The 88,986-nt window shown below is 34.2% G+C and carries 83 protein-coding genes and 2 tRNA genes (1 of these 85 cut by a window edge); 40 read left to right on the top strand and 45 right to left on the bottom strand.

The annotated features are described in order from the left end of the window. The 3 genes from KO527_RS06495 to KO527_RS06485 form a co-directional block, all read left to right on the top strand. Positions 1-666 (top strand): hypothetical protein (locus tag KO527_RS06495; protein WP_216039529.1); only part of this gene is annotated, 666 nt, incomplete at its 5' end. Positions 667-760: 94 nt separating this feature from the next. Continuing rightward, a complete protein-coding gene (locus KO527_RS06490) occupies positions 761-1,195 on the top strand; it encodes a SulA-like leucine-rich domain-containing protein (protein ID WP_216039528.1) in 435 nt (144 codons plus the stop codon). Between the two features lie 65 nt (positions 1,196-1,260). After that, entirely contained in the window at positions 1,261-1,719 is a 459-nt protein-coding gene (locus KO527_RS06485) for a YchJ family metal-binding protein (protein ID WP_216039527.1), read from the top strand. A gap of 34 nt (positions 1,720-1,753) precedes the next feature. On the opposite strand, the gene KO527_RS06480 is transcribed toward KO527_RS06485, so the two are convergent. Next, a complete protein-coding gene (locus tag KO527_RS06480; protein WP_216039526.1) occupies positions 1,754-2,269 on the bottom strand; it encodes a VC2046/SO_2500 family protein in 516 nt (171 codons plus the stop codon). 352 nt (positions 2,270-2,621) lie between these two features. Between KO527_RS06480 and KO527_RS06475 the strand changes: the two genes are divergently transcribed. Then, a tRNA-Tyr gene (locus KO527_RS06475) sits at positions 2,622-2,706 on the top strand. A gap of 71 nt (positions 2,707-2,777) precedes the next feature. Next, positions 2,778-2,862: transfer RNA gene (locus KO527_RS06470), tRNA-Tyr, on the top strand. 113 nt (positions 2,863-2,975) lie between these two features. Here the strand turns inward: KO527_RS06470 and KO527_RS06465 are convergent. Continuing rightward, on the bottom strand, positions 2,976-3,671 hold the full coding sequence (locus KO527_RS06465) for a SprT family zinc-dependent metalloprotease (RefSeq protein ID WP_216039525.1): 696 nt from the start codon (positions 3,669-3,671) through the stop codon (positions 2,976-2,978). Positions 3,672-3,750: 79 nt separating this feature from the next. On the opposite strand from KO527_RS06465, the gene KO527_RS06460 reads away from it, so the two are divergent. After that, a complete protein-coding gene (locus KO527_RS06460) occupies positions 3,751-5,406 on the top strand; it encodes a response regulator (protein WP_216039524.1) in 1,656 nt (551 codons plus the stop codon). Positions 5,407-5,485: 79 nt separating this feature from the next. Continuing rightward, complete coding sequence (locus KO527_RS06455) at positions 5,486-6,466, top strand: ion channel (RefSeq protein WP_216039523.1); 981 nt, start codon at positions 5,486-5,488, stop codon at positions 6,464-6,466. 8 nt (positions 6,467-6,474) lie between these two features. Here KO527_RS06455 and KO527_RS06450 read toward each other — a convergent pair whose 3' ends face one another. Together KO527_RS06450 and KO527_RS06445 are read right to left on the bottom strand one after the other, a co-directional pair. Then, positions 6,475-6,630, bottom strand: a complete 156-nt coding sequence (locus tag KO527_RS06450; RefSeq protein ID WP_216039522.1) for a hypothetical protein — start codon at positions 6,628-6,630, stop codon at positions 6,475-6,477. A 204-nt stretch (positions 6,631-6,834) separates the two neighbouring features. Further along, positions 6,835-7,542, bottom strand: a complete 708-nt coding sequence (locus tag KO527_RS06445) for a SapC family protein (RefSeq protein ID WP_216039521.1) — start codon at positions 7,540-7,542, stop codon at positions 6,835-6,837. Between the two features lie 220 nt (positions 7,543-7,762). Here KO527_RS06445 and KO527_RS06440 point away from each other — a divergent pair, with 220 nt between their 5' ends. Next, entirely contained in the window at positions 7,763-9,304 is a 1,542-nt protein-coding gene (locus tag KO527_RS06440) for a tryptophan halogenase family protein (protein ID WP_216039520.1), read from the top strand. 40 nt (positions 9,305-9,344) lie between these two features. Here the strand turns inward: KO527_RS06440 and KO527_RS06435 are convergent, their stop codons facing one another. From KO527_RS06435 to pgi, 4 genes are all read right to left on the bottom strand, one after another. After that, positions 9,345-10,883, bottom strand: coding sequence for a tryptophan halogenase family protein (locus KO527_RS06435; protein WP_216039519.1), 1,539 nt, complete (start codon positions 10,881-10,883; stop codon positions 9,345-9,347). 84 nt (positions 10,884-10,967) lie between these two features. Further along, a complete protein-coding gene (locus tag KO527_RS06430) occupies positions 10,968-13,595 on the bottom strand; it encodes a TonB-dependent receptor (RefSeq protein ID WP_216039518.1) in 2,628 nt (875 codons plus the stop codon). A 504-nt stretch (positions 13,596-14,099) separates the two neighbouring features. Beyond that, the gene (gene pgl, locus KO527_RS06425) at positions 14,100-14,810 is read right to left on the bottom strand and encodes a 6-phosphogluconolactonase (RefSeq protein WP_216039517.1); all 711 of its coding nucleotides are present in this window, start codon (positions 14,808-14,810) and stop codon (positions 14,100-14,102) included. A gap of 263 nt (positions 14,811-15,073) precedes the next feature. Next, on the bottom strand, positions 15,074-16,717 hold the full coding sequence (pgi, locus tag KO527_RS06420) for a glucose-6-phosphate isomerase (protein WP_216039516.1): 1,644 nt from the start codon (positions 16,715-16,717) through the stop codon (positions 15,074-15,076). Between the two features lie 276 nt (positions 16,718-16,993). On the opposite strand from pgi, the gene KO527_RS06415 reads away from it, so the two are divergent. Continuing rightward, on the top strand, positions 16,994-18,016 hold the full coding sequence (locus tag KO527_RS06415) for a LacI family DNA-binding transcriptional regulator (RefSeq protein ID WP_216039515.1): 1,023 nt from the start codon (positions 16,994-16,996) through the stop codon (positions 18,014-18,016). Positions 18,017-18,060: 44 nt separating this feature from the next. Here the strand turns inward: KO527_RS06415 and KO527_RS06410 are convergent, their stop codons facing one another. Continuing rightward, positions 18,061-19,395: an ankyrin repeat domain-containing protein gene (locus tag KO527_RS06410; RefSeq protein WP_216039514.1), complete on the bottom strand. Its 1,335-nt coding sequence runs from the start codon at positions 19,393-19,395 to the stop codon at positions 18,061-18,063. Positions 19,396-19,534: 139 nt separating this feature from the next. Between KO527_RS06410 and KO527_RS06405 the strand changes: the two genes are divergently transcribed. Further along, positions 19,535-19,750 carry a DUF2897 family protein gene (locus tag KO527_RS06405; protein ID WP_216039513.1) on the top strand — a complete coding sequence of 72 codons (216 nt, stop codon included), beginning with the start codon at positions 19,535-19,537 and terminating at the stop codon, positions 19,748-19,750. A 34-nt stretch (positions 19,751-19,784) separates the two neighbouring features. Here the strand turns inward: KO527_RS06405 and KO527_RS06400 are convergent, their stop codons facing one another. Both KO527_RS06400 and bamC read right to left on the bottom strand, forming a co-directional pair. Beyond that, positions 19,785-21,158, bottom strand: a complete 1,374-nt coding sequence (locus tag KO527_RS06400; protein ID WP_252733474.1) for a YjiH family protein — start codon at positions 21,156-21,158, stop codon at positions 19,785-19,787. A gap of 148 nt (positions 21,159-21,306) precedes the next feature. Further along, positions 21,307-22,368 (bottom strand): outer membrane protein assembly factor BamC, encoded by a 1,062-nt coding sequence (bamC, locus tag KO527_RS06395; RefSeq protein ID WP_216039512.1) that lies wholly within the window; start codon positions 22,366-22,368, stop codon positions 21,307-21,309. A 277-nt stretch (positions 22,369-22,645) separates the two neighbouring features. Here bamC and KO527_RS06390 point away from each other — a divergent pair, with 277 nt between their 5' ends. Together KO527_RS06390 and bcp are read left to right on the top strand one after the other, a co-directional pair. Then, positions 22,646-23,179 carry an ACT domain-containing protein gene (locus tag KO527_RS06390; protein ID WP_042144923.1) on the top strand — a complete coding sequence of 178 codons (534 nt, stop codon included), beginning with the start codon at positions 22,646-22,648 and terminating at the stop codon, positions 23,177-23,179. 24 nt (positions 23,180-23,203) lie between these two features. Continuing rightward, positions 23,204-23,677, top strand: a complete 474-nt coding sequence (gene bcp, locus KO527_RS06385) for a thioredoxin-dependent thiol peroxidase (protein WP_216039511.1) — start codon at positions 23,204-23,206, stop codon at positions 23,675-23,677. Between the two features lie 56 nt (positions 23,678-23,733). On the opposite strand, the gene KO527_RS06380 is transcribed toward bcp, so the two are convergent. After that, a complete protein-coding gene (locus KO527_RS06380) occupies positions 23,734-24,807 on the bottom strand; it encodes an AI-2E family transporter (protein WP_216039510.1) in 1,074 nt (357 codons plus the stop codon). Then, positions 24,808-25,056 carry a hypothetical protein gene (locus KO527_RS06375; protein ID WP_216039509.1) on the bottom strand — a complete coding sequence of 83 codons (249 nt, stop codon included), beginning with the start codon at positions 25,054-25,056 and terminating at the stop codon, positions 24,808-24,810. A 168-nt stretch (positions 25,057-25,224) separates the two neighbouring features. On the opposite strand from KO527_RS06375, the gene KO527_RS06370 reads away from it, so the two are divergent. The 6 genes from KO527_RS06370 to KO527_RS06345 all read left to right on the top strand — a co-directional run bounded on the left by KO527_RS06370 (position 25,225) and on the right by KO527_RS06345 (position 29,714). Then, a complete protein-coding gene (locus tag KO527_RS06370) occupies positions 25,225-25,890 on the top strand; it encodes a hypothetical protein (protein WP_216039508.1) in 666 nt (221 codons plus the stop codon). Between the two features lies 1 nt (position 25,891). Beyond that, positions 25,892-27,340 (top strand): M48 family metalloprotease, encoded by a 1,449-nt coding sequence (locus KO527_RS06365; RefSeq protein ID WP_216039507.1) that lies wholly within the window; start codon positions 25,892-25,894, stop codon positions 27,338-27,340. Positions 27,341-27,524: 184 nt separating this feature from the next. Then, complete coding sequence (arsC, locus tag KO527_RS06360; protein ID WP_216039506.1) at positions 27,525-27,872, top strand: arsenate reductase (glutaredoxin); 348 nt, start codon at positions 27,525-27,527, stop codon at positions 27,870-27,872. Next, a complete protein-coding gene (wrbA, locus tag KO527_RS06355; RefSeq protein ID WP_216039505.1) occupies positions 27,872-28,426 on the top strand; it encodes an NAD(P)H:quinone oxidoreductase in 555 nt (184 codons plus the stop codon). Before arsC ends, wrbA begins: the two co-directional genes overlap by 1 nt. A 1-nt stretch (position 28,427) precedes the next feature. Next, complete coding sequence (locus tag KO527_RS06350; RefSeq protein WP_042144907.1) at positions 28,428-28,856, top strand: DUF2069 domain-containing protein; 429 nt, start codon at positions 28,428-28,430, stop codon at positions 28,854-28,856. An 84-nt stretch (positions 28,857-28,940) separates the two neighbouring features. Next, positions 28,941-29,714, top strand: coding sequence for an ElyC/SanA/YdcF family protein (locus KO527_RS06345; protein ID WP_354668606.1), 774 nt, complete (start codon positions 28,941-28,943; stop codon positions 29,712-29,714). Between the two features lie 75 nt (positions 29,715-29,789). On the opposite strand, the gene KO527_RS06340 is transcribed toward KO527_RS06345, so the two are convergent. Next, positions 29,790-30,545, bottom strand: a complete 756-nt coding sequence (locus tag KO527_RS06340; RefSeq protein ID WP_216039504.1) for a Nif3-like dinuclear metal center hexameric protein — start codon at positions 30,543-30,545, stop codon at positions 29,790-29,792. Positions 30,546-30,690: 145 nt separating this feature from the next. On the opposite strand from KO527_RS06340, the gene KO527_RS06335 reads away from it, so the two are divergent. Continuing rightward, a complete protein-coding gene (locus tag KO527_RS06335; protein WP_042144903.1) occupies positions 30,691-31,074 on the top strand; it encodes a hypothetical protein in 384 nt (127 codons plus the stop codon). Positions 31,075-31,461: 387 nt separating this feature from the next. Here KO527_RS06335 and KO527_RS06330 read toward each other — a convergent pair whose 3' ends face one another. The 3 genes from KO527_RS06330 to KO527_RS06320 form a co-directional block, all read right to left on the bottom strand. Continuing rightward, positions 31,462-34,659: an amidohydrolase family protein gene (locus tag KO527_RS06330; protein ID WP_216039503.1), complete on the bottom strand. Its 3,198-nt coding sequence runs from the start codon at positions 34,657-34,659 to the stop codon at positions 31,462-31,464. A gap of 169 nt (positions 34,660-34,828) precedes the next feature. Further along, the gene (locus KO527_RS06325; protein ID WP_216039502.1) at positions 34,829-35,527 is read right to left on the bottom strand and encodes a LytTR family DNA-binding domain-containing protein; all 699 of its coding nucleotides are present in this window, start codon (positions 35,525-35,527) and stop codon (positions 34,829-34,831) included. Beyond that, the gene (locus tag KO527_RS06320) at positions 35,527-37,257 is read right to left on the bottom strand and encodes a sensor histidine kinase (RefSeq protein WP_216039501.1); all 1,731 of its coding nucleotides are present in this window, start codon (positions 37,255-37,257) and stop codon (positions 35,527-35,529) included. The genes KO527_RS06325 and KO527_RS06320 overlap by 1 nt, the downstream gene beginning before the upstream one ends. Positions 37,258-37,390: 133 nt before the next feature. Between KO527_RS06320 and KO527_RS06315 the strand changes: the two genes are divergently transcribed. Then, the gene (locus tag KO527_RS06315) at positions 37,391-38,824 is read left to right on the top strand and encodes an alpha/beta hydrolase (protein WP_216039500.1); all 1,434 of its coding nucleotides are present in this window, start codon (positions 37,391-37,393) and stop codon (positions 38,822-38,824) included. 111 nt (positions 38,825-38,935) lie between these two features. Here KO527_RS06315 and KO527_RS06310 read toward each other — a convergent pair whose 3' ends face one another. Next, positions 38,936-39,613, bottom strand: coding sequence for a transporter substrate-binding domain-containing protein (locus KO527_RS06310; RefSeq protein ID WP_216039499.1), 678 nt, complete (start codon positions 39,611-39,613; stop codon positions 38,936-38,938). 205 nt (positions 39,614-39,818) lie between these two features. After that, positions 39,819-40,643 carry a M90 family metallopeptidase gene (locus KO527_RS06305; RefSeq protein WP_216039498.1) on the bottom strand — a complete coding sequence of 275 codons (825 nt, stop codon included), beginning with the start codon at positions 40,641-40,643 and terminating at the stop codon, positions 39,819-39,821. Between the two features lie 206 nt (positions 40,644-40,849). On the opposite strand from KO527_RS06305, the gene purM reads away from it, so the two are divergent. Genes purM through KO527_RS06290 form a run of 3 tightly spaced genes read left to right on the top strand, consistent with a single transcriptional unit; the run spans position 40,850 to position 43,273 of the window. Further along, complete coding sequence (gene purM, locus KO527_RS06300) at positions 40,850-41,902, top strand: phosphoribosylformylglycinamidine cyclo-ligase (RefSeq protein WP_216039497.1); 1,053 nt, start codon at positions 40,850-40,852, stop codon at positions 41,900-41,902. Then, the gene (gene purN / locus KO527_RS06295; RefSeq protein WP_042144892.1) at positions 41,902-42,546 is read left to right on the top strand and encodes a phosphoribosylglycinamide formyltransferase; all 645 of its coding nucleotides are present in this window, start codon (positions 41,902-41,904) and stop codon (positions 42,544-42,546) included. Before purM ends, purN begins: the two co-directional genes overlap by 1 nt. Next, positions 42,494-43,273 carry a DUF3108 domain-containing protein gene (locus tag KO527_RS06290; RefSeq protein WP_216039496.1) on the top strand — a complete coding sequence of 260 codons (780 nt, stop codon included), beginning with the start codon at positions 42,494-42,496 and terminating at the stop codon, positions 43,271-43,273. Before purN ends, KO527_RS06290 begins: the two co-directional genes overlap by 53 nt. A 111-nt stretch (positions 43,274-43,384) precedes the next feature. On the opposite strand, the gene KO527_RS06285 is transcribed toward KO527_RS06290, so the two are convergent. Further along, positions 43,385-44,149 (bottom strand): class II glutamine amidotransferase, encoded by a 765-nt coding sequence (locus KO527_RS06285; protein WP_216039495.1) that lies wholly within the window; start codon positions 44,147-44,149, stop codon positions 43,385-43,387. 614 nt (positions 44,150-44,763) lie between these two features. Here KO527_RS06285 and KO527_RS06280 point away from each other — a divergent pair. From KO527_RS06280 to KO527_RS06230, 11 genes are all read left to right on the top strand, one after another. Then, positions 44,764-45,117: a hypothetical protein gene (locus tag KO527_RS06280; protein WP_216039494.1), complete on the top strand. Its 354-nt coding sequence runs from the start codon at positions 44,764-44,766 to the stop codon at positions 45,115-45,117. Between the two features lie 260 nt (positions 45,118-45,377). Continuing rightward, positions 45,378-45,707: a cytochrome c gene (locus KO527_RS06275; protein ID WP_252733473.1), complete on the top strand. Its 330-nt coding sequence runs from the start codon at positions 45,378-45,380 to the stop codon at positions 45,705-45,707. Further along, positions 45,704-46,915, top strand: a complete 1,212-nt coding sequence (locus KO527_RS06270; protein ID WP_216039493.1) for a cytochrome D1 domain-containing protein — start codon at positions 45,704-45,706, stop codon at positions 46,913-46,915. Before KO527_RS06275 ends, KO527_RS06270 begins: the two co-directional genes overlap by 4 nt. Before the next feature lie 2 nt (positions 46,916-46,917). Continuing rightward, positions 46,918-47,406, top strand: a complete 489-nt coding sequence (locus KO527_RS06265; protein ID WP_216039492.1) for an Lrp/AsnC family transcriptional regulator — start codon at positions 46,918-46,920, stop codon at positions 47,404-47,406. Further along, positions 47,406-47,966 carry an Lrp/AsnC family transcriptional regulator gene (locus tag KO527_RS26250; RefSeq protein ID WP_216039491.1) on the top strand — a complete coding sequence of 187 codons (561 nt, stop codon included), beginning with the start codon at positions 47,406-47,408 and terminating at the stop codon, positions 47,964-47,966. Before KO527_RS06265 ends, KO527_RS26250 begins: the two co-directional genes overlap by 1 nt. Continuing rightward, on the top strand, positions 47,967-48,410 hold the full coding sequence (locus tag KO527_RS06255) for an Lrp/AsnC family transcriptional regulator (RefSeq protein WP_216039490.1): 444 nt from the start codon (positions 47,967-47,969) through the stop codon (positions 48,408-48,410). Positions 48,411-48,427: 17 nt separating this feature from the next. Then, on the top strand, positions 48,428-48,934 hold the full coding sequence (locus KO527_RS06250) for an Lrp/AsnC family transcriptional regulator (RefSeq protein WP_216039489.1): 507 nt from the start codon (positions 48,428-48,430) through the stop codon (positions 48,932-48,934). Between the two features lie 17 nt (positions 48,935-48,951). Next, a complete protein-coding gene (nirJ, locus tag KO527_RS06245; protein WP_216039488.1) occupies positions 48,952-50,145 on the top strand; it encodes a heme d1 biosynthesis radical SAM protein NirJ in 1,194 nt (397 codons plus the stop codon). Positions 50,146-50,188: 43 nt separating this feature from the next. Further along, on the top strand, positions 50,189-51,040 hold the full coding sequence (gene cobA, locus KO527_RS06240; protein ID WP_216039487.1) for a uroporphyrinogen-III C-methyltransferase: 852 nt from the start codon (positions 50,189-50,191) through the stop codon (positions 51,038-51,040). Next, positions 51,037-52,635, top strand: coding sequence for a nitrite reductase (locus KO527_RS06235; RefSeq protein ID WP_216039486.1), 1,599 nt, complete (start codon positions 51,037-51,039; stop codon positions 52,633-52,635). Before cobA ends, KO527_RS06235 begins: the two co-directional genes overlap by 4 nt. A 56-nt stretch (positions 52,636-52,691) precedes the next feature. Beyond that, entirely contained in the window at positions 52,692-53,618 is a 927-nt protein-coding gene (locus KO527_RS06230; RefSeq protein ID WP_216039485.1) for a bifunctional precorrin-2 dehydrogenase/sirohydrochlorin ferrochelatase, read from the top strand. Between the two features lie 53 nt (positions 53,619-53,671). On the opposite strand, the gene KO527_RS06225 is transcribed toward KO527_RS06230, so the two are convergent. Then, entirely contained in the window at positions 53,672-55,117 is a 1,446-nt protein-coding gene (locus KO527_RS06225; RefSeq protein WP_216039484.1) for an aerolysin family beta-barrel pore-forming toxin, read from the bottom strand. A 209-nt stretch (positions 55,118-55,326) separates the two neighbouring features. Next, on the bottom strand, positions 55,327-56,208 hold the full coding sequence (locus KO527_RS06220) for a LysR family transcriptional regulator (protein WP_216039483.1): 882 nt from the start codon (positions 56,206-56,208) through the stop codon (positions 55,327-55,329). Positions 56,209-56,499: 291 nt separating this feature from the next. Here KO527_RS06220 and fadE point away from each other — a divergent pair, with 291 nt between their 5' ends. Then, positions 56,500-58,920 carry an acyl-CoA dehydrogenase FadE gene (gene fadE, locus KO527_RS06215; protein WP_216039482.1) on the top strand — a complete coding sequence of 807 codons (2,421 nt, stop codon included), beginning with the start codon at positions 56,500-56,502 and terminating at the stop codon, positions 58,918-58,920. A 76-nt stretch (positions 58,921-58,996) separates the two neighbouring features. Here the strand turns inward: fadE and KO527_RS06210 are convergent, their stop codons facing one another. From KO527_RS06210 to KO527_RS06185, 6 genes are all read right to left on the bottom strand, one after another. Further along, positions 58,997-59,206: a cold-shock protein gene (locus KO527_RS06210; RefSeq protein WP_042144863.1), complete on the bottom strand. Its 210-nt coding sequence runs from the start codon at positions 59,204-59,206 to the stop codon at positions 58,997-58,999. A 252-nt stretch (positions 59,207-59,458) separates the two neighbouring features. Next, on the bottom strand, positions 59,459-60,844 hold the full coding sequence (locus KO527_RS06205) for an MATE family efflux transporter (protein ID WP_216039481.1): 1,386 nt from the start codon (positions 60,842-60,844) through the stop codon (positions 59,459-59,461). A gap of 120 nt (positions 60,845-60,964) precedes the next feature. Continuing rightward, a complete protein-coding gene (locus KO527_RS06200) occupies positions 60,965-63,211 on the bottom strand; it encodes a carbohydrate binding family 9 domain-containing protein (protein WP_216039480.1) in 2,247 nt (748 codons plus the stop codon). Positions 63,212-63,427: 216 nt separating this feature from the next. Continuing rightward, positions 63,428-64,558 (bottom strand): hypothetical protein, encoded by a 1,131-nt coding sequence (locus KO527_RS06195; protein WP_216039479.1) that lies wholly within the window; start codon positions 64,556-64,558, stop codon positions 63,428-63,430. A gap of 142 nt (positions 64,559-64,700) precedes the next feature. Further along, positions 64,701-65,006 carry a hypothetical protein gene (locus tag KO527_RS06190; RefSeq protein WP_216039478.1) on the bottom strand — a complete coding sequence of 102 codons (306 nt, stop codon included), beginning with the start codon at positions 65,004-65,006 and terminating at the stop codon, positions 64,701-64,703. 64 nt (positions 65,007-65,070) lie between these two features. After that, entirely contained in the window at positions 65,071-65,433 is a 363-nt protein-coding gene (locus tag KO527_RS06185) for a hypothetical protein (RefSeq protein WP_216039477.1), read from the bottom strand. A gap of 234 nt (positions 65,434-65,667) precedes the next feature. Between KO527_RS06185 and KO527_RS06180 the strand changes: the two genes are divergently transcribed. Both KO527_RS06180 and KO527_RS06175 read left to right on the top strand, forming a co-directional pair. Then, positions 65,668-66,339, top strand: a complete 672-nt coding sequence (locus tag KO527_RS06180; RefSeq protein ID WP_216039476.1) for a hypothetical protein — start codon at positions 65,668-65,670, stop codon at positions 66,337-66,339. 14 nt (positions 66,340-66,353) lie between these two features. Beyond that, complete coding sequence (locus tag KO527_RS06175) at positions 66,354-67,502, top strand: hypothetical protein (protein ID WP_216039475.1); 1,149 nt, start codon at positions 66,354-66,356, stop codon at positions 67,500-67,502. Positions 67,503-67,537: 35 nt separating this feature from the next. Here KO527_RS06175 and KO527_RS06170 read toward each other — a convergent pair whose 3' ends face one another. After that, positions 67,538-67,783: a CDGSH iron-sulfur domain-containing protein gene (locus KO527_RS06170; protein WP_216039474.1), complete on the bottom strand. Its 246-nt coding sequence runs from the start codon at positions 67,781-67,783 to the stop codon at positions 67,538-67,540. A gap of 106 nt (positions 67,784-67,889) precedes the next feature. Further along, positions 67,890-68,261, bottom strand: a complete 372-nt coding sequence (locus KO527_RS06165) for a hypothetical protein (RefSeq protein WP_216039473.1) — start codon at positions 68,259-68,261, stop codon at positions 67,890-67,892. Between the two features lie 164 nt (positions 68,262-68,425). On the opposite strand from KO527_RS06165, the gene KO527_RS06160 reads away from it, so the two are divergent. After that, entirely contained in the window at positions 68,426-69,118 is a 693-nt protein-coding gene (locus KO527_RS06160; RefSeq protein WP_216039472.1) for a DNA-3-methyladenine glycosylase I, read from the top strand. A 49-nt stretch (positions 69,119-69,167) separates the two neighbouring features. On the opposite strand, the gene KO527_RS06155 is transcribed toward KO527_RS06160, so the two are convergent. The 10 genes from KO527_RS06155 to KO527_RS06110 all read right to left on the bottom strand — a co-directional run bounded on the left by KO527_RS06155 (position 69,168) and on the right by KO527_RS06110 (position 79,210). Beyond that, positions 69,168-69,512, bottom strand: coding sequence for a YajD family HNH nuclease (locus tag KO527_RS06155; RefSeq protein ID WP_216039471.1), 345 nt, complete (start codon positions 69,510-69,512; stop codon positions 69,168-69,170). 73 nt (positions 69,513-69,585) lie between these two features. Continuing rightward, a complete protein-coding gene (locus KO527_RS06150) occupies positions 69,586-70,017 on the bottom strand; it encodes a hypothetical protein (RefSeq protein ID WP_216039470.1) in 432 nt (143 codons plus the stop codon). A gap of 54 nt (positions 70,018-70,071) precedes the next feature. Then, complete coding sequence (locus KO527_RS06145; RefSeq protein ID WP_216039469.1) at positions 70,072-70,845, bottom strand: PIG-L family deacetylase; 774 nt, start codon at positions 70,843-70,845, stop codon at positions 70,072-70,074. A 400-nt stretch (positions 70,846-71,245) separates the two neighbouring features. Beyond that, positions 71,246-73,321 (bottom strand): TonB-dependent siderophore receptor, encoded by a 2,076-nt coding sequence (locus KO527_RS06140; RefSeq protein ID WP_216039468.1) that lies wholly within the window; start codon positions 73,319-73,321, stop codon positions 71,246-71,248. Between the two features lie 269 nt (positions 73,322-73,590). Continuing rightward, positions 73,591-74,658 (bottom strand): hypothetical protein, encoded by a 1,068-nt coding sequence (locus KO527_RS06135; RefSeq protein ID WP_216039467.1) that lies wholly within the window; start codon positions 74,656-74,658, stop codon positions 73,591-73,593. A 26-nt stretch (positions 74,659-74,684) separates the two neighbouring features. Beyond that, positions 74,685-75,257: a tRNA-(ms[2]io[6]A)-hydroxylase gene (locus KO527_RS06130; RefSeq protein ID WP_216039466.1), complete on the bottom strand. Its 573-nt coding sequence runs from the start codon at positions 75,255-75,257 to the stop codon at positions 74,685-74,687. A 174-nt stretch (positions 75,258-75,431) separates the two neighbouring features. Continuing rightward, positions 75,432-76,076 carry a sulfotransferase gene (locus tag KO527_RS06125; RefSeq protein WP_216039465.1) on the bottom strand — a complete coding sequence of 215 codons (645 nt, stop codon included), beginning with the start codon at positions 76,074-76,076 and terminating at the stop codon, positions 75,432-75,434. Positions 76,077-76,151: 75 nt separating this feature from the next. Continuing rightward, positions 76,152-78,314, bottom strand: coding sequence for a tetratricopeptide repeat protein (locus KO527_RS06120; protein ID WP_216039464.1), 2,163 nt, complete (start codon positions 78,312-78,314; stop codon positions 76,152-76,154). Next, on the bottom strand, positions 78,314-78,976 hold the full coding sequence (locus tag KO527_RS06115) for a response regulator (RefSeq protein ID WP_216039463.1): 663 nt from the start codon (positions 78,974-78,976) through the stop codon (positions 78,314-78,316). Before KO527_RS06115 ends, KO527_RS06120 begins: the two co-directional genes overlap by 1 nt. 15 nt (positions 78,977-78,991) lie before the next feature. Further along, the gene (locus tag KO527_RS06110; protein WP_216039462.1) at positions 78,992-79,210 is read right to left on the bottom strand and encodes a hypothetical protein; all 219 of its coding nucleotides are present in this window, start codon (positions 79,208-79,210) and stop codon (positions 78,992-78,994) included. A 178-nt stretch (positions 79,211-79,388) separates the two neighbouring features. Between KO527_RS06110 and KO527_RS06105 the strand changes: the two genes are divergently transcribed. Continuing rightward, on the top strand, positions 79,389-79,898 hold the full coding sequence (locus KO527_RS06105) for a hypothetical protein (RefSeq protein ID WP_216039461.1): 510 nt from the start codon (positions 79,389-79,391) through the stop codon (positions 79,896-79,898). Between the two features lie 21 nt (positions 79,899-79,919). On the opposite strand, the gene KO527_RS06100 is transcribed toward KO527_RS06105, so the two are convergent. Continuing rightward, positions 79,920-80,804 carry a hypothetical protein gene (locus tag KO527_RS06100; RefSeq protein ID WP_216039460.1) on the bottom strand — a complete coding sequence of 295 codons (885 nt, stop codon included), beginning with the start codon at positions 80,802-80,804 and terminating at the stop codon, positions 79,920-79,922. A 130-nt stretch (positions 80,805-80,934) separates the two neighbouring features. Here KO527_RS06100 and KO527_RS06095 point away from each other — a divergent pair, with 130 nt between their 5' ends. Further along, a complete protein-coding gene (locus KO527_RS06095) occupies positions 80,935-84,015 on the top strand; it encodes a DUF2339 domain-containing protein (RefSeq protein ID WP_216039459.1) in 3,081 nt (1,026 codons plus the stop codon). 53 nt (positions 84,016-84,068) lie between these two features. On the opposite strand, the gene KO527_RS06090 is transcribed toward KO527_RS06095, so the two are convergent. The 4 genes from KO527_RS06090 to KO527_RS06075 form a co-directional block, all read right to left on the bottom strand. After that, positions 84,069-85,154, bottom strand: a complete 1,086-nt coding sequence (locus tag KO527_RS06090) for a TonB family protein (RefSeq protein WP_216039458.1) — start codon at positions 85,152-85,154, stop codon at positions 84,069-84,071. A 61-nt stretch (positions 85,155-85,215) separates the two neighbouring features. Then, on the bottom strand, positions 85,216-85,818 hold the full coding sequence (locus tag KO527_RS06085; RefSeq protein ID WP_216039457.1) for a hypothetical protein: 603 nt from the start codon (positions 85,816-85,818) through the stop codon (positions 85,216-85,218). Positions 85,819-85,826: 8 nt separating this feature from the next. Continuing rightward, complete coding sequence (locus KO527_RS06080) at positions 85,827-86,897, bottom strand: lipocalin-like domain-containing protein (RefSeq protein ID WP_216039456.1); 1,071 nt, start codon at positions 86,895-86,897, stop codon at positions 85,827-85,829. Then, positions 86,894-88,986, bottom strand: the 3' portion of a protein-coding gene (locus KO527_RS06075; protein WP_216039455.1) for an FtsX-like permease family protein. It continues 304 nt past the right edge of the window; only the last 2,093 of its 2,397 coding nucleotides appear in the window; the start codon falls outside the window, past its right edge; it ends in the stop codon at positions 86,894-86,896. Before KO527_RS06075 ends, KO527_RS06080 begins: the two co-directional genes overlap by 4 nt.

Below are 88,986 nucleotides of genomic sequence, written 5' to 3'. Positions count from 1 at the left end.
TTAGACAGTCCTGAATTAGATAGTCCTGAATTAGACAGTCCTGAATTAGATAGTCCTGAATTAGACAGTCCTGAATTAGACAGTCCTGAATTAGACAATTCTGCAGTTGATAACACAAAAATAGATACAACTGAAATGGAAAATGCTGAAATACTTGCTACTGAAGAAACGACGGATAAAAACCAAGCAGATCTAAAAGAATTAACCTTATTTGAATTAGAAGAGCAGCTTTTAAATACTTTTTCAAAATTGATCGACATAGTAGATTCTAATCATAAAACACTTACCTCTCCAGCTAAACTGCAACCAAGTAAAGAGCAATTATTTGCTACATCAATACATATGGCAAAAAGTAAAAATGACGTCGGTGCAGCAAAATGGATGCGCCGAGCAGCAATTTCCGGCCATGTTAAAGCACAATATTACTTAGGTTTAATGTTTGCTAAAGGTAATGGATTACCACAAAGCGAGTATCACGCAGTTACTTGGCTTACATTAGCTGAGTCACAAGGCATGATTGAGGCTGTAGAAGCTAAAGGTAAACTCCAAAGGCTGTTATGTGCAAAACAAATTAAAGATGCACAAACCCAAGCTGCTAATCTTTATGAACAAATTCAAGATGAAGAGTATAAATTTTATATTGAATCACAAAATAAAAATGAATAATTGATTAAAAAATTATCAAAAAGTACTTGCATCAATCCACTGTATAAACTACTGTATACAACAACTACTGTATAAATCACCAGTGAGATAATTTATGTTGCAAACAATTGATATTAGAACTGTAAAAAGCTATGACTTAAATCAAACGCAATCTTCTATTCAGCTAATAGAAATTGAAGATGATATTTCAGCTACTTTTGAGCTAATGAAAATATTGCATCAATATAACAGCCAAAGCGGTTGGACACTGTTAATTGCACCAGATCAAGTGCCAAGTAAATCACTGTTAGACTCTTGTTCAATTGATAAATCAAAATTATTAGTGATCAGACAAAAACATTTATCAAATTTAGATTACGTGCTGAATTCGGCATTAAATAATGGCAATTTCTCTGCTGTGATCACTTGGACAAACATGCTAAATGATTATCAACTAGATTTATTAACCAAAGCCAAAATATCATCAAATACAAACCTATACTGCTTCAGCGATAAAAAACAAACAATTAACAGCCATTACGTTAGTTAAAAATTTAATCCTCAAAAATTTTTGTTAAACTTGCAGAAATTTTTTAAAGGTAGATTGAATTAAATATGTGTATTTGTGGTCATGAACAGAGCTTTGAAAGTTGCTGTAAACCTTATATTGACGGTGATAAAATAGCGCAATCATCAGAAACTTTAATGCGCTCTCGCTACAGTGCATATACCCAAGGTAATGCAAAGTATATATACAATACGTATGCAAAAGATAAACAAGCTGAAAATCCAGTAAAAGAAATCGCTGAATTTGCTAATAGCTGTCAATTTATAAAGCTAGAAATAATTGATTCACAAGACCAATCCGATACAGGTTACGTTAAATTTAAAGCCCATTATTTATTTGGTAACCTTTACTGTACGTTACATGAAAAATCTGAATTTATAAAAGTAGAGGGTGCGTGGTTTTACTTAGACGGTGATATTAAAGATACACCAGAAGTAAAACTAAATAGGAATGATGTATGTCCTTGTGGAAGCAATAAAAAATTCAAAAAGTGTCATTACCAGTAAAGATATAAATGATAAATTTACTTCGGGTGATAATTTACGCCTGAAGTAATGTTAAAGGTTCGTATAACTTAGGCTCTTGTAACTGATTATAAAAATCTACCGCATTCATTTGATTTTGACTTAACTGAATATCATTAGACTGTATTCTCTTTCTAACAGACAATTCACAATTATCTATAATTTGGCTATTTATATGACTCAGATCATCTCTAATAGCCAAAGGTTCGGGTGATAAACAATTCATCAATTTAAACTGATCTATTCCTTGATTTTGAATAATTTTAGCGTTTTCCTTACCAATTAACATATTATACTCTGATGGCGCCAACTTTTGCTCAGTAGCAGCCCCTAATAATAATCTAAGGTTTGTATCTTTATTATCAAAACTTTGAGGGTCACTTTGCGGTAAGTGAAACTGAGAAAAATCTAGAGCATCTTTTGATAACATAGCCAAAAGAATTGAAAAATCATTTCGACGATTCTGCGCAACACAAAGAGACAATTGATTGCCTAGTTGCATTTCATTAGTCAAAATATTTTCAAGTTGCATTAAATTACTCTTGGTTAGATAGATAAAACCCTATCGGCCTAACCATCAATATCTTAAATTAAATTGCGCTCTTTTTATAAAATAAATGGCGTTTCTTAATCAAAGCGCCATATAAAGAAACAACTTCTTAAACACCTTAAGTCCCCGCTGAATGACCACTTTATTAAAAGTCAGGGGATAAGTATTGAAATTGAAACCTCAGGTTTAGTTCAAGACTAAACCTAACACAATATAAATAAAGCTACATTGATTGCATTTCAAGCTAAATGGGCAGTATTCAAGCAAACAGTCATAAATTTAAAAAAATACCTTTACAGCCGTGATAATTTTGATAATATCCGCTTCGTGTTCTGGAGGGGTTCCCGAGTGGCCAAAGGGATCAGATTGTAAATCTGACGGCTCAGCCTTCGGTGGTTCGAATCCACCTCCCTCCACCACTTTTTTCTTGGCCGAATAAAGTGTGAATACAAGCTTTAATAATTTAATATTATTATTCGCCGCATACTGCGGAGGGGTTCCCGAGTGGCCAAAGGGATCAGATTGTAAATCTGACGGCTCAGCCTTCGGTGGTTCGAATCCACCTCCCTCCACCAGTTTCAAATTACCTACTATTCTAAATAATTCAAATCTGATTTAATATCTGAATTATAGAGCTATACCTTTATCTACTCATCTTATAATTTTCGTATAAAACACCAATTCCAGTTCAAATATCTAAACTCATTGCATTTATTTTCAACCAAGATTCAGCCTCCGTTACATTTGAATAATGACTGTTTACTAATCGCCAAAAACGCTTGCTATGATCTAAGTATTTTAGATGGGAAATTTCATGCACGATCACATAATCAATCACCCACTTAGGTGCGCCAGCTAATAAAACATTAAAAGTTAATTCTTTCTTTGAGTTACATGACCCCCATCTTCTCTTATAAGTTTTTATTTGATAGTTCGTAAAACTCAATTCCATATAATTAGATACTTCAGGCAATTTAATATCTAAGTATGAATCAAGACTTTGTTTTAAAAAAACCTTTAATTGTTTTTGATAATGCGCTTGTAAATTTTTGACTCTACTTGCTGCAGATAAAAATAAGGTTTTTCCATCAAATTTAATACTAGATACATTTGAGCGCAGCAATTGTATTGAAATCGCTTCCCCAAATAATTTAAATGATTGTGTTTCCAACGGTGATTTTTTATTTTTAATTGCATCGGTATTTAATTGTTGCTCAGCAATTTTATTATTTATCCATTGATGTTTCTTTATAATCAAATCATCTATATATGACTTTGGAACAAAATGAGGTGCTAATACGGTTACTTCAGAGTTTTTTATATTAATGGCAATTGTTTTACGTTTTTGGCTTTTTTTTAACTGATAATCTATATGCAAAGTCATCTCTAATTAAATTTCTAACGCAGTTTTAAGCTAAATAGTTTACTATTCATAATAGTGAAAGGCTAAACATATAAGTAAAATGCCAAAAAAAGAAATGATTAACTTTAAAGAAAAGAAAGTTTTGATTGTAGACGATCAACGCTCTTTTCAAACTTTACTTAAAGGCATGTTATTTGGCTTAGGCGCCAGAAATATACATTTTGCAGATACGGGTGAATCTGCCATTCAGCAATGTATGGAAGTAAAATTTGACTTACTATTTATAGATTATAATTTAGGTTTAGGTAAAAATGGAAGGCAATTATTAGAAGAGCTCAGGGCAAAAGACTGCCTAGTTGTTGATGCTATCTATATGATTGTCTCAGGTGAAACAACGAGACCTATGGTGCTAGGGGCAGTTGAAGCTGAACCAGACGACTATTTAATTAAACCTTTCTCTCAAGGTGTTTTAAAAAAGCGAATAGATAAAGTACACAGTAGAAAGTTAACACTAAAACCTGCTTTAGTCGCATTATCTAAAAACGATAATGATTCTGCGATAGAAGAAGTAAAAAAAATTATCGAGCAAAACAATCGTTATAGGCAATACTGTTCAAAGCTATTATCAAATTTACATATAGAGCAAAAAAACTTTAATGAAGCTGAGAAAATTTTAGTGAATGAACTCAGTAATAAGCGTGTCCCTTGGGCTTTAACTTCTTTAGCAAGTATATTATATCAACAAGATTTATTTGATGACGCATTAGAATTGTGTGATGAAGTCTTAGAGCAAAATAGGTTTCGTGTAGAGGCGCATGATATAAAAGCTAAATGCTTATTGGCACAAGGCCAGAAGAAACAAGCCTTAAAAGCCATCAAGAAAAGTTCATCTATTTCACCATACTCATTTTCCAGGCAATATTTACTGGCTGATATTGCCAGGCAAAACCATGCTTATAATAGTTTAGTAAACGCATGCCAATCTCTATTGTCTATGAGTAAAAAATCAATTCACCAATCGATCGAGCATCAGTTAAATTATATTCGTTCTCTACTTGATGCGGCTCAAAATACCGATAACGCTCCCGATAAAGAACACTATTTAAAAGAAACTAAATTAGCGATACAACAAGCAAAAAATGAGAAAAAGTTATTTGAAAAAACATCATTTTCATCATTCGAAACTTTATGTCAAGCAAGGATCAACGCAGTTCAAGGTAATTTTTTAAACGCAAAAAAAGACTTAGCTAATTTACAGCTTAAATTAGAAGAAAATAATGAAAACCTGTCTTTTGATTTATATCCTGAGTCGATTCTCACTTTAATGCAAATTGGTGAATTTGAAGCAGCAACAGAACAACAAGCAAGCTTAAGTGAGCAGAATTCAAATACGGCTTTTGTTGATGGCATGCTCAAAGATCAAGCTGCAAAGTCAGAAGAAAATGTGAGCTTATTTGAAGAGCATAATAAAAAGGGAATTGGAGAGTATAAAAAAGGCAATTTCAGTTTAGCAATAGAGTCATTTGAAAAAGCGCTAGAATATGCTGCTGTAAATACAGGCAGTGCTTTAAACCTCATTCAAGCGCTATTACAAGTGCTTCAACATTCAAATAATGATCAACAACAAATACATACAAAATGTATTGATACATTCAAATTAGTCGATGGTATTAAGCTCCCTCACCTGCATGAAGAACGTTACATTAATTTACGAAATGACTTCAAAAGGATTTCAGCTGGATTCAAAAAAAACTGATTCATTAGTTGATTTTTTAGCAAGCTGTAAGATTCCTGCTACCATTATATTAATATAAACCACCCAATTTCTGATGCTTATGACAGAAAAACCTAAATGTAAATACCACTCTTCTGATGGACAGCATTGTCAGGAAATAGATATGGGCACTGGCTTTTGTTTCTGGCATGATGAAAAATTTGATAAAAGTGGATTAGATTTAAAAGATAAACTAGAAAGATACGCTAAATCTGGCGGTCTTTTACGAGGCTTAAAACTAAAGCGTTCAAATTTAGATGGCTTAAACTTAGTTAAAAGAGGCTCAAAAGAAGGCTACGATTTAAGTGAAAGCGATTTTTATCGTGCCAGTTTAAAAGGTGCACATCTTTTCAATACAAAAATAGAAAGTGCATCTTTAATGAAAGCTAATTTGAAAAGTGCCAATTTACATTGTTGTAGCTTAATAAATACCAATTTATTGGGGATCAAGTTATTCAATACTAGAATTGATAACATTGATATAGGCTCAAAAATATTACAGCAACAGCAAGCTCATAGTGCGATTAAAGAGGGAAAACTCGATGTCGCATTAGATTATTATGAGCAATCAGAAGAGATTTACCGAGACTTGCGTAAAGCAGCTGAATTTGAGGGATTATTTGAACTATCAGGAAAGTTTACCCATCAAGAGCTCATTATGCGCCGTTATCAATACCCCAAATGGTCGAAACGACGACTATTCTCAAAGTTTATAGATGTATTATGTGGTTATGGTGAAAAACCACTAAATGTAATATTTTTCTCATTATCTTTAATATTTTGCTGCGCACTATTGTATTTTGTTTTTGGTGTGAGCTATGCAAATGAAATTATTAGATTCAGTTTTGAAAATTCTTCCTCTGATAACATATCAGCATTGTTAAACAGCTTATATTTTAGCATCGTCACTTTTACAACATTAGGCTATGGCGATATCACCCCTGTTGGTTTCTCAAGGCTTATTGCGGCCTGTGAAGCATTCTCAGGAAGCTTTACTTTAGCTTTATTTGTTGTTGTCTTTGTCAAAAAGCTTACGCGTTAAAATGCAATTTAAGTTGCAATTTGCATTTGACTGACAAAAAATAAACATACAAATGTAAAACTAATAATTTTTAAGAAAAATAGCTGAGATCTCAACTTCTGGATCTCTTTGCTTTTTTTGAACATTCTTAACTCTAACGCACGACAATATTCTTTACTAAACATAATAAAATTCCTTAAAACGATAAATATATTGTTTTATTTTTACTGCATATTAATTAAGCATTTTCGATGCCAGAAATTGATTTTAAATGTTTAAAGCTATAGGGAACAGAAACAGCAGACTTTTGGAATTGATATTAAATATGAGAGGTAGTTTAAATGAAACCCAAGAAAACTTGGGTTTTATTTAAACTTATAAATCTTTATTTAAGCTTGTGCAGACTTAACACGTGCTAAACGATTTACTTGATGCATTGAAGTTAAGAAAGAGTAAATCGGACCTAGGTAGCCACGTTTACGAATATCTAAGAAATCTTCATCAGATAGTTCATTTAATTTCTTTTCATCAATTAAATAAATACCGTTGATATCACGCTTCTCGCCTTTAATCTCTAGAGTAAGTGTTTGCGCTGTTAATAATTCTTTTTCTGCTAAGAACTTAGAGAATGCTGCAGTTACTTGAGAAAATTCAACAAAAGAAATTAAAGAGTCTTTACGACGCTTAAGGTAATCAGTCTCTTCGCCTTTATCGTCAAATAATGCTTGGCCTTCTTCTTCGCCAACTAAATCACTTGATTCTACAATACCTACGATTAGTTTTGTTTTATCTTCTGGTGTTGCAGATAATACTAATGGGTAACGTGTTAGAGCATGTGGTACATAAGCACCTTGCCATTGGTCATCTTTAACCATAAGGTTTTCATTAGGCTCAAGACCTAACATTGCAACTGGCTGAAACTCACCAGATTCTGAGTTTTTTACAAAAACAATTGGGTACTCGTTAGCTACACGTGAAAACTCATGTGCAACAATTGGCACTAAATGCTGAGTTTTAATGAATTCGATATTGATGCCATTTTTTATTTTTGTATTAGCATGTGTTTTATTGTGTAAAGGTTGGATATTATCCGCCATGGGTACTACTCTCCGTATAACAAATAGCCACTAAAGAATTTAAATTGCTGTGGCCTATAAAATAATGACTCCATATTACATAACTTAATATGTCAGTCAATTAATTACTGATGCTTGTATGTAAACTAATTCAGAATCAATGTTAATAAAACATAAACACAATTTGACAGCGCTGTCTTAAATATTTAAATTATACCAATAAAAAACTGGTGATTTTATTATGAAAAAAGTGAAAACTGTAAATGTGATTGGTGGGGGCACCTCAGGTTGGTTAAGTGCAGCAATGCTAGCTAGCTCTTTTAAAAAAACAGGCCAAGATATCATTGTCCATTTAATAGAATCAGCGAATATACCGACTATAGGCGTCGGGGAAGGTACTTTCCCAACCATAGTAAATACGCTACATGATATTGGATTAAGTGAAAAAGATTTCTTTGCTCAGTGTGATGCAAGCTTTAAACAAGGTGCGCAATTTTGTAATTGGTTACACGAACCTCAAAAACAACAGCATAGTTACTATCACCCATTTGATCCTACCGCGATGCCAAAAGGTATAGACTTATCTGCTTACTGGGTTCGAAATAAAAATGAAAATAAAACCACCAAAGACTTTGCACACTCGGTTTGTTTACAAGCACACTTATGCGACCAAAATTTAGCTCCTAAAGATATGAACACGCCTGAGTATGCTTGGATGGCTAAATATGCATATCATTTAGATGCGACCAAACTTGGAAAACTTGTAAAAAAACATGCTATAGCAAACCTGGGTGTTGTGCATTCATTTGCCGATATAACAGATGTGAAGCTAGATGAAGATGGCTTTATTGAATCTGTTATTGCAGATGATAATACAGTATTTTCAGCTGATTTTTTTGTTGATTGCACTGGGTTTTCTTCTTTATTGTTAAGTAAAGCACTCAAAGTCCCTTTTATTGACAAAAGTAAATATTTATCTGTCAATCGCGCTGTTACCTTGCAAGTTCCGTATGAAGATCCTAACACACCTATCCCCACTCATACGATTTCAACGGCACAAGAAGCAGGCTGGATTTGGGATATCAGTTTACAATCAAGACGAGGCACAGGCTATGTGTATTCATCTGAACATACAACACCTGAGCGCGCTGAAGAACTGTTATTAAAATACTTAAATATACCTCAAAGTGATGAAGTTAAATTAAGACATTTAAGTTTTGATGTGGGCCATAGAGAAAAGTCGTGGGAAAAGAACTGTGTTGCTATCGGGTTTTCCAGTGGGTTTGTTGAACCTTTAGAAGCAACAGCGATTGCTATGGTAGAAGCAGGAATACGTTCGTTAGCAGCGAGATTCCCTCAAAATCGTGAAGCCATGAAAACAAGACAAAAGCAATACAATGAAATTTTTACTCAACGGTGGAATAATATTATTGATTTTGTAAAACTTCATTATTGTTTAACTAATAGAAAAGACTCTCAGTTCTGGATAGATCAAACGGATCCTAAAACCATACCACAAACGCTACAGGATAAACTTGAAGCATGGCAGCATTATGCAGCAACAGAGGGAGACTTTCCAAATAAATATGACATATTCAACATTTCCAGTTGGCAATACATCATTTATGGAATGGAATATTTACCCCAATATGTAGAATGCGGTACTTTATCAGATGAAATATTAGAGAAAGCATTTGAATCAATACAATTGATGGGAAAAAATGCAGAAATGAAACTTGATACCAACCGAAAGTTGATCGACTGCTACTCAGGTAATAAATAAAGGTTTGCTGTACTTACATAGTAAGTACAGCTGTATATTTCTATAGCTTTTGCATACCAAATTGATTAATTTTATCTATTAACTCTCGATGCTTTGGTAGATCATTAACTAAAATATCTGCATGTTTCTTCACCTGTTCAGCATCAGACTTAGCTTTAGCTAAATAGCTTTCGCTTAAGTTACCTATGGTAGTCTGGTACTTCATTCCATAAAGCACATACAAAAAGTTCTCAACATCAAATATTTCAAACTTTGAAAAGAAATCAGAAGTTTTTGGTGAAAATGATTGCCAATGTAATAGCAACTGTTTTAAATGCTCTGAAATGCCGTCTTCTTTTTTGTTATCTAGCCAAAATTTCGAATCTTTCCTATCTGAAATACAGTAATGTAACTTAATAAAGTCAATGACACGATCCCAGCAATAAGTAATACGTTTATTGTACATATTTGATAAGTTTTCGCAGTGTGCTTGTTCTTCAGGAAAATTTTGCGCTAATTGCTTTGCACAAAAATCAGCAAGTAAAATTGCTGTCGCCTCTAAAGGCTCAACAAAGCCTTGCGATAAGCCAATTGCAACACAGTTTTTATGCCAAAACTTTTCTAAATACCCGATATTCATTGGAATACTGCGATGTGGTAACTCAGATAAATCTTCGCCTAAATATTTTGCGAGTTTTTCTTTTGCCAGCTCTTCATTCATATATTTTGATGAAAAGACAAAGCCAACTCCCCTTCTTTGAGGAAGCGCAATATCCCAAATCCAACCGGCTTGATGTGCAGTTGCAATTGTATATGAAGGAATATCATCATCAATATTTGTCGGAACTTGCACTACGATTGCCGTATCTATCAATAATTCATTAGATTTATCTATAAATTGTACACCTAGGTGTTTTCTCATAAGAAATGAGCTAAAACCTGAGCAATCAATGTAAAAATCAAACTCGGTACCATCCTTACAATTATCAGATTCTAAATTAAGTGATTTTATTGAACCGTCTTCTTTAAGGGTCACATCAGTAACATTAGCTATTTGATGTTCCACATTGAATTTTTCACAGGCATTTTTTGCTAATAGCTTCGCAAACTTCTTTGCGTTTAAATGATAGGCGTAAGTTGTGGTTCCTTGATATTCTGGAGTCGATATCGTCTTAGGACCGAGTCCCGCATCACAAATAGCGCCTTGAAATGACGCGATGTCGGCAAATGACGTTTTTTTATCAGTTGATAGCCAAAATGGCGCTAAATCATCACCTAAAGGAAAAGGATAATCAAATAAGTGGTGGTAGTAGTTATTTTCACCATGATTATTTTTATCCAACCAATTTACAAATTTAACCGATTGCTTAAAAGTTACATCACATTGCTGAACAAAATCTGTTTCGGATATACCAAAACTTTTTAAGGTCTCACGCATCATTGGAACAGTGCCCTCTCCTACTCCTATAGAGGGAATATCTGGTGATTCAATTAATGTAATAGATGTATTGGGACGATTTATCAGCGCTTTGCCTAAATGATTAGCAGCTAACCAGCCAGCTGTACCACCACCTACAATTGCTATTTTATTTATTTTCATTTAGTTTTCCAATTCGCTATTTAGTACTGTATATAATACAAAAAAACCCGGACAATGCCGGGTTTTTTATTGTTTAAGTTACACTTAGAAGCGGAATTGTGCGCCTAAAGAATAACGAGCTTCACCTTCATAGCTTGCTGTAGGATAACCGTTAGATGTTCTCCAGTTAACTGGTGTTTCACCTTGGTCACGACCAACTTGTACACTATCTTCTTCAAGAAGATTAGTTACATCAGCAGTGATTGTGATGTTATCAGTAAGATTATATGAAGCACTTAAATCAAGTGTTCCGAAATCTTGATGTTCACGTGCTCCATAGAAACCAGTTTCACGGATCATGTACTCTGAACGCCATGAGTAAGCTACACGTGCAGAGAAATCATCGTTTTCGTAATAACCAACTGCATTTACTGTATGCTTAGATGAATCAGAGAAAACAGAGTTTCCGTCAACATAGTTGCTTGCATCAGCTTGCGCATCAGCAAAAGTGTAGTTAAATACTGTACCAAAACCATTCTCTAAAGCATGTTGGATTTGGAACTCAATACCTTCAATTGTACCACCATTACCGTCTTTCTTAGACTGTACCTGCCAATTATCAAGGCCTGTATCTGGGTCTACAATACCGATTGATTGATCTGCAGTATTAGAAAAAGTAGTAAATGTGCCAACTTCTTTAACAAAGTATGTTAATGCAACCATGCTTGAAGAGCTGTAATACCACTCTACACCTAAATCTGATTGGAATGCTTTAAATGGACTTAGTGCTGGATTACCAACAATTACAGTCTCATTATTTGGAATTGTATCCGCATAACCAGCTAGTGCTGAGTTACTGAACATATCATCATAGTTAGGACGTGCTAGTACAGATGCTGCTGAGAAACGAATAATCACATCTTCAGTTGCATCAACCGCAAGGTTAACACTTGGTAATACATGGCTATAATCGCCATCAGTTTCAACAAGGTTTGTTGAATAACCGTTATTAAATGCATTGCTCGCATCTACATAATTTGGATCAACTTCAAACGCAGTTGAAGTCGCATCAGTACTTACATAACGTAGACCAAAGTTACCGCGAATACCATCGCCTTCAAAGTTAGCCATTACGTATGCAGAAACACTATCTTCTTCTAATAAAGCATAACCTGAACGCTCTTGAGTCCAAGAATTAATATGACTCTTAGTATAAGCAATCATTTCAGCTGCATCAGGAGCTGGCATAGTAAGATGTGACGAACCCGCATCTAATGTACCGTTTGTAAAACGTGAACCATCGATTAATGCTGCTTCTGCCGCACCATCGTAACCAGTTAAATCAGGGCGATTTTGCTCTTTTTTAACTTCATGGTTTGAAACACGAACACCCGTTTTGATTGAAGTGATAGCACCAAATTCAACGTCAAATGTTAAATCAGCTTGTGCATATGCTTCTTCATCAGAGTTAGGCTGATTTACAATACCACCTGTTTGTAAACCTTCCCAACCTGCGTACTCACCAGCAGAAGGTAACGCATAATCAGCAGGGTCTAGATCATATTTTATCATATCACCCGTAGCATCAATCGTACCTACAGCACCATTAACACCAGAAATATATGCTACGTTTGTTTCAAAATCTGTACCACCAGTCGCTTCAGATGTACCAACTTGTACTTCTAATTTAAAACCTTCACCTTGATATGTGAAATCAGCAGCGATTAACTCACTTTCCATTGTTGCATTACGCGGACGAACATCGTAGTAACCACTTTGGTTATCTGCTGCAACTGTAGTACATTTAGTTGGAACACCTTGTGCATTTGTAGAGCTACAGTTATCTAAATTTTGCGGGATCCAAACTTGAGTATTAACACTATTAGCACCTAACTCTAGGTTCATGTAGTGAAGACCAAAGTCTAACTCATCAGTTGGTGCATATTGTAATGCAACATCAAAAGCTGTACGGTCACGATTTTGTTCAAAATGAGATGGTGCAATACGACCGCCCCATGACGTTAATGCTTCATCGCCACGACGAACTAAAGAATACTCTGAAGTACCTACAGCAGCTAAAATACCAAAAGTTTCATCATCATTTTTCCAGCTAACTAAACCAGAAGCTGATGGATCAGTTTCTTCTGAAGCTGTTGAATATGAACCTTTAACTGAACCAAAAATGGTTAGAGAATCTAAATCTAGTGGTTTACGAGTATTAACAATTACTGTTCCGCCAATACCACCTTCTAATAAATCAGCTTGAGATGATTTGTATACTTCCATACCAGCTATCATTTCAGGTGGAAGCATAGAGTAGTTAAATGAACGGTCAATCGCTTGTTGAGAATACCAACCTGTTGACGCAACATTTTGGCCATTTAAAGATGTAAGCGTTAATTGATTAGATGCACCACGGATTGAAACTGAAGACCCTTCACCGAATTGACGCGATACACTCACACCAGGAATACGACCAAGCGCTTCAGCTACATTATTATCAGGAAATTTACCAATATCTTCTGCTGTTACAGCATCAACAACTGCATTTGCAAAACGTTTAGTATTCATTGAAGCTTCAAGTGAACGGCGAATGCCGCGTACTTCAATTACTTCAACATCTTCTTTTACTTTTACTTCATCAGCAGCGTATACAGTACCAGTAAAACCAGCACTCATTGCCAGACCAATATTAACTGCTAATAGATTTCTTTTAAATTTTTTAGCTAACACAGGATTCCCCTCGAATCATTTAGTTGTTTTTAGTTCACTTTCTGCCCAGTGATAATGACAGCGTTGTCAATATTTTATAATAAAATTGTGACAACGCTGTCATCTAGATACAAACAATACACACGTAATTACATCTTGGCTACATTTATTTTATATTTTTTGTACAAAACAGCGCTTAAATACAAAATAAATAATATACAGCTCATTAACACTATATAAACAAAGATTTTTTAATGTTGTGGTATTTCCTTTAATCACGTAGATATTACATAAAGTAACCATGACGTGTAAAGATGTAACCATGAGATAAATTGTAACTATAAATATAGTTGAGTATTTACACTATTCAAGAAGTAAATAAAAAACTTATAAATCAGAAGCTTAAAATAAATTTTAAATAAGGGGTTTCAAATTATGGAAGGAGGTGTCTGAAATTAATATAAAATAAATTACATTTATTATAAATAAAAACCATAATAAATGTAATTCAAAAAAGTTTTATTACTATGGTGCCCAATAAACTTGTACTTCTACATCAGTTTGATTTAAAACTGCGCGCAATGGCATATCTTCAACGTTACCGCTATGCTTTGCTTGTTTATAAACTGACAGTTTTTCTTCACCACTGATCAGTAACTTAATCACTTTTGATTGCTTAATACCATGAAGAGATAAAGACATTCTTTGTGTAATATCTCCTGTAACTTCACTTGGTATCGCTTCAATTGCACATACTAAGTTATTAGTAGATAGTGCATTTTCCAATCCTTGAGCATGTGGAAATAAAGAAGCTGTATGTCCATCCGGTCCCATTCCTAAAATTGTGATATCAAATGGTTGCTTTAATGCTTGAAAAGCATTTTCACATTCAGCTTGGCCTTCAAATGCCGACGACTGCGAATTTTTCATAGGTAAAAAGTTTGCCTTTTCAGCTTCGTTTTGTAGCAATGTTTGTTTTATAAAAGTTTCATTACTTTTATCATGGCTTGGCTCAACCCAACGCTCATCAACCATAACAACATCAACTTTTTCCCAAGCAAGTGGTAACTTTGATAAATGTTGGTATGCAGGTTTAGGCGATGAACCACCAGAAACACATATAACAGCGCGGTTATCTTTTGTGATACCAGCTACGATACGTTGCTCAATATCTAATGCTAATGCAGCTGTTAACTCTTCTTTAGAGTTAAAAAATTTTTCAGTGATATTCGACATTTATAAATCCTTGATACACTCGATGTTAATTAATAGCATTGTAACTATTTTTATTGGAAACATAGAAGTATTTAATTTTTATTAATGGGGGAATGAAATTCATCATTTGAAGTAAAACAGGAGCAATCAACTATTAAACCTGCTTTTATAATTATTAGAATCAAATAGTCGCCTAAAAATGAGTAAAGGGAGCCTGCGTTCCTCTCACAAAACCACAGGTCCCAATAGCTCCAGCGCTACCCGTTCAAGGTATTCTTTACGTATTAAATTCTTTTATTTTTAAAGTAACTAATTAAGCCATTTGTTGATGAGTCATGCTCAGCCACAACATCATTATCTTCTAATTCATTTTGAATTTTTGAAGCTAGGCCCTTACCTAATTCAACGCCCCACTGATCGAATGAACAGATTTGTAATAAGATCCCTTGGCAAAATATTTTATGCTCATATAAGGCAATCAATTTACCTAAATGTTTTGCATCAACCTGGTCTAATAAAATAGAGGTTGTTGGTCTATTACCTTTATGTACCTTGTGGTTAACTAAATTTTCAATCTCTTGCGCACTGTGGCCTTTAGCAGTTAGCTCATCTCTTACTTGTTCAGCAGATACACCTGTCATTAATGCTTCAGTTTGAGCAAAAAAGTTTGACATTAATATTTCGTGATGATTATTTACTTCGACTGTTGGCTTAATTGAACCAATAAAGTCAGCAGGAACAATTGTATTACCTTGATGTAAGTATTGGTAAAATGCATGCTGACCATTAATACCTGTCATGCCCCATAGAAGTGGTACAGTTGTGTAAGGTACCGCTTCACCAGAAAATGTAACAGATTTACCATTACTTTCCATTTCAGCTTGCTGTAAATAAGCTGGCAACATATGCATTGTTTGGTCGTAAGGTAATATTGCTTGGGCTTTTGCACCTAAAAATGTGGTATTCCAGATACTCAATAATGCCATTATCACAGGTACGTTTTCAGTTAATGGTGCATTTTTAAAATGTTCATCAACTTCAAAAGCACCTTCTAATAACTCTATAAAAGCATCAAAACCTAAATATAATGCAACTGGTAAGCCGATTGCTGACCACATTGAAAAGCGTCCGCCGACCCAGTCCCACATGGTAAATACATTATCGCTAGAAATACCAAATTCAGCTGTTTTTTCTAGGTTTGTACTGACAGCAACAAAATGTTTTGCAACTGCGGTGTCATCATTAGCTACAGATTTAAGCCAAGCTACAGCCGTTTTTGCATTAGCCATGGTTTCAGAAGTTGTAAATGTTTTAGAAGATACAACAAATAATGTAGATGCAGGGTTAAGTTGTTTTAATACTTTTGATATTTGAACGCCATCTGCATTAGAAATATAATGAATACGTAATGTTTCGTCAGCATAATTTTGCAATGCTTCAGTTGCCATTTGAGGTCCTAAGTTAGAACCACCTACACCGATACTAACAACATCAGTGATCACTCTTCCGGTATAGCCTTTCCACTCTCCGCTACGTACTTTATTTACAAAAGCATGCATTTTTGAAAGTTCGGCAGCAATAGTCTGAGATACATCTTCACCATTTACATAAATTGGTGCACAGCTTCGATTACGTAACGCAACATGTAATACAGCACGATTTTCAGTAAAGTTTATCTTTTCGCCTGCAAACATTTTATCACGCCATGCTGTTAGTTCAGTCTGCTGTGCTAATGATTGCAATGCGTTCATTTCATCAGTTGTGATCAGATTTTTAGAGTAATCGAACAATAAACCAGGCATTTGTATTGAAAATTTGTCAAAACGGCTGTTATCTTGAGAGAATAAGTCCTTTAAATGAGTACTTTTCATTTTTTCAGCTAATTCTTGTAAAGACTGCCAACTTGATAATTGAGAACGACAACTCATATATTATTTCTACCTGTTTAATTTTTCAAATTACGTGCAATCGGATATTTTAACAAAATATTCGACTAAGTGATAATCTGAATTAGGTTCACCCTGACCACGTTTATGATAACAATATGTTAAAATGACAACGCTGTCAATTGCAATTAATGAGAAATTGATACTAAATTGATTATTAATACAAAAATTAATATGCCATAGTTGCATACAATTTAAATAAACTAGGTAGAATGGCTTCTAATTACATTTTACTTTTCAAAAGCTAAAAGAATTCAGATGAAAGTTACAATAAATGATGTCGCCAAATTAGCCAGTGTTTCAATTAAAACTGTTTCTAGAGTTATTAATAATGAACCATCTGTTAGAAAAACAACTTTTGACAAAGTAATGGATGCGGTAAAAGAGCTCAATTACCAACCTAACCTCGCAGCTAGAAATCTAGCAGGTAGTAAATCATTTACGATAGGGTTAGTGTACGATAACCCTAATGCATATTACGTATTAGATATGCAAAATGGCATATTATCATGTTGTAAAAATGAAGGTTATGAATTACTTATTCACCCGTGTTCGTATGCTAATAAAGATATGGTTGAAGATTTAAAAACTATGATTAAGCGCGCTCGCATTTCAGGCTTAGTATTAACACCCCCATTATCTGAAATCCCTGAAGTAATTGATATGTTAGATGCTCAGAGCATTCATTATGTACGCATTTTATCAGGCCAAGAATCAGACCCTCAACAAACTGACTGTATTTATGTAAATGATCATAATGCAGCATTTGAAGTTTCAAATCATTTAATCAAACAAGGCCATAAACACATCGCTTTTTTATCTGGAGATAAAGAACATAAATCAACACATGAGCGACTAGCAGGCTATAAAGAGTCCCTTATCGCAAATAACATTGAAATTGATGAATCCATTATTTTAGAGGGTGAATATTCATTTTCATCTGGTGTTGAAAATGCAAAAGCCGTTATTAGCCTTAATAAAAATGTAACAGCAATTATTGCTTGTAATGATGAAATAGCCGCAGGTGCTTTGTTTGCAGCAAGGCTGATGGAAATTAAAATCCCAGAACAGCTTTCTATTTCAGGATTCGAAAACTCGCCGTTTTCACGTCAAACTTGGCCAAAATTGACAACTGCAAGCCAGTCAATTGAAACAATAGCTCAGCATGCTGCCAAACTGTTATTTTCAAAAACCCGTGGCCAAAGAAATCAAGATAAAGAAATCATTAAAACCTTTACACCTGAACTTGTGATCAGAGACAGTACTGGGCCCATCTCCTAGGCTAAATTTAGCCCTATCCCACACTAGTAAAGTGTGGGGCTCTTCTATGTTAACGCTGCAATAACGACAACTAATAAAAGCAATAATTGAGATAATAAGCTTACCGGTGAAAGTGCCCGCAATATTGAAAGGCTCCAAGAATGCTTAATATCTGGATATAGACTGCATCGCTTTAAATTCATTGCAAAAAACATTATCAACATTGAGAATAACGCCAAAATAAACGACAGTTCACTTTTTGCATCAAATGTCGGATCAAAAAAGAAAAAAAGCTGTATTGGTAATAAAAAACCAATAAATGCATGAAGTGAATGCACTAAATTTATTCTCTTGAATTTATTTACTTCACTTAACTCTTTAATGCCAAATTCAGTCTCCAATAACAGGGCTGTTTTTTTATGCCCTAGGTCAATTGCTAAACCATATGCGGTTAAATCATTATTATTTTTTAATTTAAAATCAATACTTTGATTTAAAAGAAAACGTATTGCGAGTTCGTTTTTATATTTGATCGCATAATGTAAAACATTATTTCCTTCATTATCAAGCTGAGCAATTAATTCAGGTGTGCTTAGTGCTTCTAAAACATCAAGAAATCCTTGCTGTACAGCCCACATTAGTGATGTTTTACCGCTCTCATCAGCAATTAAGCCTTTTGCACCTTGTTGTAAAAAACGTTTGCAAATGCTTTGTTTTGGAGAATCATGTTTAAGCTGCTGTAATAAAGCTTGATCTAATATTTCAGATTCAGATATATCACCTTTGAGTTTAACTAAAAAGTCAAACCTATCCTCTCCTTGCAATAGCTGTTCGGTCAATAAATTGATAACTTCAGGTTTATCAATCAAGTTAGATTCAAGGTAAGGCAATACTAAAGAATGGAGTTCTGAGTGCTCAAGTAAAGACATGACATCTGATGTTGATAGCTTTAAACCAGATTCCAGCAACATTTTTAAAACATTAAAAAACCGCTTTTGTTGCGCTAAATTAACTAGGCTTAATTTAGATTCAATTGACATTTGAGATGGGAAATCACAATAATTTGCCAGCCTTTGCAGTAACAGCGTTGTAATTGCTTCATCAGAATCAAGCTGCTGTTTTAGTTCATTAAATACAAACTCGATATATTCTTGTGATTTATCATCAAAATCACTGATATGCTGACAATATAAGTCTTCAAAAGGTTCTGCTGGTTTTTGCCATAAAATATAATATATTGGCGGTAAACTGATACTGCATACTTCTTGAGCATCTACAGATTCATTGCAATTTGGCCAAGCCTCTAATGCATCTAATATAAATGCACCATTTTGTTCTAATAACCCTCTTAAAAGTAGGATATATTCATTTGGCCACATTAAGACATTTTCTGTCTTCAACAGTTTACTCCAGTTAAATTAAGTTTTGTTTCACTAATAAGTAAGTGAATTTAGATATTACAAAGCAGTTAGTTTAACAGGGTTTTACCCTATTTGTACTAAATGCTATCATGGTATTTTTAAGAATAAGTGAAACAAAGTGGAAACTTGGAAAGTTATACTCATAATTGCAATTGTTTTTGGAGTTGTATGGAGCAATATTGCACTATTAAAATACTCAGCAAAATTTGAAATGAAGAGGTTAAATCAAGATCCGATAGAAAAAGCAAAAGCATCACTAAAAGAAAAAGAATCAACTGAAAACAACGATAATAAAGATAACACCGAAGCAAAAACTAAAAATCCTCACCAATAAAGGTCAGGATTTTAGTTTTAACTAACAGTTAGAGCTAAACTAACCAATGCGCCATTAAAGCAATCACAGGCAGTGTTACTAACGTACGTAGTAAAAATATTAAAAACAGTTCCCACAAACTTACAGGTATTTTACTTCCTAAAATTAGAGCACCAATCTCAGACATATATATAAGTTGCGTAACACTCATTGCAGCAATCACAAAACGTGTTAAGTCACTTTCAATTGAGTTTGCAGCTAAAATTGAAGGAATAAACATATCAGCAAAACCAACAACAATTGTTTGTGATGCTTGTTGTGCTTCAGGGATCTGTAATAATTCTAATAAAGGAATGAATGGCATACCTAACCATTGAAAAAATGGTGTATATTCAGCAATAATCAAGGCAAAAGTACCAATAGCCATCACTACAGGCAATACCGCAAACACCATATCGACCGCATTTTTAATGCCTTCAGTTAATGTGCCTTTTACGCCTTGAGATTTATACGCTTTTGTTAGCGCCACATGCAAGCCATGTTTAAATAATGTTTTCCCTTCAGGTAAAGCTTCTGATTCACCTTGTTTTAATGTGCCATCAATATATTCGTCTTTTTTGTTTCTCAGCGGCGGTAGCCTAGGAACAACAAGTGCAGCAACCACACCTGCTAAACATACTGTAAGATAAAAAGGTGCAAATAAATGCTCTAACTTTACCTGTCCAATTACAACTAAACTAAATGTAATTGATACTGCAGAAAAAGTAGTCCCAATAATAGCCGCTTCTTTTTGGGTATAAAACTTTTCTTCATATTGCTTTGAGGTCATCAATACGCCAACGCTACCATCACCTAACCAAGATGCAACACAGTTAACTGAGCTACGACCAGGTACTTTAAATAATGGGCGCATTACTTTAGTTAGCAAGGTACCGGCTAGTTCTAGCAAACCAAAATTGAGTAATAAAGGTAATAACAAGCCTGCTAATACAAATACTGAAAATAATACAGGCATTAAGTCATGTAAAACTAAAGTACCGGTATTTGCAGAGTGAACCGCTTCAGGTCCGACTTTAAAAAAGGTGATAAATACAAATACCATGCCCATCAAGCGGGTTGTAAGCCAAATAGGTGATACATCTAATAAATGACGTAAAAAATCACGTTTCATTATAAATTGCGGTTTAAATATTTTTGTAATTAAGCTCAAAAGTGCCGTCGTAGATATGACAGCCAATACTATGTGTGTAATATAAGTACTGGTGACGTTTTGAATTTCTTTTGCTAACAATGCGATGGGGATAGTAAAAGCGTCACCCGTTTGAACGGGAGTCATAAATAAAAACACCCCGATTAATGAAGGTACAATAAAAGTCAAAATTGTACGCCAATGATATAACATCTGATTATCGATTCGTTGTGAATTCATAAATAAACCTATACTGCATCAATTTCATTAATTAAATTTTACATTACAAAATAATTTAATTAATGAAATTGCTTAATAAACTAATACATAAAAGAGCGCAATAAGCGCTCTTTTATGTACTTCTTAAATATTAATATTATGTCTAAATTTAAATATTAATACCTTTTTTTCGTAATACTTTAACCAAGGCTTGCTGTAGGTCATTCATAGTACCAGGTTCCAAAGTTTCACCTTCTTCATCCATCCAAGTTATGCTTGTACCACCTGAGTTATTTTTATTTAATAACATCTGATATTGACCTGATTCTAGTGGTAATTCAGCAATTTCATCACCCCAAATAGAATCCCAAACACTTGAATCTGGTTTTTCATAAGTGGCAGTGATCAAACCTTTTTCATCATCTAGTTCATTGATCGTGAAATTTAATTTTTCAATGAATGAAGAAAAACGCTCAAAAATAGCTTCATAGCTTTGCTCTGTTACCAAAGCAGCATTACCTTGATTATCAAAACCCATTTCCAAAGAAACGATGCCTTGTTGTTTATGCATTTCAACCGTCAATTGACGATATTTAAAATCAAATTGGCTTACAAACGCATTTAATGCGCCCGCTTCAAGTTGTTGGCGTAAAATAGGCGTTAAAGTTTCATCTTTACTTTGAAAGTCAAGTAGTTCAGTTTTCATTGAAGCTGTTCTTTGATGCTCTTTTTGCTCAATGGTAAACTTGAATTTTTGTTTACTGACTTCTTTTTCTTCTTCCCAAAACCAAACGTCTTCTACTTTATGAATTGAATACCAATCAGTAGATAATTCACCTTTTGCTTCATTATTATCTGTTGCAGTTACTTTGTTTTCATCAAGTAACTCATTTAAGGCTATCCACATAAAGCCTTTTAAATCGTCAATACCATCTGATTTATCAAAAAATATACGTGTTTGCTTATCACCTTCTTCAACCCAACTACCACTTGCTACGTTTAAAACTTGCGCTGGCGGTTTTACCATATCGCTTGGCATCGCCTTACTATATTGCGCAGGCGTCATCACATATTCAGGGTCTTGATATGGCTTTTGAAGATCCGCGGGCACTTTAATTTGCTCTGATACACGGTAGTTTTTTTCATCATGCGCATTATTTATAAAAACACTACAACCTGATAATGCTGTGATAACACCCAATACCAAACTTTTACGGATCCAATACTGCACTTATTATTCTCCTTAGTATGCCTAATTTATTTCTATTATGAGTAGGCTATACCCTATTTGGTTCAAAATATGATTTAAAAATATTATCTCATTTTATGAATTGGTCATAATACGAGTTGATTGCTTGAAAATCATTCAGTTATTACTTGAAAGCAATTAAAAATATGAAATTAGAGCCTATATTACTTTCCTAAGCCACTAAAAACAAGAATGCAGAGTGTTTCTATTTTTGATGTGGTAAACTTCGCCCCCAACGTAGGGGGACATGGATAAATAAATGCCAGGATTTTCAAATCAACAGCTTGTTTTAACCGCAATCGGGGATGATCGTACCGGGATTGTTGCTGAGTTAACACAGTTAGTGAGTGAATGTAGCTGTAACATTATTGATAGCCGTATTGCAATTTTAGGTAACGAATTCTCGATTATCATGCTTTTATCAGGGGATATGTCAGCGATCAGTCGTATTGAGCATACGATTCCGGTAAAGAGTATGGAAATGGGTTTACTTACCATGATGAAGCGAACCACTAATAGAACTGGCTGTGACTTTTGTGCAGGCTATACACTTGAATATAAAGGTATTGATACTGAAGGTACCTTAAGTAAGGTAACCTCATTTCTTGCTGAAGATAATATTGATATTTGCTCATTGAAATCTGATACTTATGAGCAAGACAATCAACTTCATATGTGTTCTACCTTAGAAATCAATGTAGAAGTTGAGACTTCCTTAGATAGTTTCAAACTGAAGTTTGAGCGTTTGTGTACTGAGCTCAACCTTGAATCTATACTGCGACGAATACGCTAATTTTAAAAATACTAGGATATAGATATGAATACATTAGTTGCTGGCGATAAAGCCCCTCTATTTTCTTTACAAAATCAAGATGGTCAGACTGTTGTGCTTTCTGAATTATTAAAAGAAAACCAAGTATTAGTTTACTTTTACCCTAAAGCTATGACACCTGGCTGCATTATTCAAGCTGAGAATCTACGCGACCAAAAAGCAACCTTAGCTAAGCTCAATACAGTTTCTGTAGGTATAAGTCCTGATCCTGTAAAAAAACTAAAAAACTTTGAAACTAAAAAAGAATTAAACTTCACATTATTATCTGATGAAGATCATGCGATAGCTGATGAATTTGGTGTTTGGGGTTTAAAGAAATTTATGGGTAAGGAATATGATGGCATTCATAGATTAAGTTTTTTAGTTGCGCAAGATGGTACAATTAAACATGTATTTAATAAATTCAAAACTAAAGAACATCATCAAGTTGTGATTGATTTTTTAACTGACAATACTTAGTTTTCAAATTCGATTAAAAGGGCGATTTAAAACATAGCCCTTTTTTTACGCTTATTTTAACCTGTCACTTCATCTTTTTGAGCTTCTTCTGTTGTCCATGCATTTAATAAAGCACGTACTAATGATGCTAATGGAATTGCAAAAAACACGCCCCAAAAACCCCATAAGCCACCAAAAAACAATACCGCAACTATGATATAAACAGGATTTAAATCGACAGCTTCAGAGAATAATAAAGGCACTAATACATTGCCATCTAATGCTTGAATTACCCCGTAAGCGATTAATAAATACCAAAACTCCGGCGCTAATCCAAATTGAAATAATGCAACCGCAGCGACTGGAATTGTCACAAGTGCTGCACCAACAAAAGGTATTAATACCGATAAACCTACTAATACACCTAGCAGTGCTGCATATCTTAAATCAAAAATTGCAAAAGCGATAAATGAAGCCCCACCAATTATCACAATTTCAATAACCTTGCCACGGATATAGTTCATGATTTGTTGATTCATTTCATGCCATACTTGGCTTATTAAACGTCTTTGTTTTGGTAAAAAGGTTTCAATACCTGAAGTGAGCTCATTTTTATCCTTTAGCATAAAAAATACCAGTAGTGGAACAAGTATCAAATATATCATCCAAGCAACAACGTCTTTTAATGATGTTAAAGAAAAAGAGAGAATTTGCTGACCAAACTCTAATACTTTGTTTTCAACATTAGATACTATCCCTTGAATTTGTTGTGCATTGATTAATTCTGGATAACGATCAGGTAAATGCATTAAAAATGATTTTCCCTGCTCTAACATAGAAGGCGCTTCTTGCAATAAATTTGCAGATTGTTGCCAAAGCACAGGCACCATAGTCAAAAATGAGGCCACCATGACACCTGCAAATAACAACATGACACTCGTACAAGCTGTTAATCTAGCTAATCCTAAATTCTGTAACTTTAAAACTGGCCATTCCAATAAATAAGCTATTACCAAAGCAACAAGTACAGGTATGATCAAAGAGCCAACAAAATACAAGGATGCGACTAATGCAATTAATAAAAGAAACAATGTAACTGAATGGGGATCTGAAAACTTACGTTCGTACCAAGATTTTAAAAATTCTAACACTTAATTATTCCCTTTTATTAAACTCACTATAAGTTCATTATTATCCGCGAGACTTACTATCTGATAACTGTATTGATGAGACTTCAAATATCGTTCAATATCTTTAATATCCGATTCGACCGAAATTGAATATTCAATCACCCTCGAATTGTTATTTTGTTCTATATCGATCATAGCTAGTTTTAATTGATACTTAAATTGAACAAATAATTGGGGGCACTGATATTGTGTTAAATCAAATTTAGCCATTAAAACGACGACTTTATATAAAGATTTAAGAATAATAACGGCAAAGTAAAATAAATGGAATCTAATCTATTGTCTAACTGAATGGATCCGCTAACTTAAGGGACTTTAGGTGTACCAAAACCACACAATGCATTATGCTTATATAAGATAAGGAATAGGTATAATTTAATGACATCCCAAAATGATAAAGCACAGTTACCAAGCAATCCTACGTTAAAGGACATAAACTGGTATAAAAAACAATTAAACTGGGGTGAGTTACCGCCCTTCTATCATTTAGTTGCTTCCTCATTGGGTGAATCAGAAGGTATTTTATCCCACGGTTTTGATACAGCAATAAAACGTATAATAGATAAACGAAACTGGAATCTTGATCTACTCGGTGGCTCTATAAGCAATTCTGATGGTGTCATTTGTGAAAACAAACCAAGACTTGCACTGTACCAAGTTTTTACTGACCGAGGGTTTGAGTTACAAGCTTTTCCTTTAGCAAAAAATGTAGAAATAAATCAATATGTTAAAGGAAATAAGCTTATGGAATTCATGGTGTGGGACCCTCATTCAATGAGACTCATTCTAAGAATTAACCAGTTACATAAATATATACAGTTTTATTTTCAAAGAGGCGACGAAGCTGATAAAGCATTAATAATCCATGCACATAAAGTTGTACATAGAATAATAGATTTTTTAAAACAAGAATTGAACATTATTAAGATCAACGGAGTCTCAATTAAAAAGTATTATGATATATGTGAGAATGAAACCTCGCTTGATCAAGATGAACTTATGCTTGCGCAATTAATGATGAATGAGCAAGCAAACAAGGAATAAAATGAATAAGAAAAAAAAACTGTCACAATTAGTTCTCGGTGCATTGTTATTATCTTCTCCCGTATTAGCACAGTCAAATTTTAAACTGCCTGATTTAGGCACATCCGCATTACAAGTATTGCCGTTAGAAAAAGAAAAAGCGATTGGCGAAATCATGATGATGAAAATAAAAAGTTCATCTCCTGTGATCCAAGACCCTTTATTAGATGAGTACCTGACAAGCATAGGTAACCGCTTAGTTGCCCATGCTGATGATATTCGTTTTCCATTCGAATTTTTTTGGATTAAAAATAACGAAATAAATGCATTTGCCTTTTATGGTGGTCATGTTGGTGTTCATGCCGGTTTGATTGCAAAATCAGATAATGAAAGTCAATTTGCTTCAGTATTGGGTCATGAAATCGCGCACGTAACACAAAGGCATTTAGCGCGCCGATTACAAAAACAGCAAGATAATTCAGGCTTAACATTAGCAGGTATGGTTGCAGGTATATTAACAACCATAGTTAACCCGGAAGCAGGTATGGCAATCATATCGGCCAATCAAACCCAAAGCATGTTAAGTCAAATGACACATAGTCGTGGCGCTGAGCAAGAAGCAGATCGCATCGGTATGACGATATTAAATAATTCAGGATTTGATCCTCGTGCATCAAGTGAGTTTTTAGCCAAGTTATCCGCGCAATTAAGATTCAAGCAAAAGCCACCGGTCTTTTTATTATCACATCCATTACCAGATAGCCGTGTATCTGATATCCGTTTAAGAGCACAGCAATACCCTGAAAAATTTATAGATTCTAATCTTGATTTTTTGTTAGCTAAAAGCCGAATTAAAGCCCGCTTTACCACTACATCAGAAAAAGCAGAGCAACTATTTAGAAATGATATTAAAAAGCATCAGTTTTCTGATAGAACTGCAGCTAAATACGGTTTAGCTTTAACACTGATAGATCAAAAAAAGCTTGATGAAGCACAAGAGATTTTAACCAAATTACTAAAAACAGATCCTGCTAACCTTTTTTATTTAGACAGTAAAACAGATTTATTAATCGCGCAAAAAAATACCCAAGCAGCTTTAACATTATTAAAAGAGCATTATCAATTAAAACCTAATAACCAAGTCATTACCTTAAACTATGCCAATGCCGCCATCGAAGCTAAAGACTACCCATTAGCTGAACGATTATTAAGATACTTTTTACTAGATAAGCCAGATCATCCATTAGGTAAAGATTTAATGGCGCAAACCTATAAGATGCAAAAAAAACAATCTGCCTATCACGAAATTCGTGCCAGCATTATGATCGATCATGGCGCTTACCAGCAGGCATCAGATGAGATTCAAAAGGCATTAAACTTTATTGAAAAAACAGACGATATTAAACGCCAAAGACTCAAAGCATTATTAAAACAATACCGTCAAATGCAAAAAGAACTCGCTAAATTATAAACATTCAGTTTTAGCGATTAAAAACCTGATGAGGTATTTTGTTTCATCAGGTAAGTTTCCAATATAGCAATCTTATGTCGTTTGGGTATAAAATAGCGCTTTAATTTTTTGTCATTAAAATGCTTATTTTCATGACAAAAAGTTTCAACTAAAAATTTGCGCTATTTTTTATTTAGGATCTAAAATGACAATTCAAATTTATCACAACCCAAGATGTTCTAAGTCTCGCCAAACTTTGGCCTTATTAGAAGAAAATAACGTAACACCTGAAATTGTAGAGTATTTAAAAACAGCGCCTGATTCACAAGAAATCACATCACTTATTAAAAAGCTTGGTTTTGATTCTGCTCGCCAATTAATGCGTACCAAAGAAGACTTATATAAAGCACTCAACCTTAAAGCGCAAAATGATGAATCAGCATTAATTAACGCTATGGCTGAAAATCCAAAGCTCATTGAGCGACCTATTGTTGTAAATGGTGATAAAGCAGCTATCGGCCGTCCACCAGAAAGTGTATTAGACATTATTTAATGTCCTACATACTGGTACTTTATCATTCAAGCCATGGCTCAGTAAAAAGCATGGCGCATGAGATCTGTGACGCTATTTCTAGTAATAATATGGAAGTAAAGTTACGCACTTTCATCAAACAATCTGAATCAGATATTGTGGTAACACAAGATGATTTATTGCATTGTCAAGCACTTGCTTTTGGCAGTCCTACTCGGTTTGGTATGATGGCCTCTCAAGCTAAATCATTTTGGGAAACAACCAGTGAACTCTGGTTAAAAGGTCGCTTAATAGACAAGCCTGCTAGTGTTTTTACATCAAGTAGTAGCATGCATGGTGGGAATGAAAGTACGTTATTGACGCTATCTTTACCCTTACTGCACCATGGTATGATGTTACTAGGCGTACCTTATGACATTCCTGAATTATCAAGTACACAAAGTGGCGGTACACCTTATGGTGCCAGTCATGTTTCAGGTCTTGGTAATAGTACAGAACTGAGTTCTCATGAAATAAAAATATGCCATTCTGTAGGACATCGACTGGCTAAAATTACGCAACAATTGAATAAGTGACATGATCAAAAAACAAGATAAAACAAAGACCTTTCAACGCCTAGCTATTTTTGGTTACGTCGGTTTATTAATATTAATGCCATTATGGCTATTTTACTTAGCAAAGCCTGAAGGCTACAGCAATGGCTTTATATTTATGATTTATATCCTTCCTTTATTACTGCCATTAAAAGGCATTATTCAGGATAACCTTTATACTTATGCGTGGGCTAATTTCATTGTAATGATTTATTTCCTACATTCTTTAACCATGCTTTATGTCTCTTTAGATATTTATGTTGTTTTAGAATTAATATTTGCCACCAGCATGTTTATTGGCTGTACTTATTATTCAAAACACCGAGGCCAAGAGTTAGGTTTAAGAATTAGAAAGCTAAAAGAAGAATTAGCAGAAGAAAAAGCAGCCCATGAACATGATAAACCAGAATAAGATTTTTATTTTTAAATAAATAGACAAAGCCGGTTTAAAACTGGCTTTATTTTTTACACCAACTTATAAGGAAATTGATTAATAGTGTCTTCATTTGAATTAAAAAAAATACTTGGCAATCTTTTAATGCCTTTACCCTTGTTGTTCATATTAATTTCATTTGGTTTATTGTTATTGGCACTGAGACAAAAGAAATTGGGGTTATTGTTTTTCATTCCAAGTATGAGTATTTTGTTTTTACTCAGTATGCCAATTGTCACTCAAAAGTTAATCAATTCCACGGAAATCAAATACAACGTTTTTAATACTAATAAACATAAAAAGTTACACTATATTTTAGTCTTAGGCTGCCAAATTAAACCAAATAAATACCGCCCTGCTAATTCACAACTGGGTGCATGCTCTCTTTCACGTTTAGTTGAAGGCTTAAGAATTGCAAGAAAGTACCCTCAGGCAAAGTTGATTGTATCTGGTTACGGTTATGATGGCACAACCAGTAGTGAACTCATGAAAAAGACCGCTTATAGTTTAGGTTTACACCATACAAGGATTTTAACTAACCCTAAAGCCAAAGATACAGCACAAGAAGCGAAGTTATTAGCTTACCGCCTTGTTGATGCTAAAGTTGCTCTAGTGACCTCTGCAGCACATATGAGCCGTTCAATAAATTTATTTAACCAACAAGGTATAGATGTCATTGCTGCGCCAACAGACTTCTACGCGCTTAATGAACAGCCCTTATGGCGTCAGTTTGTACCCAGTCCTGAAGCTTTATTAGCAATTACCGCACATCAACATGAACTTTTAGGCACTTTATGGATTAAGCTACTTAGGCTCTACGATCCTGAATCCATTTAAATTAGACTTTAAAATTTATAATAAAATGCTCACAAGTAAAATAGTGAGCATTTTTTTGATACTTTTGCTTAGAATTTAAACGGGATTATCTATATCTACAAAAATCACTTCGAGTTTATGCTCTGCTGCTAAATGTTCACCTAACGCCTTTACACCATACCTTTCAGTGGCATGATGCCCTGCTGCAAAAAAATCAATATTTTGTTCTCTAGAGCTATGAATTGTTTGCTCTGATGCTTCACCCGTTAAATAGGCATCAATTCCTTGCTCAGCAGCCAAATCAATATACCCTTGCCCACCACCGGTACACCAAGCGATAGTTTTAATTTTCTCATCTCTGACAATTGAAGTAACAGGCTCTCTATTTAATACAGTTGCAATTTTTTGTGCAAACTCACTGCCGGTCAAAGGCGTATTTAAAATACCTTTTACGGGAATGCTTTTAGCACTGCCTAATTCAAGTCCTGCTTCATAAGTAATATCTAACAACTTTGCCAATTGTGCATTATTACCTAAAGTCGGATGAATATCTAAAGGCAAGTGATATGCAATCAAATTTATGTCGTGTTTTATCAAGGCTTCTATACGTTTTTTCTTCATACCAACAATTTGTTGGCTTTCACCTTTCCAAAAAAAGCCATGATGTACTAAAATAGCATCAGCCTTATGATTAATTGCAGCATCAATTAAAGCTTGTGACGCAGTAACACCAGTCACAATTTTTGTAATGTTATCTTTGCCTTCAATCTGCAAACCATTAGGAGAAAAATCCTTAATTGTATGTGGTTCTAGCAAATTGTTTAGATGTGACATTAAATCGGAACGTTTCATAATTTTTCAATATTTTCTTAAAATTTGTAAAATTGTCCCGTTTAGTTGAGCAAAAAGAAAGAAAAACCTGAAAAAATTGATAATTCTTTCAAAAGTCGGTATAAAAGCCGCTGCAACAAATTTAACAAAAAAATTAGGAATAATAATGAGCAAACTTGATAAAGCACAAGTTTTAGAAGATTTTGACAAAGCATATCAAGCAGCAAACGGCAAACAACCTGAAGTTGTTGCTAAAGCAGGATGGTACAGTGTAGATGGTGGCAAAAACATGCGCCTAGCTGATCTTGCCGCTTTAACTGAAGAACTTTCATCTGGTACTGCACCTGCAGCTCCTGAGAAAGCTGCTAAGCCTGCTAAAAAGGCTGCCGCTAAACCTGCTAAAAAAGCTGCTGTTAAAACAGTAGAAACTAAAGATAAAGGCATGGTTATCGTTAAGAATAACGAAGACGGTTATACAGCTGAAGAATTCTGGATTGTATACCTAGCAGAAAAAGAGCACGACTGTCGTTTACCACAAGGTATCGTTTAGTCTATTCAATTTAAAATTGAGTAACAAAAAGGCTGCAATTTAATTGCAGCCTTTTTTGTATTTTTCGACTAGTCCTCAATAAAAATAAGGGCTAAATTAATAACCCTATTTATATTTATACCATTTCCGTTAATTAACTGGTCACTCAGCGGGAATTCAAAGCGCTTTAGGTAAGGCATTGATTGTAGACAATGGTTATCCCCTTATCAAAATCAATAACGCAGCATAAAGCACTTTGAAACCCGCCTAAAAGGAGCTTCTGAGGATTTACACTTCGTTGTTATGCCAGCTCGAAAGGGAATCACCATTAATTCACTGACATGCCTAGAATTGTAAAACCTCATAAGCTCTGAGTGGTCACTTAATTATCGGAATTGGTATTATCTACTACTTCTCAAAGTACATCAGTTCTCTTTTCTTCTTACCCATTTCTTGCATTGTTGCAGCATCAAATAAACGGCCGTTTATCATTGTATAATCTACACGATCTGTCACACGGATATTTTCTAATGGATTACCATCAATGACCATAAGATCAGCCAGTTTACCGACTTCTAATGAACCGATGTTTTTATCTAGCCCTAAGTAGCGGGCAGGATCAAGGGTTGATGCGCGTATCGTTTCAAGGCCTGTCATGCCGCCTTGATCAAACATCCACATTTCCCAATGGGCAGCTAAGCCTTCACGTTGACCATGTGCACCTAAGTTTACAATAACACCTTCATCCTGAAGCTCTGCAGCAACACGTGCATTACTAAAGTGATTATAATGATGCTCAGGTGCTTTTGGACGTCTCATAGAGCGCGGTAGCAGCTGATTTTTTGGTACAAACTGAGATAGTCGAGGGTGATCCCAAACATCTGTTTTATCATACCAGTAATTTTCCCCCCAAATACCACCATAACCAACAACAAGTGTTGGCGTATAACCTACATCACTTTGGCCCCACATTTGTTTAATATCATTGTAGATATTCGCAACTGGAATAGAATGCTCTACACCAGTATGACCATCAGCAACCATAGATAAATTATGCTGTAATAATGAACCACCTTCAGGTACAACCATCATACCCAGTTCACGCCCTGCTTGGATAATTTGCTGACGTTGTTCGCGGCGAGGTTGGTTATAAGACTTAACACTAAAAGCACCTACTTTTTGTAAACGCTCTAAATGAAATTTAGCATCATCTAATGAATCAACATGTGATGTATAGCCAGGACCATTTGCGCCATACAAAATTGTACCGGTAGAGAAAATACGCGGACCAACAATCTTGCCTGCTTTTTGCATTTCACTGGCAGCAAAAATTTCAGTTGTATCGTTTGATGGATCGTGAATTGTTGTTACACCCAGAGCCAAACCAGCAAAGTTCTTCCAGTTTTGTTGAGGAACAATTTCATCTGACGCTTGAGAACCATGGGCATGGGCATCTACGATACCTGGCATAATTGTTTTACCAGATACATCAACTACTTTTGCGCCTTTAGGGATAGCAACTTCAGCAGCAGTTCCAACTGCTTTAATGTGTTTGCCATCTGTTAGTAATACACCATTCTCTATCACTTTATCGCCATTCATAGTGATAATACGTGCGCCAGTTAACGCTATCATGCCCTGGGGAGCATGCATGGTTTGTTTAAAACCAATGTTTTCACCACTTTTAACTTTAAAATCATTGTCTGATTTTTTAATATCAAAAATATCAGCTAAGTCACTATGATAAAGTTCAGGACCTAAAGACCAATATAATTTATCACTGTTAGTACTCCAGCTAATATTTTCACCAGCACGCTCTGATAATTGCTCAATTGGGAATTGCGACGCTTTAGGGCCAATATTAATAGTTTTACCGTTTTCAACTAATGGTGTTACAAATACTTTAAAACGCTCTGCAAACGCTAAATATTCACCATCTGGCGATACTCTAAATTCAGTCGCGAGTTTTGATTCATAAAGCTTACTTACCTTCTTAGAATCAAGCTCAACCATTAATAAGCTAGGTTTTGGCCAGCTATCTAATAAATATACTTTATTTGCATCTTTACCGAATTGAGGTTGCGCACCCTTTTTAGTAATAAACTCTGATTCTCCACCTTTAGACGATACAGAATAAATACCCGGTTTTAATGACCATTCAGGGTTTAATATTGAACCGCCACGTGCTTTGCGGTATACCACAGTTTTGCCATTAGGGCTAAATACGGGTTCAACATATTTACCAGGAGCCTTTACAACAGTTTTGCCTTTACCATTACGAGCAGATACAACACGAATTGTGCCTTGGTCGTTATCATCCCAAGTTGTGTATGCTATTTTTTTACCATCACGAGAAAACGTTGGGAAAAATTCAAAGTGAGAGCTTTGTTTCGTTAAACGTTTTACTTTTCCTGACTTTAAATCACGTTTATAAATGTGACCCATAGCTTCAAATAAAGCTGTTTTGCCATTTGGCGAAATTTGCACGTTACGTAGCATTTTCACATCAAATTCAGGTGTATCTAAATCTTGTGTAAAGCGTAATGCTTTTTGTAATTTTTTGCTGGTCTGAACTTTAAAAGGCACTTCTGATACTGATTTATCAGACACATCTAGTTTATGGATTTTACCAGCAGCCCAAAATACAAGTTCATCACTATCTGGTGTCCAAGCAATATTGGTATATACACCATGAATAGCCCATGTTTCTTGCATATCACGTTCTAACTTGTCATAAACTTGCGTATGTTTACCTGACTCTAAATCATATAAATATAGGCTAGTTTGGAAGTCATCACGTTTGATATAAGCTAATGTTTTACCATCTGGCGAAGGTGTAGGACGAATTGCGCCACCCATGCCTGAAATAATTGTTTCTATTTCGCCGGTTTTGCGATCATAACGTTTAATTTTGTAGATACCAGCAGTTGAATCTTTTGAGTAATGGAATGTTTTACCTGCTGTGCTGTCCTGTGAAAAATACACATATTTACCATCTGGAGAAAATGCTGGTTCACCTAAATCTTTTTGATCATTTGGACGTTTAGTTAACTGCATACCTTTACCACCTGCTTTGTGGTAAATCCATACTTCACCCGCACCTAAAGAACGCGTATCAGTAAAATGCTTACGAGCAACAAGAAAATCGCCATCAGGACTCCATGCAGGGCTATTTAATAAACGGAATGTCTCATTGGTTACCGCTTTTGCATTTTTACCATCAAGATCCATCACCCAAATGTTATCACCACCACCTTGATCTGACGTAAAGGCAATATGCTTGCCGTCAGGGCTAAATTTAGGCTGCATTTGCCATGCAATATCAGTGGTTAATAATGTCGCTTTTTGATCTTCTTTGCCATTTAATGGCATAGAATAAATATCACCTAACAAATCAAATACAATTGTTTTACCATCTGGACTCACATCCACATTCATCCAAGTACCTTGATCTACTGATATCTTAGCGTCAAAGAATTCACCTTGAGGCGCATCAACATTCCAACTTGGTTTCTCGTCTTTTTTATCATTTTTACTTGCATATGCTTGGCCACTTAACGCCAAAGATATCGACAGCGCGACGGCTGTTTTAATGGTGTTTTTCATTTTAAAAACTCGTTGTTTGTGTGTGTTTTATTTTTCTCATTTTGATTTGAACACCAATAACAGAGAATTTCTATCAATATCGTTGAATCAACTAAAATCAACGATAGATTAGTCAATTATCACAGGCAGGATTTAATGCATTTTTAAAGAGAATTTAAACTTTGAGGGATTAAGAAAGTAGAGATTTTACTTGTTGATAACGACTACGACTCACAGGGACTTCATTATTATCTTGCATTAATAATTGATAACTCGCTCCTGATCCAATTTTAAGCGCTACCACTTTATTAATATCAACAATATAAGAGCGATGAACACGAATAAATTGATTTGGTAACAACATAGCTAATTTATCTATCGCTTTGTCATGTAAGGCTATGCCAGTAGAATTCGTATGTAATTGCGTATAATGACCATCCGCCTTAATAAAGTTAATATCAGCTATTTTAATAAAAGATAAACCATCATGTTTTCTTATTGCCAGTTGTTTTAGTTCGTTACTGGCATGGCCATTTTTATCAGTAAAGCGCATTAACGCGGCCTCTAATCTTTCTTTTTGAAAAGGTTTGCCTACAAAATCAAGTACGCCATATTCAAATGCGGTGATAGCTTGCTCACTATATGCAGATACAATAATCGTATGAAAACTTTTAGCTGAAATATCTTTCAATAAATCCAAGCCATTTTCACCATGTAAGTTTAAATCTAACATCAATAAATCTATGCTCTGCTGTGTTAAATATTCATTGGCATCTTCAATATCATCAAACCATTTAATCATTGGTTTTTCAGCTTCAAGTATTTCCCCTATTTGTCTCTTTAAACGCTGTGCGATAATAGGTTCATCTTCAACAATGACAATATGCATTAACCTTCCTCACCTAATTCAATATTTTTTATCAAAGGGAATCTAATGTTTGTTTGCCAGGTATCATTTTTTGCAGCTGATTCGAAACGCCAATTATGATTAAAACTCTCGGTTAATCTAGTTTTAATATAATCCTCTCCTATACCTGTGCCTTGATGATTTTTATTTCTAAATGGTGTGATGATTTTTATTTTAACTAAGTTACATATACTTATTTTAATATCAAAACAGTCATCATTTTTTATTCGGTTATGTGAAAACACATTTTCAATGAGTGTATGAATAATCGCTGGTGGAATAAAAAAATCATTGTCTGTCACCTCAATATTGAGCTGTATTTGTTTTTGATATCTATATTGCATTATTTTAAAGTGCTTTTGACACAATGCCATCTCTGTGGACCAAGGCACTAACTTTTTCTGAGACATAGTATTTAATAAACGAAATTCATCAGCTAAAGCATCTATAAATTTAACAGCCAATTTGGGCTCAGTTTCAACCCATTCAACAATTAAAGTTAAGCTATTCATTAAAAAGTGAGGCTGTAGGTTTCGTCTCAACATTTGCGTTTCTAATCTTAATGATTGCATCGCCTTTGACCTTTCATGAGCAAACTGCACCATCAAACTATATAAATTAGCTAAAGCGATAAAAGAAAATAAAGCCGCAAACCATTTATCTATAAATGAAAAAGGTAAAATCACCATTAATATAAAGCCGGCAATTAATATACCCAAATGCACGAATGAACTTGGTTGCTTTTTTCTATAAGCTTGTAGATTAATTAATAAAGAGATAGCTAGAGCCAAAACAAAAATTGATAAACTTTTAATATCGTAACTAGTTGAAAATACTACCAAAGCAATAAAACTAAGTAACGTAAAACTAAACCAAATCGCTTTTCTTTTTACTTGATAATAAAACAGGTAATAAGCAATCAAAGTCATAGCTGTTAATAATACATTTAAAATAATAATTCTAAGTCTTACAATATGAAAGTCCCAAGGATAGTTCCAAAAATACTTTATGACTTCTAAACCAATTAAAGTCCCTGAAAAAAAACATAAACAACCAAAAATGATAAAAGCAGGCCTTTTTTCATATAAAAAATATACTAATGCAAAAAATACAGCTAATAAAAACATGGCACCGCCAAGCATTAAAGGGATTATTTTTTGTTGGAAATTGATAGCTTTGATACCATTATTGGATGTTAAAAACATGCCATAGTAAATCGCATGCATATCTTCTAAATGACTATATGTAGACAGTTCAATGCTCAATAAGTGTTGACCTTGTGATAATTCATATTGAGATAAAGGCACGGTCAGTTCTATAAGGCCAACTTGCTCTGAATTTAAGTCAATTCCAGGTATTCCTTTATCAGCAATATATTTACCATCCCAATAAAAAGTGGCAGAACCTAAAAATATAGCGCGTAACACTGTATATCGAGGGACATGTTTTTGACTAATATTTACGGGTATGCGAATACAGTAATGTTGGTATTCGCTAATGTGAGATAAATTAAGCTGCGGCCAATCACTATCATCTAGATGTTTATCGTGACAATTTTTAATCGTGCCATTTAAAACGCGCGCGCCCTCACCTAACACCTGAAAGTACTCTGATGCTTGTACTTTAGATTCTTGCGTTTTGATTTCTTGGGCTATGGCTTTTGTACTTAATAGCAAAAATACAAAAGTAATTAATAAGTGATATGTTTTCATTTTTCTATTGTAACTACTTTATACCAAAGATAAATGCATTTGGTGATACACCAGTGTCATTGGTGAAATTGTAAATAAAAGCATGTTTTTTAACATTACACTTGACTCAAAATTAACAAACAGAGTCTTTATTATGAAATTACTTTCTCACGTTTTATTACCTATTACTTTACTTGTATCAGCCCAACTAAGTGCCAATTCAGAAGCACTATCACCTTATGAATATACAGGTTATAAACAACAAAAGGTAAGTGCCCAAATTGGGTCTTTTAAAGTACCTGAAAATAGAAACAATCCAAATTCAAGAGAACTTACTTTAACTTATGTAAAATTTCCAACAACCAGTAAAACACCCGGTAAACCCATTGTATATTTATCCGGTGGCCCAGGAGGTTCGGCTACAGGTACAGCTAAACGCTCACGGTTTGAACTTTTTAATAAATTACGCGGGGCTTCGGATGTCATTTTATTTGATCAACGTGGTACTGGATTATCAAATGATTTAAAAAGCTGTAAGGCGACCTCTTTTGATTTAAAAATACCCTCAGACGAAAAAGTACTCATGGCACAAACGATATCTGATGTTAAAAAATGTGTCACTCAATGGCAAAATCAAAATATAGATTTAAATGGATACAATACAAAACAAAATGCTGCTGACTTAGTTGATTTAGCCAAAGCACTCAATACAGATAAGATTAACCTTTGGGGCATAAGCTATGGTTCACATTTGGCTTTTACAGCCGCTAAATATCATCCAGAGATAATAAATCAAATGGTATTAGCATCATTAGAGGGGTTAAATCATACAATTAAGCAACCAGCACGAGTACAAGCTTTAATAGAAAAAGTATCTTTGATGTTAAAAACAAACCCAGACACTAAAGGTAGATACCCTAATTTTATCGGTGATTTAACTGATGTATTAAATAATTTAGAAGTCTCACCACAAGTTGTTAATACCCAAGACTTTAGAACTAAAAAACCATTGGTGGTAGGGATTGGTAAAATTGATATGCAATTTGCCTTAAGTTTTATATTTTTAATGGACCCACAATATTTAATGCAATTACCACGTATCGTTACTGATATGAAAAACAATCAGTTTGGAGAAATCGCTTCATATATTGCTTATATAAAAGGTATGTCAGCAGAACATACGCCTATGAGCCTAGCAATGGATGCCGCTTCTGGTATTTCTAAAAAACGGTGGTCAAGAGTTCAAGAACAAGCTAAAACAGCTTTAGTTGGCAGAACCACAAACTTCCCATTTCCAGATATTAACGCTGTATTGCCTGTAACTGACTTAGGAAATGAATTTAGAGAAGAGCTTCATTCTAATATTTCAACATTATTTGTATCAGGTACTTTAGATGGCAGAACACTATATCAAAGCCAAGTTGAATTAGCGGCAAACTTTACTAATGCCAATATGATCACTGTTGAAGGTGGTGGCCATAATGTATTTATGACTCACCCAGACATACAAGAAAGAGTTTTAGAATTCTTTAATGGTCACGAAGTTAAATCACATACGATAACTTTAGATCCAATTAAATTTCAATAAATAGAACATTAAAATTAAAATAAGCTGATAGACTTAGCTTATTTTAATTTCTGTTGATAAAAATAAGTAAATTAAACACGACTTATATAACCCAAAATATTTTATAAAAGATCACATTGACCATTCTTTTAAAATTTTGTCGTAAACTTTATTTTTCTTTATTGTTTCAAGTGCTTTTGAGAGTTTTACAATTGTCTCATTTGAGGTGTGTAAACTTGAAGCGATATAAAGTTCACTGGGAAAGTCTTTAACTTCTAAAAAAAAGTTTACGTTATCAGAATTAATTCCTAAGCTACTGAGCTCTGTTTCTAGTGCAATGGTATTTGTCAGCAAAAGATCAATTCTATCTTTAAATAACATGCCCCATAGCTGAGTATAATTAACTGTCAGGTATAGTTGTTTCTTTTTTATAAAACCAGCTTGACGCAAAAAAGTTTCAGAATAGTAACCCCGAATAGTGCCAACAGTGTATTTTTTTGCATCATTAAGTGCTTGTAGTTTTATATCATCACGAGTCTTTAGGCCAACCAGATAAGCTTTATTAGTATAAATTTTCCCTACCCATTTGAATTTCTCTGCTCTATTAGGTGTTTTTAACAGTGAAAACATAAACACATCACTTTTTTTAGTGATCAGGTCATACGCTCTGGCAAAGGGAAGCAATTCAATATCTGCTTTCAAATTGGCTTCATCTAATAAGGCCTTTATTACTTCTACCAATACCCCTGCTGGTTTTTGATTTTCATCTAAATAATGAAATGGTGGTAAGGACTCGGCAACAAACTTCAATTTATGTGCCAATAAGCTTGGACTGTAAATGAAAATACAGACTATCAGGAAGCAGTGAATCCGATTTTTACACATTTTTATACTCATTAGTGCTTAAATTAACACCTCAACCTTAACATTTTCAATAATCAAAGTTACTCATTTTTTAATGTAATTTAATGCTGGTCACTTTATAACAACCTTAGCTCATAACTTTAAATCAATTTTAAGCCCACTTTATAGGGTCAAATTCATAATACGCCAACATAAGTTGATATAACTCTGGGTCTTGGTTTTGTAACTGAGCAGGTTTTTCAATAAAGGTTTCGGTTAAAACCGCAAAAAATTCAGCTTCATTAGTTGCACCATACCTATGAATCACATTCGGCATACCATAAGCTAAGTGGGTTTTTAACTGATTATATGCGCGATTAAATACCTGCGCCCATTGCTTATAAAGGTCCTGAGTTTTCAATTGCGGTGTACCGCTAGTAAAGCCTGTTTGCTGATCTAACTGGTGCGCAAATTCGTGAAAAACTAAGTTATGACCGTCTTCAGGTAACCTATTTCCTTCGAGCACATCATGCCACGAAAGCACTAAAGTGCCACCAGGCCAAGACTCCCCTTGCCTCACTGTTTCATGAAAACTAACAAGCCCTGCGCCATCTTTTTTATTTTCTTTGGCATAATAAGCACTGGGATATAACAGCACTTGTTTTACATTTTTATAAATAGGCCAAGGTTTATTTAATACCAATAAACACGCATTCGCTGCAACAACTAAACGCATGCCCGCATTAATTTTTAAGCCATCACGGCCTAAAAAGCTAATATTGTCTAAAAACCATAAAATATGCTGTTCTAACTTGCTGCGGTCATCATTTGTCATATTTCTATAAATGGGCATCACTTTTAATAGCAGTTTTTTTTGGCTTTTAGTTAAAGTTCGGCCAAAGTATTTTTTTTTCCAAAAATGCACTTTTATTTTGTTCCACTGCCAATAAGTCACAACAAAGGCTATCAATACAAGCGTTAAAAAAATATTTATCATTGTTAATTCCTAAATAACACATCATTAATTTATGGGTATTTAATATTCAAAATTCAAGCAAAGTTTTCCACCGGACAAAAGTCCTTATACCCTTGCAAAAATTAAGCTAACGATTACGCTAAAAATACTAGCGAGGGCGAAACAATTAAGGTAAAATGCGCGCCTTTAAAGACCATCCACCACATACTAAATGTTGAGGAATTTCTGTGAGCGAACAAAAACAGTCTCTTAGCTACAAAGACGCGGGCGTTGATATCGATGCTGGTAACGTACTTGTTGAACGTATTAAAGGCGTTGTAAAAAAAACTAAACGTCCTGAAGTAATGGGCGGTATTGGTGGTTTTGGTGCTTTATGCCAAATTCCAGCTGGTTATAAAGAACCTGTATTAGTAGCCGGCACAGATGGTGTAGGTACTAAATTGCGTTTAGCAATCGATTTAAAACAACATCAAGGTGTTGGTATCGATTTAGTTGCTATGTGTGTTAACGATCTAATTGTTCAAGGTGCTGAGCCTTTATTCTTCTTAGATTACTATGCAACGGGTAAATTAGACGTAGATACTGCTGTTGATGTTGTAACTGGCATCGGCGCTGGTTGTGAACTATCTGGTTGTTCTTTAACTGGTGGTGAAACTGCTGAAATGCCTGGTATGTACGAAGGCGAAGATTACGACATCGCAGGTTTCTGTGTTGGTATCGTTGAAAAAGCAAAAATCATTGATGGTACTAAAGTTAAATCTGGCGACCAACTAATCGCATTAGGCTCAAGCGGCCCACATTCAAACGGTTATTCTTTAGTACGTAAAGTGCTAGAAGTATCTGGTGCTGATACTTCAGCTGAATTTTCTGGTAAAACTTTAGGCGAGCATTTACTTGAGCCTACACGTATTTACGTTAAACCAGTATTAGAGCTATTAAAATCTGTTGATGTACATGCACTTTCTCATATCACAGGCGGTGGTTTCTGGGAAAATATCCCTCGCGTATTGCCTGAATCAGCAAAAGCTGTTGTTAAAGGTGATAGCTGGGAATGGCCTGCAATCTTTGATTGGTTACAAGAGAACGGTAATATCACAACACACGAAATGTACCGCACATTTAACTGTGGCGTAGGTATGATTTTAGTTGTTCCAGCTAACGAGTTAGAAAACAGCTTAAACATCTTAAAAGAGCAAGGTGAAAACGCTTGGCACATTGGTGAAATCCAAGATGCTGTTGAAGGCGAAGAGCAGGTAGATATCGTAGGCGGCACTAAGTAATGAATCGAATGCGCATTGCAGTATTAATTTCTGGTAGCGGTTCAAATTTACAAGCTATCATTGATGCGTGTGAGAAACAGCAGATCAACGGCGACATAGTCGCTGTGATCAGCAACCGTCCAAACGTGTATGGCCTTGAAAGAGCTGAGAAAGCTTCGATTGAAACTGTGGTCTTAGATCACAAAGAATTTGAGTCTCGCGAAGCTTATGATAGTGCCTTAATGGAAAAAATTGACAACTTTACACCAGATCTAGTTGTATTAGCTGGTTTTATGCGTATTCTAACCCCTGGCTTAGTGCAAAAATATAAAGGAAAAATGTTGAACATTCATCCTTCATTGTTGCCTAAGTACCAAGGGCTGAACACCCACCAGCGTGCAATAGATGCAAATGATAAAGAGCATGGCGTTAGCGTTCACTTCGTAACTGAAGAATTAGACGGTGGTCCCGTTGTACTTCAAGCTAAGATAGATATCTTACCTGAAGATACAGCAGACTCATTAGCGCAGCGTATTCATCAAAAAGAACATATCATCTATCCGTTAGTGGTTCAGTGGTTCAGTGAACAACGACTAAAAATGGAAGAAGAATATGCAGTTTTTGATAATAAAAAACTTCCTGCACACGGCGAAAACTACGCTTAAAAACAGTTTTAAATTCAAAGGTGCTTTACTAAGTTTAAGCACCTTAGTTATTACCCCTAGCTTTGCCAATACCAGTACAGATACTTCATCTACTGCTATCAAAGAGTATACCGCAAAATATGATGTACTTCGCAAAGGCGAACGTTACGGTCAAGCAACTCGTATTTTCAAACAATTAGATGATAAACATTGCCGTATCAGCTACGAAAGCGATATTGAATGGATGATTTTCTCTGATAAACGCACTGAAATATCCACTTTCCCTTGTTTTGATGCCCAAGTATCTCCACTTAAATATCAAATGATCCGTTCAGGTACAGGACGAGATAAAAACTATAAAATCAGTTTTGACCGCCAGAACAAGCAAGTATTCAGCAATAAAGAAAAATTTCCTTTAAAGTTAATTTGGGATGATGCACTGCAAGATGGCATTTCTTATCAAGTACAATTTCGTCGTGATGTTCAAGAAGGTAAAACTGAATTTGATTACCCATTAGTAGATAAAAAAGGCAGGGTTCGTCATTATAAGTTTCAAGTGATTGGTAAAGAAACAATTACACTGCCTATGGGCAACGTTGAAACGATCAAAGTTAAACGCCTATACGATAACGACAAACGCCAAGTAACGGTATGGTTTGCGCCTTCTTTAGATTACATGATGGTAAGAACATGGAAAGGCGAAAAAGGCGTTGAGCAATTTGATATACAGTTGAAGTCTCTAAACTAAAAAATCATGGCTAAAAATAAATGTATAGACGGGAGTTAAATCCCGTCTTTACTGTCTAAAATTTATAAATCAAAGTACGCTGGTAATTCCCCGCTTACATTGAACTGATTGTTAAATCAACTCACCTAATTTAAATAATTTAAAGTCACCCTCTTCTATTTTATGCCAGTCTTCATCTTCAGTAAGAGGCCTAGTTGCAATTACAGTTACGACATCATTGGGTGTTGTTTCTTTTTGAAAATCAATAATTACATCAGCATCAATTAAAGAGGCTTTACCAAATGGCGCTCTACGCGTGATCCAATGTAAATTATTAGTACAATATGCTAAAACATACTCACCATCTGTCAGTAACATATTAAATACACCTTTAGCCTTCAGCTGAGGAGCTAACTGGGCTGCATATCTAAATACTGGCGCCATATCTTTTGGCTTTTCAGTAAACTTTTTACGAATTTCATCTAAAATCCAGCAATATGCCAATTCACTATCAGTATCACCCACTGGTTGATAAAATTCAGGCTTTAAATCATCGTAACCAGATAATTGACCATTGTGAGCATAGGTGATTTCTTTACCCCAAAGCTCTCTAGTAAATGGATGAGTATTTTCTAAACATACTTCACCTCGATTACCTTGACGTATATGACTTATTACAGAACAACTTTTAATTGGATAATGCTTTACCAATTTTGCGATTTCAGATTCACAACTAGGCAATGGATCTTTAAATGTACGACAGCCTTTGCCTTCGTAAAAGGTAATACCCCAGCCATCTTTATGAGGTCCTGTATTACCACCTCTCTCTAAAAGACCAGAGAAACTAAAACAAATGTCTGTTGGCACATTTGCAGACATGCCTAAAAGTTCGCACATAAAACTAAAACCTATTTAACTAAAGTAAACTTGAGCTTAAAATAAAATACAAATCAATTTGACTATGTCAGTTTTGATTTTTAAGCATGGAAAAAATTAACTAGATTCTGATCTTGGCATACACATGATTAAATAACAATTTTTGTTTTCTTAATAATAAATACCTTTAATTATAATGTTCCTAAACTTATAAACTTGGCTTAAAATTTTTTCTAATACGATTCTCCTATAATCGATTACTGGGCTAGAACTAAGCTTTCTTTAATCATTAATAAATAGTCCCTAAAATCCATTTTAAAGGACTAATGTTTGCCTATGAAGCAACTCAATATTATAAATTTAAAACGAGAAAGTTATTGGATTTACAATGTTATTAAATGTACTAGGTAATTTAAGATCCATTAATAGATTTTAAAATATAATTATTTACTATTAATTAGTTATGTTAGTAACTCAATATATTTACAATGTTTTATTTCTAATTTATATGTTTAAGTTTGAACCTATTTTTACAATTTATTCTTCTATATATGTCATATTCCACTAAATTCACTAATAATTATCATAAAATTTGCTATAACTATTAGTACCTATCTAGATAAAGTGAGTGAAATATGAAAACTAGTATCTTATTTATAGGGAGTATATTTTTAGGTTCTGTTTTAATTAATTCAGCATTTGCAGGCACATGCGAAATTAAATACACCAGAACCGCTTGTCCTGGACAAGAAAGCATTAGCTTTAAAAAGTGCAAAGGAAAAGCAAGTTGTTCTAAAACTAAAAAGATATCTGAAGTAGAAAAGTGTAAAGCATTAGCCGTTAAAGCATGCAAAAATAATAGGCATTCAATTACTAAATCTAAAGTAATTAATGCAAGCTTTGATGGAAATGAATTAAAAGCATCCAATGGCAATTCAGATTTCTGCACGATTTATGAAAAAGCAGCCGAAGAATTTAACCAATGCTAAGTCAACATAAAGAGCCTTTTCTAAGTATGGGTTAAGGCTCACCTCAAATAAATCCAGCACCTTAAAAATTACCAATTATTGTTATTGTTACTTTTTAAAAACACTTTCTATAAGCTATGCCATCATGAAATTGATCGATATCAATTCTGCGCGATTCAAATTAGCCCAAGCCTAAAAAACATGATCCTAAACAATTTTTTAACTAATTCGAGCTGTTAAGTTTACATTCAGATAATTAATTGTTGAAGGGGTTTCCCATCATGAAATTAGCCATAATAATGATATTTATTTTTTGCTTTTTTACTTCAAGTAAAGCGTTGGCTGACAATAATGAAATTTCAAAAGCAAGAAAAAAAGAGATGTTTCATATCGTTAAGCAAGATTGTGGCTCATGTCATGGTATGACTTTAAAAGGTGGATTAGGCACTGCTATTTTACCTGAAGACTTAGTTAACAAACCCGTCGAATTCTTAACTTATACCATTATGAATGGCCGTCAAGGTACTGCAATGCCACCTTGGAAAGCGATTTTCAACCAAAGTGAAGCTAAGTGGATTGCACAACAATTAAAACAAGGTACTTTTAAATGAATCACAAAATAAAATTAATCTGCAGCTATTTTTTAGCCCTAACCGTCAGCGCCTGTAATATTACATCATCTAATAATTTACGAGCCACAGGCGATATGGGCGTGGTAATTGAACGTGCCACAGGGCAAGTACAAATTGTAAATCACACATCTAAAACAGCTTTAGCGCAAATAGATGGCTTAGGTGATTTATCACATGCATCTATTGTATATTCTCGAGATCAAAGATTTGCTTATGTATTTGGCAGAGATGGCGGCCTAACTAAAATAGACATATTAAAAGATAAAATCGACAAACGCATTTTACAATCAGGTAATAGTATTGGCGGCGCAATCAGCCAAGATGGTAAATTGGTAGCGGTGTCAAACTATACACCTGGTGGCGTAAAGGTTTTTGATGCGCAAACATTAGAGTTAGTTGCTGATATTAAAGCCACCCAACTACTGAATCATGAAAAAAATAAAGATGGTTCAATTAAACGCTCTAAAGTAGTTGGTTTAGTTGATGCCCCTGATCAACGATTTATTTTTAGCTTATTTGATAGTGATGAAATTTGGATTGCCGATTTTTCAAAACCTAAATTAAAATTAACCAAATTTACTGATATTGGCCGCGCACCTTATGACGCATTAATTAGCCCTGATGGTCGTTATTATATTGCCGGTTTATTTGGTGAAGACGGTATGGCACTTGTTGATTTATGGCATCCTGATAAAGGTGTCAGACGTATTTTAGAAAACTACGGTAAAGGTGATAAAAAGCTTCCGGTTTATAAAATGCCGCATCTTGAAGGTTGGGCTATGGCTGGAGATTTCGCTTTTGTACCTGCTGTAGGCCAACATAACGTGTTAGTGATCAATACAAAAACTTGGTTTCAAGAAGGTGTAATAAAGGTACATGGCCAGCCTGTATTTGTAATGGCGCAACCTGACAACCGTCAAGTTTGGGTTAACTTTGCTTTTCCACGTAACGATACCATTCAAGTAATAGATACTCAAAGTCAATCTTTGATCAATACCTTAAAACCGGGTAAAGGCGTATTGCATATGGAGTTCACGCCTAGAGGTGAACATGTTTGGATGTCAGTGCGTGATGAAAATCTGATTCAAATTTACGATACCAAACAGCAGCAGCTATTAAAACAAATACCGGCTATTAGTCCAAGTGGTATCTTTTTCACCAGTCGCGCTCACCAAATTGGATTATAACAATGGATATCACCTCATTAATTGAATCAAAACTGACACAACAAATTATCAATGCTTATCAGCGAGGTTTTCCACTATGTTCTCGACCTTTTTTACAATTAGCTAATGAGTTTAATACTTCAGAGCAAGCTGTTATTGCATGTTTAACACAACTTAAGCAAACAGGTGTATTGTCGCGCTTAGGCCCCGTTTTTGATCATAAACGTGCTGGTGCTAGCACCCTTGCAGCCATCAGTGTAACAAACGATAAACTCGATGAAATTGCTGCTTTAGTCAGTGAATTTCAGCAAGTAAACCATAACTATGCTCGAGAGCATAAATACAACTTATGGTTTGTTGTAACAGCGGCAAATCGCATTACCTTGTATCAAACAATAAAAGAAATTGAAAAAGTCACAAAACACGATGTTTTAGAGCTTCCTATGGAGAAATCTTATCATATAGATTTGTCTTTTGATGTGTGCTTTAACCAATATAAAAGGGTGAGCTAGTGACGCTATCAAACGAGACAAATAAACCAGTTGATATGCTAGAAAAAGCGCAACAGGAAATGCTCTTTAAAGCAATTGAGCAAGGGTTACCCTTAGTATCTGAGCCCTACTTTGCATTAGCACAACAAATTTCAGAATTTAATAATTCTGTTACTGAACAGCAAGTGATAAGCACAATTGAAGCATGGCAAACGCAAGGCTTGATCCGCCGTTTTGGTTTAGTTGTACGCCATAGAAAGTTGGGTTATGAGGCTAATGCAATGGTGGTATGGGATATAGATGAATCACAAGTTGATACCATCGCTGAGCAACTATCAAATGAATCTGTCGTCACCCTATGTTATCGGCGTCCTCGTGTATTACCCCATTGGCCTTACAACTTATTTTGCATGATACATGGAAAGAACAGAGAACAAGTATTAATGCAATTAGACGAATTATGTGAAAGAAACAATTTAAAACAAATAGATAAAAATGTGTTGTTTTCAACAACAGCTTATAAACAGCAAGGTGGTCGTTATTCATTAAATGAAAAAGCAACCCGTGTAAAAGAGGTTTAAATGGATAATTTAGACAAGAAACTGATTAATTTATTACAAAAAGGCCTTCCTGTTTGTGAAAAGCCATTTTATGAAATAGCCAAAGTTATCAAAAGCACTGAAGAGATAGTGATCAATAAAGTACAAACAATGCTCGATAGTAGTTTATTAAGCAGGTTTGGCCCTATGTATGATGCCGCTTGTTTAGGGGGCGCATTTACTTTAGCTGCAATGAAAGTACCAAAGGATCAGTTTGAAGATGTGGCTCAGGTTGTTAATTCATTTGAACAAGTGGCTCATAACTATGAACGTGATAATGAACTCAATATGTGGTTTGTTATAGGTACGGAAACCCAAAGTGAAATTATAGAAGTCATTAAAAAAATTGAATATAAAACAGGTATTAACGTTGTCAATATGCCCAAAGAACATGAGTTTTTTGTTGGCCTGTACTTACCGGTTTAAAGGAACTTTAAATTACTATGAAACCACAACAGTTAAGCGAACTAGAAAGAAAGTATGTTGTTTTGACACAAAATGGCTTGCCGATATGCTCAGAACCATATCATAAGTTAGCCCAGCAACTAAACATTACAGTAAAACAAACTTTAAGCGTCACTTCTGACTTATTAGATCGCGGTATTATTCGCAGAATAGCAGCTGTGCCTAATCACTATAAATTAGGCTATACCTTTAACGGCATGACAACTTGGGATATCAAAGATGAGCTAGCTATTGAATATGGTAAAAAAGTAGGCGCATTGCCATTTGTGAGCCACTGCTATTTACGCCCTCGTCATCTTCCTAAATGGCATTATAACCTCTTCGCCATGATACACGGAAAAAATGAAAAAGAAGTGAATCAATATCAAAAACAGATAAAAGAATTACTAAAAGATGTACTGCAAAATCATCAAGGTAAATCAAATGATGTATTAACAAGTACACGCATTTTGAAAAAAACAGGGCTTAGATTAAAAGTGAAATAAGTGCACAGGGGCAACATATGTTTAGAATTTCTCATTTATTAAAAACAATGACACATGATATACCACCAAAAGAAGCTCGAAAAATGCCGGGCCCTGTGGTTATTTGGAACTTGATCCGTCGATGTAATTTAAGTTGTAAACACTGTTATGCGACTTCTTTAGATATTGATTTTTCTGGTGAATTATCCACTCAAGAAATTAAAAATACGATGGATGATTTAAAAGTGGCACAGGTGCCTGTGCTTATTTTATCTGGTGGTGAGCCACTGATGCGACCTGATATTTTTGAATTGACGGCTTACGCTAAATCACTTGGCTTTTATCTCGCTTTATCTACTAATGGCACATTAATTAATGAAAATAACATACAACAAATTAAAGATGCGCAATACCAATATGTGGGTATTTCGATTGATGGTTTAGAAGCCTATCACGATGAATTTCGCCGTCAAAAAGGCAGTTTTGAAGCCTCATTACATGCAGTAAAGCTATGTAAACAAGCGGGAATAAAAGTCGGTTTACGTTTATGTTTAACCCGAGATAATAAAAATGATTTAGCTGCCATGCTCGATTTAATAGAAGAGCACCAAGTCGATAAGTTCTATATGTCGCATCTTAACTACTCTGGTCGAGGCAAGCGAAATGCAGATAGAGATGCCATGTTTGAAATGACAAAAATCGGTATGGAGCAATTATTTGAACGTGCTTGGCAGCATATTTTATCTGGTAGAGAGTCCGACTTTGTAACTGGTAATAATGATGCCGATGGTCCTTTTTTATTGCAATGGGCTCATAAAAAGTTTGCACAGGATCCTATATATGCTCCTAGATTAAAAAATCTTAAACAACATCTCATTAATTGGGGCGGAAATGCCTCAGGCGTCAATGTAGCCAACATAGATAATACGGGCTCAATTCATCCAGACACTTATTGGTGGAACCATCCAATTGGTAATGTCAGAGAAGGCAAATTCTCTGATTTATGGGCCAATACTCAAGATCCGCTTATGCAAGGGTTTAGACAGTCTCCCCGCCCTGTAAAAGGACGGTGTGCAAAGTGTGAACATCTGAGTATTTGTGGTGGAAATACGCGTACTCGTGCATTTTCGCAAACAGGCGATGCTTGGAGTGAAGATCCCGGCTGTTATTTAACAGATGCAGAAATCGGCTACCAAGCACCTAAACAAATTTCAGTTAGCCAAATACAATAATAAATTTAATTTCATTCACCCGTCAGTGAATAAGGCAGCAATAATGAGCAAGTTACTAGATAAAATAGCAATAAAAGCACAATTAAAATCTGGAGAAGTCGCTTTAGTAGGCTCTGGTCCTGGAGATCCTGAATTATTAACCATTAAAGTATTACGATTTATAGAGCAAGCCGAAGTTGCCATTTACGATCGCTTAGTCAGTGATGAAATCATGGCTTTATTACCTCAAAACTGTGAAAAGCTTTATGTTGGAAAAGAACAAGCAAAGCACTGTGTACCACAAAGCGGCATAAATGAGATGCTAGCCGAACAAGCTCTTAAAGGGAAACGCGTTTTAAGATTAAAAGGTGGTGACCCGTTTGTGTTTGGTAGAGGCAGTGAAGAAGCGGAATATTTATTAGCACGCGGGATCAGCTGTCATGTTGCAAATGGTATTACTGCTGCGTCAGCTTGCACAACTTATGCAGGGATCCCTTTAACACATCGTGGTATCGCACAAGGATGTACTTTTATTACCGGTCATCTGCAAAATGATGGTCAACTCAACTTACCTTGGCAAAGTTTAAGCAGTGACTGTCAAACAGTTGTATTTTACATGGGTATTAATAGCCTACCTATTATAAGTAAAAATTTAATAGCGCATGGAAGGGATAAAAACACACCCGCAGCACTTATTCGCAATGGTACCAGAGCAGCTCAGGAAGTATATCGAGGTACATTGAGTAATTTGCCCGAGTTAGTTGCTAAGCACAATGTAAAACCACCCGCTCTTATTGTATTAGGCAAAGTCGTAGAGCAATTTAACCCTGAAAATGTGCTCACATTAGGGTATTTAAAATCTTTAGTATCTACAAAACAAAATGTATTAGAAACTGAATATGAGGGAGTCTCATGAATAAATCAAAATTATTTAATTTATTGATTGCTTCAGTATTAGCTATACCTTTTGTTGTAACAGCAAGTAATTCATCTTCAGCTGAGGACTTATATAAAAATAACTGTCAATCTTGCCATGGGGAAAATCGTTTAGGAGGAATGGGCCCAGCGCTATTTCCTGAAAATTTATCGCGAATACGTAAAAATAAAGCATCAAAAGTGATCAGTCATGGCCGAATTGCGACTCAAATGCCAGGGTTCGGTAAAACACTTTCAAAAGATGAGATTTCAGCTCTAGTAGATTATATTTATACCCCAGCTAAAACCTTACCAAAGTGGGATCTAACTGATATTAAAGCCAGTCAAATTCAACATTTTGATCAATCAAAACTGCCTAATAAGCCGCAATTTAAAGCCGACTTAATGAATCTATTTATCGTTGTAGAGCTAGGTGATCATTCTGCGACTTTATTAAATGGTGATACCTTTGAACCTATCACCCGGTTTAAAACACGATTTGCGTTACATGGCGGCCCTAAGTATTCTCCTGATGGTAGGTTTGTTTACTTTGCATCAAGAGATGGCTGGATCAGCAAATACGATATATACAATATGAAAGTTGTATCAGAGGTACGTGCTGGCATTAATACCCGTAATATGGCGGTATCAAGTGATGGTAAATATGCCATTGTCGGTAACTACCTTCCTCATAGCGCAGTCATATTAGATACTGAAGATTTAAGCCCAATCAAAGTGATAGATGTAACAGATAAAGCAGGGGCTAGTTCACGTGTCAGTGCCGTTTATAATGCACCACCACGAAAGAGTTTTATTGTCGCCCTAAAAGACGTCAAAGAAGTGTGGGAGATTCCTTATAGCAGTAAAGATGGTGTCACTGTTTATAAAACTACGGCACATGCTTCCTTTAAAAATATTCAGCAAAAAGATGGCCGCGAAGATGCAGTTGAAACTTGGGGAGCACAAAGTCAATTTCCAATAAAGCGCATTACCACTGAAGATTATTTAGATGATTTCTTTTTTGACCCTGATTACATTCACTTGATAGGCACTTCAAGAGAAAAACATAATGGTCAAGTGATCAATTTAGATGGCAGCAAAAAAGTAGCCACAATACAAATGCAAGGTATGCCTCACTTAGGCTCAGGGATCACTTGGGATTATAAAGGCAAGCAAGTGTTCGCCTCTCCAAATATAAAAGATGGTCTAGTATCTGTTATTGATATGCAACACTGGCAAGTGATCAAAGAAATTAAAACCCAAGGACCCGGTTTTTTTATGCGCAGCCATAATAACTCACCTTATGCTTGGGTTGATGTATTTTTTGGTCCAAATAAAGAAAAAGTACATATTATTGATAAAGCGACATTAGAAATTGTTAAAACCATTGCACCTGCACCAGGAAAAACGGCAGCTCATGTTGAGTTTACTAAAGATGGAAAATACGTTTTATTAAGTATTTGGGACAACGAGGGCGCTGTGATCGTGTATGATGCTAATACATTAGAAGAAATTAAACGCTTACCTATGAAAAAACCTTCTGGTAAGTACAATGTATATAACAAAACACATTACGAACGTGGCACTAGCCATTAAAAATATCTCGGTTTGTCGTATTTAAGCAAACCGAGCTAAATTACCAAGGAATTTTTGTGCAATATTTCCCTATTTTTGTAGATGGTGAACAGTTAAAAGTCTTAGTTGTTGGTGGCGGCGAAGTCGCTACAAGAAAAGTTGAACTTATGCTTAAAACACCTGCCAATGTCACAGTTGTATCACCTAAACTATCAACAAGCCTAACTCAATTACAGCAAGACAATAAAATCACTTATATTAACGGTGTTTACGACAAGTCATTATTAAATGACAAACAATTAGTTTTTGTAGCAACGGAAAATAGCAAGCTAAACCAACAAATTAATGAAGATGCAAAATACGCTAAAGTATTAGCAAATGTTGTAGACAGCCCTGCCCTTTGTCACTTTATTACCCCTTCAATTGTTGACAGAGCGCCCATGACTTTTGCCATGTCTAGTGAAGGTCAATCACCTGTATTATTACGCTACTGGCGAGCAAAATTAGAAACGCTTATCCCACAAAACTTAGGTGAAATCGCCTTGTTTGCAGGTTCAAAACGCCAACAAGTTAAAGATAAGCTAGACAATGTGTCTAAAAGACGCACATTTTGGGAAAGCTTCTTCTCATCAAGCAAAAGTGAGAATACCAGTTCACTACCAGAGCTTTTTGAAACTTTAATAGGTCAAACAACCAATATCGCCTCTCCTGCTGAGTTATATATTATTAATACACCTGATCACCCAGACAAGCTAACAATGGGTACATTACGACATATGCAAAAGTCAGATATAGCGATTTATGATACTGATATAGGTGATGATATTATCGAATTAGTTCGCCGTGATGCAGAACGTGAAGTAAGAAATCATAATAATTATGATCAGTTTAAACACTATTTAAATGAAGGCTTAAAAGTCTGTTATCTATCCACTCAAAATCAAGAAGCTTTAAAACTTTTAAAAGATAATATTGATAGTCATATTGAGATCTTAGACTTTTAAATATCACTTAAGCACTGGGTTCGCTCGTAAATGAGAACCCAGTGTTGATTTAACTATAAATCAATCATTTCAATTTTAACCACTACATTTTTTAAACCCGCATCTTCTAAGTGCTGTTTAACAGTTTGAGTATTTGACTTCGCATTATTTAACGCGCTTATATTATTGATTAATGGACTTTCATCACCGAAATATATATTGCCAGCAAATTGACTTTGTGCATAAAAATGGCCACTTAAAGTTGTTTTTTTAGGTCTTAAAACGTTACTTAACCAATATTGCATTGTTGATAAACTTGTTTGCTCTATCATCCAAGGCCAATCCCACTTTTTATTTTCACCTGGAATATATCTATGCTCCCATTGGTATGGAATACTTTTTTCTTGACCGGCCCAACGGCCAATTACAAAGTTCGCATTTTCATTAGGCCTATTATCAGGATGACTTAATAAACCATTGCCACTCCAACGCATAAACCCATCTATAGATATATCATAGGTAATATCAGCATCAAATTCATACGGATAAGAGATAGAAGATTTAAATAAATCAACTTTTGCATTCAAGCTAGTATTGGCAGGAATATTTGTTCTAGCTTGGACAACAACTCTTTCACTTTCTGATCCGCCATTACTTGTTCCCCATGCTTGATTTGCTGATATAGTCACAGATAATGACGTATCAGATCCTCCAGTAACTGAGGGTGATTTCCAAGTATTAGATAAAGTAACAGACTCTGATATGCTGTAATCATTTGTTTTTGACCAATTAGTCGAAGCATCATATTCGATTGTAATCACTGACATTTGATCAACTGATGTATCGTTAAATGCAGGGACTGTGATTGTGCGTATCAACTCTTTATCTGCAGAAACGACATCCCCAGTTATCTTATATGATTCAGTGTCCATTACATATTCAAAGTTAGAAACATTAATTGTGCTTTTCTCATCACAACGGTATCCAGAACAACTGCCACCATTATACCCTTTGATCTGCCAACCAGAAGCAGATTTTGTGACTTCCATATCTTCACCAACATAATTAGAACGGTTACCACCGACCCATGCAAACCCCATATAATGTGCTAAATATGAAAGAGGCTTAATAAGCTGATCTTTTTGATTAACTAAATCCCATTCAATTTGGCTTTGGCTACCAGGGGCAACTTTAAGCGCACTCAATACCGGAATTTCATTGATTGGATCTTTAGGGTAACACCAAGAATTCGAAGCTGTGCCACGTTTTATTTCACCAGCATAACCAGAACCCATAATGACCCAGCCATCTGCTAAGCCTGTGATTTGCCATTTACCCATTTTATTAACGATATCATTTCTATAAATTTGCGCTTCAGATTGCGTAATTAACCTGTTATCTGTCGAGCATAATCCCACCCCTAGATTTTCAAATTGCAATTGGTCTGGATAGATTATTGAAGAATTGGCGCTTACGATACTTGTATGCCCTAATAGTAAGATTGGTATTATTTTTTTCATTTAAAATACTTCCTTTATAAAATCATATATAAATTGCGTCCATTTATTAATTAAAAACCTGTTTAATTTTGGACCAATTTGATTTTAAATATCTCTCTATTTTTTAATACAGACATAACTGAAAATTGATTTTTCAAAAATATAAGTTGTTTTAAAGTTCAATAATCAACCATAAAGTTCATTTTGAAATAAAAAGTGGTTTTTAGAGCCTATATATCAACACCTTTTAACGATTTACTTAAGAAATCAATTAGATTTCTAGTGCTTTTCGGAATGAGTTTATCAGGCCAAATTAAATTGATATCTCGTTTTATGGGCTTAAAATGCGTTAATATTTTTACTAAACTTTTATCGTTTAAATAAGCTAATAGACAATATTCAGGACCATAATATACACCTCTGCCTTCAACAGCAGATAAAGCACACATTTCAATATCATTTGACACAAAATCGGTTTGCGGTTTAAACAGTACTTTTTCACCATTCATTGCTTTGAAAGACCAATTATCGAATGGGGAGCAACATATGTGTGGAAGTTGTGCTAAGTCTTTAAAACTCTTTGGTAGACCGTATTTTTCAATCACACTAGATGAACATGCCAGTACAAACGTCATTTGATTTATCACTTTACATATATTTTGTGAGCTTTCTAACAGGCCTATTCTGATAGCCAAATCAAATTCAGTTTTTTTTAAATCAAGACGTTCATCAGATAGCATCATATGAATTTTAATATTGGGATATAAAATTGTGAACTGATTTATTACCCCAGAAAAATAAACACTCTTTATAAAGTTTTGTGGGGCAATAAGTTTAATTGTACTCACTTTGTCTTCATTCACATTCTTAAAATTACATAAAATATTTTGTAAATCTTCAACGTGTGTTAAGCAATGACTATAAAAACTTTTACCAGGTTCAGTTAATCGCAAGCGCCCTTTTTCTCTATAAAATAATGCCAATGACAAATTATCTTCGAGTTTTCTGATCCTTCTTTGTAAGGTCGGTAATGGGATATTTAATTTCACAGATGCTTCATGAAATGTTTTATATTGGTTAGTTTTTATAAAAAGCGCAACGATATCAAGCAAGATAAATCTCCTGTCAAAATTGAAGATAAGTGGTTTTCTTATTCATATGTTTTCCACTTAAATTAATTTATTAAAACTGAGTATTTATTCAAAATACGCAACAGTCCCCTTAATAGCAACAACAAAAAAATACTAAAACCACTTATTTATTAACCAATCTCTCTATATGCTTTTAAAAATTAACCCCAAAATAATTGAGTAATCATCACTATTGTGCCCTCGTTTATGCGCTAGACTAAAATGATAACTAACACAGTTTTATATAAACCTACGCGCTAGAGGGATTAAAAAATGACAATGTGTTTCATAATTGTTTTATTAATAGGACTTGCTATTGCCAGTTACCACAGATCAAATTTAAATACATGCTTAGGCCTATCGGTTTTCATTTTATTTATAGGCTCTTTCATGGGCGCTTTTTCAACATTGAGTTGGTTGATTTTTATTGTTGTGACTTTACCTTTATGGGTCTCTAGTTTACGTCATCAATATATAATAGAACCTATTTTTAAAGTTTTTAAACGTATTACGCCCACTATGTCTAAAACAGAAAAAGAGGCTATTGCAGCGGGTACCACTTGGTGGGAAGCTGATTTGTTTTGTGGTAATCCAGATTGGAAAAAACTTCATCAATATCCTGTGCCGAGATTAACAGTTCAAGAAAAAACATTTATAGAAGGTCCTGTTGAAACCGTGTGTGCCATGTTAGATGACTGGCATGCAACCCATGAATTGACCGACTTACCACAAGATGTATGGCAATACCTTAAAGATAATCAGTTTTTTGCCATGATAATAAAAAAAGAATACGGAGGCCTTGAATTTTCAGCTTTTGCACAATCCTGTGTTTTGCAAAAACTCAGTAGCAAATCTATGTTGCTATCCTCTATTGTGGGTGTACCTAACTCTCTTGGACCAGGTGAGTTATTGCAGCACTATGGTACAGATAAACAAAAACAAGAATACTTACCAGGACTTGCTAGCGGACAACATATTCCCTGTTTTGCATTAACCTCACCTGAGGCTGGCTCTGATGCCAGCAGCATTCCTGACTTTGGCATTGTTTGTCATGGAGATTGGCAAGGTAAAGAAATTTTAGGCATAAGACTCACTTGGAATAAGCGATATATAACCCTAGCCCCCGTTGCAACTGTATTAGGCCTGGCATTTAAACTGCAAGATCCAGATTGTTTATTAAGCAAAGATACCGCTCCGGGGATCACTTGCGCATTAATTCCAACAGAGCTAGAGGGCGTTGAGATAGGTCGCCGTCACTTTCCACTAAATGTGCCATTTCAAAATGGTCCAACAAGCGGCAATGACGTATTTGTACCTATTGATTTTATAATAGGCGGTGAGAAAATGGCAGGCCAAGGCTGGCGAATGCTCGTTGAATGTTTATCAGTAGGTCGAGCAATTACCCTGCCCTCAAATTCTGCTGGAGGCATAAAAGCTGCAGCTATCGCCAGTGGCTCTTATAGCCGAATTCGTCGTCAATTTAGATTACCCATAGGACATATGGAAGGCATAGAAGAGCCTTTAGCAGAACTGGCTGGTTTTGCTTATAGTTCAGATGCTGCAGTGTCTTTATCTACAGGAGCCATAGATTTAGGTGAAAAACCTTCAGTTATATCTGCAATTATTAAATATCACCTTACCGAACAAATGCGTACAGCCATAGATAATGCAATGGATATACATGGTGGAAAAGGTATATGTTTAGGGCCAAATAACTATTTAGGCCGCGCATACCAAGGTGCGCCTGTTGCTATCACAGTGGAAGGCGCTAATATTCTCACTCGTAATATGATTATTTATGGCCAAGGTGCGATACGCTGTCATCCATTTGTTTTAACTGAATTACAAATTTGTGATATTGAAAATAATGATGAAGCAATCAAAGCATTTGATGAAGCATTATTGGGTCATGTCGGTTTTACGGTTTCAAACTTTTTTAGAACCTTTTGGTTGTCACTAACAGGCGCAAAATTATCTAGTGCCCCCTATAAAGACGAAACACACATTTTTTATAAAAGTGCTTCTCGGTTTAGTGCCTCTTTGGCCTTAATGTCTGATGTATGCATGAGTGTATTTGGCGGCTCTTTAAAAAGAAAAGAGCGCATTTCAGCGAGATTAGGTGATTTACTTAGCTATCTTTACTTAGTGAGTGCAACATTAAAACGCTATAACGATGAAGGTCGAAAACGTGAGGATTTTGATTTGGTGCATTGGAGCTGCCAAAATCATCTATATCATTGTCAACGCGCTTTAGCCGATCTAATAAACAATATGCCGTTAGCACCGTTGAGAGGTTTATTAAAAATAATTCTATTTCCTTGGGGGCGTCCTATTAGGAAACCTACCGATAAGTTAGAGCATGTAATTGCACATATTCTTCAAGTACCCAGTGAAACGAGAAGTCGATTAGCTAACTATTTATATTTGGCTGATGAACCAAAAAACCTTATTGGTCGACAAGAACAAATACTTAAAGATATTTTAGCAGTAGAGCCTATATTTGAGAAAGTCTGCTCAGCTAAAGGTAAAAAACTGCCCTTTATGGCTTTGGATAAAATAGCGAAAATGGGGCTAGAGCTTGAAGTTATAACATTAGATGAAGCTCATGCTTTAGAGCAAGCCGAAATAGGTCGATTATTAACAATAAATGTAGATGATTTTGACCATAAGGAACTAGTAGCTAGTAAATCGTAGGTATTAAAAAAGGCAAACCTTAGTTTGCCTTTTTCTAATCTCTTACGAGATTAAAGCTTATAATTTGCAATGCAAATTAAAGAGCTTGGATGTTCTCAGCTTGAGGACCTTTCTGACCAGTAGTTACTGAGAAAGATACACGTTGGCCTTCAGCAAGAGTTTTAAAACCATCGCTTACGATTGCAGAGAAATGTGCAAAAACGTCAGGACCATTTTCTTGCTCGATGAAACCGAAACCTTTAGATTCGTTAAACCATTTTACTGTACCAGTAGTTGTAGTAGACATAATATCTTCCTATTTATTCAAGAGTAATTTAAGCCTTCGTATGAAGACAATTAAAGCTGAAATATGTTGCATTACTTATGTAAACAGGACGAGGTACTACTAAAGACATCGTAATGGTGTAGCATAAATATAAACGTACTTTCAAGCGGGATAAATTATAAAGATTACTGGTTTAGAGTCAACCCTTTTTAAAAATAAAAATCGAATATGTTCAAATATAATCAGCGTTTCAAAGAGATTGATCATGAAGATCTAATTCGATTTTATCAGCTGTGTATTTAATTTCATTTCTTGGTGTTTATACGCTTCTGAGGACATGGTTTTTTTAAAATGAATAAATACAAATAAACCCGCCGCTATATGGGCAAAAAATAAGGCAAAATACATATTATTCTGCTGGCCACTAAAAAAAGCTAACAATACAAAGATAGGAATTAAAACCATTCGATGAAGTATCAGTGTTATAAACGCCTGATTAGGTTTACCAATTGCATTTAAGCAAGATGGATATAAAACAACCATGCCTAACGCTATATAACTAAAAGGTAAAAGCGCTAAATAGTTCTTTATCATTTTAACTTGTTCGCAATTTGGGCATAAAACATCTATCAATTGCGACATATATACATTAACTAAAACAGCAATAATCAGTTGAAATACCGCTATAAATATAAAAGAGAGCTTTAAAACTTGATAACAGCAGCGCTTGTTACCAGACCAAAAATTTAAACCTATACTGGCGGGCAATGAAGCTGTTAATACCATAGGCAATAGTAATAATAAGGGCTCTAACCTAAACACTAGGGAAAATACACCTAAATGACTTTCATCAACTCTTGCAACAAGTGCCATTAAAAAGGCCAAAGATAAAGGCGGTATTAGCTGTTGTAACATCAAGATCACGCTTGTTTTTTTATCTTTAAATATAATATCTAACTTAATGGTTTTAAAACACAACTCCTTTTTATGAGCAAGTAATATCAAGCCTAATAATGCAAAAAACATGTCAGATATAAAGTGAAGTTGACCTAACTGCGTTATCAATTGTGTACTTTTTGGATCGATAATCCAAACTAATATAAATATCTTAAATAACATCCAACCTAACATGAGTGATGCTGAGCGTTTGTAGTAGCCTAATGTTCTTAAAATTGTACAGATCTGCCATATAAAAAATAATGCAATTAAAGCGTAAATTTTAAAATCGAGATATGAGGTTATTTGAGTATGGTATATCGCTTGATCTTGCATTGAAAATTGACTTAACCAAACATCAAAACCCAGTAAAGATAACAAAATCCCTTTAGAAAAATAAAACAAAGTACTTATTAAAATAGCAGTCAAACCAGCCCATAACATCAATGAGGTAATATACTCCCCTTGAGCGTGATGGGATTTAACTAATACCATATTTGAGCGGATCGCGATTGCGATGGCTGTTGCACTTAAAAAAGTTGTTAACGGTAAAATAAAACCAAATAAAGCTAAAGAATTATCACCATGTTTAGCAATGATTGCTGACTCAACAACTTCATAAGCCAACAACGCAAAAATAGCTGCAAACAACAGCCAACTTGTTTGAGTGATTAATTTGAAAGGAGAAGCGTTAAGGTACCAATGATATCCATCTTTTTGCATTTTATTTATTCCTTAATAAGCTTCTCAATAAGAGAGTGATATTAAGGAATAAATTTCAATTTAATATTATTTAGATGTAAGGGATTATGTCAAAATTCACATCTTTAACTTTATTACAGGTTATAACTGCCATGCATAGCTAAATTTTGTAAATAAAGTACGTTGATCTCTTTGAATTTTTTGCAAATCATCATCTTGGTATCCTGAATCAGAATAACCTAAGTAAAATAGAGTTTGAGGATTAATTTTATAAGAATAAATAAGCTGACTCGAAAAGTTTTTACTTCGCTCATCAATATCTTCTAAATCTAAATCATCGGATTCAATATAAAGTGACTTCTCACGCTTAATATCACTATATTGCACTACAAACTTTAGAATACTTTTTAAATTAAACTGATATGCAATTCGAATATCAGATAAATTAGCCGTAAACAAACGACCTCCATCTACATCAAGCTGACTATAATTATGATTAAAATCTACTCTAAGATGTTGATTAACATCCCAGTTTACTCTGGGCTCTATTGTAACAACATCACCTAAACGGGTATTCGCATAATCTATCTGCTTACCAAGCCTTGTAAAGACACCAAATTCAACGCCTGATAGCGGCACAAATTCAGCGTAAGCCATTGCTTGCGTTTCATCAAAATACTGCTCTCTATATAATTTCTCTCGAGTCACTATGCCAAAGTTGCTATAAAACTGCATTTGTCCTTGAATGTTGCCATGAATTTCAAATTCTTGCTCGATCATATTACCGTCCTGATCTAAGGTTTTATCCCAGTCCCCAAAATAGCCCCACTGCGTTAAACTATCGTCTTCTTCACCATACCAGGTACGGCGCCCTCCAATTACAAGCTTTTGAAAATCTACGCGACTTTGAAAGCCTAAATCGGCTCTAAAATCCTCAGTAACAGACGTATAACCCGCTCTTAAATTATAATTTCTTGTTTCACGCTTATAATTAATACTTAAAGCATTGCCCTTTTGTGACTCATCAACATCATATTCTGTTTGTAAATACTCAGTATTGTCGGTTTGTGCATGGGCAAACTGATAACTGATATTATCAGTCTCATTTATCCAGTAATTACCATCAACAGACATCAAAGTATTATTGTAATTATCTGAATTTCTAACGGTTGCCAGTACGCCTACATTATTTCGTTCGCCAACATCCATTTTATAGCGACCTATCATGACTTCAGATTTTTGATCTAAGGTTGCTAAATCTGAACCTTCATTGCCAGGCATTAAAAAAGAGGTATCACTATCATTGGCAACCATTAAACCATAACTATGTTCGCTGCTTTTTCCTGTTAGCTTTACGCCCACATCAGGATCTGCAATGTTTCGTGTATGGACAAAGTTAAAGCGAGATGTATCAAAGTAAGATGCGCCATCTAAAAAGAAAGGACGTTTTTCTGGAAAAAATAAAGAATAAGTACTGTTAACATCTAATTGCCCTGCATCAGATTCAACTTGTGAAAAGTCAGGGTTGATTGTGGCATTAAGTACCATATCTTGGGTAATACCCCAGCGCACATCTAATCCGGGTGCATTTTCAACTGAACCACTTTGCCACTCTCCTGGAACATCATCTTTTTCATCACTACGAGATAAAGTAAGGGTTGGTGTCACCTGAAAGTTCTTACTTGGCTTAATCGTTTTTAAACCAATGAGTTGATCAAACTGACATAAATTACATTTAATATTGCGATCTAATTTCACATTAGCCGTTTGCACTTTAACTTCTCTTGGATAGTTACGCCAAGCAGCGATATTCCAAGTCAGTTCACCTTCAGTTTGTGGAAAACGCAGGGCATTAAATGGAATGCTCATTTCAACAACATATCCAAAGTCAGTAATTTTTCCAGCACTATCCCAAATAGCATCCCAAGAATCATCTTCATCCCAACCATTTAGGTCGCTCATACGCATATCAGCCTGAGCGCCTAAAGGATTGACAAAAAACTCATAACCGCTACGAGAGTCATTAAAAGTATCCACAATAATGCCAACATTATCATCTTGCCAAAGTGAGTCTCTATCTCTTAATGAAACGCGTATTTTTGATGGGTCTGGATCATAAGCTTTAATGGCGACATATAAGTTTTCACCATCTTCATATAAATAAGCTTCAGTTTTTACAGGTGCTGGCAGACCTTCACCTGGCTTATTTTCAAAGTTAAGATCTATACGGGTTGCGTTTTTCCACTGCTGTTCATCCATCACACCATCAACTGAAATCTCTTTCTTTTGATGTGATAACTGATATTGAGTTAGATCTACTTTAGCGGCAAAAGAAGTGCTACTTTGGAATAGCAAACCAATTGCGAGTATTTTTGTTGTTGAAGTCATAATCTTCCATTATTTTATCCGTGACATTTAAATCGAAACCACTTCCATATAATTGAAAACTGCATTTTGCAGTGGTTTAGATATATATTTAGTCGCAGATAAGTTCAAAAAGGTTTGATTTCAAATGTAAAAATTTATTTAAAAAAATTGTTCCTATTTTTTATAACCACATTTAATTATTAAAGATAATAAGAAAAGCTTACCCTCTTTATTTTATTACTTAAGCTCACACAGCCTTGCACTAAATTTAAAACCTATATCAGAATTGTCTTTTTCGACTACTAAAATATCATTTTCATTTAATGGCACTGCACGCTCTGTTTTAGAAATTTTACAACGAGAAAATTCAAATGCTTCAAAATGATACACAAAACTTGCAATAGCACGATCAAATAAAGTTAGCTCTGATGAGGACAGGTCAATATCTCCCCCTAATCTAAACACCTGAGCTTCTTCTGGTGCGATTTCTTTTACAGCTGTAGCAATTTCTTCTTCACTCACTTTAACTTGACTCTCAATCACTGTAATTGCACTTTTATCTAATCCAGTTCCAAATTCAGCTTCAAGCTCTGTTGATAATTCTTTTTTTGCATCATTTTTTTCTGCTTCTAAGTTTATTTTCTGCTCTTTACTTAATAAATCAGTGATATCAAATGATAGATTTTGAATATGGATTTTTTGACTATACCAAGTTAAACCTTGCGCTAAAGTCATTATGACTAAAGGCAATATAATCAATCTTATCAATAAAAAGAGACCTGAAAAATGCTCTTTATTTTCAGGTTTAATATGGTGTAACCGTAAAAGTCTTAATAAACCAAAAAACAAGCTTTGAAATTGCGCGCCAACAAAAACAAAAGTAAGTGCTAATACACTCAATAATAAAATCCAAAAAGGTAACATCATTAAAGTTGTTAAACCTTGAGTATAGATTAACTCTGAAGGTGCTACGCCAACAATAATATTAATTTTTTGTGCTGAAAGTGACAGTGTAAAGTTTGCAACTATGGCATACATTACAAGCACAATACTCTTACCAAACATGGTATCCCAAATTTTGGTAAATAAACTCCATAGCTCTCGTGCCATCGCAATTAAAGCGATGCAACCCACAACAGAAATGTAATCTTCTTGACCTGTAAAAATCTCATCTGCATAAGCAATAACTAACCCTAAAGCGACGACATATATTTTTTGATTAGCATGTAATTTATGCCATGCAGTCATGATATTACGTGGACCCGCTAAAACGCGGTCAAACAGATGTAATATTTTTTCGGTAGTGAGCGTTATTTTTTCGCCTAAAAGCTTAAAATGTTTTTGTTGTTTTAAATTTTCTAATAACATTTGAAACCTTTCCTTGTTGTTTTTATTATTATATTTTTTATTATCTGTCAGTCTAACACTGAATTTTTAAATTAGAATAACCTAGATTAAAGATGTTTAATGTTAGATAACAATAATGGGGTATACGTAGCTTAAAAATGCACTACTCCAATTTGATATTGCACACAAAAGCACGTTTGATTTTATCTATAAATGATTTCTCACTTTGAATATTTTCAGCTAAATATAAATCAACTTCAAACTCTTTAAGCTCATATATAAAAGCAAATAAACCTGAGTTCAGGCCTGATTTATTAATCATAGGCATAAAACGAGAATTTTTAATTGGATAAAAATCCCCTCTGCCTTTTGTGTGTAAGTACAGTGCTTGTTCTGAGTTATTGACATATATGATATTAACTTTTGGATCAAAACTTAAATCTAAAAAAAGATTGATTGGCTGCTTCATTCCTTTTTAATATCAGTATGTGTTTTTTAAAATCATACTCATTTAGCATGACCGACTCAACGCGCTAAAATAATGATACTAAATGTATTTTTATATATTCCAACCTGTGTATCCAATAAAATTGATACTCCCTTGGCTTTGTTCTAGATAATGAGTAAATTAAAGCGTTTTTGTTAAATTTAGCTAAATGTAGTATTTTGGCCCATAGCGTCACTTTAATTTCAAATGAAATATTCCCTGCCTTTAAAACATTTACAACTGGTTTTGTTGCCAGTCCAGCCAAAACCCCTTTTTCACTCAGTGTCTGATAAGGAGGCCAAATATCTGAATATATTGTAAGTTGATCTAGGCTAAAACCTAATTCATAAGAGAGCGACAAATTAGAGAACATCATACTTAACAACAAACAACATTTTAAAATCGTCAACTTAATTACCTGATTTATCATTAGCATATTAAGTATAGGCTTAACTCATTTTATTGAAGTGGCAATTACTTACCAGTTTGTCACATATAAAAACGCCATTTAACGCTAAGCATAACCCAAAATTAAACAATCAAAATATTAAAAACACCTTATTTCAACGGTTTATTAATTGAAGCTTTTTACTGGTGTTTTTCTTGCTTAAAGAACATACATCTTAAATATTTAAGTTCTATTATGAAAACTAAATTATGCTCATATTTGATAATAATATTTTTACTTACAGGGTGCGCAACACTTAAAATAGTCAGCCTAGGAATAAGCGGTATTAGTTATTTAACCACCGGGAAGTCACTGTCTGATCATGCTATTTCAGTTATGACAGAGCAAGATTGTGCATTACATCGTGTTGTACTAGATGAAATGGTATGTCGTAAAACAAATAGAAAAGCGAATCATAGTGAAAAGACCCGCATTGCAAAAATAACGGTTCCTCCCGCTAAGATATCTCCTAAAAATCATCTAAAACCTCAACCCAAATCATCAGTAAATATACAACCGAATAACAAATTAGATCAGCCTGTGTTCACTCAATATCAAGCACAAAAAAACACACTTGAATATTATAAAGTGATAGGCAGTTTTAATAATAAATCTTATGCAATTACTCGCGCTAACTTATATAAAAACTTAAATGCTAAAGTCATATTAAACAGTGACAATCAGTCAATTAAATATCGCGTGGTATTTGGTCCCGTCGCAAAAAATGTACAAATATCAAGAGTGAACAAAATGACAGATACAGAAAAACAGCCGGATTGGTTAATAGGATTATGTTCAATTAATCTTCTACCCCCCCCATGTAATAATGAGTCACAAAATGCGATACTAGCAAATATAAAATATTAACCATAAGAATCAATATGACAATAAAAACATCTTTAATTGCTTTATCTTTATTAAGTCTAAATGCTTTTGCAACACCATTAACGATAGAAGAAGCGCGAATAGAAAAAGCGATGAAGGTCATGCCTGATGTCATGTCTACTTTTACTACTGATATAAATGGTTTTAAAAATAAATGGTCAAAAGTAACTACATACCTAGATGCAGAAAAATTAGTTACAGAGTATTCACAGAATATGTGGCTTAAAGCCAAAAGACAAATTACCCAAAGTAACAGCTTTGATGATCGACCATTATATTGGACAAGATTATTAAGCAGTAAAATTTTAAGAGAAACAACGCCTAGTTTTAAGGTCACACAATCCCAAAAAACAGCTTTACTTGATATTTTAGAGCAAGGCTCTAGAGGTCGTAAAGAGTTAAGTTACACACAAGGCACAATGAAAAAGATTTTATTAACTGGTTTTGACCCTTTTTTATTAGATGAAAACATTAATCAAAGCAATCCTTCTGGCGTAGCAGCGCTGTTAATGGATGGTCAAATAATTCAATATAATGGCATCACAGCTGAAATAAATACCGTGATGATCCCAGTACGTTATGAAGATTTTGATCAAGGTATTATTGAAGCTTTATTAGCTCCCTATTACGCTCTAAATAATGTTGATATGATAGTTACTGTTAGTATGGGTCGCGAAGAGTTTGATCTTGAGCGGTTTCCGGGTAAACGTCGTAGTGTCACAGCGCCGGATAACTTAAATGTCTTGTCAGGTGGTTCAAAGACTGCTCCTATCATCTCACAACTCAATGATAGGCTTTTACCAGGTAACGAGTTTGTTGAATTTAGCTTGCCGGTGCAAGCAATGCAACAAGCGATAGGTCCTTACAAAGTGATTGATAATAATAAAATAACGACTTTAGAAAAAACTTTTAAGGCTAAAAGCCTAACAGAACTTGAACACCAAACAGCGGTGAGTGGTTCAGGTGGTGGCTATTTATCGAATGAAATCTCGTATCGCAGTATTAGGCTGAAAAATCAACTTAACTCTGATATCCCAACAGGACATATCCATACTCCTAGGATTCAACAATTTGAACCTGAAGTCGAAAAGAAAATTATTATGCAAATAAGCTCAATGTTAGAGCATTCATTGGTAGCCCTTTAAAATCTTGGGCTGAAAAAATTCATTTTCAGCCCAAACTACAATCTTAATTTTTTATGTGAACCATCACATAAAGGCGCAGTTTTAGTCGATTTACAATTACAAAAATAGACGGTTTTCGTTGCTTCAGCTTTATAGAATATGGGTCTAAATTCAGTTTTCCCATGAGAGCCATCGCAATAAGGCTGCTTTTTACTTAAACCACACGCACACCACATATATGCTTTTCCCGCTTCCACCTCTACAGCTGTCGGCGAGTCACCAGCCATTTTAGGTCCCGACATAATGCCCCTTTAAAGATTAAATTTATTGCTATTTGATGACATGAAACAATTATAAAATTATAGTTGAGATTAAAAACTAATTGCCGATGCACATCATCTTTTATTTTCACTCTTCTCGATTAAGCTCCAACATCATCGCTGTCGCAAGTTTCATCCATTCTTCAAACAATGACTTAGCCAATACACTCATGCCCTGCGTATTATCATCATTTGGTCCATTGATAATCTCTAGCAAGGCTTCAACAATACATCTGACTTGCCTTGAATTTAAAGATACATAGAATTTATCTTGATGGATATTCTGAGCATTAAACTGAGGAGATAAAATAGGCTTGTTTAATAAAATATCATCAAGTTCTTGTGCTATGCCTGGCAACTTTGATTTTATAAGCGTACATGTCAGCTCTAGACTGCCCCGATTAAAAATTGCATCTTTGTATTGCTGTGAAACTAAGTCAATTGCAAAATCTAATACCATTAAATGCACTCCAAATTAAGTGAATAAATATCTTACTCCTAAAATATAGCCAATAAACTTCAACCTGCATTAATGAATTACATACACAAATAAAATTAAAAATAGATTTGAATTAAGATGCACTTTATTATTGCTTATAAGTTATGTAGTCAAAAAAGTTAATAATGGAAAAGTTTATAGATATTCAGGATCGTGCGATCCAAAGAAAAGGCAGTCAGCAGATGCTAAATTCATTGCTATCAAAGCCTTTATCTTCTAAAGATTTAATAGCCTTATCTGATGACATTTGGTTAGAAGAGTTCACTCGTAAAATATTTCAAAGTGGCTTTTACTGGTCTGTTATTAATAATAAATGGCCTGGATTTAGAGAAGTATTTTGGGACTTTAATATTACAAAATTACTTATGATGTCTCCAGAAATGTATGAGCAACGCGCCTCTGATGAACGTATCGTGCGTAACTATAATAAAGTTAAAACAATTGCAGTTAATACCATGATGATACATTCAACAGCTCAAGAACATGGTAGTTTTAGTCAGTTTATTAATGATTGGTCAAGTGAGGATATTATTGGTTTATGGGCATGGTTAAAAAAACATGGCGCTCGCTTAGGTGGCAATACTGGCGCTTACAGTCTTAGGGTGATGGGCAAAGATACATTTGTATTATCACGAGATGCTGAATCTTATTTTAGATCTCATAAAATAATAGATGGCGGCCTGCAAACCAAAAAGTCGCTCACTGCCATACAAGCGTTTTTTAACGAAATGCAGCAACAAAGTGGCTTGTCTCTACAAGAAATCAGCCAAACATTATCTTATAGTGTCGGGGATAATACGGTAGGTTTTAGTCAATAATTTTTAAGTACAAAGGCTTTAAACACGTTAAAGCCTTTTTGTTACTAATTTACTTTTTAAGCATGGCTTTTAAATCTGCAAATGGGTTGTAAGTCGCCATCTCCTGATTATTATCTCCGGCTTTTATTTCTGTCGGGTACTCTTCTTGCTTCGTATATTTATCATGTTCGTTATCATGACAATATATACATAGAAGTTCCCAATTAGTGCCATCATTTGGATTATTGGTATGATCATGATCAATATGATGAACTGTTAACTCACTCAATCCTGAGTATTGAAATTCTCTTGCACAACGACCACAGATCCAAGGGAATAACTTTAACGCGCGCTCCCTATAGCCTTTCTCTTGTTGTTTATAATGCTCACTTGCACCAAATCTATCAGCTGACATGACGTATTCTCTAAATTGCTCTTAAACACATTGTATCTAAATTTAGAGAAAAAAGAATCTTATACCTTGAGTATTAATTCCCTTTAAGCATATCTATCTTTCTATTATTTAACTCTAATAACTGTGCGTTAATATTAACTAATTCTAATTCCAAAACCTCGAGTTTAACTTTTGAGTTTTCATCATCATTTAATCTAAGCTTTATCATTTCTTGCTGTAATTCTTTTAATTCGTCTTGAAGTTGTGCAATCATTTCATCAAGGATTTCAGCTTCGTTTTTATCTGATTTTTGGTCAACATCTTTATCCGTTAATTTATGCAAGGCTTTATTAATATTATCCTGAACCTCTTTAGATAACTCAGCTTTGCCAGCTTCAGAGATTCTGACCTCATCTGATTTTAAATTGCTTGAATTATCAGAATCGATAGTGAGATCATTTTTTGATAGTGCATACTGTGCAGTTACTACTGAAAATCGCGATAAGTTTCTAATTGTATTATCCATAATACACCTTACGAACTTTATACATATACCTGTATCGACAAAGAGGCTAAAAAGTTAATTTTTAATATAGTTTTCAAATAATTTTTTTGTTTCAATATCTTTAATAATGAATTCTTCAATTGATTGCTGCTTCGAGAACTCGCTAAAAACGGCCACTAATTTAGAGGGAAATTGTGTTTTATGTTGTCTCATAGCTTTAACTCTCTTTTCTGAATAATCAGTAACATCAATAAAGTGGGAAATACCATCATCATTTATAGGATGTTTAATTTCAAAAGCTAAGTCATGCGCACTTGCAAAGTCAATAAACCGTGTTGCACGTGTGTTAGAAATCGAAAAGTAAATCACGTTTTGCTTAAAAACATCACTGGTGATTTTGCTAACTGCTTGATGATCTTTGTTTCCTGTAATGCCTAAAGGCTCAAAAGTAAAAGTTAACACGGGATCATACTGAGCTTTTATTAATTCGAGTTGTTCTGATATCTTTGATGTATGTGATTTTAATTTGCCATCAGGAAAACGTAAAAAAAGAGGAGAAGATAGGCCAAGTACTTTAGCTGCATTAATTGCTTCTAATTCACGCACTTTAGCTAATCCCCCGCCCTTTAACCCTTGACCTGAACGATCCGTGCCTTTATCCCCAGAAGTAAGATATACAGGCACGATCACTTGTCCCAAATCGACTAATTTAGCCAAAGTACCTGAAAGCCAAGTCTCATCATCAGGATGCGCCATAATAACTAAGATATTATGTGCTTGTTTAATATTCTCTTTAACCGAACAAGCCAAAATTAGGCATATTAAAGACGGTAAAATTATCTTTTTCATTAACAAATATCCCTCAACCCCCAATTGCTTTGTTTATCTTTAATTCTAGTTAGATACCGAGTTTCTGCTAATATAAAAAGTACAGTATTTAAGGCATCGACTGCAATGAAAGTGCTCCATATAAAAATACCGATTTTGTTCTTTTCATTCACGGGTTTATTGCTATGTAATAAAATTTGATAATCATATGAATTTGGATCTTGTATCATACGAGATACGCAGACCCTGTAAAGTATATTTCATCTGCTTCAGTGAACCCTTCGATTCTAGCTGCAATATTGACAGATTCGCCAAAGATATCCCCTCTATTTTATTCATAGTTTAGTAGCTAAATGCAAAAAAAAGCACCTTACAAATGTAAAGTGCTTTTAAAATTGGTTGTTTATCTATTTTTATAAACTTATAAGCTAAATTGTGCTGCTAAACGGAAGTTTGTACCTTCGCCTATAGTGACATTTGAATCACCGCCACCCGCTAAATATTCAGCATCAAATAAGTTTTCAACATTAAATCTAAAGTTAATGTCTTTTTGGCCTAATGACATTTTATAAGTAGCACCAATATCAACTCTGGCATAACCGTCTTTAGTGATTGTATTATCAGTGTTTGCAAAACGTTCACCTTCATAAAATACACCCGCATTAACAGCTAATGCATCGTTAAATTCATAACGAGACCATAAAGAAGCTGACCAGTTTGGCGCATCTACTGGCGTTTTTCCTTGATATTTATTATCTTTTTCATATTTAGCATCTAAATATGCACTTGATGCCATCACAAATAACTTATCATTTACCGCACCCTGTGCTGCTAACTCAAAGCCTTGATGGCGCTGCTCACCCGCTTGCGTTGTGATGGTCTTAAAATCAGGATCATCCGCTAGATTTTCTGTAATTAAGGTACCGGTTTTACTAATATCATATAAAGCGGTTGTTAAGAGTAAACGTTCATCAAATAACTGCCATTTTGCACCAACTTCTAATTGTTTTGATGTCTTAGCATCTAGCTTCATGCCATGGTTTTTATCATCTGGTTCATCAAGTGTTTCACTACTTTGAGGTTCAAACCCTTCAGAGTAACTCGCATAGAGTGTTGCTGTATCTAATGGATGATAAAGCACGCCTAACTTAGGTACGAAAGACTCATTGTCTGCACCCTTTTTATTTTGTTTATCGTAACGACCACCAAATGATACCTGCCATTGCTCATTTACTGTCACTAAATCTTGTACATAAATACCGTAATAATCATATTCACTGGTAGATAAAGAATCATCTGTTTTATATGTAATATCTGGACGTACAGCTTCACTCATACCGGCTTGGTATTCAAAGCTATCGCCTGATGTTTTTAGCCTTCCGTAATAATAATCGAGTGAATTTGCGCCTATTAATAGTTGATGCTCCATACCTGCAATTTCAAATTCCCCTACAAAATCAGCAAACATGGTTTTAAACTGCCAATCATCATATCTATCGTAAGGGTTTGATGTATAGATTCCAGTTTGCTCAAAATCACCTTTACTTGGCGCTGATTCAAAACGCTGACGGCTAAAGTTTTGTTCGTTATAACCTAGTTTTACTTGCCATTGTTCATTTAAAAAGTAGCTAACATCAAAGCCCATATTTTCAACTGTAATATCAGTAAAAGCCCATGACATATCACGAATTGTTTTATCATCGCCAATTACATCGCCATCGCTATTTAACCAAGCACCTGTATCTAGTCCAGCTTTATCATCGGTACGGTCGTAGTGAAATCTCACTAAAGCGTTATCTGATAAATCGTAATCAACAACAACGGCACCTAAAAAGCGATCTCGCTCTCTTTGCTCATCATTTTGATATTCACGCCAGTAATCAACATCTTGCTTAACTAATACACCACGGTATCTTAAAGATTCATCTTCATTTAGTGCACCGCCCGCATCTAAAACAAAACGTGTAGAACCTTCACCATCAAAATCAGCACCTACATTTAGCATGGTTTTAGTTGTTGGCTTTTTAGTGACCATATTAACTAAACCGCCTGGTGCAGACTGACCATATAAAATACTAGATGGGCCTTTGATCACCTCTACACTTTCAAGCGTTTCAATCGGCTGTTGATAATGCGACCAATGTTGATGACCGTCTCTTAAATAACCATTTGATGAACTTAAAGTAAAACCACGTAAATTAAATACTTCACGGTTTCTTTGTTTTGAGCCTGCAGTTAAGCTGGCATCATTAAGCAAAACTTCACCTAATGTAGTTGCTAATTGTTCATTTACGATTGTATCTGGGATCACAGTCACTGACTGTGCTGTATTTAATAATGAAGTATTTGTACGCATAGCACCATTTGCATCATCAATCTTATAATCATTAAAATAAGAACCTTGAACTTCAATAACTTCAATTTTTTTATCGGTTGCTTGTGCTAAAGGCGCTGATAAGGCAGCGCTAAGCGCTAAAAATAATGTTGAATACTTCATAATAATCCTAGAAAAAGTTCAGTTAAAAACCAACAGGCGAATCATATTGAAAACTATTATCATTTGCAATCACAAAAGTGTTATCAAATGTAATTATTGATTGTAAAACAACCATAAAATACAGTGAGTTAGGTACAAATGAATGTTTATTGATTCAGATCAAAAAAAGAGTGTGGTAGATTTTAATAACTGAGAGATATGAGTTTAAGAAACGCTCTGGGAAGAAATGTTAAAAAATGATCATGTGATTCATAATGTCTTATGCATCATTATGTTTCTAAAATTGCTACACCTTGTCGATAGCCAATACCGCCATTACCATGTACCAAGCCATAGTTGATATCAGTGCTTTTTAATTGTTGATACATTTCGATTAAGCCAAATAATGCGGGATTATTCCAAGGTGCTCTTGCTAAGTTCATACCACCACTGAGTGTCAGTAAATGTTTAGATAAAAATTTGGGGATCTGCTCAATCGACTCGACTAATCCAGTATTAAGTAGAAATGCCATAGGTACAACGGGATAGCAGGTATAAACTTTCATTAATGCTTTTTCATCATGAACTAACTGATTAAAGTCTAAGTTAGCTTGGCTACAAGCTATTTTATAGGCAGATGCTAAATGGTCGTATTTCACTATTTGAGATAAAGCTTTTGGTTCATCAATATCTAATAATCCTAAACCAACACCTTTTACTTTCACGCAATGTTTTTTATCAACCGCTAACTTTGAAATCAACCGGTCACTGCATAAGAGTAATTTTCCTGTAAAATCCACTAAAGGATTTGCACAATCAACACCTCTAAATAAATCAGTTACCTGATTAAACCATTTAGCCTCTGGTGGTTCAAAGTGTGCGCGACCTTCTGACATAGCCAGTTGATGGCTTTTACTATGATTTTGAAATAATAAGTCAGCATAATGTAAAAAATCTTCTTTGCTACTATCATGATGATCGATAAATTTATGGGCTAAATCATTATAAAGTTGAGAAATACTTGTTTCATCATTATAAATAGCCATCAAGTTATGACGTTGTTCTTTGCTATAACCTGACTTTAGAGGCTCTTCTCCACTAATAATCACAGCATCAATACCTGAACCTATTAATTCTTGAGCACGTTTAATAGCAAGGATAGGTGCACAGCCACTTCTAAAGTGGTTTTCCTTTTCAGGGCTGTGCCAGTCAGTAGATAAAGGATCGATTGTTAAGGCAACAATTTCAATGTTTTGCTGGTTTATTTTTGTCTCTATTTTCACAAAGTGATCATAAGCAGCACTAAATCGCTCACTTGCAATCTGATTAATTTGTGTAAAACCAGCAACGATATTCATTTAAATCCTTTATAAACTTATCTAAATTAGTGTAAAGCAGCGCGATGCGGTAATTTTGCACATACTTCTGCCTCATAGATTAAAATCTCTTCTAATCTTTCATCCACTTCAGCTTTATCAAAATACTCATAAGCTAATTCTACAAATAAGTTTTTATGTTTTTCTTCAGAGGCCGCGATTTCAACATAAAACTGTTTCTCTTTACCTTCTGGTAATGCTTCACCTACAAGGGCAAAACGTTCACAGCCTCTTGCTTCAATTACAGCACCTAAAAGTAATCTATCTAAAAAGAATTTAAGTGGATCTCCACGAAATACACCGCGCATTTCTTTGATATAGGTGTCTTTTTTATCATTACCTAAAGTAAGACCTTTTTGAGTCAACAATTTAAGCACTTCTTTAAAATGAAAAAGCTCCTCAATTGCAAGATCTGTCATTGTTCTTACTAGAGTTTCTCTATCAGGGTAATGAGACAGCATAGATGTTGCCATACCCGAGGCTTTTTTCTCTGCTGATGCATGATCTTGTAAAAAGCTGTCAAAATCAGCAAGAACCGCTTCGGTCCATTCAAAAGGAGTATCGTATTTTAATTCAAACATGTTAAAGCCACAGAAAAATTACTAATATAAAAACGTAATTTTACCTGTGTTTTTTATGCTAAAAAAGAGTTTGTTTAAATTTAATTAAGTTATAGTGTTTATTATTAACTTATATCAAGGAATTTTAAGTTTTACCAATTCTATAAAGTTAGTGAGCTAATATAAATATTGGTATTAAGGCCTAACCCTATCCACTTTTCCTTTTTGAGTGGCTTCAATTTTTAATGGGCTTTTTATTTGTTTCCAAGCTGTCACTTTGCCACCAATATTAATTCGTTCAAAGCCTGTTAATTGCGTTTGTATCGTATCAATTTCTAAGAAAGCTAATAAAGAGTCAAAACTATTTTTATCACTGACATCTATTTGAAGTAAATCTTGCTCTCGACCTTTAAAGTATTCATTTATACCCTGTTGATGGCGATCGTAACATGACTGTAAAAAATCATCTTTTTCAACATTTTCAAGTGTAAGAGGAGAAAATATATCGTTATAGCAACGTTTTAGTGTTGGATTAAAACCACCATCTGTACGTTGCAAATTTTTATACATACGTATTAATAACTGTCTAATTGAGGGTAACCAAACAGTAGAATCTCGTTGTAAATAAATAAACTTGGCGTTTGGGTATGTTTTATCTAAAAGCTGGTAGTCACAAAATACTGGCGTATCCGCTATCACTTGAGCATCATTCATCGACTGATTTGTATATGCCGTATGGGCTGTTTTAAAACCTAACTCTAGCATTGCCGCACACACACTTGTAGTTGCTGTACGAGGCAGACCAATAATAAATATTTTTTGTTCTGTCACTTCATTCATTTCATTAATATAAAAAAAAGATCATAAGTAATTTTTTAACTGATTAATACTTTTAACATGAGATTTGTTTTAATCTTAAGTTTCATTTTTATATAAGGGTAAAGAAATTATCACTTTAAGGCCGCCCAAACGGCTATTTTTAGCTTTAATAGAACCCTCATGCATATCGATAATACTTTTAGAGATAGCTAAGCCTAAACCACTGCCACCTAAATCTTTATTTCGGGACGTTTCTTCTGTATAAAGACGCTCAAAAATTTTCGTCTGAGACTTATTTGGCACACCAGGTGAGGCATCTGAAACACTTAACACTAATTTATTATGTTTTTGCTTACATGAAAAATGGATTCTTCCTGGGGCATCAGTAAATTTTATCGAGTTTGCAGCTAAATTGGCTAACACCTGTTGGATTTTCTGCCTACAAGCAAACAACATCACATTATCATTAAGTATTATCTCTTCGGTATAGTCAAAATCACTCGCTAATGCTTTAAATTCATTTGAAAAACCAGAAATAAATAACTTACATTTAAATGGCTCTTTTATTATATTTATTGAATCATCATCCATAAGTGAAAGTTCATTTATATCACTAACAAGTTGATTTAGTTCATCAATTTTAACGTGCATACTTTTAAATTCAGCTTCTTTATCATTTACTAAATCAAACTCTAAAGATTCTAGCTGTAACTTTAATACTGTTAAAGGGGTTCGTAACTCATGGGATAAATCTGAAAATAATGTTTTTTTTCGTTCCATTGACTCGGCTAATAAGCGCTTTTCTAATTTAATTATTTTACGTTTACTCCATAGCTTTAATATTAAACCTAATAGCAGCATTACTATGATTGAATAAATTAAAATAGTGACCTTATTTTGGTCTAATAAAATTTGCTTATGATTTTTATCTAGCTCTAACTCTTTAATAGCTAAGTCTTTATGAACTGTATCAAGTGAGTGTTGCAATATACTTAATCTATTATTATAAACTTCTGTATTAAGTTTTTTTAAAGCATTAAAAAGCAACGCTTGGTAGCTAGATGCCTGTTTGTAATCTTTATAATGAATTTCAACTTTAACTAGTACTTCTAAAGTTTTAACTTTATATTTTAAATACGGAGTTTGATTGAGTAGGCTTAAAGATTCTAAGGCAAATTTTCTTGCTTCATTATATTTTTGTAAGTTGAATTTTGTTTCGCTTAATTTATATAAAATAGCAGAAAGTAAACGATTATCTCCTTCACGTTTACTAATAACCTGATGTGATTGCTCAAAATACTTTTCAGCCAATTTGAATTGTTTATTTTTTGCATAAGCTAATGCGATATTTGACTTAGCCCATGCTTGATCTCTTTCACTGTTTATTTCACTGAAGGTATTTAATGCTTGTGTTGCATAATCCATAGACAGTTCAATTTGGTTTAATCCAAGCGTTGCTTGCGCCATTTTAACTTGGCTATGACCTATGTAGCTTCTATCACCAGATTTAATATCTAACTCTAAACTCTTACTAAAATAAATTTTTGCTGAATCATAGTCTTCAAGCTGTCGATAAAGCTCAGCGATGGCATAATAACTCCCCGCCTGTATGTCTTGTGAAAGTCCCGCATCATTAAATGTTTTTAATGATTTTAGCTCTAAATCTAAAGCCTCAGGTAACAATTGCAAACTAACATAAATATTAGCGATACCTCCATATAAATGTCCAAGTTCAGCCTTATCTGAAATCTGTTCTTTTCTTGGAAGTAATGGGGTTAAAAGGTTTAATGCAACACGATATTGAGCACTTTTCCTATATGCACCTGCTAATCGTCTTGTAGCATTAACTTCATCATCAAATTTACCATATTCTTTATATATGGCTCTAGCCTGAGACAGCCATTTTATCGCTTCTGGATAATTTGACTCTTTAAAATAAATAACTCCCTTGGTATGCGCTAATTTACCAAACTCGTATTTATTTTGATTATCATTAACAATTTTAATTGCACGATCAATTGTAAGGTGAGCTTGTTTAAATTCAGATATATCTCTTAAACTGCGAGATAACAACCTTAAGTATCTCGCTTTAATTATATAATTAGTTTGATTGAATACTGTGCTATCAAGTGATTTTAATTGCGATACTTTAATTTTATTGTCGTGATGTTTAAAAGCACGTTCTATTTTCTGAGATAGATCATTTTGAGCTAAAACAGAAAAAGAAAATAATAATAAAATTATAAAATAGAGTCGCACTAAGGTAATACCAGTTTATATCCAGCACCATATACAGATTCTATTACCCTTTCTTCGGCACCAGATTGCTTGAAACGTTTTCGAATATTTTTAACATGGCTATCAATGGCACGATCTGTAATATCTCTTAAATCTGGATAAGCTAAATCGATTATTTGTTCACGGGAGTATATGCGTTCTGGGGAGTTATATAACAATAAAAATAACCCGAACTCTAATGCAGTTAGGTTTACTTTTACATTTTTATACAAAACAAGTTGTTTCTCTTTATCAACAGATAAGATCTGAGAACTCACTTGGCCTTTGGTGCGTTTTAGAATCGCTTTAACGCGCATCACCAATTCTGGCGCACTAAATGGCTTACATACATAATCATCAGCCCCAGCTCCTAGACCTATAAGTCGATCAGCTTCATTTACTTTTGCAGTAAGCATGATAATAGGTACTTCAGAGAAAATGCGAATCTCTTTGCAGCAAGTAAAACCGTCTTTACCTGGTAACATCACGTCTAGTATGACTAAACTTGGAGAGGTTTTTGTCACTTCAGAGATAACATCTAAGCCATCTTTTAAATGTGTTGTTGTAAAACCTGAAGCTTGAAAAAACCGCGCTAAGTGATTGGCAATTTCAACTTCGTCTTCAACAATTAATATATGGTCCATAGCTTACTACTTCTATTATGCTGTATAACTCTCTAATGCTAACTCAATTTGTTTACGAAATGAAACCTTAAGTGATAAGTCATGGCACATCATAGTTAATACCGAAGGCAGCTCTGTCATAGTCTCAAGCTCTTGTTTAGTCATCAATTGCGATAAACTAAGATCGACACCTAAATTTAATAATGAGTTATATATTTTCTGATTTCTATTTTTAATTTTTAAGCTATTGCTCATATTAATATCATAGCAAAGACACAATAATGGTATTAAATAGTACAAATATGGATGAATTATGAATTCTCATTAAATTTTAATAACTCAATGTATTTTGGCAATGACTGTCAGTCTCCATAATACTTACACATTTTTTATGTTTAATAGTTTCAAAGTTCAATCATTGAGAATAATTAACATGAATTATGAAAGTCACAAAACAGACTCCTCTCAAATCAAACTCACTATGCCAGATGACAATAGAATTGCTTTAATCTTTCAAGATTTTAAAGTGCCTGAAAAGAAATTTGTAGTAGGGGCAATATCATTTGTTTTATTATGCTGTTTAACTTTATTTTCAATTTTATCTCATCATGCTCCAAAGCAAAGCAGTATCATAGAAATACAAACATCCATGCCAAGCTTAAACTCGAAACATTTAAAATTTGTTGATGGGCTTCTTAGAGGTCAATTTAAATATGGAACTTGGCGGTATATCAACTCTGAATTAGCAGGCTCTAAAATTAAAAGCTATATTCAGATCCCATTAAAACTACAAATGGAAAAAGGTTATCAAAGAAACTATATACAAAAAGCACTTTGCCCGCATAAGAACCACCCATTATGGCAACATATTCAACGTGCTCAGTTAGAAGTACATTTATATACTGGTTATAAACATAATAGTGTTTACGCTAAATGCGCTTAATAATTTAAATAATACCTACTATTATTTCCCGTAATACCCGATAAAACGTAATGCGATGCCGACTTCAGTTTTATAATCATTTACTTGGTTAAATTCCAAAAATGGCTCTAATTCAAAGTACAGCCAGTTTTTGTAAAAAAGATCTCTAAATCGAATCGAGGCTAAGTAACTTTCCTGTGAATATCTATTTTTATTGTATTGTAGCCCTGTCACAAGTAACTGATCATCTTTAAGGCTTTTTATATGATAAAGGCCAACTTTTTTACGCGCATACTGCTCTGATTGTACCTTTTGCCAACTTGCCGATAATGATAATCCGCTATTTTCAAGCGGATAAGCAATTGCGCCTTTAACTGAAGGTGCCCAACCATCACTGCTAAAATAGTCAAGTCTGGGTGTTAATTGTATTTGGTAACTATCAAATTGCCATTTTCGTTTTAATTCACTGCGTGCGTATATTTGTGAACGAGATATGCCAATTCTATTTTTGATTTTTAAGTTCTCATTGAGATCTTTGATGTATTGCACAGCTAAATTAATATCTTCTTTATCTTTTTCAATGGCATCAGCTTCATAATCTAGCTTTAGATCATCCTCATCATCATTATCTATCACTAGTGCTATTTTATCATTCCAATTAGGCAGCTTTAAACGCACTTTAAATTTAGCCTCGATATCAGCTAAATCAGCGGTTCTGGGTAACCAACCAAGTTGTAAATATCCATTAGCCGATGCCTTATCATTTACTCTTTTATTACTGGCAAAACTATCGAGCCATGAAGCCGTATCTTGCATCATAATATCAACTTTATTTTGTACAGTATCAACCGTATTTTTTTGTGTAGCCCCAACAGGTTTCAATAGGAAGGCATATCCAATTAAAGCTAATAACAGTATTTTTTTCATAGGTTTATTATTGTTATATCTCTGGTCTGATAATTAATCATAGCAGTATAATTGGAAGATTATTTAAAACAAAATTGTAAATTCACAACAAATTCCATAATCTATAACAAAAAGAAAAGGATTTTAAATTATGATGATAGTTGCATTGCTCATTTTTCTTATAGGTATTGCTACTGAAGAATATATATATGGAATAATATTCGCGACCCTTATTTATCTATATGATAGTAATAGAAAACTACAAACTAGAGTCAAGTTATTAGAAAGGGATAATTTAAAGCCTCAAACCATTACTCAGAAAAGTTCAAATGAGACTTCTGCAGATAATACACACAAAAATGCTCATGTAGAGACCCATTTTGCTAATCCAAAAGAAAATTTAAACCCAGAACAACCAATTAAATTTGAAAGTACGTTTCCTCAAGCAAAAATAATAAATAAAAATCATAATTTAAAAAGCATAAATGATGAAAAGTCAGCAAGCTTAAAAACGGTTGTTGTACATAAAAATACATTTACTCAGAGTATTATTAATAAAATATTAGAACCGCTTATCTCTACAGTTTTAGGCCCCTTTACTAGCTTACTGAGCTCATTTACAAAAATATATGCCCACTATAAAAAACAAGGAAAAGCACCCGTTTTCTTTTTAACGCTTGCTGGTATCGTCACATTAGTAATGGGATTTGGTTATTTACTACAATATTCATTTAATGAATATCTGCCTCCTTTAGGTAAAGTGAGTATGGGATATTTAAGTGCTTTAACAATTTTAATCTTTGCTATAAAACTGAATAAATCTCGCAATGATATGTCTGAATATTGTGCAAGCCTAATTGGCTTAAGTGTGATTTTATTGTATTTATGTAGTTATTTTTTAGGCCCTTATTATCAACTTATATCAGACTTAAATACCTTCGTTTTATTAATTATCATTTGTGCTTACGGTTATGTTTTATCTAAGATTTATGAAACACGTATTGTCGCTTTTATTAGCTTAATTGGGGGGACATTAGCGCCTATTTTCCTCACATCTATCATCAATAGTGCCCCTTTTTTATATCTAAGTTTTTTACTACTTATTTGCATAGGCGCTGCGGTAATCGCTTTTTCCATACGTTGGCAATTATTAGCTCAGATCAGCTTTATTTTAAGTATCAGCTTAGTAGAATTTGTATTATTACAAGCATATACTAGCCAAGCAATTACAGCGGTTATCTTAGTACATTTGTTTTTCTATAAAATGTGCGTAAATCTTTATTTCCAGTGGTTTAAATTTAAATCGAATCGGCAAAATTGTTTAATTCAATTATGTGTATCTTTAGCCTTTATGTTAGTAACGCTTGAGCAAGTATCTTCATCTTCACAGCAGTATGGCTTATTACTTTTATTTAATGCTTTTTTAGCCGCAGCTGTATTTTTGTTTTGTCAAATCACACGTTTAAAGTCACTTATAAACAAAGATTTTAAAATCATTGCGCTACTGGTCTCAGGCTTTTTTACAGGGACTGCTTTATTAGTATTAATCTCTAATGACCTGCTTAGTTTAGTGTGGGGGATTGAAGGCCTAATATTGTTATACCTTGGCTTACGCTTTAATTTTTATAACGTACGAATAGAGGCTTATTTATTACTATTCGTTTCATCCCTAAGCGCTATTTTAAATATATGTATCTGGTTTTTTGATGCTATAGCCCCCCTGCCAATATTGGTGTCGTTTGAATTTAATATGGGGTATTTAAATTTAGTTAGTATTGTTGCTTTGAGTTTTGTGATGCCTATTTTATTAAATAGTAATATCAGAGTGATTACTTACAAAGAAAAAATATTAAAAAATTATTTAAATCAATTAAGCATTTGCATGCTGTCTTTATTGTTTATGACAAGCATTGCTTGCTTTTATGATAAAGGTTTTTGGCTATTTTCCTTGATACCTTTATTTAGCCTGATTGTTATCAGCCATAAGTTTAATTGGCCTAAATTAGAAAAGATCGCTTTTCTACATTGGTTATTATTATTGATACCTGTGATTGCAAGTGGTTTACATATAGGTGATTTTCATTTTAAAACACAAACATTAATAGGACAAATTGCCCGAGTAGAAGCATTCATCGCCTTTTGGCTAGTAGCTTATTTCTACCGAAAACTATTTACAAAAAGTGCATTGTTTAAAATAGCACAACATCTAGATACGACATTTTTTATTATTCTGCCGGTATGCTTTTTACCTTCGGTTTATAGACAGTCACCTGAATTGATGCCGCTAGTTTTATGGGGTTCAGCGTTATTATCCATTTTTATTTATTGTAAATTGCAACGCCCAATATTGTGGCTGATGGCAAAATTAGTCTTATTAATAGCTACATCAACCAGTATATTTGCCTGTTATTTAATTCGTTTTGAGAATTGGCAAGGCTATGGGTTAAGCGCGTTACTGCTTGGTTGCGCATTACTGCTAACGCTGTTATTGATATCAAAGTCTTTTACACATCAAATAACGTCATCTTTAGATGTATTTAAAAACAAGGTGACGTCTTTAGTTGCACCAATTTGTATTTTTTGGGGCATAAGTCTTTTCATTTTTATATTTGGCATAACAAATAGTGCTTATTATGGCTTATTCAGTACCATTATTTATTGCTATGCTCTGATCTTATTACCTTATTTTAATATCCGAATGAAGCCTTATTATGGCACTACCCATAAGTATATTTGGCTTGCAAGCTTATGTTTAGCCTTTGGGTTATGGCTATATAACGATATAACTCAGCTTAATAATGCTTCTTCTATTGCTGTTATATATATACCATTAATGTGTAGTCTATTTTTTATCTCTTATACTCATAAACCGCGATTTGTATTGACCCGCAGATTAGGTGTAAACCAAAAAATCAGCCTTTTAATGTCTCACTTATGTTTAACTTCTATTTATTTGAGCATTATTTATCTTTATGAGGCTAAGCTCACAAGCCCATTAATTTCAATTTTACTGGTGATACATGGTACAAATTTATTGTTCCATACTTTAAAAACACAATATTTATGGTTGATGCCTATTTGTATTGGTTATTTTGTTATCGCAACATCAAAAGTTTTATTGTGGGATATTAGTGGCTTTACTGTACTGCAAAAAGTAATCGCATTTATGTTTATTGGCTGTATTTTATTAGGTTCTGCTTTTCAATTTCAGAAACTAAAAACTAAAAATTGATCAAAAAAGCCCTAACAAAATTTGTTAGGGCTTTTCCAGCTATCATTTATGAATTAACGAGCAATTGTAAAGTCTAGTTGAACAGTTGATTTAGCCTCTACTGCAACACCATTTTCAAATTTAGGCGCGTAACGCCACTTATCTAAAGCTGCTAACGCTACTTTATGAAATCCTTTTGATTCTTCAGGGTTAATTATTTTTGCATCAGTCACAAATCCAAAATCAGAAATTGTAAATTCAATTTTTACTGAGCCATTTTGCCTAGCTCTTGCCATGCTATTTGGGAATTCTGGATTTGCACGATACAAAGGTCTTTGTTCTTGATCATCATCCCAAGGTCTCATTTTACCAATCGCAATACAATGCTTAGTTGCTTCATCACTTTTACCCGATTTTTCCAATGCATTAATTAAAAAGGCATGGGTATTGAGCTCAAGTGGATGTGTTGGGCCTTTTAAGGCTTCAAATATAGCTAAATTTGATTCAAAATTTTCTACTGACTTACCATAACTCTTACGTGCTAAATAATATTTACCCGCATAAAAATTTGCTTTTACAACACGTTTATCATTTGCGGGAAATTGCTCAATTAAGTACTCCTGAGCATCTAAAATCATTTTACTTTTTCTAGAGCCTATGGCTAATAATTCAATGCCCGCATCTAAAGTGATCAATGCTTTTAATAAAGGATCTTTTTCTGATTGCTCATCTATTACCGTCAGTGCTTTTTTATAATAGCGTTCTGCCATATCATTCTTTTTATAAGGCAGAGACTTCGCATAAGCAAAATATAAATCAACAAGTTCAATATGATATTTGCCTAACTGTGTTTTATATATCTCAATTAAAGGCGCTAGTACTTTTCTTGCTTGCTCTGGCTTGTGAGTATTATTATAAATTGACCCTAAGTTAAAGCCTAGGCGCGCTGTATTAATGTTTTGCTCACCATACACTTGTTTGCCAAGATCATAAGATAACTTTGCATACTCAAGCTGCTTTTTTTTATCTGTTGTTTTTATCGCAGCTTGATATTGATGATAAGCTTCTTTAAATTGTGTATTCACTTCCTTTAAATCACTGGCATTTATAAATAGCGGCAAAGTAAAAGCAATCGCTAAACTTAGTTTTTTTAATTTCATATTCTTCCCTGATGATATTTAGAATAAAAGCTCAGATACAATATCAGATTGTACCGATTAATTAAATAGAGACTTTTTTATAAGCTATTGACATTCTTACTCCTAAAAAAGCCAATAACAATACTAATATAAGGCCAATAATACCTAAAACTTTGTCAATTGATTTGATACCAGTCCATTGTAAATAATGAATTTTATACATTTGATTTATAAAATCTGTATCTTTTCCTTGTTGATATAAGCTCATATTATTCCAGTTTAAACTGATCCTTACATCTGTATCTGTGATCACTTTCAATCCATCTATACTTGCTATATTGCCATATCTGAGTGGGTTATGTTTAATTGCATCATTAAGCAAAATTTCGATTTGTTTTTGTGTGGGAGTTTCTATGATATTTAACGTATTTAAATCTCTGTGTTGCCAACCATCATCAGTTTTCACCAGTAAATGAGTGCCTAAAATCGACTTTATAACTCTGGATTCAAGCCAAGCTTCATTTACTTTTAGTTCAATAGTATCAGTAATTGCGTAGGTTTGAATTGGTAGGCTTTCATAGGCACTTTTATATCCTGGTTTAATAAAAAAATACACGCCAGTAACTGCCCAAGCAATAAAGGGCAAGACCATAATAAAACCTAAATATTTATGTAACTTTTTCATTTGCAAACCTAATATCCTGTCATTTCTAAAAAACCTATGCCTGTGTGGCTACCTGTAAAATTCACCATACCTTCAAAATACTCAATGCCAAACCGCATGATTTGATCTTTGTTAATTGTTTTCACATCTATATCAATTTCATGTTTTTTTATTTTAATTTTAAAGTGATTTGGATAAGTACTCTGAACTGTACTTATTATTGAAATCAGCTTAACTTCATCTGGAGTGAGTGTTTCAATATCACCATTATCATGCATTAAGCTGGCATAAATAAAATCTTTATTATCAGAGCGAATGCGATAAACCATTAATGCTAACTCAGGTTTTAATCTCAGCGAAAACCAATCCCAACCTTGTTGTTCTGGTGCTAACATTTGAGAGCCCCACTCTCTATCAAACCATGCATTTCCTGTTACATTGTGCCATTTACCGTCAAGAAAGATCTGCCCTGATGCTTTGATAAATGGCTGAGAGTAATAATGACTTGCGATTGGCAGCTGTGAATGTTTTCTATTATAACCTTGAGCACCCTGTAAATAGAATTGGTTAGCACCTTGTAAATCCAGTTTCACTTGCCACTGATTATCATCTTTAAAGTCAGCAAAGTGTAGTTTTGCAGGCAATAACTCAGCTGATGATTGCCATGACCAATCATCAATAGAAGCACTAAAGGGGTTATTAGTGATAGTGAGATTGCCGAGTTCCTCACGGGCATTCCTAAAAGCGGATAAATGCTGTTTATCACTACCAAGTGCTGCGTGAGCAAAGTACCAATGTTTGCCCTTGATTGCAGTGCGAAATAAAGTCCATTGTACTGCAATGTTATCACCCTTATCAGTGTCTAAATTTGCTGTAATATACCACCATTCATGTCGATAATCCTTTTTTGGTGAATGCGCATCTGGAAAATTAATTTGATTATCAATTGAGGGGATTTGATAATTTTGAGTGCTGTCTGCTAGGCGATGTAATGGGCTAACATACTTTTTTTTCTCTGTGTTTTTCTCTAAATTTTTGTCTGAGATATCCTCCCCACACGCAAGAATCAACAAAGCTGCTATTAACACTATCAATCTCATAGTCGGCCTTTAAAGTTTACTTTTCTAAGCACTAAGGATAAAGCAGGCACTAAACACACTAACCCTATAATGCTGCTATTTACAAATGATGACATTTCCAATAACAAAGGCATTGACCAACCAAAAGAGCTAGGTAAAACCTTTGAGACTAAGACGTTAGCTAATATGCTCGCTATAGGCCAACTCAATAAAATACAGCCGCAAGCAAGTAATAACCATTGCACTAACATATGAACAAATAAAGCTGATTTACTAAACCCAAGGCTAATTAAAATATACAGTTGCGACTTTCTTGCCAGTTCAAGGTTATTTGCAGACAAAAACAAGCCAAAACAGGCGATAGATAATAAAATTACAGCAATGGCTTGGGTTAAAATAAAAGTTTGTTTAAACACTTTTAATGCCATTTTTTTAATTTGTGATGGCTGATATAGTTGGCTGTCATCTATATTTAATTGTTCAACTAAATCAGCAATAATAGTGTCATCAAATGATTTAAAATAGACACCAAAACCTATTTCTTTAAGCCCATTTAGATGTATTTGTGCAAGTTCTTTGCCTAAAGTTATTTCAAAACTAGGATTACCATAATCATAATAAATACCTGTTACCGTACATATGAATGGGCTTCGCTTTGATGTATTTTGCGACATTTTAATTTTATCTGATAATAAAATATTGCGCTTTAGTGCAAGTTGTTCATTTATAAAACAGCCATTTTCTAGAACTTTATCTAGTGGTTGGGTGATCTGAGATTTAAATACAATTGAACTTAATTGCCGTTTTGAATTAACCGTATTAACTGCAACAGTATCTTTACCAACAAGTGCTTTAGCATCTATATATAAAATAAATTCATCTACATTTGTATTTTGATTTAACCACTGCTGTATTGTGTGTTTTTCTCCCACTTTAAACCTTATATATAAATCTTCATTTAAATGTTGGTCTAAATACTTAGTAAACGCGGACTCAAAGCTCGCAACCATTAATGCTGCAGCAATGCTTGTTGTTAAGGCAATATAAAATGCAGCTAAAGGCAAAAACCGAATTGAGATCTGATTTTTTAAATCTTGTAATAGATAGTTTGTTTTGTAATCTGTTATCAACTTATTTAAAAATAAAAAAATAAAGTATAAAAATACGGGCAATATTGCTGTTGTAATGATTAATAAAACCCCATATTTAAGCATAATAGAATGCCAACTGACTTCAGGAATAATAAAAAACACAATACTAGCCAATAGGATGAAAAATAATAGTTTTTTATAGAATTTAGCGTCAGTTGAATTAACCTTACTTTGTTTAGAAAAGAGCGAAATTTTTTTGCTGTTGATTAACTTAAATTGCTTAATTAAAGCTAAAAAAACTGCCAGTGTCGATATCATCACAGACCAAAGTAAATACAACCAATCCCATGTAAAATGACCACTTGATTGCAATTGATATAATTGAGATAAAGTAAAACCTAATATGGGAAGTAAAAAACTTACCATTATAAAAGCAAGCATCACACCTACAATACTTGAGATTATTATTAAAAATGCAGCCTCAAATATTAGAGCAAGTTTAATTTCAAATCGAGAAATACCTAATAGTCTTAATTGTGACATGATTTCACATCGCTTATGCCAAGCTTGATTTGCCCCTTGAAAAGCAATAAAGCTACTCACTATAAAACCAAGTAATGCTAAAGCGGTTAAGTTTAAATGCAACGCATCGGCAAAGCCCGAACGCTCTTTAATATTAAAAGATTGTTGTAAAATGAGGTGTTCTGGCAGGGAATTGCTTAAATTTTTTACTCTATTAGATGTCATTTCACTCACGATTAAATAACTAAAGCCAGTATATTCCGGGAATAACTGCCAAGCATAGGCAATATCTAATAACGCGACATTATGCCATAACTTAGAATCAATTATTTTTACGGTTAATTTAGGCTGCTCTATTAATTGTAATTGCGATGAATTATCTAAGTTAAGTTTATTTACATATTCTTGGGATAATAATATTGAAGTAGGATCATAAATATCAGGTTGTGTGATGCTCAAAGGTAATAAATCTATTGCCTTAAAATATATTGTTTGAT

Source organism: Pseudoalteromonas sp. C2R02 (genome assembly GCF_018860845.1).
GTDB lineage: Bacteria > Pseudomonadota > Gammaproteobacteria > Enterobacterales > Alteromonadaceae > Pseudoalteromonas.
Note: the sequence above shows the minus strand (reverse complement) of the source record. Positions and strands in the feature narration are given on the sequence as shown.

Excerpts from the sequence above, each read along its gene's own strand:
- KO527_RS06490 (WP_216039528.1), top strand. The coding sequence starts at position 761 with ATGTTGCAAACAATTGATATTAGAACTGTAAAAAGCTATGACTTAAAT.
- KO527_RS06485 (WP_216039527.1), top strand. The coding sequence starts at position 1,261 with ATGTGTATTTGTGGTCATGAACAGAGCTTTGAAAGTTGCTGTAAACCT.
- KO527_RS06480 (WP_216039526.1), bottom strand. The coding sequence starts at position 2,269 with ATGCAACTTGAAAATATTTTGACTAATGAAATGCAACTAGGCAATCAA.
- KO527_RS06465 (WP_216039525.1), bottom strand. The coding sequence starts at position 3,671 with ATGACTTTGCATATAGATTATCAGTTAAAAAAAAGCCAAAAACGTAAA.
- KO527_RS06460 (WP_216039524.1), top strand. The coding sequence starts at position 3,751 with ATGCCAAAAAAAGAAATGATTAACTTTAAAGAAAAGAAAGTTTTGATT.
- KO527_RS06455 (WP_216039523.1), top strand. The coding sequence starts at position 5,486 with ATGACAGAAAAACCTAAATGTAAATACCACTCTTCTGATGGACAGCAT.
- KO527_RS06450 (WP_216039522.1), bottom strand. The coding sequence starts at position 6,630 with ATGTTTAGTAAAGAATATTGTCGTGCGTTAGAGTTAAGAATGTTCAAA.
- KO527_RS06445 (WP_216039521.1), bottom strand. The coding sequence starts at position 7,542 with ATGGCGGATAATATCCAACCTTTACACAATAAAACACATGCTAATACA.
- KO527_RS06440 (WP_216039520.1), top strand. The coding sequence starts at position 7,763 with ATGAAAAAAGTGAAAACTGTAAATGTGATTGGTGGGGGCACCTCAGGT.
- KO527_RS06435 (WP_216039519.1), bottom strand. The coding sequence starts at position 10,883 with ATGAAAATAAATAAAATAGCAATTGTAGGTGGTGGTACAGCTGGCTGG.
- pgl (WP_216039517.1), bottom strand. The coding sequence starts at position 14,810 with ATGTCGAATATCACTGAAAAATTTTTTAACTCTAAAGAAGAGTTAACA.
- pgi (WP_216039516.1), bottom strand. The coding sequence starts at position 16,717 with ATGAGTTGTCGTTCTCAATTATCAAGTTGGCAGTCTTTACAAGAATTA.
- KO527_RS06415 (WP_216039515.1), top strand. The coding sequence starts at position 16,994 with ATGAAAGTTACAATAAATGATGTCGCCAAATTAGCCAGTGTTTCAATT.
- KO527_RS06400 (WP_252733474.1), bottom strand. The coding sequence starts at position 21,158 with ATGAATTCACAACGAATCGATAATCAGATGTTATATCATTGGCGTACA.
- KO527_RS06390 (WP_042144923.1), top strand. The coding sequence starts at position 22,646 with ATGCCAGGATTTTCAAATCAACAGCTTGTTTTAACCGCAATCGGGGAT.
- bcp (WP_216039511.1), top strand. The coding sequence starts at position 23,204 with ATGAATACATTAGTTGCTGGCGATAAAGCCCCTCTATTTTCTTTACAA.
- KO527_RS06375 (WP_216039509.1), bottom strand. The coding sequence starts at position 25,056 with ATGGCTAAATTTGATTTAACACAATATCAGTGCCCCCAATTATTTGTT.
- KO527_RS06370 (WP_216039508.1), top strand. The coding sequence starts at position 25,225 with ATGACATCCCAAAATGATAAAGCACAGTTACCAAGCAATCCTACGTTA.
- KO527_RS06365 (WP_216039507.1), top strand. The coding sequence starts at position 25,892 with ATGAATAAGAAAAAAAAACTGTCACAATTAGTTCTCGGTGCATTGTTA.
- arsC (WP_216039506.1), top strand. The coding sequence starts at position 27,525 with ATGACAATTCAAATTTATCACAACCCAAGATGTTCTAAGTCTCGCCAA.
- wrbA (WP_216039505.1), top strand. The coding sequence starts at position 27,872 with ATGTCCTACATACTGGTACTTTATCATTCAAGCCATGGCTCAGTAAAA.
- KO527_RS06350 (WP_042144907.1), top strand. The coding sequence starts at position 28,428 with ATGATCAAAAAACAAGATAAAACAAAGACCTTTCAACGCCTAGCTATT.
- KO527_RS06340 (WP_216039504.1), bottom strand. The coding sequence starts at position 30,545 with ATGAAACGTTCCGATTTAATGTCACATCTAAACAATTTGCTAGAACCA.
- KO527_RS06335 (WP_042144903.1), top strand. The coding sequence starts at position 30,691 with ATGAGCAAACTTGATAAAGCACAAGTTTTAGAAGATTTTGACAAAGCA.
- KO527_RS06330 (WP_216039503.1), bottom strand. The coding sequence starts at position 34,659 with ATGAAAAACACCATTAAAACAGCCGTCGCGCTGTCGATATCTTTGGCG.
- KO527_RS06325 (WP_216039502.1), bottom strand. The coding sequence starts at position 35,527 with ATGCATATTGTCATTGTTGAAGATGAACCTATTATCGCACAGCGTTTA.
- KO527_RS06320 (WP_216039501.1), bottom strand. The coding sequence starts at position 37,257 with ATGAAAACATATCACTTATTAATTACTTTTGTATTTTTGCTATTAAGT.
- KO527_RS06315 (WP_216039500.1), top strand. The coding sequence starts at position 37,391 with ATGAAATTACTTTCTCACGTTTTATTACCTATTACTTTACTTGTATCA.
- KO527_RS06305 (WP_216039498.1), bottom strand. The coding sequence starts at position 40,643 with ATGATAAATATTTTTTTAACGCTTGTATTGATAGCCTTTGTTGTGACT.
- purN (WP_042144892.1), top strand. The coding sequence starts at position 41,902 with ATGAATCGAATGCGCATTGCAGTATTAATTTCTGGTAGCGGTTCAAAT.
- KO527_RS06290 (WP_216039496.1), top strand. The coding sequence starts at position 42,494 with ATGCAGTTTTTGATAATAAAAAACTTCCTGCACACGGCGAAAACTACG.
- KO527_RS06285 (WP_216039495.1), bottom strand. The coding sequence starts at position 44,149 with ATGTGCGAACTTTTAGGCATGTCTGCAAATGTGCCAACAGACATTTGT.
- KO527_RS06280 (WP_216039494.1), top strand. The coding sequence starts at position 44,764 with ATGAAAACTAGTATCTTATTTATAGGGAGTATATTTTTAGGTTCTGTT.
- KO527_RS06275 (WP_252733473.1), top strand. The coding sequence starts at position 45,378 with ATGAAATTAGCCATAATAATGATATTTATTTTTTGCTTTTTTACTTCA.
- KO527_RS06270 (WP_216039493.1), top strand. The coding sequence starts at position 45,704 with ATGAATCACAAAATAAAATTAATCTGCAGCTATTTTTTAGCCCTAACC.
- KO527_RS06265 (WP_216039492.1), top strand. The coding sequence starts at position 46,918 with ATGGATATCACCTCATTAATTGAATCAAAACTGACACAACAAATTATC.
- KO527_RS06255 (WP_216039490.1), top strand. The coding sequence starts at position 47,967 with ATGGATAATTTAGACAAGAAACTGATTAATTTATTACAAAAAGGCCTT.
- KO527_RS06250 (WP_216039489.1), top strand. The coding sequence starts at position 48,428 with ATGAAACCACAACAGTTAAGCGAACTAGAAAGAAAGTATGTTGTTTTG.
- nirJ (WP_216039488.1), top strand. The coding sequence starts at position 48,952 with ATGTTTAGAATTTCTCATTTATTAAAAACAATGACACATGATATACCA.
- cobA (WP_216039487.1), top strand. The coding sequence starts at position 50,189 with ATGAGCAAGTTACTAGATAAAATAGCAATAAAAGCACAATTAAAATCT.
- KO527_RS06235 (WP_216039486.1), top strand. The coding sequence starts at position 51,037 with ATGAATAAATCAAAATTATTTAATTTATTGATTGCTTCAGTATTAGCT.
- KO527_RS06225 (WP_216039484.1), bottom strand. The coding sequence starts at position 55,117 with ATGAAAAAAATAATACCAATCTTACTATTAGGGCATACAAGTATCGTA.
- fadE (WP_216039482.1), top strand. The coding sequence starts at position 56,500 with ATGACAATGTGTTTCATAATTGTTTTATTAATAGGACTTGCTATTGCC.
- KO527_RS06210 (WP_042144863.1), bottom strand. The coding sequence starts at position 59,206 with ATGTCTACTACAACTACTGGTACAGTAAAATGGTTTAACGAATCTAAA.
- KO527_RS06205 (WP_216039481.1), bottom strand. The coding sequence starts at position 60,844 with ATGCAAAAAGATGGATATCATTGGTACCTTAACGCTTCTCCTTTCAAA.
- KO527_RS06200 (WP_216039480.1), bottom strand. The coding sequence starts at position 63,211 with ATGACTTCAACAACAAAAATACTCGCAATTGGTTTGCTATTCCAAAGT.
- KO527_RS06195 (WP_216039479.1), bottom strand. The coding sequence starts at position 64,558 with ATGTTATTAGAAAATTTAAAACAACAAAAACATTTTAAGCTTTTAGGC.
- KO527_RS06190 (WP_216039478.1), bottom strand. The coding sequence starts at position 65,006 with ATGAAGCAGCCAATCAATCTTTTTTTAGATTTAAGTTTTGATCCAAAA.
- KO527_RS06180 (WP_216039476.1), top strand. The coding sequence starts at position 65,668 with ATGAAAACTAAATTATGCTCATATTTGATAATAATATTTTTACTTACA.
- KO527_RS06175 (WP_216039475.1), top strand. The coding sequence starts at position 66,354 with ATGACAATAAAAACATCTTTAATTGCTTTATCTTTATTAAGTCTAAAT.
- KO527_RS06170 (WP_216039474.1), bottom strand. The coding sequence starts at position 67,783 with ATGTCGGGACCTAAAATGGCTGGTGACTCGCCGACAGCTGTAGAGGTG.
- KO527_RS06165 (WP_216039473.1), bottom strand. The coding sequence starts at position 68,261 with ATGGTATTAGATTTTGCAATTGACTTAGTTTCACAGCAATACAAAGAT.
- KO527_RS06160 (WP_216039472.1), top strand. The coding sequence starts at position 68,426 with ATGGAAAAGTTTATAGATATTCAGGATCGTGCGATCCAAAGAAAAGGC.
- KO527_RS06155 (WP_216039471.1), bottom strand. The coding sequence starts at position 69,512 with ATGTCAGCTGATAGATTTGGTGCAAGTGAGCATTATAAACAACAAGAG.
- KO527_RS06150 (WP_216039470.1), bottom strand. The coding sequence starts at position 70,017 with ATGGATAATACAATTAGAAACTTATCGCGATTTTCAGTAGTAACTGCA.
- KO527_RS06145 (WP_216039469.1), bottom strand. The coding sequence starts at position 70,845 with ATGAAAAAGATAATTTTACCGTCTTTAATATGCCTAATTTTGGCTTGT.
- KO527_RS06140 (WP_216039468.1), bottom strand. The coding sequence starts at position 73,321 with ATGAAGTATTCAACATTATTTTTAGCGCTTAGCGCTGCCTTATCAGCG.
- KO527_RS06135 (WP_216039467.1), bottom strand. The coding sequence starts at position 74,658 with ATGAATATCGTTGCTGGTTTTACACAAATTAATCAGATTGCAAGTGAG.
- KO527_RS06130 (WP_216039466.1), bottom strand. The coding sequence starts at position 75,257 with ATGTTTGAATTAAAATACGATACTCCTTTTGAATGGACCGAAGCGGTT.
- KO527_RS06125 (WP_216039465.1), bottom strand. The coding sequence starts at position 76,076 with ATGAATGAAGTGACAGAACAAAAAATATTTATTATTGGTCTGCCTCGT.
- KO527_RS06115 (WP_216039463.1), bottom strand. The coding sequence starts at position 78,976 with ATGGACCATATATTAATTGTTGAAGACGAAGTTGAAATTGCCAATCAC.
- KO527_RS06110 (WP_216039462.1), bottom strand. The coding sequence starts at position 79,210 with ATGAGCAATAGCTTAAAAATTAAAAATAGAAATCAGAAAATATATAAC.
- KO527_RS06105 (WP_216039461.1), top strand. The coding sequence starts at position 79,389 with ATGAATTATGAAAGTCACAAAACAGACTCCTCTCAAATCAAACTCACT.
- KO527_RS06100 (WP_216039460.1), bottom strand. The coding sequence starts at position 80,804 with ATGAAAAAAATACTGTTATTAGCTTTAATTGGATATGCCTTCCTATTG.
- KO527_RS06095 (WP_216039459.1), top strand. The coding sequence starts at position 80,935 with ATGATGATAGTTGCATTGCTCATTTTTCTTATAGGTATTGCTACTGAA.
- KO527_RS06090 (WP_216039458.1), bottom strand. The coding sequence starts at position 85,154 with ATGAAATTAAAAAAACTAAGTTTAGCGATTGCTTTTACTTTGCCGCTA.
- KO527_RS06085 (WP_216039457.1), bottom strand. The coding sequence starts at position 85,818 with ATGAAAAAGTTACATAAATATTTAGGTTTTATTATGGTCTTGCCCTTT.
- KO527_RS06080 (WP_216039456.1), bottom strand. The coding sequence starts at position 86,897 with ATGAGATTGATAGTGTTAATAGCAGCTTTGTTGATTCTTGCGTGTGGG.